The sequence below is a fragment of the Streptomyces sp. NPDC043996 genome, assembly GCF_056435225.1.
This window is the reverse complement of the sequence record NZ_JBWKEY010000002.1, coordinates 460715-575329: the sequence shown is the minus strand read 5'-3', so window position 1 is coordinate 575329 and position 114615 is coordinate 460715. Positions and strand designations below refer to the sequence as shown.

Below are 114615 nucleotides of genomic sequence, written 5' to 3'. Positions count from 1 at the left end.
GTCCGGCTGCGCCGGGTGCACGGGCCGGTCGGCGGAGGCGTTGATGGCGTCCATGACCGCGAGGCCCGCGGCGAGCAGGTCGTCCTTGCGGGCGCGGTCGAACGGCAGCCCCAGCGCGTCGAGTTCCACGAACGCGTAGAAGTTCCCGCCGAAGGCGAGGTCGTACGTCACCGTCCCGTGGCCCGGCACGTCCACCTTGCGGTCAAGGCCGACGCTGAACGCGGGCACGTTGGTGAACGTGACCGCCTTCGCCGCGCCGTCCTCGACGCGGACGTCGACGCTGACCAGGCCCGCCGGGGTGTCGAGGCGGACGGTGGTGACGGGTTCGGTGACCGGGACCATCCCGGTCTCGACGAGGACGGTGGCCACGCCGATGGTGCCGTGCCCGCACATCGGAAGGAGGCCGGACACCTCGATGTAAAGGACGCCGTAGTCGGCGTCGGGGCGGGTGGGCGGCTGGAGGACCGCGCCGCTCATCGCCGCGTGTCCGCGCGGCTCGTACATCAGCAGGGTGCGCAGATCGTCGAGGTGCTCGGCGAAGTGCAGCCTGCGCTCGGCCATGGTGGCGCCGGGGATCACCCCGAAACCCCCGGTGATCACTCGGGTGGGCATGCCCTCGGTGTGCGAGTCGACGGCGTGGAAGACGCGGCGCGTACGCATGGAGGTCCTTCCTCGGTCAGCGGTGGCCGTCGGCGACGGCCTTCTCGGTGGCGGCGCGCACCTGCTCCGCGGCCGCCGCGGGCAGCGCCAGGCGCGGCGGCCGGGTGGGGCCGCCGCGGCGGCCGACGATGTCCATGGACGCCTTGATGGCCTGCACGAACTCCGTCTTGGAGTCCCAGCGAAGGAGCGGGTGCAGGGACCGGTAGAGCGGCAGCGCCGCCTCCAGGTCCCGCGCGGTCGCGGCGCGGTAGAGCGCGGCGCAGGTGGCGGGGAAGGCGTTCGGGTAGCCCGCGATCCAGCCGACGGCACCGGCCAGGGCGAGCTCCACCAGGACGTCGTCGGCTCCGGCCAGGAGGTCGAGCTCCGGGGCGAGTTCGGCGAGCTCGTACGCCCTGCGCACATCGCCGCTGAACTCCTTCAGGGCCACGACGCTGCCGTCGGCGTGCAGTTGGGCCGCGAGCGCCGGGGTGACGTCGACCTTGGTGTCGAAGGGGTTGTTGTAGGCCACGACGGGCACTTGCGTGCGGGCGACCTCGGCGTAGTGCGCGCGCACCGTCCGCTCGTCGGCGCGGTAGGCGTTGGGCGGCAGCAACAGGACGCTGCCGCAGCCCTGTTCGGCGGCGTGCTCGGCCCAGCGGCGGGCCTCGGCGCTGCCGTAGGCGGAGACGCCGGGCATGACGCGGGCGGCGTCGCCCGCGGCCTCGACGGCGGTGCGGACCACGCGGGCGCGCTCGTCGTCGGTGAGGGTCTGGTACTCGCCGAGCGAGCCGTTGGGCACGACGCCGTCGCAGCCGTTGTCGAGGAGGTGGCGGACGTGCTCGGCGTACGCGTCGTGGTCGACGGAGAGGTCCTCGCGCAGCGGGAGCGCGGTGGCGACCATGATGCCGCGCCACGGGCGCTCGGGGGTCCAGGAGGCGGGGGAGGGGGTGGCGGTCATGAGGGCGGCCCTTCTGTGGTGTGTGACATTTTATTGAGCGGGGTGTCGGGGCGACAAGGTGCGGGGGTGGTGCGGCTTGGGCGGCTGGTGCGGGCTGACGGGTCGTCAGTGGTCCGGCCCCGTCCCGAGGTTCGGCGTCACGTCGTCCGGCTCCGCGAGTTCGCCGAGGACCCGTAGCGGGACGGGGACCGACAGCGGCCGCCGTTCCGGGGACGGTGGCTGCGGCGGCCCCGGGGCGGCCGCGGCGAGGCAGGCGACCGCCGTCCCGCACATCCGGCCCTGGCACCAGCCCATGCCCGCGCGGGTCAGCAGCTTGACGGTGCGCGCGTCCCGGGCGCCGAAGTCGGCGACCGCCTCGCGGACACCGCCCGCGGTGACCTCCTCGCAGCGGCACACGTCCGTCGCGTCGTCGAGCCACCGCGTCCAGCCGGGACCCGGCGCGTGCGCGCGGGCCATCGCGTCGGCGAACGCCCGCATGCGGTCCCGGCGCCGCCGCAGCTCCCGCACCCGTGCGCTGCGGACGAGCGCGGGCCGACGCCGCAGCAGGGCGGCGATCGCGATGCCCGCCAACGTGCCCTCCGTATGGGCGAGTCGGGCCCCGCCGACGCCGCCGGTCTCGCCCGCGGCCCAGATCCCCGGCACCGACGTCTCCTGCGTGGCGCCCAGGTCCAGGGCCTCGGCCCCGTCCGGCGTCCGCCGCGTCGCACAGCCCAGGCCCGTGGCCAGCTCCAGCTGGGGGAGCAGCCCGTGGCCGACGGCCAGCGCGTCGCAGGCGATGCGGCGGCCCGGTCCCGGCAGCGGCCGCCAGTCGGGGCCGAGCCGGGAGACGGTCACCGCCTCCACCCGGTCGGTGCCGTGCACCCGGGTCACCGCGCTGCGGGTGCGCGGCCGCACCCGGTGGCGCAGCAGCGCCGCACCGTGCGCGGCGGCCTCCGCCAGCTTGTGCGCGTTGGCGGCGAGGATGCGCGGGCTGCGGGCGTAGCCGAGGTAGCCGGACGCCTCCACCACGGCGGGCACCCGGGCGCCCGCCGCGGCGAGCGACGCGGCGACCGCGAGCAGCAGCGGTCCGCTCCCGGCCACCACGACCCGGCTGCCGGGCAGCACGAGCCCGGACTTCAGCATCGCCTGCGCGCCTCCGGCGGCGACCACCCCCGGCAGCGTCCAGCCGGGGAAGGGCAGGTGGCGTTCGTACGCGCCGGTCGCGAGCAGGACCGCGCGGGCCCGCACCCGCACCGGGCGCTCCCCGTCGCCGTCCGCGCCGGTGACCGCGTGCACCTCCCAGGCGTCCGCTGCCGGGATCACGGTCCACACGTGGTGCCCGGTCAGCTGGGTGACGTCGCTCGCGGCCAGGGCGTCGCGCAGCGCGGCGAAGGTCCGCCAGTCGTGGTGCAGGGCCTCGGGGCGCGCGGCGCCGAGCGCCGGGTCGGGGTGGCGGTAGAACTGGCCGCCGGGCCGGTCCGCCGCGTCGATGAGGACCACGGACAGGCCCAGCGAGGCCGCGGTGACGGCGCCCGCGAGACCGGCCGCGCCCGCGCCGATCACCGCGAGGTCGTAACACTCAGCGTGTGCCGACGGCACGGGCGGGGCCTCAGACGCCGAGTCCGGCATGGCCGTGTCCCTCCTGTGTGGTGACCGCGTCGCCCGGCCGCGCCGGGACCAGGCAAGCCCGCCGGTTCGGCCGGGAGTTGATGGTGGCCAGGCAGTCGAAGCACTGGCCGATGCCGCAGAACGCGCCGCGCGGGCGCCCGCCCACGCGTGTGGTGCGCCAGGCGAGGATGCCCGCCGCCCACAGCGCGGCCGCCACGGACTGGCCGGGCAGCGCGGCCACGGGGCGGCCGTCGAAGGTGATCTCGAACGCGGCGCCCGGCGCCGCGCCGACGAGGTCGGCGGGGGTGCGGTCACGCGCCATCGCGCGGCTCCTCTCCGGGGGCGGTGCCCGCGGCTGTGTTCTCGTCGAAGCGGTCCGGTCTGAACGGTGCGACGTCCAGGGGGAGTTCACCGGCTACGAGCATGCGGGCGATGAGCAGGCCCGTCGCCGGGGCGAGGCCGATGCCCGCGCCCTCGTGGCCGCACGCGTGCAGCAGTCCGGGGACGCGCGGATCGGGGCCGATCGCGGGCAGGTGATCGGGCAGGTAGGGCCGGAACCCGGCGTACGTCCGCGTGGCCCGCACGGTGGCGAGGACTGGGAAGAGCCGGACGGCCTGGGCGGCGAGGCGGCTCAGGGCCGCCACCGACAGGGAGCGGTCGAAGCCCACCCGCTCGCGGCTCGCGCCGATCAGGACGGGCCCGGCGGGCGTGCCCTCGACGACGGCCGAGGTCTGTAGCGCCGCCGAGTCGCTGGCGACGTCGGACACGTAGTCCGCCGCGTACACCTTGCGCCGCACCACGCGCGGCAGTGGCTCGGTGACGAGGACGAAGCCGCGCCGGGGGAGCACGGGCAGGGCCACCCCGGCAAGGCGGGCCAGGTCGCCGCCCCAGGTGCCCGCCGCGTTCACGACGTGCGGGGCGCGCAGTTCGCCCGCGCGCGTGCGCACCCCGCGCACCCGGCCGCCCGCGCCGGTGAGGACGCCGGTGACCTCCTCGCCGAGCCGCAGGCGGACCCGCTCGCCGCCCGCGCGCAGCAGTGCGGCGGCGGCGAGGGCGGGCTGGACCTGCGCGTCCTGCGGATAGTGGAAGCCGCCCGCGAGCCCCGGGGCCAGATGCGGTTCGAGCGCGCCGAGCCGGTCGCCCGGCACCTCGTCGGCCCTGACCCCGGCCCGCGTCTGCCGGGCGGCGAAGCCCCGCAGGGCGGCCAGGCCGCGCGCGTCGGACGCGACGACGAGGCCGCCCTTGGTCTCGTACTCGATGCGCGGCGGCAGCGCGTCCGCGAGCTCGCGCCACAACCACGTGGACAGCAGGGCGAGTTCGAGCTCGGGCCCGGGGGCCTTGTCGGAAACCAGCAGGTTTCCTTCACCGGCACCCGTGGTGCCGCCCGCGACGGGGCCGCGGTCGATCACGGTGACGTCGAGCCCGGCGCGGGCCGCGTAGTAGGCGCAGGCGGCGCCGACCACACCCGCCCCGACGACGATGACGTCCGGGGATTTCCTCATGGGCACCGCAGTAATATTTCACATTGCACCAGGCTTGCCAAGGGTCCCCGCGGCCCCAAGCCCCGCGCACCGGCACCGCCTTGGCCCGGGCGCGGCCCCGGGCTACCCCTGGGTGAGCTCGCCCAGCCACGCCTCCACCGCGTCCGGCGTCCGCGGCAGCGCGCCGGACATCAGCCGCGCCCCCTCCGCCGTGATCACCAAGTCGTCCTCGACGCGCACGCCGATGCCCCGCAGTTCGCGCGGCAGCGTCTCGTCGTCCGGCTGGAGGTAGAGGCCGGGCTCGACGGTCAGTACCTGCCCCTCCTCCAGGACCCCGTCCAGATACGCCTCGACCCGGGCCTGCGCGCAGTCGTGCAGGTCGAGCCCGAGCATGTGGCCGCTGCTGCACAGGGTGTAGCGCCGGTGGAAGTCGCCATCGGGGCTCTTCAGGACGCCCCACTCCGCGAGTCCCTCGGAGATCACCCGCATCGCGGCGCCGTGGAAGTCGCGGAAGCGCGCGCCCGGCCTCAGCGCGGCGATGCCCGCGTCCTGCGCGGCGAGCACGAGTTCGTACACCTGCCGCTGCGCGGGGGAGAAGCGGCCGGACAGCGGCAGGGTGCGGGTGATGTCGGCGGTGTAGAGGCTGTCGGTCTCCACGCCCGCGTCCAGGAGCAGCAGCGCGTCCGGGTCCAGGGGTCCGTCGTTGCGTATCCAGTGCAGGACGCAGGCGTGGGCGCCGGACGCGGCGATGGTCTCGTAGCCGGTGCCGTTGCCCTCCGCGCGGGCGCGCAGGCCGAAGACGCCCTCGATCCAGCGCTCGCCTCGGGGGTGGGCGAGGGCGCGGGGCAGGGTGCGGGCGACGTCCTCGAACCCGGCCGTGGTGTGGTCCACGGCGAGCTGGAGCTGCCCGATCTCCCAGGCGTCCTTCACCAGCCGCAACTCGCTCAGGGCCGCGGCGAGTTCGGGGTCGGACGAGGCCTCGCGGCCCGGCGGTGTGCCGAGGGCGTCCAGGGGAGCGCAGCGGATGCCGGTCATGCGCGCGGCCTCGTCCAGGTCGGGGCGGCGGCCGACCCAGAACTCGCCGTAGCGCCGGTCGCGGTAGAAGCCGCTGTCGGTGCGCGGCGAGCGGGGGCGGACGTAGAGGACCGCCTCGTGGCCGTGCGGCCCGTCCGGCTCCAGGACCAGGACGTGCCCGGCCTGCTCCTCCCCGGTCAGGCCGGTGAGCCAGGCGTACGCGCTGTGCGGGCGGAAGCGGTGGTCGCAGTCGTTGGCCCTGACCCGCAACTCGCCCGCGGGGACGAGGAGCCGCTGTCCGGGGAAGCGGGCCGAAAGGCGGGCCCGCCGCGCGGGCGTGACGTCCGCGGCCGTGAGCCGCAGCTCGCCGGGGAGCGGACTCGGCTCCCAGCCGTCCGCCATGAACCGCGCGAACTCCGGGGAGAACGGCAGGTCGTGGCTGACCGTGCGGGGAGCGCCGGGGCTGGTCTCGGACACGGGTGTGCCTCCTCGGTCGCCGGGCGGACCACCCGATTCCGGGGGTGCTCCGGCGGGACGCGGCTGAAGAAAGAAGCGCCTGACCCCTTGTCAGTGCAATTTCACATTACTACGTTACGCGTCACATGGCAGACCGGTTCCCCGTGGAACGGAACCGTCATCCGCCGTGTGTGACAAGGCGGTTGGGCCGCGGCCCGCCGCCGTCTCCCGTGCTTTCCCATGACCCCCACCCTGGGAGCCTCTTGTGTCTCATTCGCGTGTGTTCGCTTCGAGAACCCTGCGCAGATCCCTGCTCACCGTCGCGACGGCCGTGACGCTCTGTGCCACCGCGGCCCCCCTGGGGCAGGCGGACACCCCCGCCCCGGCCGCGGGCGCGATACGCCCGGCGGGCGCCCCCGGGGCCGCCGCGCCCGACCCCTACGACCGGGCCGACCGCCTGGCGAAGGCGCCCAAGCCCTCGGCCCGCGAGGTCCCGGCCCCCGGCGGCCTCACCGAAGGGCGCCTGCCCGGACCGCGCACGCCCAAGCACCGGTCTGCCGCCGCCGGATGCACCCTCGACGACGTCACCCGGCTGTCCCCGGACGCCTTCGCCGACTTCCTCGCCGACCCCGCCGTCACCGCCGACGGCTGTCTGCGCTCGCTGATCTGGACCTGGGACCGGCGCCTGGCCCCGGTGATGTCGGACGCGCACGTCCAGGCCGTGTCCCGGCGCGCCGCCTCGCTCGCCGCCGCCCACGACGGCAAGAACGGCAGCCACCTCCTGGAGATGTTCACGTACCTCCACGCCGTCGCGTACCACGACTTCTCCCGCGACGAGATCGACGTCACCGACCCGCCCACCGTCGCCGCCATGCGCGCGGCCGTCGACGCCTTCGGCACCGCGGCCCGCACCTTCGACGTGACCCGGACGAACGCCGAGACGCTCCGCGAGGCGCTGTACGCGGCGAGCGCGCCGGGGCTGCGCCAGCATCAGCTCCCGCTCGTCAAGCGGGTCCTGAAGACCATGGGCGCGAAGAGCCCGGACACCTACCAGGACGCCTCCTGGGCGGGGGCCGCGCTCGCCGCCCTCTCCCTGAACTACCTGGGCGTCTACCCCGGCAACCGCGACACCGCCTTCCACGCCGCCGTCGCCGCCGACCCCGCCTACCGCGCCGCCTTCAAGGCGTTCGCGGGCCACACCCACCTGAAGGACACCCGCAACGCCTGGGTGGCGCGCGACGCGCTCCTGGAGTACGGCCGCATGGGCCAGGTCGACGCGGTCCGCTCCGAGATCGTCTCCGGGCTCGGCGGCCTGCTGGCCGTCACCGCCCGCAACTTCGGCGACATGAGCGCCCCGTGGGCGAAGGTCGCCACCTGGCTGGTGGAGTTCGAGGCCTGCGCCCCGTACCAGGTGTGCCGCGCGGACATCGAGAAGCGCCTCTTCCCGCACACCTACGCCTACGGCAAGGCGGACACCGACGGGATCGTGGTGCGCGCGGCGCTGAGCCGCGCCACCGTCGACCAGCTGTACTACGCGAGCAAGCAGGTCAAGGCGCAGTTCCACCGCGTCGTCGGCGGCGACAAGCCACTGGCGGGCGACCCCAACTCCAGCCTGCGCGTGGTGCTCTACTCCTCGCGCGCCGAGTACGAGAACTTCCAGCCCCTCCTCACCGGCCTGAGCACCGACAACGGCGGCATGTACATCGAGAAGGGCGCCACCTTCTACACCTACCAGCGGCGCGTCCCCCAGGACTCCTCGCTCACCCTCGAAGAGCTGTTCCGGCACGAGTACACGCACTACCTCAACGGCCGCTGGGCGGTCCCCGGCTTCTTCGGCGAAGGCCCCTGGTACGAGGGCGACCGGACCACGGCGATGGACGAGGGCACCGCGGAGTTCTTCGACGGCGCCACCCGCGACGACGGCATCAAGGTCCGCAAGTCCCTGGTCAAGAGCGTCATCGCGGACACCGCGGGCGGCGGCCCGCGGATGAGCGTGAACCAGCTGCTGCACGCCACGTACGACGGCGACGGCTTCCGCTTCTACTCCTACGCGGGCACGTTCTTCACCTACCTGTGGAGCGAACACCCCGCCCTGCTCAAGGAGATGTACCGGCTGCTGCGCGCGAACGACCCGGCCGGCTTCGACGCCTGGCGCGACCGCCTCGGCCGCGACGCGAACCTCCAGCGCGGCTACGACTCCTTCCTGGACGCGCAGATCGCGAAGGTCGACGACCTGTTCGTACCGGACACCACGTACGTGCCGGTGGGGGAGTTGCGCGACACCACCGCCGACCAGGTCCGGGCCTCCTTCAAGGCGACGACCGGCATCGCCCCGGACTGCGCCCCCGCGGGCTCGCAGGACCGCCCGCGCTTCACCTGCTCCGGCCGCATCACGGCACGCCTGAGCGACTCGGGCAGCGCGGGCACCGTCTTCAAGGACATGTCCGAGACGGTGGACTACTTCGTCCTCGACCGGGCGGCGGGCGGTGACAACAACCTCAAGGACATGAACTGCTCGTTCGGTGAGGTCGACATCTGGACCGACGGCAGCGCGGGCACGGCGGACTTCCAGTGCGAGGGCCCGCTGCGCGGCTGACGCGGGCACCCGGCCCCTCGTCGCGCCGGACGGCCGCGCGGTCAGTCCGCCATCAGGGCGGCGACCGCCGCGGCCGTCCAGTGCCCGGCGGCCCCCGGGCACTCGGCGAGGTAGCGAGCGACGGCGGCGCGCGACCAGGCCGCCGTCTCCAGGAGGCCCGCCGTCAGATGCCGCAGGTAGGGCGCGGTGGGCGCGTTGAGGGCGACGTCCGCCCGCCGCCAGGGGGCGGTGAAGGTGAGCAGGGGAAGGCCGTCGAGCAGCCCCGGGCACACCAGCGTCTCGTAGCGCCCGGCCCCCAGTGCGGCGCGGCCGTCGCGCACGGCGGGGGCCAGGTCCAGATCGGTGCCCGGCGCGCGGTACATCTCCTGGGCGGCGATGTCGGAGAACTGGCCCGCCGTCACCAGATGGGCCCGCGCGAGAAGCCGCCCGGCGCCGCCGGGGTCGTAGAAGGCCCGGCCGCCGCCCCACAGGACGGACTCCGTCGCGAAGTACAGCACGCCCGGCAGTTCCACCGGACGCGACACCTCGGGCGGGCGCGGGTCCCGGCAGCCGGGGTGGTGCCGCGACGAGCCGGGCGGCGTGCCGCCCTCGAGGTAGGCCATGAGGCGGTCCAGGTGCATGTTCGAGCCGTACGAGACGTACCAGACGCGCTCGTGGCCCCGCTGCGGTGGTGGCACGTCGGGCTCCGGGTGTGGTGTGGCGCTCGTCACCCATGATGGACCGGAATTCCCTGAAAGCGTTCGAAAAGAAGATCAACGTCTCCCTATACTTCGCTTTGTTCGAAGGGGTGGGGGGCTTGCCTTCGTGACGTCCCTCGACCCTGCCGTTTTCACGCCAGAAGAGGACCTCACATGTCGCGCAAGAGCCTGGTCACCGCCGGTCTGCTCGCCACCGCTCTCACCGCCGCCCTGGCCCCGACCGCGCAGGCGGCCACGCCCACGATCACGCGCGGCGAGTACGACAAGGTGAAGCTCGGCTCGAGCGTCGCCAAGCTGCACTCGGTCGCGGGCAGAGGCGCGTGCAAGAAGACTTCGAGCACCAGCCTCCCGGGCTACTCCGGTAAGACCTACACCTGCAAGGGCAACAAGGCCCACAGCACCGCCGACTTCCTGTTCGGCAACGGCAAGCTGGAGATGAAGTCGCAGGGCCTCCTCGACGGCAAGAAGTCCAACGGCAAGATGACGAAGGCCAAGTACAACAAGATCAAGAAGGGCAAGACCATCGCCCAGATGCACTCCATCGCGGGCAAGGGTGTGTGCGTGCGCATCGCCGACAGCGAGACCCGGGGCGCGAAGTCGGCGATGTACTCGTGCGAGCAGTCCCGCACCTATGGCGCCGCCTCGTTCGTGACCACCAACGGCAAGGTCAGCTCCCGCAACCAGTTCAACCTGCGCTAAGGCCGTCACGGCCGCCGCTGCACCCGCGACACGCTCGGCGGCACGGCCTCCTCGCCGAGCCGGGCCTCGAAGCCGAGGAAGTGGTCCACGCCCGGGCGCACCCGTGCCCCCGCCGTCACCGTGAACGGCACGGCGACCCGGCCGTGCGGGGGCACTCGCACCCGCTCCACCCGCCGGGGCGTCACCTCCCAGCCGCCGGACGGCCGCGCCAGGAGCGAGACCGTGCGCGCGGTGGCCGTGAAGTTGTAGACGTCGACGGTCATGCGGGTCCGCGCCCCGAGGCGGTAGCCGAGCGGCGGCTCGGCGTCGCCGTCGTCCTTGTTGGGGGCCGCGTCGGCGGCCGCGTACCGCTGCTGGAGCACGATGTGCCGCGCGGCGGACAGCGGGCGGGCGCGGAGGCGGTCGTCTCCCGCCGGGGGCCGGGGGCGGCCCGGCGGCGGCGCGTCCGTCACCAGGTACAGGGGGTCACGGCCCGCCCTGACCCGGACGGTTCCCCGCCGCGAGCGGGGCGGCGTCCCGCTCGGGGCGCCCATGATGTCGTACACGCGCGTTGTGGCCCCGTCCGGGACCGGTACGGCCACCGTGCGCGGGCGCGGCGCGTACACCACCGTCACGGTGCGCCCCGCGCCGTCCCCGAAGACGAGACCCGCCGCGCGCGGCAGCAGTTCCTCCAGCAGGCCCGCGTAGTTCGCCTCGCCGAGCAGGGAGGTGAGCGCGGCGTACGCGCTGAACGCGGGCAGCGGCTGGAAGTCGCGGCTGAACAGCGCGAACGACACGCCGTCGTCCGTGCACGGCGGCCCGCAGAACCAGAACTGCCGGTCCGTGCCCGCGGCCAGGCTCTCCACCGTCGACCGCACCAGATAGCGCGCCTGGGTGCGCCGCGCCGCCTGCGACAGGTCACCGCCGGGAGCGGCGGGCAGGAACGCGCCGCACTCCGTCATCCACAGCGGCGTCGTGGCCCCGAACCGCTCCCGCAACTCCGCCTGGTCCTCCGGCGACGACGGCGGCTCGGGGTCGGTGTCGTCCAGCGGCGGATAGCCGTGGAAGCTCCACACGTCCGCGTACCCCACCACGTCGTTGCGCAGCATGAGCTCCTGGAAGACGCCCTCCTGCGCGATGCCGGGAAGCACTACGGGCGGCGCGTCCGCCTGGTCCGTGATGCCGAGCGCCGCCGCCTTCACGAACGCGGCGTGCTGGTCGCCGGTGCTCGCGGTGGCGTCGACGTCGGGCTCGTTGGACAGCTGGAGCGCGTCCGACACGACCCGCTTGCCGCGCCCGGCGAGATGGGCGCCGTAGCGGTAGGCGTGGCGCAGGTCGTCGGGCAGCGGCACGGACGTCGGCGTCAGCGCCCAGTCCGGGGGCGGCGAGACCACTTCGAGGACCCGCACGCCGCGCGCGCGGAACGCCTCGATCACCGCGTCGTGCGGCGTGCCGCGGAACGGCCCGTCGGGCTCGCGCTGCGCGGCGGGCCAGGCGCTGCCGTCGCGCACGTGGCCGGCGCCCATGGCGGCCGTCGCCGCGGCGAGTGCGGGCAGCCGCGCGGGCGGGACGAGGGCGTAGGTGGCGACGTTGACGCCGAAGCGGTTCGCCGCGCCCCGCACGGCGCGCCGCGCGGGCAGCCGCGCGAACAGGCCGGTGACCGCGTCCCCGGTGCCCACGCGCGCGATCGCGCGGTAGGCGCCGGGCGGCAGCGCGGGCAGGCCGAGCGCGGCCCGCTCGGCGCCCGCCGGGACGCGCAGGGACCCGGCGGCGACCTGTTGCGCGTGGTAGTCGAGGACGCGGTACGCGACCGTCAGCGGCTCCGGCGTGCGCGCGTTGAGCTCGAAGGTCAGCGCCAGGGGCTCGTCGCCGCGGCAGTGGCCGAGGTTGTGCTCCCGGTCCCCGATGTGCACGGACCGCAGCGCGAGGGGCACCGGCGTGAGCGTGAACGCGTCGAGCAGGAAGCGGAATCCGGTGTACGACTCCAGGACGGTCGGTCCTTCGACGGTGAACGTGAGCGTGTTGGCGCCCCGGCGCAGCTCGACGTCGCCGAGCGTGACCCGGGACAGCTCGCCCCACGCGCGCGGGGCCGCGTACCAGTGGGGCTGGGAGTGGGCGAGCGGCGTCGCCGCCCCGCCGTTCACGCGCAGCCGGACGTACGAGCCGGGCTCCTCGGCGTGCGGCACCTCCACCGGAACCGAGGCGACCGCCCGGAGCCGGTAGGGCCCCGGGGCGGGGGCGCGGACCGTGTACGTGGCGTACCAGCCCTCGTCCCCGGGAGGGGACTTGGCGGTGGCCAGCGACAGATAGGCGCCGCCCGCCGCCCGGGGGTCGCGGGCGACGGAGAGGTTGGTACGGGTGGGCGACTCGCCCCGGACGGTGATCACGTCCCGGTCCTGGGCGTGCGAGGCGGGCGGGGCGGCACCCGGGGCCGCCCGGGTCGCGGTGGCCGCCGCCGTCAGGGCGAGCCCCGCGGCGAGGCCTCCCGTCACTGCGGTGCGTCGGTCGATGCTCATGCCTCCAGCACACCGTGGCCGGGGCGCGCGGGCGTCGTGCGCGGGCAGGGGACGGGGGCCGGTCGGCGGGCCGGTCTCTTCTCCACCCAGGGGTGGAGATGGGCGCGGGTAGGGTCGCCGTATGGGGCGGGGGCAGGGGCGGGGGCCGGCGGGCGAGGAGCCGCGCGCCGCCGCGGCGGTGGTGCCCGCGCTGCTGGTGGCGGGGCACGTGGCCGCGGTCGCCCTCCAGGACGTGCTCGGCCCGGACCGCGCGGCGGCGTGGCCAGCGGCGGCCGGGTTCCTCGCGGTGCTCCTGGCCGCGGCCGCGCTGGTGTGGCGCGCGGTGGCACCGGTGCCGGTGCTCGCCGCGACGCTCACGGCCGACGCGGCGGCCGCCGCCCTGCTGCCCGCCTCCGCGCTGACGCCCGCGCTGCCCGCGGCGGTGGGGGTCGCGCTGTTCTCCCTCGCGGTGCGCGGGGGCGCGCGGCCAGGGCCCTTCCGGCGGATCTCCGCGCCATCGCGTCACCTGGCACGCCCTCTCGCCGCACCGGGCGAAAGCCCCAATGGCTGCGCTACGAAGGCTTCCGCCGGGTACGCCGAGAGCGCGCACCGAACGCCGCCCCCTCTCCCACGGAGATCCACCAGCAGGGCCCTGACCCTCGCGGGGGCCGCGCTCGCCACCGCCGCCGTGCCGCTGCACGACACCGGGCCGCTCCTCGACGGCCTCTTCGCGGGCGCGCTCCTGCACCTGGTGATCGTGCTGTGCGGCCGCCTGTACGCCCACCGGAAGGACCGCCGCGCCCGCGTCCTCGCCCGCCTCGCCGACGTGGAGCGCGAACGCCGGGCCGCGGCGGCGGCCGAGCGCGAGCGGCTCGCCCGCGATCTGCACGACCTGGCGGGGCATCACCTCACCGCCATCGCCGTCCAGGGAGCCGCGGCCCTGCGGCTCGCCGAAAGCCGCCCCGAACTGGCCGACGAGGCCCTCGCCGCGGGCGCCGCCACGGGCCGCGACGTGCTGACCGCGCTCGGCGCGCTGGTCGCGGCGGTCTCCGAAGCGCCCGGCGACGGCGCGCCGCACGACGTCCTCCCACCCCTGTGCGCGAGCCTGGCCCGCCTCGGCGTCCCCGTCTCCCTCGACCTTGACCTTGACTTCGATGGAGCGCCCGTCGACCTGCCGCCGGACACGCGCGTCGCCGCGTACCGCGTCGTGCAGGAGGCACTGACCAATGCGATGCGGTACGCCCCGGGGGCGGCCGTCGTCGTACAGGTCCGCCACGAGCCAGGCGCGCTCGGGATCACCGTGGTGAACGCCGCGTTGGAGCCCGCTGACGGGGCCTCTCCCGGCGCGGGCGCGGGCGTTGGCTGTGGCATCGGCCTCGGTGGCGGCCGGGGCCTCGTGAACCTGGCGGAGCGCGTGGCGGCCCTCGGCGGGCGGCTGTCGGCGGGTCCGGGGGAGCGGGGCGGCTGGACGGTCGCCGCGACCCTGCCCGCGCCCGCGCCGCGCCCCGCGCGCGCCTGGTGGCCGCGCGCCGTGGACCTCGCGGCGGTCACCGTCTGCACGGTGGTGCCGCTCCTCGCGGTCACCGCCGCGCACCTCCCCGGCCCCGCCGGACTGGCCGCGCTCACCGCCCTGTTGAGCGTCCACGCGGCTCCCCTGCTCCTGCGGCGCCGTGCGCCCGCCACCGCCCTCGCCGCCCTGCTCGCCGTGTCACTCGTCTGGTCGGCGGCGACGGCCGCGGGCGTCCTCGACTTCGCCTGGCTGGGCGCCCTCGCCCTGGCCTGGCCTGCGGAACTGGTCGCCCTGCACGCGGTGGGCGCGTACGGCCCGGCCCGCGCGACCTGGCCCGCGCCGGTCGCGGTGGGCGTCGTCGGCGGCACCGTCCTCGGACTCGCGGTGGCGAGCGACCCGGCGGAGTCGGCGGGCTTCGGCGCGGTCGCCCTGATCGCGGCCCTCGGCCTCGCCGCGGTGCCCTGGCTGCTGCCCGTCTGGGCGCTCGGGCTGCTGACCCGCGCCCGCCGCGGCGAGGGCGGACGCTGGGAGCGGCGCGTGCTCGACGCCGTGGCCGCGCGGGTCGGCGACGCGGTGACCGGCGAACGCGCCCACGTCGCGACCGGTCTGCACGGGGCGGTCGTCGCCCACACGGCCCGCCTGGTGCGCCGCGCCGAAGCGGGCCTCAGCGGGCCGGAGGCCCGCGCCGCGGCCCTCACCGACATGACGGCCGCGGCACGGGCCGCCCTGACGGGGCTGCGGGAGCTTCTGGACGCGCTGGACGGGCGGGGGGCCCTCGACGCGTAGGCCTCCCGGCTAGGGGGCAGGTGTGCCGCGCCGTCGCGCTGGTCCCCCGGGCAGGCTGTGGCCAGCCCCCGCCGTCCCCGGCTTACGCGGACGCGGGCTGAGCGCCCTAGGGGTTGCCTCCTTGTGGCGTTGGGCGTCTGCGGCTTGCGTTGTGGTTGGGCGCGCAGTTCCTCGCGCCCCTTCGGGGCGCTGCCCGCGCCTCTTGTGCGGTCTGAGTGCCGTAGGGGTTGCCTCCTTGTGGCGTTGGGCGTCTGCGGCTTGCGTTGTGGTTGGGCGCGCAGTTCCTCGCGCCCCTTCGGGGCGCTGCCCGCGCCTCTTGTGCGGTCTGAGTGCCGTAGGGATTGCCTCCCTATGGCGTCGGGCGTCTGCGGCTTCGTCGTGGTTGGTCGCGCAGTTCCCCGCGCCCCTTCGGGGCGCTCGGGTGGGGCCCGGGTCAGCCGCACGGTTCAGGGGCCGCCGCCGTGGTGCTCTTGGACCAGACGAACACCTCGGTGCTCGGCTGGCGTTCGGAGAACAGGTTGGAGGGGGAGGCCTCGTGCAGGAGGCGGCGCAGGTCCGACTCGAAGGCTTCGCGGCGCGTGCCGAAGAGGTGCGGGGCCGAGAACGACATCGAGAAGACGCCCGCGACGACGTCGTCGCTCGTCCGCACCAGCGCCTGTCCGCCAGGGACCACGTGCCGCCGCGGACCGGAGAAGCCCGCACGGGCGAAGACGGCCGCCTCGCCGTCGGGCGTGCCCCGCGCCAGCGTTCCGCGACCGGCCCGCCGGACCGGTCCGAGATAGGCGCCGACCAGCTCCTCGATCGCGGCGCGGGGCTCGGCCGGATGCGGAAGCCCGGCGACGGACCGGCTCTCGCCCTTCAGATCCGATACGTGCGCCAGCGCGCCGCCGGGCCGCAGCATGCCCCGGACGGTCGCCGCGACCAGGTCGCGGTCCATCCAGTGGAAGGACTGCCCGAAGGCCGCGACGGTGAACGTGCCCAGACCGGCGGGCAGTTCCTCGGCCCGGGCCCGCACCCAGCGGGCCTTGCCGGTCACGCCGCGCTCGGCGGCCGCGCGCCGCGCCTCCGCGATCATCCCGCCGTCCGGGTCGACGCCGACGACCTCGCCGAACAGGTGCGCAAGGGCCACGGCGAGCGTGCCGGGGCCGCACCCCACGTCAAGGAGCCGACCGCGCCCGTCCAGGGCGAGCGCCTTGGCCAGCGTGTCCGGCAGGCCGGGCGCGTACGGGAGCCGCCCGCGCCGGTAGTGGCTCGCCGTGCCCGAGAACAGCGTGTCGTCCCACTCCCAGCCGACGGCCATGCCGCCCACCGCCTTCCACCGGAGATCCGCCACCGCCCGGTTCAGCCTCCCAGCCGGAACGGGGCGACGCCAACGGCATGCGGCGGCCCCGCCTGCTTTCTAGGACGGTAACTGGCCTAGATGGCCTCTACCGTCGGCGTGTCACGCAGACCGGCAAGGGTTGTGAGAGAGGACGGCAACGATGAACCGCACCGCGCCCAAGGGGTACACGAACGTCGCGCCGTGGGTGGTCACGGACGACACCGGCGCGTTCCTGGACTTCGTCGCCGCCGCGTTCGGCGGAGAGGAGCTCGCCCGGGTGCCGGTCGAGGACGGCAGCATCGGCCACGGTGAGATCCGGGTCGGCGACACCGTCGTCCTCGCCTTCGACCGGCGCCCCGACTGGCCCGCGACGCCCTCGCTGCTGCGGGTGTACGTGCCCGACGCGGACGCCGCCATGGCCGCCGCCGTCGAGCACGGCGCCCGGGTCGTCACCGAGGTCTGTGACAGCGCGTGGGGAGACCGGGGCGGCCGCGTACGGGACCCGTTCGGCACCATCTGGTGGGTGGTGAGCCACCAGGAGGACGTGGCGCCGGACGAGGCCTGGCGCCGGATGGCCCAGCCCGTGTACGCCGAGGCGATGCGCCGGGCCCAACAGACCCTGGACGCCGAGATCAGCGGCCGGGAGACGGGGGTGGCGAGCACCCCGCTGCGCCCCGGCTCCTGACGCCCGCCGGGGCGGCCTGCCGGGGGCGCGGCAGGCCGCCCGTGGCCGTGGCCGGTCAGGGCGCGGGCACGAGCGTGCGGATGAGCCGCTCGACCTGGGCCCGCGGCTCCGGCGCGTCCGCCCACCCGGTCATCAGGAGGTGGTGCAGCGTCCCGACCAGGGCCAGCGCGACGGACTCCGGATCGACCCGCTCTTCCGTACGGCCAAGGCGCCGCTCCTCGCGCAGATACGCGCCGATCGCCTCCTGGACCACGCCGAAGCCGGGAGCGCCCGCCCGCCAGGCCGCGCGGATGTGCCGGGAGGCCTCCGGGCGGGTCACCGCCAGTTCCACGACGCCCGGGTCGAGGGACAGCACGGCCGAGGCGACGTCCATGAGGTGGGCGGCCACCTCGCCGGTGCCCGCGCGGCCCGGTAGGTCCCGCGCCCGGCCCGCGGCGCGGGCGAACCGGTCAAGGACCAGCTCGGCGACGAAGGCGTCGAGGCCCGCGAAGCGCGCGTGCAGCACGCCCTTGGCGCAGCCCGCCTCCTCGGTGACCGCCCTGCTGGTCAGGGCGGCGGCGCCGTCCCTGGCCAGGACGCGCTCCGCGGCGTCGAAAAGCCGCTCTCGCAGATCGGGGATCGCGACTCCGCGCGGTGACATCAAGTTCCTCCCAGGGCACGGCGATTGCCAGTATGGGCGCACGCCCATACTATTTGGGCACTCGCCCATTCTAGGGTGCCCGGCACCCACCGCTGGAGGTCCGCTCCCATGCACGGCATCGCCAACACCGCCCAGGCGCAGGCCTGGAACGGCTACGAGGGCGCCCACTGGGCCGCCCACCAGGACCGCTGGAACGCCGTCAACGCCGGATTCGACGAGCCCCTGCTCACCGCCGCCGCCATCAGGCCCGGCGACCACGTCCTGGACATCGGGTGCGGGGGCGGAGCCACCACCCGCATCGCCGCCCGCGCGGCCGCCCCCGGCCGGGCCCTCGGCCTCGACCTCTCCGCGCCGGTCCTGGACGAGGCCCGGCGCCGTGCGGCCCGCGAGCGCGTCTCCAACATCGCCTTCGCGCAGGGAGACGCCCAGGTGCACCCCTTCGCTCCCGGCGCCTTCGACGTGGCCGTCAGCCGCTTCGGCGTCATGTTCTTCGCCGACCCCGCCGCCGCGTTCGCCAACATCGCCGCCGCGCTGCGCCCCGGCGGCCGCGTCGCCTTCCTCAGCGCCGCCGAACCGGAGAGCAACGAGTGGCTGCGGGCGCTCGCCGCGCTCGACGACATCCTGCCGCTGCGGGGCTTCGGCGCGCCCGCGGGTCCTGGCATGTTCTCGCTGGCCGACGCCGACACCGCGACGGGCCTGCTCGCCGCGGCCGGATTCCGCGACGTACGCGCCGACCACGTCCAGGCGCGGGGGACATGGGGGAGCGACGCGGAGGACGCGGCCCGCTTCCTCCTCGAATCCGGCCCCGGCCGCCACCTCCTCGACCAGGTCGACCCCGGCACCCGCGACCTCGCCCGCACGCGTCTGACCGACCGTCTGCGGGCGCACGAGACCCCGGGGGCCGTCCGTCTCGCGAGCTCCGCCTGGCTCCTGACGGCCACCCGCCCGGCCTGACGCGCCCCGCCTGACGCGCCCCGGCGGACTCGGTCGCCAGACGTAGGGCCAGCGCCCCATGCGCCACCCGGCCACGGCGACTACGGTCGGTCACCATGCACAGCACGGAGAACGGCCGCCGCACCGCGGGCCAGCGCAAGCACGACACCCTGGACCGGTTGGAGAGGGAGCGGGACATCTGGGTCTCCACGGCCCATCCGGAGCACGGCCCCCACCAAGTGCCCCTGTGGTTCAGGTGGGACGGGCGCGCGGTGTGGATGTGCACCGCCGAGGCCAACGCCCTGGCGCGCAACGTCCGGACGGACCCGCGGGTGCGTCTGGCCCTGCCGGACACGGCCGACGTGGTGCTCCTGCGCGGGCGCGCGGAGTGCTTCCCGGCGCGCGACGTGCCCGGCGACGCGGCGGACGCGTTCGCGGGGAAGTTCGGCTGGGATCCGCGCCGCGAGGAGACCGCGTACGTCTATCTGCGGGTCGCGGTGGAGACCGTCGTCGCCTGGCGCGGCGAGGTGGAGGCGCGCGGCCGGGTGATCATGCGTGAGGGGGCGTGGCTGGAGTAGCGGGGTCCGTACGCCCACACGGTGCTGGGGGCCGGGGAAACCCGGCCCCCAGCACCGCGTGCCTCAACCGCCCACGGCGAACGCCCCGTTGGGGCCGAAGGCGTGCGCGGTGAAGTTCTCCGCGATGCGCCGATGGCCCTCGGGGCAGGGGTGGACCGCGTCCGGCAGCGGCAGTTCGGCGTGGTCGGCCTCGCCGTACAGCTCGCGGCCGTCGAGGTAGCGCAGATGTGGGTCGTCGGCCGAGCGCTCCGCCACGATCCGGGCGAGCTCGTCGCGGATGACGGTCAGCGTCAGGCGTCCGGCGGCGCGCTCGGCGGGGTCGCCGGTGGCCTTGAACCGCACCGTTCCCCCGTCGAAGTCCGGCGCGAGCGGCCCCGGGGTGTCCTCCTGCACCGGGCACAGTACGGACGAGACGACCAGCAGCGGCGTCGTCGGATGGCCCTCGCGGATGGTGTCGAGGAAGCCGTGGACGGCCGGGGAGAAGGCGCGAAGGCGCATCAGGTCCGTGTTGACCACGTTGATGCCGAGCTTGACGCTGATCAGGTCGGCGGGGGTGTCGCGCAGGGCGCGGGCGGTGAACGGGTCGAGCAGCGCGCCGCCGCCGAAGCCCAGGTTGACCAGCTCGACCCCGGCGCGCGCTGCGGCGAGCGCGGGCCAGGTGGCGGTCGGGTGGGTGGCGTTGGAGCCGTGGCTGATCGAGCTGCCGTGGTGCAGCCACACCCGTCGGCCGCGCGCGGGCGCGGGCCGGACGGGCGCGTCGGTCCGCAGGGCCACGAGCTCGGTCCGCTCCGTGTGGGGGAGCCAGATCTCGATGTCCTTCTCGCCCTCGGGCAGGCCGCCGAAGCGGGCCGTTCCTGGCGCACCCTCCTGGACGTCGACCGACTGTGTGGCTAGGTCGACGGTGACCACGTGGCCGCCCTTCACCGTGGCCTGCGCCGTCAGCCGTCCGTCGACGAGCAGGTCGTACACGCCGTCCGCCGGGGCCGGACCGGGCACGCCCCGGTAGGCCCTCTTGGTGGGCAGCGCGTCCAGCTCCACCGCGGTGGCCCGGGTGCGGAAGGCGAGGCGGACGCCCGAGGGCTGCGCCTCGGCCATCGCCAGCTGGCCGTCGGTGATCTGCCGCCGGGCCCGCGCGGGCAGCCGGTGCGGCAGCACGCCGTGCGCGGTCCGCTCCAGGTCGAGGGCGCCGCGCAGCAGGTCGGCGGTGAGGGGCGTGGTGATCCAGCGGGGATCGGGGGGCGTGGTGGTCGCGGTGTTCGCGGTCATGGTGTCTGCCTGTTGTTCGAAGTGCGTGGGTCGTACGGGGTGAGGGCGCAGGGGCGAGCTCACGCCGGGGGCGGCTTGCGCAGCATCCCGTCGAGCGCGTCCAGGAGCCACGGCCAGGTCTCCCGCGCGTCGGGTGCGCTGTGACTGAAGCCGCCCGCCAGCTCCAGGCTGACGAAGCCGTGGAAGACGCTGCCGAGGAGCCGCACCGCGTGCGTCTCGTCGGGCTCCGCCAGGTCGTAGCCGCGCAGGATCGCCCGCGTCATCTGCGCGTGCCGCCCACCGGCGCTGGCCGCCGCGGCCTCGGCGTCGAGGGGGTACTGGGCGGCGGCGTAGCGGCCCGGGTGCTCGCGGGCGTAGTCGCGATAGGCGTCCGCGAACGCGGTGAGCGCGTCCCTTCCGGCCCGCCCGGCCAGGGCGTCGGCGGCCCGGTCCGCGAGCTCCTCCAGGGCGAGCAGCGCGATCCTCGTCTTGAGGTCGTGGGAGCTCTTCACGTGCGAGTACAGGCTCGCGACCTTGACGTCGAACCGTCTGGCGAGCGCCGAGACGGTCACCTGGGCGAAGCCGGACTCGTCGGCCAGCTCCGCCCCCGCCTGGACCAGTCGCTCCGTGGTCAGTCCCGCGCGTGCCATCGTCTTCCCTTCATCTGCCTGATCCCATCATGCATTTGCCTAAAGCATTTAGGCAAATGGGATTGGCGTGAAGGGAGGCGTCGGTGCCCCCGTCAGCGTCGGCCGGACCGCCCCGTCCGTACCGCCCCCGCGCTGGCCGCCACCACCAGCGCGATCGCCAGGCACTGCGGGCCGGAGAGCGTCTGGCCCAGGACCAGGAATCCCGCCAGGGCCGCGATGGCGGGCGCCAGGCTGGTCAGGACCGCGAAGGTCGCCGCGGGCAGGCGGCGCAGGGCCAGCAGCTCCAAGGTGTAGGGGAGCCCCGAGGAGAGGAGCGCCACCGCGCACCCGAGGGCCAGCACCTCCGGTTCGAGCAGGGTGGTGCCCGTGGCGCCGATGCCGAGCGGCAGGCTGATCAGCGCGGCGACGCCCATCGCGAGGGCGAGCCCGTCGAGGCGCGGAAAGCGCGCTCCGGCCCGGGAGTTGAGGACGATGTACGCCGCCATCATGGCGCCCGCGCCGAGCGCGAAGGCGGCGCCCGCGGGGCTGAGCCGGTCGAAGCCCTCCCGGCCGAGGAGGAAGACGCCGCCGAGGGCGAGCCCGGCCCACACCAGACTCACCGCCCGGCGCGCCGCGGCCACGGACAGCAGGAGCGGGCCGAGCACCTCCAGCGTCACCGCCGGACCCAGGGGGATCCGGTCGATCGCCTGGTAGAAGAGGATGTTCATGCCGCCGAGCGCGACGCCGAAGCCGCCCGCGACGGCCCAGTCCGTACGGCTGTGACCGCGCAGCCGGGGGCGGCAGACGAGCAGCAGCAGCGCGGCCGCGAGCGACACCCGCAGCGTCACCACGCCGAGGGCTCCGGCGCGCGGGAAGAGCAGGGCGGCGACGGCGGAGCCGAACTGCACCGAGAGGGTGCCCGCCAGCATCAGGCCGATGCCGCCGAGGTCGGCCCCGCCAGCGGGTGCCGCGATCCGGCGGGCGCGGCCCGCCGCCGGTGTGCCGTGCGCGGCCGCGGACCGTGCTCCCGCCGGGCGCGCCGGGGACGTCGTGTTGGTCATGCCCTCCACGCTAGGAAGCGGCGTGCTCCGCGTGAAATGCCGATTGAGCCGCCGTTATGCTTGTGAGGCATGACCATGGAGCTACGCCATCTGCGGGCCTTCCTCGCCATCGCCGACGAGGGCGCGATCACGCGCGCCGCGGCCCGGCTGCACATCGGCCAGCCCGCCCTCTCCCGTACGCTGCGCCAGCTGGAGACCCATCTCGGCGTCCGCCTGGTCGACCGCTCCACGCACCACCTCGAACTCACCGCGGCGGGCCGCGCCTTCCGCGACCAGGCCGCCACCGCGCTGGCCGCCGTGGACGCGGCCCTTGACCCGCGCTCCCTCGGCGCCCTGCCGCTCCGCCTCGGCCACCCTTGGGCCGCACTCGGAGACCTGACCGTGCCGCTGCTGCGCCGCTGGGACGAGGAGCACCCCGACGTGCCGCTGGAGCTGCGCCGCATCGACGACCGCACGGCCGGGCTCACCCGGGGCAAGGTCGACGTCGCGCTGCTGCGGGGCGAGGTGACCGCGCCCGGACTGGTCACGGAGCTCCTGGTGGAGGAGGAGCGGGTGGCGGTGGTGCCCGCGGGCAGCGACCTCGCCGCGCGCGACACCCTCACCCTCGCGGACCTCGCCGCGTGGCCGGTCGCCCTGAACACGGTCGCGGGCACCACCACCTTGGACCTGTGGCCCGCCGCCGCGCGCCCCACGGCGACGATCGAAGTCACCAACACCGACGAGTGGTTGACGGCCATCGCCGTGGGCCGCGCCGTGGGGATCTCCACCTCGGCCACGCCCCGGCTGCACACCCACCCCGCGATCGCCTACCGCCCGCTGGCCGACGCCCCTGCCGTGCCCCTGGTCCTGGCCTGGCACCGCGGCGCTCCGGGGCACCCGGCGATCCCGGAACTGGTGCGCCTGGCCCGGCGGATGGTGGCGGGGGACTGACGGGCGGTGCCCAGCGGCCCGGCTCTCCGGGTCCGTTCGTATGTTCCCATTCGCCATGTGAATTCAGTGAATGCACCGGAAAAGAATGCCCACTTGGGAAGCGAGGGGAAAGGCTCAGGTCCGTTCGGCGAAATAGTTCCGCTGAATGGAACAGTTCCGCTGAGTGGACCGAAAGTGGCGGCGATACCGGCGGGCAGTGCACGGTGATGACCGTGCCGGGAAGCGGCCCGGCAAGGAACTCAAGGAGAGTGAGTTGCATGCCCATTCGAATGCGAGTAGTGGCCCTGGCGACCGCGGCTGTCGCGGTGGCGGGCGTCGCCAGCGCGACCGCGGCCTCATCGGACGGCGGGTCCTCCAAGTCCAACCCGAGGGTGTACAGGGCGCCTGTGGAGGCGGCGGGTACGCCGGTGCTCGGCGCCCCTGTGAACGTGGCGGCGAACGGCGGGCGCGGCCTCGCCACGGTGGCCTGCCCCGCGGGCACGGCGCCGACCGGCGGCGGTGGCCAGACGAGCGCGTTCGACATCTTCTTCACGGACTCCTTCGCCTCCGGAAACACCTGGGTCATTCGGGGAACGAACACGGGTTCCACGGTCCAGACGCTGAGGGCGTTCGCGGTCTGCCAGTAACCGCGCCGCACGGCGGGAGAAGAGCGACAAGATAAGACCGAGTGCCCGCCGCGATCCGGCGGGCACCGGGGAATTCACGCCCCCGCGCGCCCATTCCGGCGGCGGGCGTGCGCGTGAATGCGGGGGGCGTGCGCCGCGAGAAATGCGCGCCGGGGGTCTGCCCCTGAAAGCCGCCCGGGAGCGCGTCGCGGGGAACGCCTCGGGGGAGCCCGGAAACTCGCCAGGGGAACCCGGAGGCCGGACCCGGGGCCCTTTGGCCGAATTGCGGCGGCCCACACCGGACTTGCAAGTTAGGGTTACCTAACTTCCGTGGTCGCCGATGTCGGCGGCGCACACGGTCCGGAGCGGAGGAGGAGCACCTGTGGCGCACACCAACGGCGAGGCTCGGGCGGCGGACATGGCGGACCGCGCCCTCCTTTTCCAGTACCTCTTCGGGGGTCTGGCGGCCCAGACGCTGCGCGCGGCGACGCGGCTGCGGGTCGTCGAACTCATCGGCGACGAGGAGCGGCGGGCCGCGGACGTGGCCGCCGACGCCGGGGCCCACCCCCAGGCCATGACCCGGCTGTTGCGCGCCCTGGCGAGCCTCGGCCTCCTTGAGGAACGCGCCCCCGACTCCTTCGCGGTGACGTCCGCGGGCGGCCTCCTCGACCCCGGGCGCCCCGACTCGCTCGCCGCCCTGGTGACCATGTTCGCCGAGCCGACGATGGTGCGCGCCTGGGAGCACCTGGACCGCGCGGTGACGACGGGCGAGACCACCTTCGCCTCGGTCTTCGGCAAGGACTTCTTCGCCCACCTCAAGGACAACCCGGAGCTGTCCGCCCAGTTCAACGCCGCGATGAGCGAGAGCACCAGGGCGAGCGGCGCGCAACTGCCGGGGCTCTTCGACTTCGGCCGCCACACCAAGGTCGCCGACATCGGCGGCGGCGACGGCACCCTGCTGTCCGGAGTGCTCCGCGCGCACCCGGATCTCTCCGGCGTCGTCTACGACACCGAGGAGGGCCTCGCGCAGGCCCCGCGGACGCTGGAGCGGCACGGGCTCACCGGGCGGTGCTCCCTGGTGGTGGGGGACTTCTTCCAGTCGGTGCCTTCGGGCGCCGACGTCTACCTGATCAAGAGCATCCTGCACGACTGGAACGACGAGCAGGCGGTCACCATCCTCAGCCACTGCCGCGCGGCCCTGCCGCCCGGCGGACGCGTGCTCATCGTGGAGCCCGTCATGCCCGAGGTGGTCGCCCGGGAGAACGCGGGCCTGATGTACCTCAGCGACCTCAACATGCTGGTGAACGTGGGCGGCAGGGAGCGCACGCGCACGGAGTTCGCCGACGTGTGCGCGCGGGCGGGCCTCGCGCTCACGGCCGTGACGCCGCTCGGCGAGGGCAGCTCGTTCAGCCTGCTGGAGGCCGAGGCGGCCTGACCTGGCGGCTCCCCGGGCGCGGCGCGGCGCCCGTAGTGTTCTGGCGTACCGGAACAGCGGCGGGACCGCGCCGACGGAGGGCAGGCACATGACGATCCGCGTGCTCGTGGTGGACGACCAGGCGGTGGTGCGGGCGGGCTTCGCGGCCGTCATCGACGCCGAGCCCGATCTGACGGTGGCCGCGCAGGCCGCCGACGGCGCCGAGGCCGTCGCGCTGGCCCGCGCGCACCGGCCGGACCTCGCCCTCATGGACATCCGCATGCCGGGCGTGGACGGCCTGGAGGCCACGCGCCTGCTCGCCGCGCTCGATCCGCCCGTGCGGGTCCTGGTGCTCACCACCTTCCGCCGCGACAGTTACGTCTTCTCCGCCCTGCGCGACGGCGCCTCCGGCTTCCTGCTCAAGGACTGCGAACCCCAGGAACTCGTCGACGCCATCCGCACGGTGGCCTCCGGGGAGGCGCTGCTCGCCCCGGCCGTCACCCGGCGGCTCATCGACGCCTTCGCCACCGGGGCGGTCGCCGCGCGGCCCCGCCCGGACGGCCGCCTCGACGCCCTCACCGGGCGGGAGACGGACGTCCTGCGCGCGGTGGCGAGGGGCCTGAGCAACTCCGAGATCGCCCAGGCCCTCGGCATCGGCCGGTCCACCGTCAAGACCCATATCAACGCGCTCCTGGCCAAGCTGGACCTGCGCGACCGGGCGCAGGCCATCATCCTCGCGTACGAGGTGGGTCTGGCGAGTCCGGGTCAGAGGCTGGTGCGGAAGGGGCCGTTCACCTCGTAGGTGATGCCGCCGCCGCTGGAGCCCGAAGTGCCGCGCTGCGAGGAGAAGTACAGGCGGTTGCCCGCCGGGTTGAACGCCGGTCCCGTGATCTCCGACGAGGACTGGCCCGTCACCCGCAGGAACGGGGCGACCACGTCGGTCGGCGTGATGATGCAGATCTCCATGTTGCCGCCGTCCTCGGCGACGTAGAGGTCGCCGACGGCGGCGGCGGTGACGTTGTCCACGCCGGTCAGCGGGGCGCCGCTGACGTTGTCGTCGTACACGACCGCGAGCGTGTTGTTCCCCGCGTGGTAGGCCCAGACCCGGTTGTCGCCCTTGGTGGTGAAGTAGCAGATGTCGGCGCGGTAGTGGCAGCCCTCGCCGCCGTTGAACACCTTCGCGCCCGACACCTGGTAGCGGGTGGCGGTGGGGCTGCCGTCGGGGTCGGGCACGGTCGCCCAGGACAGGACGCCGCCGACGTCCTTGAGCACCTGCAGGGTGCCCGACGCCAGCTCTCCCCAGACCGTGGGCACGAAGCGGTAGAAGCGGCCGTCGGACTTGTCCTCGGTCAGATAGATCACCCGGCGGACCGGGTCGACGGCGGCGGCCTCGTGGTTGAAGCGGCCCATCGCGTCCCGCCGCACCGCCGCGTTCACGCCCCAGGGGTCGGTCTCGTAGACGAAGCCGGTGTCGACCTCCTCGCACGACAGCCAGGTGTTCCACGGCGTCGCGCCGCCCGCGCAGTTGCGGCTGGTGCCGGACAGGATGGAGTGGGCGCCGGTGATCTGCGCGGAGCTGTTGAACTTCACCGCGCCCGCGCCGCCGTTGCCGCTGAGCTCGGCGTTGGACACATAGATCCAGCCGGTGCCGTCGGCGAAGCAGGCGCCGCCGTCGGGCGCCCCGTGCCAGGTGTGGTTGGTGCCGGTCACCTTCTGCCCGGAGCGGGCGATGACGCGGCTGGTGAAGCCCGACGGGAGCCGGATCCCGTTGGCGTCCGCAGTCTGCAGCGGCCCGTAGGGGCTCGGTCCGGGCAGGGCGGGATACGCGGCGGCCTGCCGCCACAGGGAACCGGAGAAGGCTGCGGCCCCGGCACCCACGACAGCGGCGCGAAGCACGGTACGGCGTTCCATGTCGACTCCTTCGTACACGGGAGGTTGCGGACTCAACGAGTCCAGGTCAACTGCTCACATCCGGCCGACTGGTCATCGCCGTGGACAGTAGGACCGCCGCCCGCGCGGGATAAGCCTCCGGGGAATGAACGGTTTTCGGCCACTGGGCTAATGATCGGCTTCTTATACCCATAGGGGGTACTTGACGAGCCCAACTGGCCGCCATAGCCTCCTTCTTGTCGCAGACGCATACCCCCTATGGGTATATGTCGTCTCTCCTTCCCCTCGTCACAGGAGGCCCCACCATGTGCACCACGTCCTCGGCGCCGCGCACCGAGCCCGCCACGACCGCCGTCGTCCGCGCGGGCACCGACGCGTCCCTGCCCGACTGGCACTTGCGCGGCGAGTGGTTCGACGTCTGCAGCTGCTCCCTGCCGTGCCCCTGCACCTTCGCCCAGGCCCCCACCCACGGGGACTGCCTGTTCACCCTCGTCTGGCAGATCCACGAGGGGCACTCGGGGGACGTGCGCCTGGACGGCCTCGGCGTCGTCGCCCTCGGCGAGTTCACCGGCAACATGTGGGTCGGCGACCCGAACGCCACGATGAAGGTGATGCTCTACATCGACTCCCGGGGCGACCAGGCCCAGCGGGACGCCCTTGAGCGGATCTTCGCCGGTCATGTCGGCGGCTGGCCGGGCGAGTTCGGCTCCCTCATCAGCGAACTGCGCGAGGTCCAGTACGCCCCGGTCCGCTTCGACGCGGCGAAGGACCTGTCGTACTGGCGGGCCGGCGTCGGCGACAAGGTCGCCGTCGGGGCCAGGGCCCTCACCGGGCCGACCGCCGACCCCACCCGCCGCGTCCAGCTCGTCAACGCGCCGGGCGCCGAGGTGGGGCCCGGCCAGATCGCCACCTGGGGCGTGGTCGAGAGCGACCACGCGGAAGGCTTCGACTTCTCCCACGAGTACCGGGGCGGGTCGAGCAAGCACTTCCCCTTCGACTGGCGCCCCTGACCGGCCCCGGACTCCCGTCAGTCCCTAGCCCCTAGTCTCTGCGGTACTGCGCGGGCGACGCCTTCGTGGCGTCGTCCTCGTAGGACCCCGCCCTGCCCCGGTCCACGTGGAAGGTGGTCAGCGTGGACACGGGGGAGCGCGGGTCGCGGCGGTCGCCGATCACCCGCATATGGGCGCTGAAGCGCTCCGGGGTCACCTCGTACACGTCGTACCCGTACCGATTGCCCTCGAAGTACTTCAGATGCGGATTGGCCTTGCCCATCAGCGGCCCGTTGGCCGCGTTCCACTCCGCCGAGTACGCGCCCGACGTCACCGAGTGCGCGGTGAACTCCGTACCGACCAAGGGCGATTCGGGCTCGTCGAAGTCGGTGCGGACGTCGTCGACGAACGCCGAGTGCCAGTCGCCGGTGATGACGACGAGGTCCTCAAGGCCGCTCTTGTGGACGTGCCCGAGGACCTCCTTGCGCTCGGCGAGGAAGCCGTCCCACTGGTCGGTGAACATGTACGAGCCGCCCGGCCTGCCCCGCAGCTGGCTCAGCATGATCGAGTTGGCCCACACGTGCCAGGCGTCGGGAGCCCGGTCGACGGTCTTCCTCAGCCACGCCTTCTGCTCGGCGCCGAGGATCGTGCCGTCGGGGAGGTTCTGCGCGGAGCGGTACGAACGCAGGTCAAGGACGGTGAGTTCGAGCAGGTCGCCCCACCGGCGCACGCGGTGGATCTCCGGGTCGGGCAGCGCGAAGGAGCCGAAGGAGTCGCGGTGCGGCATGTGCTCGAACCACGCCTGGTACGCGGCCGCGCGCCGCCGCATGAACGGCGCGCCGCCCCCGGTGCCGCTGTAGTCGTTCACGACCTCGTGGTCGTCCCACGTCAGGAACCACGGATGCGCGGCGTGCGCCTCCCGCAGCGACTTGTCGCCCTTGTACAGCGCGTGCCGCTTGCGGTAGTCGGCGAGGGTGAGGATCTCGGGTCCGTCGTGGTCGCGCACGTGCTTCTCGGGTACGCCGCCGACCTGCCCGTGCTCGTAGATGTAGTCGCCGAGGTGCACCACGAAGTCGACGTCCTCGCGGGCGATGCCCCGGTGCGCGGCGTAGAAGCCGTCGTGGAACGCCTGGCAGTTGGCGGCGGCGAAGGTGACCTTCGCGACCTTGCCGCGCGGCGCGGTCCGCGTGCGCCCGACCCGGCTGGTCCTGCCGAGCGCCTTGAACCCGTACCAGTAGTGGCGACCGGGGGCGAGACCGCTCACCGGCACGTGCACGCTGTGCCCGAGCGTCGCCGACGCCGGGGCCTTCCCCCGCGCCACGACGCGGCGAAGCCGGGCGTCCTTGGCGACGACCCACTCGACCTCGACGACCTCGGGCAGCTTCTGCTCGGCCGCCAGCGGCTCGGGCGCGAGTCTGGTCCACAGGACCACCGAGTGCGGCTGCGGATCGCCCGAGGCGACCCCCAGCGTGAACGGCGCGCGGTCGTACTCCGCGCCGAGGAGCTCGGCGGCCTCACGGGCCTGCGCGGGGGTCAGGCCCGGGGCAAGCGGCCAGGCGAGGTTGAGCGCGCCCGCGGCCGCGGCGGCCTTCAGCAGGTCACGGCGGTTCACGGTCATCGGTGGTCTCCGGCGGGCTCAAGGGTGAGGGAAACGGCGTCGGCGTAGCCGTCGTTGGAGGTGCCGCCGCCGCTGCGCGTGAAGACGAGCAGCAGCCGCGCCGAGCGGGCCGTGGGCGGCACCTGGGCCTCGGCCGCGCGCTCGAGCAGCGCGGTGCGCCCGCCCCGGTCCGCGGCGCCGACGGGCCCGAGGACACTCAGGGCCACCGGCGTGCCCTTGGCGTCGCGGAACTCCACGGAGAGGCGTGCGCCGTCCTCCTGGCCCGCGAACCCGCCGAGCCAGCCGGTCAGGACGTACCGCACCCGGCCCCGGTCCACCGCGCGCCGCCCGGTCGGCCCGCCCTTCGGCAGGGCGACGTCCTGCACCAGCGCGGTCCGCGGGCTGTTCCCGCCGGAGAAGAACCGGCTTCCGCGCCGGGCCGGACCGGGGTCCGCCGCGGTCGGATAGCCGCCGCCCAGGCTGTACGGGACGAGCGCGGGCGCTCCTTGGACGACCTGCCAGCCACGGACGCTCCCGACGGGTTCGGCGCTGCCGCCCGCCCCGCTCTCCGCGTCGCCGTTGACGACGAGATTCACTCGCTCCTCCTGTGCTGGGTGACATGGGCGCGCACAGCCCAGCAGCCCCGTGTGAACCAGGAGAAGCGTCGTGGCGAATTCTGTTACGCCCGCCGCGGGCACCAGGCGCGGGTCGCACGCGCGAAGGGTGCCCTCCCGGGGGGCCGGGAGACGTCCTTTAGAGTGCTTCCCGTCCCCACACACCTGTGTGGCCCCGTCCCCGCGGCACCCGCCGACCCGGGCCGCGGCCCCGACCGAGGAGCACACCGTGACCGACCTGGCGCCCCTATCCCCGCAAGCGGAGATCGCCCGGGACCTCCAGGTGAGCGCGGACTTCGACGCGCACCGGGAGATCGAGCGCCGGGTGGCCTTCCTCGCCGGTCAGCTGACGTCGACGGGCCTGCGCTCGCTGGTGCTCGGCATCAGCGGCGGGGTGGACTCCACGACGGCTGGGCGGCTGTGCCAGCTCGCCGTCGAGCGGGTCCGCGCCGCCGGGCACGAGGCGACGTTCTACGCGATGCGGCTGCCCTACGGCGTCCAGGCCGACGAGAAGGACGCGCGCCTGGCCCTCGACTTCATCCGCGCCGACCAGGTCCTGACCGTCGACGTGAAGCCCGCGAGCGACGCCGCCCTGGAGACGGTGCTCGCCGGCGGCACGGTCTTCCGCGACGCCCACCAGCAGGACTTCGTGCACGGCAACATCAAGGCGCGCCAGCGCATGGTCGCCCAGTACGCGGTGGCGGGCGCGCACGCGGGACTCGTCGTGGGCACCGACCACGCCGCCGAGGCGGTCTCCGGGTTCTTCACCAAGTTCGGCGACGGCGCGGCCGACGTGGTGCCGCTCACCGGCCTCACCAAGCGGCGCGTACGGGCCGTCGCCGCGGCCCTCGGCGCCCCCGCCGAACTGGTCGGCAAGGTCCCGACCGCGGACCTGGAGACGCTGAACCCGGGGCGGCCCGACGAGGAGGCCCTCGGCGTCACCTACGACGACATCGACGACCTCCTGGAGGGCAAGCCGGTCGACGAGCCCGCCTTCGGGGCCATCGTCCGCCGCTACCGCCTCACCGAGCACAAGCGGCAGCTCCCGATCGCCCCCTGAGCGGCCGCCGGCGCTACCCCCGCGGCCTGCCGTACGTCCTGCCGCCCCGGCGCGGCAGCGCCGCCGGGGCGTCGGCGGGCGTCGCGACCGTCTCCACGGCCAGGTGCAGCTCCGCGCGGACGGTCACCGACGACAGGTCCAGGTCCAGGACCTGAGCGCACTCGGCGAGCCAGGTGGTGAGGGTGGTCCGGTGCAGGGCGAGTTCGGCGGCGGCGGGAGCGGTGCGGCCGCGGTGCCCCAGCCAGCAGCGCAGCGCGATGCGCAGCCGCGGGCCGAGCGGCGCGAGCAGGGCGGCCGCCCAGCGGCTCGCGTCCTCCGGGCCGAGCAGCGCCGCGGGCAGCGGCGGCGCGTCGCGCGGCTCCGCCGACCGAGGAGCCGTTGACCGGGGCGCCGCGGCGGTCGTCGGCGCGGGGGAGTGCGGGGCCCGCAGGGCGAGCAGCAGCCGCGCCTGGACGGTGGGGTGGTCCAGGTCGGCGGCGAGCAGCGCGCCCAACGAGCGCAGCCGCGTGCGGACGGTGCCCTCGGACACGTCCAGGGCGGCCGCGGCGGCCAGTGCCGAACCCGACCGCAGCCACGTCTCAAGGGTCCGCCGCCGCTCGTGGTCCAGCGGCCGCAGCAGCGCCGCGGACCACTGGGCGAGGCGGTCCGCGGGCACGACCCGCAGCAGCCCCCGGGCCCCCAGGCCGGAGACGGCGGCCAGGCACCCGGCCCCCGCCCCGGCGCGCGCGCTCCCCGCCTCCGCCCACGCGGTGACGAACATGTCCAGCGGCGCGGGGTCCGCCACGCCGCCGGTCAGCCGGTAGCGGTCGGCGGCGCGGGCGACGAGCGCGCGCGTCAGACCGTGGTCGGCCCGCGCGTCGTGCAGCGAGACGACCGCGAGGTCCGCCCCGTCCGGGCAGACCAGGACCCGGGGCCCGCCGGGCCACGCCTCCCCCTGCGTCGCCCGCCACAGCGCCTGGTGCGCGGTGGGCGCGCCAGGCCCCGCGAGCCGGAACACCACGGCGTGCGTGCCGCAGCCGTCGCCCAGGACGTCCGCCGCCACCTCGTGCCGCCCGTGCAGGAGCAGCCGCAGCACGGCGGTGTGCAGCCGCTGCTCGGCGCCCCGCTGCTCCTCCGCCCGCCGGGCCCGTACCCGCAGCAGATCGGCGGTGGTCCGCGCGATCAGCGCCACGCGCGGCGCGGGCGCCGCCGCCCCGGGACCCAGGACGAGGGCGGCGCCCGCCACGTGCAGGACGGTGAGGTGCGGGTGCGCCTGCGGGCGGGCCGCGGCGCGCACCCCCAGGGTCCCCGCGGTGCCCGGCGTGCTGTGGAGGGCACCGGCCAGCGGATCCACGAGCGCGGCCCAGCCTTCGGCCAGCGCGGCGGCCTCGGTGATCAGGGAGGCGCCGGAGCGGGCCGCGGCCCGCGTGAGCCGCTGGAGCACCCGTGCGTCCCGCGCGTCCCGCGCCCCGGCGGCGGGCGCGGGGCGCGGATCGCGTCCGGCGTCGCCCGCCGTCACGGTATCCGGGCGACGCCACCCCACCCGGCCCGCGCGGTGAGGGTGCCGGTGGTCGCCTCGGGCCGCCAGCGGGGCCAGGACACATAGCCGGGCTCGACCATCTCCAGGCCCTCGAAGAACGCGACGGTCACCTCCGGCTCGCGGAAGATGTAGGGGATCGCGCCGGAGGCGTTGTACTCCTCCTGCACCGCCCGGTGCTCGTCGTCCGAGGCCGTCGAGTGGCTCAGCGACAGATAGCTCCCCGACGGCAGCCGGTCGAGCAGGCGCCGCACCAGGCCCAGGGCGTCGTCCCAGTCCACGATGTGCCCGAGCACGTCGTTGATCACCAGGGCGACGGGCCGGGACAGGTCAAGGGTCTTGGCGGCGCCGTCCAGGACGGCGTCGGTGTCGCGCATGTCCGCGAGGACGTAGTCCATGGCGCCCTCGGGCGTGCTCCTGCCCATCGCCTGGACGTGCAGCAGGACGAGCGGGTCGTGGTCGACGTACACCACCCGGCACTCGGGCGCGATGCGCTGGGCGACCTCGTGGGTGTTGCTGGCCGTCGGCAACCCGGCCCCCACGTCGAGGAACTGCCGGATTCCGGCCTCCTTCGCCAGCCAGGTGACGGTGCGCACCAGGAAGCCCCGGGACTCCTTGGCGAACGGCTCGATGAGGGGGTACTTATCGCGATAGGCGTCCCCGGCGGCCTTGTCCGCCTCGTACCAGTCCTTGCCGCCCAGCCAGTAGTTCCAGACGCGCGCGCTGTGGGCGACGGACCTGTCTATCTGGTCCAGGCGCGGGGGCAGTTTCATCGGCTCTGTCATGACGGTGCCAGTGCCTCCTTCGACTTGTCGGGATGGAACGCGGTGGCGCAGGAATAGTCCAGGAGCAGACGGTAGGCCGTCACCGTCTCGGTGGCGTCCCAGACGTCGGCCGTTCCGGCGAGACCTCCCTCCCGGACCACGTGGTCGGAGATCTCGGGGACCTCGACCCTGAACAGCGTCAGCGGCGGGCTGCCGGTCAAGGCGTGCGGGGGCCCCTCCAACGGGTGGAGCTGCAAGGTCACGTCGGGCCTTTCGGCGGCGGCCCGCAGCGCCGCGCGCTGCTCGGCCATGACGTGGCCGTCCCCCACCCTGGTGTGCAGCGCGGTGGCCGACATCAGCGCCCAGATGCGGGTGCGCTGCTCGCGCAGTCGCTCCTGGCGCCTCGTCAGGAGCTCGGCGCGCAGGTCCTTGTCGGCGGGGGAGAGGTCGGGGCGCAGCACGTCGTCGACGGCGCGGGCGTAGGCCGGGGTGCGCAGCAGGGTGGGGACGAGCGCCGGGTCCCAGGTGCGGACGATCCCGGCCGCCGACTCGACGCTCATCAGGTCGAGCTGCCAGGGGTCCATGACGGCACGCCAGGGATGCCACCACCCGGGGGCGTTGGCGTTCGCCAGCTTCCCCAGGAACTCCTCGACCTCGGCGGCGGCCGCCCCGTACGCGCCGAGCAGCGCGGAGACCTGGCCCGCGTCCAGGGACGTCTGGGCGCCCTCGATGCGGCGCACGGTGGCCGGGTGGGCGCCGAGGGCGCCCGCGGCCTGCTTGAGGGAGAGACCCGCGGCCTCGCGCAGGGTCCGGAGCCGGGTGGCGAGCACGAGGTGCGCGACCGTCCGGCCGGATCTCTCGCGGGCCACGCGCACCCCCCTTCCGGCACCTTCCGCAACTTGTGGACACTGCACACCTTGTCGCTTGCATTCCCCGCGCGCAAGCCTTTGAGTATGTCCATGGCGACAACCGTCGGCTCGCCGGAAGAAGTCGCCAATGCCTCGGTGGCAAGGGGGAGATGGGGAGATGACGTGCTGACGCTGGGCACGCTGGTCGGCGACGCCGGACTCAGGCTTGCCTTCGCGGAAGGCATCGCGGCAGCCCCATACGAGGCGGTCAGGGTCGTCGGTCTGACGACCCTGGCCCTGCCCCAGCTCCTGGACGGCGAGCCCTGGCGCCGCCTGGAGCCCGGATCGCTCGTCCTGGTCACGGAGATGCCCTTCCGGCTCAGGGGCCGCGCGACGGTCGCCCTGGACACCCTCATGGAGCAGATGGCCCTGGACGCGTGCGCGGGCCTGGTCCTCAACCCCGTGGCGGGCGCCCACCGTTCGCTGCCGCCGTGGATCCGCGACCTGTCCGACACGCACGGGATACCCGTGCTCGTCAGCACGGCCCCGCTCGGGCAGTGGGCCGGGACGCGCCACCGCCTCCAGCGCCGCCGCCTGGCCGTCGCCGAGCGCCGCGTCAGCGAACTCGACACGCTGCTGCGGCAGTTGCCCGACCGGCTCGCCGACCCCAAGGCCATGCAGCGCATCACCGACTGGCTCGCGGCCGCGCTGCGCGCGCAGGTCCTCGTCAGCGGCCCCGAACACGTCCTCGCGGCCTCGCCGACCACCCCGGCCACGGGCCCCGGGCGGCTCACGGGTGCCCACACCCGGCTCATCCCCCTGACCCCGGCGTCCGGGGCGGACACCGTCCTTGGCGTCGCCCGGCGCTCGCCCTTCGACGCCGCCGACGACGGACTCCTGAAGCACACCGCGAAGGTCCTCGGCCTCCTGGACCAGGCCCGCAGGGAGCACCACACCGCCCCGGCGCGCCTGGAATGCGCGGCCCCGCCCAGGGGTTAGCCAGGTGGCGCGCGTCCCAAGGCCCCAAGGCTCTCGGGAACGTGACGCACCGTCATTCCGCATGGACGAAGGAGAAGCCGATGGCCCTGGCACGTGACGAGCGGGAACAGTTCCTGGCGGAACCGCACATCGCGGCGCTGTCCGTGACGGCCGAGGACGGCCGGGCGCCGCTCACCCTCCCGATCTGGTACCAGTACCAGCCCGGAGGCAACATCTGGATCATCACCCAGGCGGACTCCCGCAAGGCCCGACTCATCGCGTCCGCGGGCCGGTTCACGCTGATGGTGGACCGACTCGAACCGACGCTCCGGTACGTGTCGGTGGAGGGTCCCGTCATCGCGACGGAGCCCGCGACCCGCGAGCGGCTGCACGAGCTCTCCGCGCGCTACCTCCCCGCCGAAAAGGTCGACGACTACGTACGGGTCGCCTGGGAGGAGTACGGCGACCAGGTGCTCATCACGCTCCAGCCGCAGCGCTGGGTGTCGTCGGACCTCGGGACGATCTGACGCGGCGGCGGTAGCTCCGCCGCGTCCGACGGATCCGCCGTATCTTTCGCGCTGTCGTGGCAACCCCGGCGCCCTTTGCGGACTCTTTTCCTCCAGCAGCCCTCGTCCCATGACCAGAGGGCGCGGACCAAGAGGGGAACTGTGCACACACACAGCTGGAGAAAGATCGCGCTGGGCGCCGGCATGGCCGGGGTGCTCGCCGCCACGGGGGCGACGGCGATGGCCGACGACGGGGCCGCGGCCCGGGCGAAGGTGCCGGACCTGCGCGCGGACGTGAACCGCGACGGACGCGTCGACGTCGAGGGCACCACCGACGAGGACGGCGAGAACGTCTGGACGACGGCACGGGGCGCCGTCCTGCTGCCGAACATCGACGACGACGCCAAGCGCTGCCCGGTCAAGGACAGCCAGGGGCGCCCCCTGTCGAACGCCAAGCTCGCCCAGTGCAACGACGCGTCGGACACGAAGGTCAACGGCGCCAAGGACGCCGCCGACCTGGCCCGCCTGCGGACCGTGCCGCTGCCCGACGCGGCGGCGGGCAGCCACGGCACCGTGAAGGTCGTCGGCGCGGGCGCCAAGAAGTCGCGCCTGTTCATCAAGCGCGACGGCCGCTGGTCCCTGCTCAAGCCGGCCGACAAGCTCACCGCGAAGGAACTGCGCTCCGGCGTGGAGCTCGGCATCGAGGCCACCGACGTGGTGCGCGACTCCGCCCGCTGGAACGGCGACGTCACCGTGCGGTTCACCGTCACCGCCGACGGCGCGACCAAGGCCGACGACGTCCGCCTGCGCACCGCGCCGGTCCTCACCCACCACCATCTGCAAAAGGCCCAGGAAGTCCTGGTCACCAAGGTGAAGGGCGCCGGAGGCTACGGCCGCGCCCAGCGCAAGTTCGTCAAGGAACTCGCCAAGCAGGTCAAGGACGCCGGCATCAGCAAGCCGCTGACCACCTTCACCAAGTACGGCGACCCCTGGGCGCAGGACTTCGTCGAGCCGGGCTACGCCAGCATGCCCGGCCCGGACGGCAAGCCCCGCACCATGCGCGTCCTGATACGGTCCGCGCAGCTCGACCGCCCGGCGGGCCGCGAGCTGTTCGAGAAGCTGCGCGGCCCTGACGTCGGCGTGGTGCAGGTCGGCAAGGCCGGGGACAACGAGGAGTGGACGCTCAACTCCATGGGCAACCTGGAGACCATTCCGCCCTACAAGCTGGGGAACAAGAGCTACCCCGCCGGGCGCATCATCCAGGGCTACCGCAAGGACAACGGCTCCAAGCCCGCCAAATCCATGCGGATGTTCCTGAAGTCCCAGGGCGTCCAGGCGCCCCTGCTGCTCGACACCTCGTGGCTGTCCGTCGGGCACGTGGACGAGTTCGTCCAGTTCCTGCCCGCCGACACCGAGCGCGGCTGGCGCATCGGCGTGGCCGACCCGAAGGCCGGTGTGGAGCTCCTGCGCAAGGCCAAGCGCGAGGGCCACGGCGGCAAGAAGATGTTCTCGGTGCCGCGCGGCGAGGACGTCCCCGCGCCCAAGGAGACCATCAACAAGGTCCTCGGCTCCGCCAAGTTCCACGCGGACAACAAGCTCGCCGCCGAGCGCATCGAGGCCAACCTGGACACCCTCAAGCGCGAGACCGGCGTCACCGACGCCGAGATCGTGCGGGTGCCCGGCCTGTACGCACGGGACGGCCAGGAGAGCGGCGGCCTGAGCAGCAGCCAGAAGCTGCGCCGCCTCGGCCCGGACTCGCTGCGCAAGTTCAACCAGCTGCGCGGCGACGACAGCCGCGCGGAGCGCCCCGCCGGGGGCTCCGCCGCGCGCCGCGCCGCCTGGCAGAACAGCGCCTACATCCCGGGCGCCGTCAACGGCGTCCTGCTCAGCCCGACCCGCTACCTGGCACCCCAGCAGTGGGGCCCGGTCATCGGCGGCAAGGACATCTTCACCGAGGCCGTGACGTCCGTGTACGCCAAGGCCGGGTTCGGCACCTCGTACATCGACGACTGGTACACGTACCACATCGGCATGGGCGAGGTGCACTGCGGAACCAACACGCTGCGTGACACCAGCGCCCCGTGGTGGCCGAAGGCCTAGCCACCGCCCCCGTGGGGCCGGGGCCGCACCGCGCGGCACCGGTTCCACGGGTCTGCCTCCTGGACGTCGTCTGCTCCGGGCGAATCTGCCACCAGCCGACGAACCGGCCGCGGCGGCCCCGCGCGGCCGACAGTGGACGCACCCGGTCGCGGCGGCGCGACCGGCGTGACGACCAGGAGGTACTCGCGATGACACGGCTGATGACAGGACCGGCGGCGGCGTACGCGCTGCCGCGCGCCGAGGGCGGCGAGGCGCCCGCGACCCGCTTCGACGACCAGCTCGCGGCCCAACTGCTCGGGCAGCGCATCGTCTTCCTCGGCACCCAGGTCGACGAGGTCTCCGCCAACCGCGTGTGCGCGCAGCTGCTCCTGCTGTCCGCGGAGGACCCGCGCACCGACATCGCCCTGTTCATCAACAGCCCCGGCGGCTCGGTGCACGCGGGGCTCGCGATCTACGACACGATGCGCCTGATCCCCAACGACGTGGCGACCCTCGCGATGGGCTTCGCCGCCAGCATGGGCCAGTTCCTGCTCACCGTCGGCACGAAGGGCAAGCGGTACGCGCTGCCGAACGCGCGCGTCATGATGCACCAGCCGTCGGCCGGGGTCGGCGGCACCACCGCCGACATCGCGATCCAGGCGGAGAACCTGGAGTTCACCAAGCGGTCCATCGAGCGGATCACCGCCGAGCACACCGGGCAGAGCCCGGAGACCATCGCCCGCGACGGCGACCGCGACCGCTGGTTCACCGCCGAGCAGGCACGGGAGTACGGCATGGTCGACCGCGTCGTCGCCGCGCTCGACGACGTGCGCCCGGCTGCCACGAAGCGACGGATGGGGCTGTGACCATGGGCCAGTACACGATTCCCACCGTCGTCGAGCGCACCCCGCAGGGCGAGCGCGCCTACGACATCTACAGCCGGCTGCTCTCCGAGCGCATCATCTTCCTGGGCACCGAGATCGACGACGGCGTCGCCAACGTCGTCATCGCCCAGCTGCTGCACCTGGAGTCCTCGGCCCCGGACCGCGAGATCTCCCTCTACATCAACTCGCCCGGCGGCTCGGTCACCTCGCTCATGGCGATCTACGACACCATGACCTTCATCGGCGCGCCCATCTCGACGTTCTGCGTCGGGCAGGCCGCCTCGACCGCCGCCGTCCTGCTCGCCGGGGGCGACGCCGGGCGCAGGTTCGTCCTGGAGCACGCGCGCGTGCTGCTCGGGCAGCCCGCGAGCGGCGGCCAGCAAGGCACCGTGTCGGACCTGAGCCTGCACGCCAAGGAAATGCAGCGCATCCGCTCCCAGGTCGAGGAGGTCCTGGCCCGGCACACCCGCCACGACGTGGCGACGCTGCGCGCCGACACCGACCGCGACAAGGTGTTCACCGCGCGGGAGGCGGTGGCCTACGGCCTCGCCGACGAGGTGGTCACGCGCCGCAGGGCCGCCGCGCTGCTCTGAGCGGGCGGCCTCGCGGCGGGCGGCGGCCGCGCCGGGGTCAGGCGACCAGGCTCAGCCGACCCTGATGCGGCCCGCCGCCGCTCCACGGGGCTCCGCCCGCGAGCGGCGCCAGGGAGGCGCGCGGTGCCAGGGAGCCGGACCTCCCGGTGCCGTGCCGCCCGTCCTGGGCGCGCCGCCCGGACGACGTCAGCTCGTGGTGGGCCAGGCCGAGGAGGTCGGCGAGACCGAGGCCGAGGGCGTGCGCGGCCGCCGCGAGGACCTCCGACGACGCCTCCTTGCGGCCCCGCTCGACCTCGGAGAGATACGGCACCGAGATCCGGGCCGCGTCCGCGACATCCTTCAACGTGCGCTCCTGGGCGAGGCGTTCGCGCCGCAGCACGGCCCCGACCAGGTCACGCCACAGGGGCTCCCGGGGAGCGGGCGCCGGGGGCGCCGCCGGGGCGGCCGGGCGCAGGGGGATGACGCGGGCGTCCCGGTCCTGCTGCCGCTGGGGCTTCGAGGCGTCCGAGGAGTGCGCGGCGTTCGTCGCGTGGCTGGTCACCGCTTCAGGGTAGGAGCGCGGGCGATCGCGGTGGTGATGTTCTGCCATGGGCGAAGTACGTTCTGCCTTCGGCGAAGCGCGGGCACCGGGGGCGCGGCAGCAGCCGGGAACTCGGGCGCGGAGGCCGACGGGAACTCGGGCGCGCCCCACGGCGTTGGAGGGGTGGTGCTCCGGGCACCGCCCCCGGCGAGGCCCGGGCGGACCCCGGCCCCGGACGACCACCGCCCCGACGACCCGGCCAGGAGGCCCGCGTGCCGCATCGCACCCGGTCGGCCCGGATCGCCGCGTCGGTCCTCGCGGTCGTCCTCGCGGTCCTGGCGCTCGCCGCGCCGTCCCGTGACGTCGGCGCGGTCCCGGTCGTCCAGACCCTGGCGGCCGCCGAGGCCCACGCCACCGCACTGGCCCCGGCCGCAGCCGCGCACAACGGTGAGCGGGCCCCGGTCGCGGCCCACGCCCTCGACCCGCGCGGCCCCGAGGCGCCGCACGCCGTCCAGGCGACGGCCCTCCACGCGCACCCCGCGCACCTCCCGCACCCGCCGTACGCGGGCACCACGGCCGCCGACCGCGCGCCCCCGCACCGGTCCGCGGGCGGACCCGCCGCGCCCCCGCACACCACGGCCCCGGCCCGGCGGCACCCGGACGCCGGGCCCCGGCCGCGCGGCCCACCGCCACCGATGAGCAACGACACCGATCAGGACGCCGCCTGACGGGCGCTCACCGCGCCCGGCCGCCGCGCCGTCCCGCCCTTCGTCATGCCCTCATCGTGGATGTGGAGTACACCCATGCCCCGCGCACCGCTGTGGCGTGCGATCGTCGCGCTCGTCGCCGTCGCCGCCTCGCTCTACCTCGCCCTCACCCAGTCACCGCGTCTCGGACTCGATCTGAGGGGCGGCACCCAGATCGTCCTGGAGACCAAGGACTCACCCACCGTCAAGGCCGACGAGGCCGCGACCCGCAGGGCCGTCGAGGTGCTGCGCCAGCGCGTCGACGCCCTCGGCGTGTCCGAGCCGAGCCTCGCCCAGGCGGGCGACAAGCGCATCGTCGTCGAACTCCCCGGAGTGCGCGACCCGCGCGAGGCCGCCGAGGTCATCGGCCGCACCGCGCAGCTGACCGTGCACCCGGTCACCGGCGAGACAGCCGCGCCGGGCCGCACGGCCCCCGCCGCCGACGGCTCCCGCACCCTGCCCGACCCCGACCGCCGCGGCGGCCACCTGAAGCTCGGCCCGACCGCCCTCACCGGCGACGGCGTGAAGGACGCCGACGCGGTCCTCGACCAGCAGACCCTCAACGGCTGGTACGTCACCCTCGACTTCCGGGACAAGGCGGGCGGCGACTGGGCCCGCGTCACCGGCGAGGCGGCCTGCGCGCCCCAGGACGCGCCGCAGCGCCGGGTGGCCATCGTCCTCGACGGCAAGGTCATCTCGGCGCCGGGCGTCAACGCGGACGTCCGCTGCGGCACCGGCATCACCGGCGGCAGCACCCAGATCACCGGCGGCTTCGACGAGGGCGAGGCCCGCGACCTGGCCGCGCTCGTCAAGGGCGGCGCCCTGCCGGTCCCCGTCGACGTGGTCGAACAACGCACCGTCGGCCCCACGCTCGGCGCCGCCGCGATCACCGCGAGCACCCAGGCCGCGCTCATCGGCCTCGCCCTGACCGGCCTGTTCATCATCGTCGTCTACCGGCTGCTCGGCGCCCTCGCCACCGTCGCCCTCGCCCTGTACGGACTCATGGCGTACGCCGCGCTCCTCGCCATCGGCGCCACCCTGACGCTGCCCGGGCTCGCCGGTTTCGTCCTCGCCATCGGCATGGCGGTCGACGCCAACGTCCTGGTCTTCGAGCGGGCCCGCGAGGAGTACCTGGCGCCCCGGCCGCAGGGCAAGGGCCGCACCGGCCGGGCCCCGAGGAGCCTCGCCCGCGCCCTGCACACCGGGTTCACCAAGGCCTGGAGCGCGGTCGTCGACTCCAACGTCACCACGCTGCTCGCCGCGGGGCTGCTGTTCTTCTTCGCCGCCGGGCCCGTGAAGGGCTTCGGGGTGACCCTGTCCATCGGCGTCCTGGTGTCGATGGTGGCGTCGTTCGTCGTCACCCGGGCCCTCGCGGAGTTCGCGGTGCGCCGCGGCTTCGTGCGGGCGCGCCCACGCCTGACGGGCCTCGCCACCACCGGCCGCGTCCGCACGCTCCTGGCCCGCCGCAACCCCCGGCTCGTCCGCCGCAGGGGCCGGCTGCTCGGCGCCAGCGCGCTCCTGGTGGCGGTGGCCGTCGCCGGGATCGTGGTGCGCGGACTCGACCTGGGGGTCGAGTTCACCGGCGGGCGGCTCGTCGAGTACTCCACCAGCAAGCCGGTGGACGCCGACACCGCCCGTGGCGCCGTCGCGGACGCCGGGTTCCCGCGCGCGGTGGTGCAGGAGTCAGGCGACGGCGAGACCGCCGACATCAGCGTGCGCACCGGCGACCTCAGCGACGCCGAACAGGAACGGATCAAGGAGGCACTCGCGGGGCCCGGCGGGACGGTGACCGTCGAGCGCGACGAGCGCATCGGCCCGAGCCTCGGCGAGGAGCTGCGCCAAAAGGCGCTGGTCGCCCTTGGCGTCGCCGTCGCCGCCCAACTGCTGTATCTGAGCGTCCGGTTCCGCTGGACGTTCGCCACGGCCGCCGTCGTCGCGATGGTCCACGACGTGCTCCTCGTGGTGGGCCTGTTCGCCTGGCTGGGCAGGACCGTCGACAGCGTGTTCCTGGCCGCCGTGCTCACCGTCATCGGGTACTCGGTCAACGACACGGTGGTCGTCTTCGACCGCGTCCGCGAGGCGCGGCGCCGCGACCCGCGGGCCGATCTGGCCGAGACCGCCAACACGGCCGTGCTCCGCACGCTACCGCGGACCGTGAACACCGGCATGGGCGCCCTGTTCGTGCTCGCCGCCCTGTTCGCGCTCGGCGGGGACTCCCTCGCGGACTTCTCCCTCGCGCTGATCGCGGGCGTCGTCCTCGGCATGGTGTCGACGGTGACGGTGGCGGTGCCCGCGGCCGTGCTCCTGGAGGGGCGCCACCCCGCGCCCCGGTCGCCGCGCCCGGGCGGGACGGCGTCCGGCGGGGCGCCGTCAGGGCCGCTGGCCGCGCGACGGCACGCAAGCGGCACCGGCGCCGTCGTCTGACGGCGGCCCGTGGTGCGCGCGGTCAGTCGCCCAGGTGCGCCAGGGCGACGGCCGCGTGCACCGCGCTGCCGACCGCGAGGGCGTCCTCGTCGAAGACGACCCGGTTGGAGTGGATGTCGGGGGCGCCCTCGGGCGGCGCGTCCGGGGGCCGGGCGCCGAGGAAGGCCAGGGTGCCGGGGACGCGCTCAAGGACGTACGAGAAGTCCTCGCCGCCCATCACCGGCGCGGCCAGGTGCTTGACGCGGTCCGCTCCGAGCAGGTCCGTCGCCGCGGCCCGCGCGGCCCCGGTGGCGGACTCGTCGTTGACGACCGGCGGATAGCCGTCCGTGAGCTCCGTCTCGACGGTGGCGCCGTGCGCGGCGGCGACGTGGTGCGCGACCCGGGCGACGCTCTCGCGCAGCGCGGCCCGGGTGGTCGCGGTCAGCGTGCGGAAGGTGCCGTGGAGTTCGGCGGTCTCCGGGATGACGTTGGTGGTGGTGCCCGCCTCGATCCGGGCCACGGTGAGGACGGCGGGGTCGAAGACGTGCACCGTGCGGGTCACCGCCGTCTGCAGCGCCTGCACGATCTCGCAGGCCACCGGGATGGGGTCGAGGGCCAGGTGCGGGGCGGACGCGTGGCCGCCGCGGCCCCGGACCGTGATGTGCAGCTGGTCGGCCGCGGCGAACGTGGGACCGGGCCGCAGGTGCACGGTGCCGGAGTCGAACCGGGTGGACACGTGCAGGGCGAAGGCGGCGTCCACCCCGGCCCCTTCGGCGTCGAGGACGCCCTCGTCGATCATGTGCCGGGCGCCGCCGAAGTTCTCCTCGCCGGGCTGGAACATGAACACGACGCGCCCGCGCACGTCCGCGCGCCGGGCCGCGAGCAGCCGGGCGGCGCCGACCAGCATCGCCGTGTGCAGATCGTGTCCGCAGGCGTGCGTGGCGCCGGGCACCTCGGAGGCGAACGCGAGGCCGGTGTCCTCCCGCAGGGGCAGCGCGTCCATGTCGCCGCGCAGCAGCACCGTCCGCCCGGGCAGGGCACCCTCCAGGGTGGCGACCACGGAGCTCAGCCGCTCACCGGTGGTGATCCGCAGCGGCAGCCCGTCGAGGGCGGCCAGGACCGCCCGCTGGGTGCGCGGCAGGTGCAGGCCGATCTCCGGGGCGCGGTGCAGGGCGCGCCGCAGGGCGACGAGGGAGGGCAGCAGGCCGCGGGCCGACGCGTTCAGGCCCCGCGGCGCGGCGGGCGCGGCGGCGCTCATGCCGCGGCTTCGACGGTCAGGGTCACGGGGCGGCCTCCGGGCCTGCGAGGGAGGGGACGGCCCGCGGCCGGGCGGGCCGCCAGGAGACTGCCCGTCCGTACGCCGCGCCATGCCGGAGCCCCCGGGGCCTGACGGGTTTTCGGCCCCAGGCGCGCGGGCCCGCACCCGCCCCGGCCCCTCGACGGCCGGGGCGGGAAGCGGACTCAGCGGGACACGTGCCAGGTCAGGGACCCCGTCAGGAGCTTGCGCAGCTCCGGGTCGAGGACCGCCTTGGTGCGGTCGGCGGCACGCACCGACACCGAGTGCGCGCGGCCGTCGGCGGGCACGCCCAGGGCGCGCGGCGTGACGGCCTTGGCGTCCTTGGGCCGCTTGGCCGCGCGGCCGTCGACGTACCAGCGCAGCCGGACGCCGTCGCCCGCCTCCACCCTGATGCGCTGCCCCCGCTTCACCACGGTGTCCGCGGGCGTCGTGCTGGTGACCACCGAGGCGTGCCGGTGGAAGCCCGCGATCATCGCCTCGCGCCCGGGCAGGTTGAACTCACGGCCGAGCGTGCGCATGATCGAGTCCTCGGTGGGCCGGTACAGGCCGCGCGGGTAGTAGCCGCCGCCCTCGTAGGTGCCCACGGTGCCGCCGTCCGGCGAGGTCTGTCCGAGCCAGCGGTACCACTTCTTGCGCTGCGCGCTCAGCTGGGCCGCGGTGAGCTTGCTGATGTTCGACTCCCACGGCTCGGCCCCCGTGTAGGTGCCGTACTCGTCGTACCAGTACTCGTCCGCGAGCTTGCCCAGCGAGTGCCCGAGCTCGTGCACGACGACCTGGGAGGACTTGGCGTTGTCGGAGGACGCGGTGGCGATGCCGTCGTAGCCCGAGGGCGAGGTGATGTCGTTGTAGCCCGCGCCGCCGTACTTCGTGGAGTTCGAGAGCACGATCACCACGTCGGGGTCCGCGGCCTTGGAGGCGTACGACTCGACCTTCTTCTCGTCGACGCACAGCAACCGCTCGATGTTGTCGCAGAAGAAGTACGAGCCGAGCGCGGTGTCCTTGCGCACGGTGCTCGTCGGGTCGCCCGAGACGCCCGACTGCCGCGAGTGGGCGTCCACGGCCCACACGTTGAAGAGGTTCTTGTACGAGGCGTACGGCTCGACCGCGGAGACCTCCGCCCACTTGGTGCGGACGTCGGCGTGGAAGTCCTCCTGCTGGGCGGCGGTGTAGCCGTCGCCGATGAACACGACGTCGGCCTTGGTGCCGACGGGGCCGTTCCGCACGATCGGCACGACGTCCCCGTCGCCCGCCCGCGCCCGCTCCTGCTGGTCCGCGCGGTCCTTGCCGGACAGCGGGGGCGCCACGGGGACGTCGGTGTGCCGGGGGTGGCCGTCCGCGGTGAAGTACTCGACGCGCTGGGTGGGCCTCTCGGTGGCGTCCGGGTCGGCGGCCGCCGCGCCGCCGGTGGCGGAGAGGGTCGCCGCGAGGGTGGCACCGGCGGCCAGGGCTATCTGGAGTCGCACGCGTCCGGTTCTTCTGGATATGCCGGACTTGCTGCTACGCATGGGGGGTCCTCCCGAAGTCCGCCGATTAAACGGCGAGTTAAGCCGGATTAAGGCGCGGCTCAACGTAGAGGCTGGCGAGAAAGGAGGCAATGGATCGCGCCAAGTTGCTCATGTGACGGGTGAGTTCACGCCACCGATCGCACCCGTCCGGGCTCTACCCAACCCCGCGTCCATCGACTTAGCTCAGATCACCGACCTACGGAGGGGGAGAGGTGGCGGAAAGCAGCCCCGAGGGCGCGCGCCTCGGCGACCAGGCCGAAATCGGCCGCCGCGTGCTGCGGCTTCGCACCGAGCGAGGCCTCACACAGCGGCAGTTGGCCGAGCCGTCCTACACGCCCGCGTACGTCTCCACGCTGGAGTCCGGCAAGGTGCGGCCCTCGGAGGCCGCCCTCAGATACCTGGCGGGGCGGCTCGGCGTCGACTACGAGGAGCTGGCGACAGGACGCCCCACCCGGCTCGCCACCGAGCTGCGGATGCGGCTCACCGACGCCCGCCGCGCCCTCGCCACCGGGGCGCCCGAGGACGCGGGCGCCGTCTTCCGCTCGCTGCGCGCGGAGGCCGCCGCCCACGCCCTCGTCCCCGAACAGGCCGCCGCGCTGCAGGGCCTCGGCGACTGCCTGCTGGAGTCCGGCGAACTGACCGCCGCCCGCGACTGCTTCGCCGAGGCCGAGCAGCTCCTCGCCGACGAGCCGCTGCCGCGCCGCGTCCCCGCGATCCGCGGCCGCGCCACCGCCCACCTCCTCACCGGCGAACTGCGCTACGCCTGCTACCTCCTGGAGTCCACCCTCGACGAGCTCAACGCCTCCGGCCTGCACGACCCGGACGCCCTGCTCCTGCTGTACACCGCCTCCATCGCCCCCTACATGGACATGGGCGCGCACGCCCGCGCCGCCCAGGCCGCCGAACTCGCCCTCGCGCTCGCCCCGAGCGTCAGCGACCCCGCGCTCGTCGCCCATATGCACCGGGGCGTCGCCCGCACCCTGATCGCCGAGGGCCGCACCGCCGAGGCCGACGCCTCCCTCGCCAAGGCCCAGGAGCTCTACCGGCAGCTGCACATCCGCACCGAACTCGCCCACTGCCACTGGATGCGCGGCTACGTCCACGCCCAGGACGGCGACCTGGAGGGCGCCGAGAGCGAGCTGCGCACCGCCCGCGACATGCTCGCCTCCAAGCGGGCCGCGCTCTTCACCGAGCAGGTCGAGGTCGAACTCGCGGACGTGCTGCGCCGCCGCGGCAAGACCAGCGAGGCGGAGGCCCTGCTGCGGCCCTTGCTCACCTCGGGTGCAGCCGGTGAAACGGGCAGACGGGGCGAAGCTGTTGAAACGGGTGGTTCCCGTACGTCCCGGGCGGCCGTCGCGGCGCTGAGCGCGGAGCGCGGCGCCGTGCACGCGGGCGGCGCGCACCGCCTGCTCGGCCTGATCGCCGAGGAGCGCGGCGACACCGAGAGTGCCGAGGAGCACTACTGCGCCGCCCTGTCCCTGCTCGAACGCTCCAGCGCCGCCGGGGACCTGGCCGACCTGTGCCGACTCCTCGGCGATCTGCTGCGCCGCACGGGACGCGTCGAGGCCGCGCTCGACGCCTACCGCACCGGCCTCGGCCACCGGGCCGCCCCCGGCACCACCACCCTGGGCCCGGCCCCGGCGACACCGCCGCTGTGAGCCGTGCCGCACACCGGCCCCCGGGGCTCGTGAGGTGATCACGGCTCTGCTTCGATGGGGGCGATGAGTGCCGATGCGATCAGAGCCGACGTGACTGCCACCGCGCGCCCCGCACCGCCCAGGGCCGCCGCCCGCCCGCCCCTCGACTGGCCCGCCGCGCTGACGACGCCGCGCCTGACCCTGCGCCCCGTCGAGGAGCCGGACGTCCCGCACATCGCCCGCCTGTGGACGGACCCGCGGGTGCGCCGCCACCTGGGAGGCCCGGTCGCCGAAGCCGTGGCCGACGCCCGCAGGAGCCAGTGCGTGGGCGCGCCCGGGGCGTTCGCCGTCGCGCGGGACGGCGACGGGGAGGTGCTCGGCCTGGTCGCGGCCGAGCACGACGGCCACGAGGGCCACACCGAGGTGTCGTACCAGTTCCTGCCCGAGCACTGGGGGCAGGGCTACGCGCGCGAGGCGGTCGCCGCCCTCGTCGCCTGGGCCCGGTGCGCGGTGCGCTCCCCGGCCCCGGGCGTCGTCGCCGTCACCCAGCGCGCCAACACCCGCTCCCGCCATCTGCTCGGCACCCTCGGCGCCACCACGACGGACGACTTCGTCGCCTACGGCGAGCCGCAAGTGCTGTACGCATTCCCCTCGGCGGCGCCCCGTGACGAGTGAGCCCTTTCCTCCGCGGGCGCTGGCGAACCAGGTGATTTCAGCCGACATCGGAATTTCATTTACCGGACAGTAGGAGGCCATGCGGGCCCCGCTATTCGGAATTGAAAACGGTCACCGATGCAGCCTTTGCCAGGCCCGGCGAACTGCGCTTAACTTCCGTGCGTCAGTCGCCGATTCGGCCGACAGTCGATTCAGCCGACAGCCGATCCATGTGGGGGGAAAATTCCGTGGGGCACGCGCACACGCACGGGCACGGGCACGGCCACGACCACAAGGCGGACGGCCATGCCGGGCACAGCCACGGGGTCTCCGCGGACGCCGACAGGCGCTGGCTTTCCCTCGCGCTCGTATTGATTGGCGTTTTCATTGCCGTAGAGACCGTCATTGCCTTCATGGCCGGTTCTCTGGCGCTGATCTCCGATGCCGTCCACATGCTCACGGACGCTTTCTCGATCGTGCTCGCACTCGTCGCGATGCGGCTCGCGGCGCGGCCCGCCAAAGGCACGTACACCTTCGGTCTGAAGCGCGCCGAGATACTCTCCGCCCAGGCCAACGGCCTCACCCTGCTGCTCGCCGCGGCCTGGCTCGGCTATGAGGCCGTCGAGCGGCTGCTGCACCCGCCGGAGGTCACCGGCTGGATGGTGCTCACCACCGCGCTCGTGGGGGTGGCCGTCAACCTCGTGGCCACCTGGTGCCTGTCCAAGGCCAACCGCTCGTCCCTGAACGTCGAGGGCGCCTACCAGCACATCCTCAACGACCTGTTCGCCTTCATCGGCACCGCGGTCGCGGGCGTCGTCGTCATGACGACGGGCTTCGCCCGCGCCGATACCATCGCCACGCTCTTCGTCGTCGCCCTCATGGTCAAGGCGGGCTACGGCCTCCTTCGGGACTCCGGCCGCATCCTCCTCGAAGCGGCCCCCGCGGACCTCGACCCGGACGCGATCGGCGTCAAGCTCGCCGCCGAGCCCGCGGTGGCGGAGGTCCACGACCTGCACGTATGGACCATCACCTCCGGCGAACCCGCCCTGTCCGCACACGTCATGGTGCACCCCGGCGGCGACTGCCACGCCGTGCGCCGCGGCCTGGACAGGCTCCTCGCCGACGAGTACGGCCTGACCCACACCACGCTCCAGATCGACCACGAGGACCACGGCGGCGACGCGGGACGCCTCGCCGCCGTCGCCCCGGCACCGCACTGCGCCAACGGCCACGGCCCGACCCACCGCGGCGCCCCGCACGCCCGCTGAACGGCCTGGCTCAGGCCGAGGCGGGCGGCGCGGGGGCGTACTGCGCCTCGCCGTGGCCGAGTGACCAGTCGGCCGACTCGTTCTCGACCACGGTGATGAAGACGTTGCGCGGCTCGGTTCCCGCGTAGGTCTCGGCCAGTTCGGCGATGCGCCGGTACAGGGCGCGTTTGCGCTCGGGCGTCCGGCCCGCGCGCATCGTGATCAGGACGTAGACGATGCCGTCGTCGCGGCGCACACCCAGGTAGTCGCCGTGGCGCAGGGTGCCGCTGACGCCGTCGTGGCTGGTGAGGATCTGGAAGTGGTCGTCGGGCGGAATGCCGAGCGTCTCCACCAGGGCCTCGTGCACGGCGCGGCCGAGGGCGTCGAGCCGCGCGCCGTCGGCACGCAGCGCGTCGATGCGGACCAGGGGCATGACGGGGTCTCCCTTCCGGAGGGTCAGGCCGGGGCCGAGGCCGGGCCAAGGCTGTGTACATACTAGTAGGTACACAGCCTTGGCCTCTTGCCTCTGACCTAGGCCGTCACCAGCAGCTGGGCCGCGAGGGCCGTGATCACCGCGCTGGACGCGAGGGCCGTCGCCAGCCGGCCGGTGCGGCCGGTCAGGGCGCGGCCGAGCAGCGCGCCGCCCCCGGCGAGCAGCAGCTGCCAGCTCGCCGACGCCGCGAAGGCGGCCAGGGTGAACACGGCCTGCCCGAGCGGGTCCCGCGCCGCGCCGGAGCCGCTGCCCACCACCAGGGCCGCGAAGTAGACGACGGTGGCGGGGTTGAGCAGGGTGATGCCGAGGAACGCGGCGAACGCGCGGGTCCCGGACGCCGGGGCCCCGGAGGACGGCGACGGCGCGTCGGGCGCTCGGTACTGGCGGACGGCCACGGCGGCGGAGCGCAGCGCCAGGGCGACGAGGACCAGGGCGGAGGCCCAGCGCAGTAGGCCCGTCACGGGCGCCACGACCTGGGCCGCCGCGGCGCCCGCCACGGTCGCGACCAGGGCATACAGGCCGTCGGCCGTCGCCACTCCCAGGGCCGCGCAGGCCCCGGTCCGCAGGGAGGTGCGGGCGCTGAGCGCCACCAGATACGTCGCGACCGCCCCGACCGGCAGGGCGATGCCGTACCCGGCGACGAGGCCCGCGACCAGGTCGCCGGTCACCGCGGCGGAAGCGTCGGCCTCCAGGGTCGGCCGGGCTGCCGCTGGCCGCGCGCCGGGCGGGCGGGGGCGGGCGGAAGCGGGGCGGGTGCGCGGTGCGTGGACATGGCCCGAGCTTGTTACCCGGGCGGCCGCCCGGGCAACTGGTTTTCGCCGCTCAGCGCGTCGCGTTCCGCAGGGCCGCGTCGGCCTTCGCGCGCGTCGGCTGCCACCACGTGGTCACGGGCTCCCACACCCGCACGCCCTGGGGCAGGCCCAGCGCGTCGTCGGTGAACTGCTTGCCCCGGTGCGAGGGGTCGCCCGCGACGGTGATGAAGTCCACCAGGCGGGCGCTGGTGTCACCGGGCTTGGCGGCGGTGCGCACGGCGGCGTACGCGGTGCGGCCCGCGCCCACCTTGTACGGCGCGCTCTCGGTGGCGGGGACCGGCTGCGCGGCGCCGTCCAGGGTGCCGAACGTGACGGTCGGGATGCGGTCGACGACGCACGCCGCGCCGGTGCGGTTGGTCACCGAGACGCGCAGCACCCCGGGCTTGTCGGCGGCGGCCGCCTTCACGGTGAGGGCGGAGGCGCGGCAGGTCGGCGCGCGGTCGGCGGCGGCCGGACCCGCCTGCCGCGCCCCGGCGGTGGGGGCGAGGACGAGCAGCGCGGCGCCGACGGCGGCCGAGAGGGTGAGCGGAGAGCGAGTGCGCATGGTGCGGTATCCCCTGTTCGAAGGTGCGGGGCCCGGTGGCCCGGTGGCCCGGCGGCCTGGAGGCTCGCATCGACCGGCGAAGACGTACATCGCGCCGTACGCGTCGACAGTGCCGTGAGGTTCTGCCTTGATGACTGACGAGACGGCTGTCTGGTTGCGTTGGCGGCGGGATTCGCACCCGTCGGCCGCCGGGGAACGGCCCGCTGGCCTCGGCCTGTTGGGGCCCGGCCTGCTGGGACGCGGTCCGGTGGGACGCACGGCTCGGGCGTGGGGGAGCCGTGGGCCTTCACCTGGACGCCTCGGCCCGGGCGCCGAGCCCGGACGCCCCCACCGGCACGCCCGCCCCGTACGCCCCGCCCCGCGTGGCGCGAACGCGACGGGGGCCCTTGACATCCACCCACGCCGCCGCGACGCTCCATCACGCTCGTGTTAACGCTAACACCGGGCCGGGGGACACCCCGGACCCGCCTCGGGACGCACCTGGGGGGCCACCCATGCCAGGCACCACGCCCACCGCGCCACCCACCTCACTCGCACCATGCGCCACACCCGTGCCGCCCGCCTCACCCACGCCACCCGCACCACGCGCGCCACGCGCCCGAACCGCCCCGGCCCGCCGCACCCTGCTCACCGGCGCGGCCGCCACCGCCGCGGGCGCCCTGGCCGCCGCCTGCGGCTCCGGCGGCGGCCAACCCCGCGGCAGGGTCGCCGTGTTCGGCGACAGCGCCGCCTGGTCCGGGCCGATGACCGCCGCGGGCAAGGCCATGGACACCGTCGCGGGGCTGCGGCTCGTCCCCGAGGTCAACCCCCTCCTGGAGTCGTTCGAACAGGTCGTCAAGTCCTCGCTGCGCACCCGCAAGACCCCGGACATGCTCAAGTACTGGTCGGGCTACCGCCTGAAGGACCTCGCGCGCACCGGCGGCATCGTCGACCTCACGCCGCAGTGGGACGCCGCCGTGCGGCGCGGCTGGGCCGAGCCCTCCCTGCGCGCGGCCTTCGCCGACCGGGGGCGCGTCTACGGCCTGCCGATGAACCTCGCGTACTGGGTGTTCTTCCACAACCCCGAGGTGTTCGCCGAGCACGGCCTGCGGCCCCCGCGCACCTGGGACGACTTCCTCGCCGTCTGCGCGCGGCTCAAGCGGAACGGCATCACCCCGCTGCACGCCACCGCCGACGGCCGCTGGCCGTCCTTCATCTGGTTCCAGGAAGTGCTCAGCCGTCAGGACCCGCGGTTCTACGAGGACTTGATGAACGGCCGCGAGCGCTACACCGATCCGCGCGCCGAACGCGCCCTGCGCACCATCGCCTCCTACTTCGACGAGGGCTGGTTCACGCCGCTGGACATGAACCACGTCGACGCGGCCGCCGCCGTCGTGCACGGCAAGCTCGGCATGGTGCCCTGCGGCACCTGGCTCGGCTCGACCCTCACGGGCGCGGGCGGCGAGCCGGGGAAGAACATGAGCGCCTTCGTACTGCCGATGGCCGACCCGAAGGCCCGCCCCAGCGTCATCTTCGAGTCCAGCGCCCTGGTCGCCACCGTGAAGGGACCCGACCACGCCGAGGCCCTGAAGGCGACCCGCGCCTGGCTGCACCCGGCCGTGATGAAGGCCTTCTCGCACACCCTCCAGGACGGCTGCCCCAACCCCCGAGTCGCCCCCGCCAACCCCGTGATCGCCCGGCTCCAGAAGAAGGTGCGCGGCGAGGGCCTGTGGCCGCTCAACCGCTTCTGGGAGCAGGGCCCGCCCGAGCTGGTCGAGGCCACCGTCGACGACCTCGCCGGATTCCTGCTGAACCCCTCCTCGTACCGCGAGACCCTGCGCACCATGCAGGACCGCGCCGACGAGGCGTGGAAGGTGTGGCGGGAGGCGGCCGAGACATGACCGGGACGGTGACCCCCGCCGACACGCCCGTGCCGCCCGCCGGAGGGCGCCGCGCACGCCGCCGTCGCGTGCCCCTGCGCACGCCCCACCAGGCCGTCCCCACCGGCGGCCGCCTCGGCGGCCCCCTCGCGGCCCTGCCCTGGGCGCTGCCCGCGTTCGCGTTCGTGGGCGTCCTGCTGGTGTACCCGTTCCTGCGCAGCGTCTACGGCAGCTTCTTCGAGGACAACGGCTTCACCAGCAGCTACACCGGAATCGACAACTACACCCGGCTCGCCGACGACCCCATCTTCGGCCGCTCCCTGCTCAACACCCTGCTGTGGGTGGCGGGGACGCTGCTCCTGCCCGTGCTCGCCGGGCTCGTCATCGCGCTCGCCACGCACCGCCTGCGCTGGGGCGGCGTCGCCCAGCTGGTGATCGTCCTGCCCTTCGCGATCTCCGGGACCGCCACCGCGGCCCTGTGGTACTTCATGCTGAGCTCCAACGGCGCAGCCAACCAGTTCCTGCGCGCCGTCGGCCTCGACTCCTGGACCCGGAGCTGGCTCCTGGAGTGGCCCCACAACACCCTGTCGCTGATCGTCGCCAGCACCTGGCAGGCCACCGGCCTGAACGTGGTGCTCTTCGCCATCGGCCTGCGCGCCATCCCCCGGGACACCGTCGAGGCCGCCCGCCTCGACGGCGCAAGCGGCTGGCGCATGGTCCGCCACATCACCCTCCCCCAGCTGCGCGCCGTGACCGTCGTCGTGGTCGGCATGGCCATCGTCAACAGCCTGAAGGCGTTCGACATGATCTGGATCCTCACCCAGGGCGGCCCGTCCCGCTCCTCCGAGACGCTCGCCCTGACCATGTACCGCGAGACCTTCCGCCTCTTCCACGTCGGCTACGGCTCGGCGATCGCCCTCGTCCTGTCGGTGGTCGTCGTCGCCTCGTCCTGGCTCTACCTGCGCCGTCAGCTGCCCGACACCGGCTGGGCGAAAGCGTGAGGAGGCCGCCGTGACCCGTGCGCTGCGCCAGCTGTTCGTCGCCGGATGCGTGCTGCTCTGGCTGCTCCCGCTGTACCTCCTCGTCGTCAACGCCCTGACCCCCGCCGCCGCGTACGAGGGCGAACCCACCTGGACCCTCCAGGGCTTCGCCCTCGCCGACAACGTACGGACCGCCTGGGACGAGGCGGGCATCGGCGACAGCTTCCAGGCCTCGCTCCTGTACGCCAGCGTCTGCGGCCTGGCCGCCGTGCTCATCGCCGCCATGGCGGCGTTCGCGGTGGTCGTCCTGCCCGTCCCCAGGCCCGCGTTCTGGTTCTGGCTGATCTACTCGGGGACGCTGTTCCCGCTCCAGGTCTTCCTGGCGCCGCTCTTCGGCCTGTACGCGGACGCGGGCCTCTACGACACCCGGCTCGGCCTGATGCTCGTGTACGTCGCCTGGGCCGTGCCGTTCGCGTTCTTCCTCATCCGCAACCAGATGACCACGATGCCGCCCGAGCTGACCGAGGCCGCGCTCATCGACGGGGCGTCCTTCACCCGGATCTTCTGGCGCCTGCACGTGCCCCTCATGCGGGCCGGGCTCGGCGCGGCCTTCCTCTTCCAGTTCACCGCCGTCTGGAACGACCTGCTGCTCGGCATCACCCTCAGCCGCAGCGGCGACGTCCAGCCCGTCATGGCCGCCCTGAGCACCCTGCGCGCCACCTACGCCTCCAGCGGGCCCCCGGTGATCCTCGCCGGTGCCCTCGTCGTGTCCCTGCCCACGCTGCTGCTGTTCCTGGTGTTCCGCGGCCTGTTCCTGCGCGGCATGGCCGCCTCCGCCCGCTGACCGAATCCGACGCACCCGGGAGACCGCATGACCACACGGGCCCTGGTCCGCACCGCCGACTGGGACAACGAGCGCGTCCGCGCCAGCCTGCGCTCCGGCGTCGTCAGCGCCGAGGGCACCCTCTACGGCGCCGCGCTGAGGCTGATCGAGGAACCCCTGATGCGGTACGCGGACGACGGGACGCTGCTCCAGTCGCTGCGGGCCGAACCGGCGGGCGCCTCCCCGCTGCCCGATGAGCTCGTGGTGCGCACCGAGTCGGGCACGGCCGTGCGGACCGAGCGCGTGCCAGGGCCCCACGGCGGCGCCCGGCTGCTGCTGCCCGCCGTGGACGCGCCGACCCGCCTCACCGTGGGCCTGCCGGGCGACGGCGGCGACACCATCGACGTACAGCTGTCGCCGCAGCGTCAGTGGACCGTCCACCTGGTGCACCACTCGCACCTCGACATCGGCTACACCGACCCGCAAGGACAGGTCCTCAGCGAGCACCTGTCGTTCCTGGATTCGTGTCTGGAGCTGACCCGGGAGACCGACGACTGGCCCGCCGAGTCCCGGTTCCGGTGGTGCGTCGAATCGCTGTGGTCGTTCCGGCAGTGGACCGAGGCCCGCCCCGCGGAGCAGGTCGACGAGCTGCTGCGCCGGGTGCGGGAGGGGCGCATCGAGCTGACGGCGCTGCCGTTCAACCTGCACACCGAGACCTGCTCCACCGACGAGCTGCACGAACTCCTGCGCCTGGCGCGGGACGTGCGCGAGCGCCACGGCGTCCACCTCACGGCCGCGATGCAGACCGACGTGCCCGGCGCGGTCGTCGGCCTCGTCGACGCCCTGGCCGCGGCGGGCGTGCGCTATCTGTCCGTCGCGCACAACTGGGCGGGCCGCTCGGTGCCGCACCTCGTGGGCGGCGAGCGGCTGCCGCGGCTGTTCCGCTGGCGCGCCCCCAGCGGCAACAGCGTCCTGGTGTGGGTCACTGACACCCCGCACGGCCTCGCCTACATGGAGGGCCCGCTGCTGGGCTTCGACACCTCCTACGGCGACGTCGACGACCTCCTGCCCGCCTATCTGACCTCCTTGGCCACGAACCCCTACCCCTACCGCGGCGGCATCTTCGGCTGGGCCATGGACGACGCGGAGGTCAAGCGCGAGCCCTACCCCTGGGACGTCCTGCACCTGCGGGTCCAGGGCAAGTTCGGCGACAACGCGCCACCGCGCCGCGTCATCGCCGACACCGTCCGCCGCTGGAACGAGACCTGGGCGTACCCGCGCCTCAGGCTCTCGCGCAACGAGGACTTCTTCCGGGACGCGGAGGCCCGCGTCGGCGGGGAGATCCGCACCTTCGAAGGCGACTGGACCGACTGGTGGGTCGACGGGGTGGGCGCCGGCGCGCGCCCGCTGTCGCTGGCCCGCACCGCCCAGTCAGTGGTCGCCGACGCCCAGACCATCGGCACGTTCGCCGCCCTCCTCGACGCCACGGGGGCCGAGGACGACACGCGTGACGCGGCCGGTGTCTATGAAGCGGTGTCGCTCTTCGACGAGCACACCTGGGGCGCCGGCGACCCCTGGACCCACGGCGACGAGGGCGGCCACTCCGGTGAGCAGCAGTGGCACTGGAAGTACGGCCAGGCCCTGCGCGCCCACGACGATGGCCGGTCGCTGCTGCGCCGGGCGAGCGCCCGGCTCGGGCAGCGCCTGGCGGCGGCGCCGGACGCCGTCGCGTCGTACCACGTCGTCAACACCTGCTCCTGGCCGCGCACCGACGTCGTCCGGATCTTCCTGCCGGAGAGCACGGTGGCGCTGGACAGGGCCGTCACCGTGTACGACGCCCGCGACGAGCGCGCCCTCGCCCACGAGGAGCGGCCGCAGACCAACGACGACCACCGCGACGCGGGCCGCTTCCTGCTGGTCCGCGTGGACGAGGTGCCCTCGGCCGGGACGGTGCGCCTGGACGTGCGCGCCGACGCCGAACGGGCGGCGGCGGCACCGACGGCCGCCGTCAAGGCGGCCACCGGCTGGAACCCCACCGGCACCACCGAGCGCGAGGACCCCGCCGAGAGCGCCGCCCTGGCCGCGGCCCGCCCCGATCCGACGCTCCTGGAGAACGAGTACCTCGCCGTCCGCGTCGACCTCGCGCACGCCTGCGTCGCCTCCGTCGTCGACAAGGCCACCGGCCGCGAACTCGTCCGCCAGGACGCGATCGTCGGCTTCAACGGCTACGTCCACGACAGCTACACCACCGCGGGCGCCTTCAACCACAACTCCAGCCGCACGACCGCGTCCGCACGCCTGGAACACCTGGGGCGGCGCGCCGTCGCCCCACCGGCCGCGCTGATCGCGCGGCGGTCCACGGAGACCGCCGAGTCGCTCACGTACGAGACCCACCCGGCGGGCGCCAACCGGCTGCGCGTCACCCTCACCCTGGCCCACGGGGTGCCCCGCCTCGACATCGAGAACCGCCTCGACAAGGACCGCACCCTGGGCAAGGAGAGCGCCTACTTCGCCTTCCCCTTCGCCTTCGACCACCCCATCGTCCGCATGGAGGCCTCCGGCGGCACCACCGGTACCGGACTGCCGGTGGTGCCGGGCTCCGCCCTGCACATGCGGGCCGTGCGCCGCTGGGTGACCCTCGCCGACGACGACCTCGGCGTCGCCTGGTCCACACAGGACGCGCCGCTGGTGCAGTTCGGCAACATCGCGCTGCCCTACGCGCCGTTCCCCAAGACCCTCGGCCACGACGAGCCCGCGACGGTCTTCTCCTGGATCCACAACAACCTCTGGGACACCAACTTCCCGAGCGAGCAGGGCTTCGCCTTCACCTTCCGCTACAGCGTCGCCTGCGGGCCGACGGCGTCCGGGCTCGGGACCCGGACGGCGGCGGCGTGGAGCAGGCCGCTGCGGGCCGTGCGCGCCCGCGGCGCCGCGGGCGACGCTCCCGTGACCCACTCCTTCCTCGACCTGGACGACCCCCGTGTGCGCCTGGTCGGCGCCACGACTCCCCGCGCGGGCGAGACACTGCTGCGCCTGCAGTCCTTCGCCGAGGAGGGAGTGGAGTGCTCCCTGTGGATCGGCTTCCCGGCGTCCGCCGCCTACGAGGCCGACTACCTGGGCGGCCGCGGCGAGCGACTGCCGCTGGCCAACGGGGAGGTGACGGTCGCCCTGCCCGCCCTCGGCACGGCGGCGGTGCTCGTCGTACGCCCCTGAGGGAGCTGTCACGCTGCTCGGCTGCCCACCGGTTAAGGAGAACGTGTGTACCGGCTCGACCCGTGTTACGGCCCCGCGCCGGGGGCCGTGATGGCCACCGGCTGGCCCGCCGTGGCCGCCCAGCTGCCCGCAGGCCCGGCGACGGTGGCGGTGGAGGGGCCGCCGTCGGTGGACTTCGCCGCCCTGGCCGCCCGCCTCGCCGACGAACTCGCCGTCCCCGTCCGGGCCCTCGACGTCCGCGCGCACTACGCGCCGCCCGACGAGGTGCGCCGCCGCACCGACGACGGCGCGGACGACCCCTACTACCGCAAGCTCGCCACCAACCCCCTCAGCGACCTCTTCGACGAACTCCCGCGCCCCGGGCGCCCGGTGACGGGCCTGCTCCTCGTGCACGGCCCCGGCGCCGCCCTCGTCCCGCACGACGTGCTGTGGTACGCCGACGTGCCCAAGCGGTACGCGGAGGCGGCCGTCACCGCGGGCACCGGTCGCCACCTCGGCCTGCCCGGCGAACCCCCCGACCTCAGACGGCTGTTCTACACCGACTGGCCCATCCTCGACCGCCACCGCGACGCCCTCGCCCCGCGCGTCGACGCCTGGCTCGACCTGCGGGACGCCCGGCGGCCCGTCTACCTGGACGGCGACGGCCTGCGCGCCACCCTCGCCGACCTCGCCCGCAGACCCGTGCGCACCCGCCCTTACTTCAACTCCACGCCCTGGGGCGGCCATTGGGCGCAGAACGCGCTCGGCTTCAACCCGGGCACCCGCAACACCGCCCTCGGCTACGAGCTCATCGCCCCCGAGTCGGGCATCCTCATCGGCGACGACCCGGGCCTCCAGGCCGAGATCCCCTTCCAACTCCTGTGCGTCCTGCACCCCGTGGCCCTGCTCGGCCCCGACGCGCACGCCCGCTTCGGCACGTCCTTCCCGATCCGCTTCGACTACCTGGACACCGTCGACGGCGGCAACCTGTCCGTGCACTGCCACCCGCGCGAGCGGTACATGCGCGAGCGGTTCGGCTGGCCCTACACCCAGCACGAGTCGTACTACATGACGCTCGGCGGCCCCGGCGCGCGCGTGTTCCTCGGGCTGCGCGAGGACGCCGACACCGACCTGTTCCGCAAGGAGGTCGAGGAGGCCGCCCGGGACGGCGTGCCCATGGACCCCGAGGACCACGTCCAGACCTTCCCCGCCGACCAGGGCCGCCTCTTCCTCATCCCCGCGGGCACCCCGCACGCCAGCGGCGCGGGCAACCTCGTCCTGGAGATCAGCGCCACCCCGTACCTGTACAGCCTGCGCTTCTACGACTGGCTGCGCCCCGACGCCGACGGCCGCCCGCGCCCGCTGCCCTACGAACACGGCCTGGCGAACCTGGACACCGCGCGGCGCGGCGACGCGGTCGCCCGCGACCTCGTCCAGGAGCCGCGCGTGCTGCGCTCCGGGAAGGGCTGGCGCGAGGAGCTCATCGGCGCCCTCGACGAGATGTTCTACGAGGTGCGGCGCTTCGCCCTGGACGCCGACGCCGAGGCGACGGACGACACCGCGGGGCGCTTCCACGTCCTGAACGTCGTCGAGGGGCGGGGCGTGGAGATCCGCACGGCCGCGGGCGAGAGCCACCCGCTGGCGTACGCGGAGACGCTCACCGTCCCCGCGGCGGTCGGCCCCTACCGGATCGCGGCGCGCGGCGGCCCGGCGAAGGTCGTCAAGGCGCTGGTCAGCGAGCGCGCGGAGCCGCCCCGCCGATGAGACCCGTCCTGGAACTCGGCGGCACCCATGTCACGGCCGCCCTCGTGCGGGGCGCCGACGGTACGCGCGTCGTGCGCCGCGTGCGCCGTGAGTTGGACGCGCGCGGCAGCGCCGAACACGTCCTCGGCGCCGTCGTCCGCTGCGCGGGCGACCTCGACGCGCCCGCGGGTGGCCGGTGGGGCGTCGCCGTCCCCGGCCCCTTCGACTACGACCAGGGCGTCGCGCGCTTCGAGGGCGTCGGCAAGTTCGACGACCTGTACGGCATCGACGTCGGCTCCGTGCTGGGCGACGGCATCCGGCCCCGGCCCGCGCGCGTGGTGTTCCTCAACGACGCGCACGCCTTCGCGCTCGGCGAGTGGCACGCCGGTGCCGCGCGCGGGCACCGCCGGTGCGTCGGCGTCACCCTCGGCACGGGGGTCGGCTCTGCCTTCCTCGACGGCGGCGACGTGCGCCACGAAGGACCCGGAGTGCCCCCGCTCGGCCGGATCGACCTCGCCGAGGCCGACGGGCGCCCCCTGGAGGACACCGTGTCCCGGCGTGCCATCCTCGCCCGCTACGGCGAGCGCGGCGCTGACCTGCGGGACGTCGCCGCGCGCGCCCGCGCGGGCGAGGAGCGCGCGGCCCGCGTCCTGCGCGGGGCGCTCACGCCGCTGGGCGCCGTACTCGCCCCGTACCTCAGGGACTTCGGCGCCACCGCGCTCGTCGTGGGCGGTGGCCTCGCCGCGTCCTGGGACCTGGTCGGGCCCGCGCTGCGCGCCGGTCTGGGGGATACTCCGGTCAGGCTCCGCGCCGCCGCGCTCGGCCAGGACGCGGCGCTGCTCGGCGCCGCCGCGCACGCGGGGACGGCGGGCTGAGCGCGGCGCCGAGGGGCCCGTGGGGCCCGGGACTCCGTGGAGTCCGCCGAAGCCCGCGTCCGAGCCCGAGCCCGCGTCCGAGCCCGGTACGGAAAGGAAGGCCGCGCCATGCCCGCGAGCCCGCGTGACCCGAGGAGCGGTCAGCCCACCCTGCGGGACGTCGCCGAGCGGGCCGAGGTCAGCGCCATGACCGCCTCGCGGGTGCTGCGCGACGACCCCCGGGTGCTGCCCGCGACCCGCGACCGGGTCCGCGCCGCGGCCGCCGAACTCGGCTACCGGCCCAACGAACTGGCCCGCAGGCTGCGCCTGGGCCGGGGCACGGGCCTGGTCGGCCTCGTCGTCACCAACCTCGCCAACCCCTTCTACTCGCGGCTCGCGCTCGGCGTCGACTCCGTGCTCGCCGCCGACGGCTTCAAGACGGTCATCGGCAACACCGGCCAGGACCTCGACGCGGAACGGGACCTGGTCGCCGACCTCGTCGCGCGGCGCGTGGACGGCGTCATCGCCGTGCCCGCCGGGGACGACCAGCGCCACCTGTCCTTCGCGGCCGCGGGCGGCGTGCCGGTGGTCCTCGCCAGCCGCCCGCCCGAGGGCTTCGCCGCCGACTGCGTGCTGGTGGACGACTTCGGGGGCGCCCGGGACGCCACCGCGCGGCTGCTCGCCCGCGGCCACCGCCGCATCGGCTTCCTGGGCTCGCCCGCCACCGTCTACACCGGCACCGAGCGCCTGCGCGGCTACCGCGCCGCCCTCGCCGCCGAGGCCCTGGCCCCCGATGAGCGGCACGTCCGCCAGGGCCAGCGGCGGCCCCACGAGGCGGAGCGCGCGGCGGCCGCGCTGCTGGCCCTGCCGGAGCCGCCGACGGCCCTGTTCTGCTCCAACAACCGCAACACCATAGGAGCCTTCCGCGCCCTGCGGGCCGCCCGCGCGGACACCGCCCTGGCGGGCTTCGACGACTTCGAACTGGCCGACGCGCTCGGCCTGCCGCTCACCCTCGTCACGTACGACAGCGACGAACTGGGACGCGAGGCGGGCCGGTTGCTGCTCGACCGCATGCGCGAAGCCGGGACCCGCCCGCGCCGGGAGGCCCGCCGCGTGGTCCTCGGCACCTCTCTGGTGGAGTACGGCGCCTGAACCGGTGGCTACGCGGATGACGCGCGCTCAGCAGGTGAACAGCGGGGCCCGCTGAGTGAGGACCGCCGTCGTCGGGTCGGTCGGCCACGCGGAGCGCAGTTCGTCGGCGAGCGCCGCCACCAGCTTCGGGACGTCCTGCGGGGCGCTGTCGTGCAGGGCCTCGGCGATGATCAGGACGTCGGTCGTGCTCTCCCGTACGGCCGAGTACCCGCTCTGGCGGTTGGTCCAGCGGCGGGCGTGCGCCCGGCGCCCGTCGTCGGCGAAGACGACCTCGCGGGCGTCGGGCCGCTCGACAGCGCCGGAGAACGACTCATAGACCTCGTCCCCGTCGGCGTACCGCACTTCGAGGTTCCCCTCGATCCGGGAGAGGTCGAAGACGCCGACCGGGATGCCGTACGCGAGGGACACGGCGTTGCACAGGTCGATGAGGGGGTGGATGCGGGGCAGGGAGCCCTCCTTGCGGTAGCGGCGCAGGAGGGACTCCGAGGCGCACCGGTACTGGGTGGGTTTGAGGCCGAGCGCGGAGAACGCGCGCCGCCAGGACCGCACTTCGGGGAACTGGCTCTCCGGCGCCGCCGCGAGCCGCTCGGCCGCGGTCGCGCCGTAGTGGGCGACGGGCAGGTCAACGGGGGCGTCGGCGGTGATGCCGCGGGCGCGGAGGACGCCGGGGACCAGCGCCGGGAAGTCCCGCCAGAGGGCGGGGGAGTGCTGGAAGTGCACGGTTGCTTCCGATCGTCGATCGTCAGGAGAGGGCGAGCTTGGCGCCGAGCGCGGCGAAGGCGCCCGCGAAGGCGCGGCGCAGCCACGTCACCACGGCGGGCCGCGCGATGACGTGGTCCCGCATCGCCGCGGCGAACCGCCCGTACGCGGCGAACACGACGAACGTCAACAGCATGAAGTAGCCGCTCAGTTCGAGCATGCGCGCCAGTGCGTGCGGATGGTCATCGGGCACGAACTGGGGCAGGAACGCGAAGAAGAACAGGGTGAGTTTGGGGTTGAGGAGGTTCAGGAGCACGGCGTCCACGATCACGCCCGCCGCCGAGCGCGGCGCGTCGTCCGGCCGGACGGTGAGCGCGCTGGTGTCCCGCAGGGTCTTCCACGCCATGTACAGGAGGTAGGCGACTCCGAGGTACTTCAGCGTCTGGAAGGCGAGCGCGCTGGTGTGCAGCAGCGCGGCCAGGCCCGTGATCGCCGCCAGCATGTGCGGAACGATGCCCACGGTGCAGCCGACGGCCGCGACGAGACTGGCGCGGGCGCCGCGCGTCAGGCCAGCCGAGACGGTGTAGAGGACACCGGTGCCCGGTGTCACGGTCATCACGAACGTGGTCAGCAGAAACTCCATGGCTTGACTCTGTCGTCACAATGGATCTGTGAACAGGTCCAATGGATCTCCATCCGACAGGTCCATATCCACATCTGAGCGCGGTTCTGCGTACGCGGCTGAGTGCGCGCCTCAGCCCCCGTCCCCGCCCGCCTCCGACTTCCTCCAGCTGAACACCGCCGACGTCCCCCGGGGCCAGCTGGCGGACTGGCTGGCCCGGCAGGTCCGGCGCGCGGTCGCCGAGGGGCTGCTGCCAGTCGGCAGCAGACTGCCCGCCACCCGCGTCCTCGCCGCCGAACTCGGCGTATCGCGGGGCGTGGTCACGGAGGCCTACCGGCGCCTGACGGAGGACGGGCACGTCGCGGGCCGGGGCCGCGGCGGCACGGTCGTGGTGGGCGCGCCCCTCGCCGCACCGCCCCGCCCGCGCACGACGAGGGACGGGAGCGGCCCTGGCGCGGGCCCGCTGTTCCTGACGCCGCCCGGCACCGACGTCTTCGACGCCCTGCGCGCCGCGCCCGCCCGCATCGACCTCTCGCCCGGACTGCCCGACCTCGCCGCGTTCCCGCGCGCCGCCTGGCTGCGCGCCGAACGGTCCGTGCTCGCCGAACTCGTCCCCTCCGACTTCGGGTACGGGGATCCGCGCGGCACCCCGGCCCTGCGCCGCGCCGTCGCGCGCTGGCTCGCCCGCAGCCGGGGCATCGCGGCCGACCCGGACGAGGTGCTCGTCGTCGGCGGCACCGCGCAGGCGCTCGGCCTGCTCGCCGCGGTGCTCAGGGCGGCGGGGATCTCCCAGGTGGCGATCGAGGACCCGAGCTCCCTGGGGCTGCGCCAGCACCTGTGCGTGTCCGGACTCCAGGCGCCGCCCGTGCCCGTGGACGCGCGGGGCGTGCGCGTGGACGCGCTGCGGGCCACCGGGGCCCCGGCGGTCCTGCTGACCCCGGCGCACCAGTTCCCGACGGGTGTGGTGCTCGACGGCGTCCGGCGCCGCGAACTGGCCGGGTGGGCCGGGGACGGCGGGCTGATCATCGAGGACGACTACGACGCCGAGCACCGCTACGACCGGCCGCCCGTGCCCGCGCTGCGCTCCACGCTCCCCGACAGCGTCGCGTACGCGGGCAGCGTGTCCAAGCTCCTCGCCCCCGCGCTGCGCGTGGGCTGGCTGCTCGCGCCGCGCGGGTTCCACGCCGCCCTGGTCGACGCCAAGCGCTTCGCCGACCTGGGCAACGCGGCGCTGCCGCAGCTGGTGCTCGCCCGGCTGATGGAATCCGGCGGCCTGGAACGCCATCTGCGCCTGCTGCGTGGACGCCACCGGGCCCGCCGCGACACGATGATCGACGCCATCCGCACCCACCTCCCCGGCGCCGTCGTGCACGGCGCCGCCGCGGGCCTGCACCTGATGGTGACGCTCTCCGCGGCCCACGCAGGACAGGACGACGCCGAGCTGGCCGCGGCGGCCCTGGAGCACGGGGTGAAGGTGCAGCCCCTGTCCTGGCACACCCAGCTCCCGCACCGCCCCGGGCTCGTGCTCGGCTATGCCGCGAGCACGCCGACGGACATCGGTGAAGGCATCGCGCTGCTGGGCCGCCTGCTGCGCTGAGGAGGGGCAGGCCTGAAAGGGGCTCTGTCTCAGTCCCGGCGGGCGTGCGGCGTGACGCCCGCCGTGCGCGCCTCGATGGCGCGCAGCACAGCGACCATGTCCGCGTCCCCGTGCCCCAGCGCCACCGTGTCCGCGAACAGCGCGTGGCACACGTCCAGGAGCGGCGACGCCACCCCGGACGCGCGGGCGGCACCGGCGACCAGCTGATTGTTCATCAGGACGTCCAGGGCGGCGGCCTGTACGCCGAAGTCGCGGGCGAGCAGCTTGGGCGCCTTCATCCGCGAGACGCCGCTGGCCATCGGTCCCGCGTCGAGCACGTCGAGGAACTGCCGCGTGTCCAGGCCCTGCCGCTCGGCGAAGTGGAACGACTCCGCGAGTCCGGTGACCGTGGTGATCAGGAACAGGTTCACCGACAGCTTCATCAGGAGCGCGTTCGGGACGGCCCCGCAGTCGAACGTCTCGTGGCACAGGGGCCCGAGCAGCGGGCGTACCGTCGCCACGGCCTCGGCGTCCCCCGCCAGCATGGCGACGAGCCGGCCGGTCTCGGCGGGCACGCGGGAGCCGGACACGGGTGCCTCCACATAGCGTCCGCCCGCCGCGCGGACGTCGGCCTCCAGGCCCCGCGAGTAGCCGGGAGAGGTCGTGCCCATGTGGACGACGGTGCGGTCGGCGACGCGCGCGGCGAAGTCCGGTGTGCCCCGGCCGATGACGGTGTCGATCGCCTCGTCGCCCGCGAGCATGAGGATCACGACGGGCGCCGCCGCGAACACCTCGTCGGCGTCGGCCGCCACGTGCGCCCCGGCGGCGCGCAGCGGCTCGCACTTCGCGGCGGTGCGGCTCCAGACGGTCAGCGCCAGGCCGGAGCGGGCCAGACGGAGCGCCATGGGTTGTCCCATGAATCCCAGGCCGAGGAACCCCACGTCCACCGCGCACCCCCGTACTCCGGCCCCGAGGCCGCCGTTATGACAGCCGTCATAGTAGCCGCTCGTGGCGCCTTGGGCGCGGCGCTCGCGCGCGGACCCTGGGCGCGGCGTCGATAGGCTGGCCGACCCGCGGCGGACGAGAGGCGTCCGGCGCGGCCTCGTGACGTGGAGGTCGGTGATGGGGTCCGAGCGGGGGCCGCGCGAGCGCATGGTGTTCAGCGCGGCCCAGCTGCTGCGCCGCGGGGGAGCGGCCGCCACGGGGATGCGGGACGTCGCCGCGCACGCGGGCGCGCCGCGCGGCTCGCTCCAGCACTACTTCCCCGGCGGCAAGGAGCAGTTGGTCAACGAAGCCGTCGCGTGGGGCGGGACGTACGCGGCGGGGCGCGTCGCCCGCTTCCTGGCGAGCCTGCCCGCGCCCACGCCGAGCGGTCTGTTCGCCGCCATGGCCCGCCAGTGGACCGACGAACTGGAGCGGGCCCCGGCCGGCTCGGGCTGCCCGGTCGCCGCCGCCGTCGTGGACTGCGCCGACAGCGCGGAGTCCACCCGTGAGGCGGCGGCCGCCGCGTTCGCCCGCTGGGCCCGCCCGGTGGCCGCGGCCCTCACGGACATGGGCGTCCCCGCCGCCCGCGCCGACACCCTGGCGACCGTCATGATCAGCGCCTTGGAGGGCGCCCTCCTCATCGCCCGCGCCGAACGGGACGTACGGGCCCTGACGGCGGTGGTCGGCGAACTGGGGCCGTTCCTCGACGCGGCGGCGGGGGCGGAGGAAGGCGCTGGTGGGGCGGTCGCCGCCGCGGACGGCGTCGAACGGAGCGCTTCGAGGCGGTAGTTCCGTCTCGTCGACATGACGCCCCGCCCGGCGCGGGCCTACGCCCTTCCGGCCCCGCAGGTCATCCCGCTCTGCTCCCGCGTGAGCGCCAGGGCCTCCAGGACCACCGGATGGTGGAGGTGCCGGGCGACGAGGACGAGGTGGGCGCGCTCCCCGGCGGCGGGAACGTCCTCGCCCGGCAGGGCGGGCAGACGCAGGGCGGGCGGCACGGGCGGGTGCCCCGCGCCGCGCTGCCCGGCGGCGTACAGCAGGGTCGCCGCCGCCTGGGCCGCGACGACGTCTATGCCCCCGTCGGCGTCCGCGCCGCCGCTGTCGTGGACGAGGCGGGCCACCGCGTCGGCGGGCGCGCGGGTCATCCACGGGCTGAGGCTGCGGGCCCCGTCCCGGATCTCCACGAGCCTGCGGGACAGGGCGATACGGGTGTCCCAGCCGCCCCACAGCACACCGGGCGCGAGCACGAGCTGCGGTTCGGCGCGCACGACGGTGTCCCACAGCGGACGCAGCGTCTGGTAGTCGCGCCGCTCCCGGCGGCGCGCGTGCAACGGCAGCCGTACGAGGCTGTAGTTGGCGACCACGCCGCCGACGGCCGTGGTCAGCCAGGCGGCCTCGGCGAGGGCGTCGAGCCGGTGGCCGCGCGCCGCGCCCGCCATCGCCGTCAGGATGCACACGGCGTGCACCAGGTTCAGGGCGGCCGCCGCCGCGAAGCCGCGGACGCAGCGCCTGAGCTCCGGCGGGAGCGCGGGGGAGCGGGCCGCGAGGAGCGCGCGGCACTTCAGGACGGTGGCGGTGACGACGGCCCACAGGGCGCTGAAGTACACCAGATGGAACGCGATGACCCCCGGCTCCCGGGCGTGGTCGGCGGCGAGGAGCAGCGGCCGGGCCGGAGCGCGCGGATCCGCCTGGATGAACAGCGCCGTCATCGCGGCGGCCGCCCCGGTGTAGAGCAGGGACCAGGCGATCACCGTGCGGCGGGGCGCCGCGCGTGTCCGGTCGACGGGATGCCACAGGTGCACGAGGAGGTGGGCGTGCCCGGCGCACAGCAGACCCAGACAGTGCACGAGCAGCGCGGCCAGATGGGGCACACCGGCCACGTCCCCGACGGCGCGGTAGCCGCCGGGCGTGGCCAACAGGAAGATCGCCGCCGCGTGGAACAGGGACGACGCCGTGAGCGTCAGGACCGGGCCGGGATCGCGGCGGGCCGCGTGGACTTTGACACTGGCAAGGGCCAGACCGCCGACGGCGACGGTGAGGCTGACCGAGGTCAGCACGGCGTGCCACATCAGCGGTCGCCGCGTCCCCGGGCGAGGGACGGGGCGAGGGCGGCGGCGCCCTCCTCCGTGTCCAGGGACAGCATCAGCAGGCCCACGGTCGCGAAGACCTCCGCGGCCCACTCCTCGTCCTCTTCGTACGCCTCGTTCCCCGCGCGCAACTGGGCCGGCCTGGTGAGCACCTCCGTCACCACGTCGGCGGGCAGGGAGGGCAGCTGCGCGGTGAGCTCGCCCAGGTCGAGCAGGTCACAGGCCGCGAAGGCGGACGGGCTCGGCTCCGGGGGCTCCCCGCACAGCAGGTGGTACAGCTCGTGGAGCAGCACGTGCAGCCCTTGCCGCTCACTGGTGTTGGCGGTGACGACGATGGTGTCTTCCGTCTCGCCCCGGACGCAGAAGCCGCTGACGTGCGCGGGCAGCGCCAGCTTCAGGACGGTGACGGGTCTGCGGCGCTCGCGGACGGCGGCGTCGAGGAGGGCCTCGAGGCCCTGGCCGGGCCGCAGCCCCAGGTCGTCGTGGATGATGCGGACGGCCTGGCGCCGGGCGCGGGCCCAGGCGCGCCGCTTGCGCACGGCGCCGCGGATCCGGGCGGAGGTGTCGACGAGGCGGGCCCGGCCGGTGCGGGGCCACGGTACGGCGGCGCCGGCGAACGGCACGGGTCAGCTCTCCCGGCCCGGTCGGGCCCGCCGCGGGCCGCACCCGGCGCGGGGCAGCGGCGCGGTGTGCCGTGCCGTCGCCGCGGGAGACGCATGGTGTCCCCGTGTGGTGGCGCTCCTCATAGGCCCTTCACGCTCCCCGTTTTCTCCACGTGACAGGCATGTGCCCGCTGACCTGCGCAGGGACATTATCAGGCTGGATTCGCCCGTTGACGACGGAAGAGAGCCAGGACGCTACGCGCGTGGTTCTCCTTTTCCGCCAAGGAAGTTGGCCCCGACGGGCGGCCGCCCGCGTGCCCGGGCACGCGCGTGCCGGACGGCGGGCGGAGAGGCCGTGGCAAGGGGGCGCGCGGGGGCGGGAATCGGAACGAAGGGACGGACTACCGCCGCATTTGACCGAAACTCGAACACTGTACGGCTGACCTGCGTGTCAACGATTGAGGACGTTGCTGGCCGGGGAGGGTTCGGCCGGATACTCTCAGGGCGCCCAACGAGTTCCGTGGCCCATGGAGATCTTCAGGTGAACCCAGCCGACCACCAACCGGCGCCCGGACACGAGATCGCCCGTCTCCTCGAAGACGTCGACGCCTACGCCGCGCGCCTGGGGACCTCGCGCGGCCGTCTGCTGGACCTGGGACTCGTCTCCCGCGCGACGGGCATCGAACCCGACCGGGTGCGGGCCCTGTTGGGCGGCGAGCCCCCCGAGGAGGAGCCGCGCGAGAAGAACGCGCGGGAAAGCTTCCGCAGGGCTCTGTTCCAGCAGCGGCTGCGGTTCCTGCAGCGCACCCGCCTGAAGGAGACCCCGGCGGGCAGGGAGCCGTACGGACTCAGGGAGATCTCCCGGGCCACGGGCATCTCCGCGCAGCACGTGTCGAACCTCCTGAACGGCGAGCGCGGCGCGAACCACGACCACGCCGCCCGCCTCGAGCTCTTCTTCCGTGCCCCGGAGGGCTTCTGCTCGCGCACGGAGGGCGCCGCGCTGATCGCGTATCTGCGCCGCATGGTCCACGAGGACCTGCCCAAGCTGGCGACGCGGGCGGTGCTGCAGGCGCTCGGCGCGCGCTCCGTGGCGCTGCGCAGCACCGCGGACGGGGCGCAGATCGACACGCTCCGGGACCTGCTCCCGGCCCTGGACGAGCTGGTGAGGGTCCTCCAGTCACGCCAACGGGACAGCGCCCCGGAGGGCGGCGACGCGGGAGCGTAGGGCGGGGCGCTACGCGCGTTTCCGTGCGTGCGAGCCGCCGCCCGGCTCCCTCCGCGGCTTGTCCGTCTTAGCACCCTCATGACATGCGTCGTTCTCAATCGTTGACACCGCCTGTGATAGTGCATCAGGATCTGTCTACGCCAGAGCTGGGGGCAGGTCGGCTCTGACGGGGAACGAGACCTGCCCGGATGTTCCATTCGTCCGTACGGCCTGTTCTCGGGCTCCTTCCGTGGGGGCGGGGGTCCCCGGCGAACAGCCGACGGTCCTGCTCATGCCCCGGTCGGCGCCGCGCCGCTCAGCAGCACTCACGGGCTCGCCCGCCCAACCGCTGCGAGACCTCCGGGAATTGGTCGGCCCCTGCGAATGGAACGAGCGTTTCATCAGGTGATGCCAGGGCCGCCGCGGCCCCGACCGGGACCCGCGGCGGTGTGGGGAGGAGCGATGGACGAGTGGCGCGCACCAGCACCACGCGAAGGCTCCTTGGCGGCGCGGCAGACCCCTGGGTGGTGGTCACGGCCGGTTCCGAGGCGCGGGGGCGTCTTGGTGCCGAGGGCCGTGCCGCCGCCGGGTGCGTGCGACGTCCGTGCGCGCGCACGCCGGGCGGGAGTGGGGATCCCGCTCGCCGATCCGCCCTCTCCTCATGAGCCGGTGCTCACGTCACGACGGGGCTAATGTCAGGAAGATGCCATGGATGCGACTGCTACGTCCCTAGCCGCCTCGGCCGGGGCCATCATCACCGATGAGCACGGTGATGTGCTGATGGTGAATCCGCTGTACAGCGCCTACTGGAACCTGCCAGGAGGGCACATCGAGGGAGGGGAGGACCCGAGCGCCGCGTGCGCTCGCGAGATCCGCGCGGAGCTGGGCCTGGACGTGGAGATGGGCGACCTGCTCGTGGTCGCCTGGGTCGACTCCGGCGGAAGCATGCCGCGCGTGTACTACATCTTCGACGCGGGCGAGGTGAGCGCCGAGCGACGGCGCGCCATCACCCTGCGCGAGGACGTGCCGGGGCGGTTCGCCTTCGTCTCGCCGGACCTCGTCGACACGTCGATGATCCCGCCGTTCGTCGAACCCATGTGGGCGGCGGCCCTGACCGCGCGCAAGGACAAGCGCCTGGTGTGTCTCGAAGTAGAGGTGTGAACGAGACGCCCGAGCCGCGCGGTTGAGCGGAGTTCGTACGGGGGCCAGCCCCCTGGCGCACGGGAGAGGCCCGAGCCGACCGGAACCTGTCCCGGCGCCGACTCCTCGTACGAACCGCGCACCGCACGGCCGTGACGTCGGTGGGGATGAGGCACGAATGCCGCCGCCGGGGGGCGGCGACGGCATCCCGTGCGGGTGCGGCGGGGCGTGTGCCGTACCCGCGCTTCACCGAGACTTGGGGGAGAACCGCGCTCGGTGTGCCGGCCGACGTTCCACCGGAACCGGGGCGGCCCGTCGGCATCACCACCTCATCGCGCCGCACCAGAATCGCGCAACTCAACGGCCCCACAAGGGAGTCCGGGATTTCACCCGGTGAAACGAACAGCCGCGGGATTCCGGCGGCCGGAATCCCGCGGCTGTCGCCGTCGTGGTGTGCGCTCAGCCCGCCGAGGACACCGCCGTGGCGCCTTCGCGCTGCCAGGCGATGCGCGAGCAGTCGTCCATCAGGGCCAGGATGTCGGGCTCGGCGTCGCCCGCGTCCAGGTGCCGGAACTCCGACGCCAGGGTGATCACCATGCGTTCGGGCAGGTGCAGTCCGGGATAGCGGTCCTCCTCGATGAGGTGCCGCGCGGCCTCGGTCGGCGTGAGTCCGCGCGCGTGCAAGGAGTGCGCCTGCCCGGCCAGGTCCCGCAGGTAGGCCAGGTGGGCCCGCAGCCCGTTCTGGTCGAGCACGGGACCGTGCCCCGGCACGATGAGTTCGGGGTCCCAGGCCAGGATGCGCTCGCAGGCGAGCACCACCCGCTCCAGGGGCCCCGCCCAGTGACACACGTGGTCACCGGCGAACACCACGTCACCGGCGAACACGACGCGCTGCTCGGGCAGATGGACCACCATGTCGCCCACCGTGTGCGCCGGGCCCACGTCGTGCAGCCGTACGGGCATGTCACCGACGCGCACGTCCAGACGGCCCTCGAACGTCCGGGTCGGCTCCTGGACCGTGATGCCACGGAAGTCGAACCGGCCGAAGTGACGCCGGAAGTACCAGCCGAGCGGCTCGTCGGGGTCGGTGTCCTCCACCAGGTGGCGCAGCTGCTCCGGCGTCGGCTCGAAGCACTGGTGCTCCAGCGTGCGGCGCGTGGAGACGATCTCCGCCCCGACCACGCGCTGGTTGCCCCAGCCGTGGTCGCCGTTGCCGTGCGTCGTGAACACCGTGCCGATCGCGGTGCCGGGACCCGTCACCGCGCGGGCCGCGGCGAGGAAGTCGTCGGTGCGGTCGAGGGTGTACGGCGTGTCCACCAGGGCGGCTTCCCCGTCGGCCGTGAGCAGGCCGCAGTTGGCGAGTCCCCAGCTGCCCGCGGCGTCGGGGGACCAGACGTGGACGCCCGCGGCGAGCGGGACGAGGTGCGCAGCAGATCTCATGGTCATGCATTCTCACCCGGCCCGCGCACCGGCGACACCACGCCCTCCCCGTCGGCGGTCCCGTCCCCCGGTGCCGCGCCCGCGGGCAGCGTCGGCGCGAAGACCAGGAAGAAGAAGCGCGAGCCCGGCGAGCCCAGCGGCTGCGCGGTGCACATCGTCACCGAGCCGAGCACGGACGGCTCGTGCCGCTCGCAACATCGGCTCGTGCGGTCCCGGTCGACCCCCAGGGACGCTATCCCGGCGTGGCGCATGGGGCGCGCGTCGCCGTCGGGATGGACGTACGCCACGTCGTGCCGACGGTAGATGGGCCCCGCCACGGGGTCGTCGTGGACCTCCTCGTCGAGCCGCTGGAGGTCCTTGTTGTGCGGGTGCGCGGCGAACGCGGTGCGCAGCTGCGCCGTCACCTTCACCGCCCAGTTCTTCTCCCAGTCGACGAGGTGGCACTCCCGGGCGTCCTCGCTCAGGAGCATCCACCGCATCAGGTTCCGCTCCGGCAGGCGCGGGACCGTCCCCGGCACCTGCGGGAACATGCGGACGAAATCGTCGTTGCACGCGAGCACGTTCCAGGCGACGTCGTTGATGTAGCAGGGCTGTCCCTTGACCCGGTTCACGGCGGCCAGCCACGCCGGACCCACCTGGGTCCCCGCCAGCGGGTCCATCGGGAAGGGCGGTTCGTATCCGAGGGCGTAGACGTACAGCGCCGTGCGTTCGGGCTCCGCCATGCGAAGGACCGTCGCGACGTTGTCGAGGAACTCGGCCGACGGCTGCGCCATCTCGCCGCGCTCCAGCAGGGCGTAGGTCCGCTCGGAGACGAACAGCTCCTGCGCCACCCTGGCCTGCGAAAGGCCGCGGGCGCGGCGCCCGCGCCCGGTGCGCTGGGGCGAGCCGAGTTCGGTGGGGCTGATCTGGCTGCGTTTGAACTGCAGCAGCTGCTGCAGCGCCTCCTTGTTGTTCAATGTCCAACCTTTCTCCGTCCTTGGCCGGAGGGTCGTGGGGGCCGTTTCACCGGAAGTTGAACTTCCTGTAAAACGCGGACCGGAAAAATCAGGGACTGGTAGTCCCCAGGAACCGGCGGAAGAATGGCGACCGGACCTGAACACACGACGCGGGCCATGGCGGGAAGCCATGCCGGTGAGGAGGAGGGCACGGTGCTGCGACCGGTGGCCACCACGGCGGTGCGTGATCACGCCGGAAGTGCGGTGGCCCGCACTCTCGCCGTGCTCCGCGCCCTGCGTGAACTGGGACCCGGGCCGCACCCCTTGGCCGTCGTCGCCGCGCGCGCCGACCTGCCCGCGCCCACCGCGCACCGTTACGTGCGGGCCCTCGCCAGGGAAGGGGCCGTCGAGCAGCGCGGACCACGGGGCCACTACGCCCTGACGGAGACACCGCACCGTTCCACCCACCTCGTCGATGAGGTCACGGATACTAAAGTCGGTCAGACCTCGCCTGCGTTGCGTGCTGAACTGGTCACTCTACAGTCACGAACGGGTCAGCTGTCGCTGCTGTACGCTCCGCTGCTGATCGGCGCGCACCTGCGGTTCTGTGTCGACCGTGCCGTCGGCGCGCACGCGGCCACCCTGGCGGCGGCGCCCCGCTCGGCGCTGCGCCTGATGTGGAGCGCCCCGATGGACACCGACGCCGCGGGCCACGCGATGCTCGCCTGCCTGGACGGCCCGGCGCCGCCGGGGGTCGCCCTCGACCGCGTCCGTGAGCAGGGCCACGCCGTGGGGCCCTCGCCCCTGCCGGGCTGGGACGCGGTGGCCGCCCCCGTGTGGCGCGGGCCCGTGCTCGCGGGCGCGGTGGCGCTGCTCGCCCCGGAGCGCCAGCTGCGGGGCTCGGTCACCCGCAGCCGCTGTGTGCACGCCGTGATGGACAGCGCCGCCTCGATGAGCGGCCTGCTCACCCGGACCTGGGTGCGGCGCGCCGGCTGAGGCCAGCGGCGAGGACCCGCGCACACCCGTACCGAACGATTCCCCCACTCGACCGGCCCGACCAGAAAGGCACCCAGTGTCCCGCTCCGTACTGATCACCGGAGGCAGCCGCGGCATCGGCCTGGCCATCGCCCGCACCCTGCGGGACTCCGGTGACCGCGTCGCCGTCACCTACCGCACCGGTGAGCCCCCCGAGGGCTTCCTCGGGGTGCGCTGCGACGTGACGGACTCCGAGCAGGTGGACCGCGCCTTCGAGCGGGTCGAGGAGGAGCAGGGTCCGGTCGAGGTGCTCGTGGCCTGCGCGGGCGTGGCCAACGACAAGCTGCTCGCGCGGATGAGCGAGGAGGACTTCACCTCCGTCCTCGACACCAACCTCACCGGCGCCTACCGCGTCGCGAAGCGGGCGACCCGCGGCATGCTGCGGGCCCGCTCCGGCCGCATCGTGGTGATCTCCTCGGCGGTGGGCCTGCGCGGCGAGGCGGGCCAGTCGAACTACGCCGCGTCCAAGGCGGGCCTGGTGGGCTTCGCCCGCTCGCTGGCCCGGGAGCTCGGCTCGCGGAACATCACCGTGAACGTCGTCGCGCCCGGCCTGACCGAGACCGCCATGAGCGAGTCCCTGACCGACGAGCAGCGCGAGGCCCTGCTGCGGCAGATCCCCCTCGGCCGGCTCGCGCGCCCCGAAGAGGTGGCCGCCGCCGTGGCGTTCGTCGCCTCGCCCGAGGCCGCCTACGTCACCGGCGCCGTGATCCCGGTCGACGGCGGCGCGGGCATGGGGCACTAAAGACCCCGCACGGTCCCCGCGGACGGCAGCAGGCCTTCGCGTGGACCGTGCGGACAAGACGGCTGCAGCGGCCACGACCGGCACGGGGGTCTGGCCGTGGCCGCGGCAGCTGACCATTTCCGCCATCGTGCGGCTGAAGGGCCGAGACTTGGCCTGAGACACCTGGGATCGTTCCTCACTCCATGCCATCGTGGACGCATCAATTGGTATGGACCTGACAACGCTCGCGTGATCGCGCGAGCCACGGCGGGATGAGGAGCGTACGCATGCGCGGGACCACAGTCTTGCCCGGCGGGCGGAGGAACGGCAGCGAGCCGGAGCGGGGAGGCCTGCCGATCCACCGGCTCGAAGTGCCGATGCCCAACGCGCTGCCCTTCGCGAGCGGCACCTTCGACAGCATCGGCCCCATGTCGCGGGCCTCGTTCCCGCACCGGCACACCTTCCACGAGATCGTGTACGTCACCGGCGGCACCGGAACCCACGTCGTCGACCTGTCCCGCTTCACCCTGCGCCCGCCCCACCTGTGCTTCATCGCACCCGGGCAGGTGCACTACTGGGACGGCGTGCGCGGCCTCGAAGGCCATGTGATCCTCTTCACCGACGACTTCCTCCTGGACAACCCGGCGGACCAGGAGGTCCTGCGCAGGCTCGGGCGGCGCTCCTGGCTCGGCCTCGCCGCCGCGGACGCCGCCTGGGTCGGCCGTCTGGTGGCCGACCTGGACCACGAGTACCGCACCGGAGCCGACGGCTTCCACGGCCTCCTCCAGGCCTATCTGCACATCCTCGTGGTCCGCGCCGCCCGCCTCCTCGCCCCCGAACGGGACGCGGCGGGCGCCGCCCCCGCCCGCCCCGCCGCGATCGCCGCGGACTTCGTCACGCTCCTCGGCACCGCCCGCACCCCGCTGTGGTCGGTGCGCGAGTGCGCCACGCGCCTCGGCGTTTCCGTGAGCTACCTCAACGAGGCGGTGCGGACGGCCATGGGTCGCACGCCCGGCGAACTCCTGCGGCAGGCGCGCGTCCACGAGGCCAAGCGCCTCCTCGTCCGCACCGAGCTCACCGTGCGCCAGGTCGCCGACCGGGTCGGATTCTCCGATCCCGCGTACTTCTGCCGCTTCTTCCGCCGCGAGACCGGCGCCAGCCCCGGCGACTTCCGCCGCGGCGGTGGCGATATTCACCACGACCACCGCATTCCGTCCATCGCCCGGAACCGGCCCTCCGCATAGCTTCTTAGCGATCCCCCCACCCCCACCCAGGAGGAGCCATGGACGGCGAGCGCGTGAACGGGCACGGCAGGGACGAGTCCCCCGAGGACGGCGAAGGACTCGGCGCCTCCGGGCGGGGCCCCAGCCGCAAGACGGTGCTCCGCGCGGCCCTGGCCGCCGGTGTGGCGGTGCCGGTGGCGATGGCGGCCGCCCCCGCACTCGCCCGGACGTCGGCGGGCACCGGCAGGGCACCGGAACTGACGCCGCCGTGCGAAGACGGGGACGACCCGACCCCGCGGCAGACGGAAGGCCCCTACTTCAAGCCCAACTCCCCGCGGCGCACCTCGCTCCTGGAACCCGGCAGCACGGGCATACGCCTGACCGTCACCGGCTACGTCTTCGGCCTGGCCTGCAAGCCGATCGCGAACGCGCTCCTCGACTTCTGGCAGGCCGACGCCAGGGGCGCCTACGACAACGTCGGCTTCCGGTACCGCGGCCACCAGTTCACCAACGCACAGGGCGCGTTCACCCTCACCACGGTCTTCCCCGGCCTCTACCCCGGGCGCACCCGCCATCTGCACGTCAAGCTCCAGGCGCCGGGGCGCCCCATCCTCACGACCCAGCTGTACTTCCCCAACGAGCCGCGCAACAACACCGACCCCATCTTCGACGCGCGGCTCCTGATGAACGTGCGGGACGTCGGCAACACCAAGGAGGCCGCGTTCGACTTCGTCCTCAACGTGCCCCAGTAAGCGTGCCCCGCCGTCCCTGCCAAGACCGTCGCGCCCGGTGTGACCAGCGACGGTCTCCGAGAGGTGGCAGGTGAACGGAAGCGGTGCGAAGGCGCGGTGGCTGTCGCGCACGGCGATGACCGTCGTCTGCCTGGGGGCGGCCGTGACAGCCGCCGCGCCGTCGGCTCGCGCGAAGACGCACCGCTGAGCAGGCTCCGGCGGCGGGACCCGGGCGCCCCGGGCCCCGCCGCCGGTCGATGCCCCCACCCGGCTCAGGCCACCTGACCGCTCAACGCCAGGATCAGCCGCGCCACCGCGTCCGGCCGCCGGAGCGAGGGGAAGTGGTCGCAGTCGGCGAGCCTGACCAGACGGCAGCCGGGGATGCGCGCGGCCATCTCCTCGTTCACCGCGATGACCTCGGCCTGGTCCCGCTCGCAGAGCGCGAGCAGACACGGCACGTCGAGTTCGCCCAGCCGGTCGTAGGTCGGCGCGTCCTTCACGTCGTACGCGTACGTCGTGAACCAGGCCGGGATCGCGGAGCGCAGCGCCCGGGCGGCGGGTCCCTCGGGGGAGGTGTCGAGGACGCCCCACACCCGCTGCGCGAGGGCCACCAGGCCGTCCATGTCGCCCGCCGTGGCCAGGCGTTCGATCTCCGCGCTCACCTCGGGCGACTCCAGGCCCACCGCGCCGACGGCGCCCGGAGCGAAGAGCGCGAGGCCCGCTACCCGGCCAGGATCGGCCAGGGCGAGGGCCAACGCCGTGGAGCCGCCCATGCTGGAGCCGACCAGGACGGCGCGGCCGACGCCGAAGTGGTCGAGGACCGTGCCCAGGTCGCGGAGCTGGGAGTAGGCGACGGTCGGCTTGGGTGAGCGGCCGAACCCGCGGGCGTCGTAGCGCAGCACGCGGTGGTGCTCGATGAGGGCGGGCAGCACGCCGTCCCAGACCCTTGAGTCGCCGACGCCCGGATGCAGCAGGACCAGCGGCAGACCCGGCCCGCCGCTGTCGTCCGCCCACACCTCGCCGCCGTCGACCTTCACCATGGTTTCCATGACCGGGGACCTACCCGTTCCGCCCCCTCAACTCCCCTACCAGCTCGAACGACCGCACCCGGGCGACCGGGTCGTGGACGGGCGTGACCAGCATCAGCTCGTCGGCCCCGGTGGCCGCGGCGATCCGGGCGAGGCGCGCGCCGACCGCCTCCTTGGTGCCCCGGGCCTGCTGGGCGACGAACGCGGCCACGGCCCGCTCCTCCTGTTCGCCGAGCACGTGCTCCGCCGCGGCCTTGGGCGTGGGGAAGGGCGTCTCGGAGCGGCCGCCGAGCAGGCCCGCCTTGATGACGTCCATGGGCCGGGCGAGCTCCGCCGCCCGCTCCTCGGTGTCCGCGCACACGGTCTCCACGCACACCAGGACGCGCGGCGCCTCGCACCAGCGCGAGGGGCGGAAGGCGTCGCGGTAACGCTCCAGCGCCTGAAGGGTGTTGTCGGGGCGGATGTGGTGGGCGAAGGCGAGGGGCAGGCCGAGGGCGGCGGCGAGTTCGGCGCCGGCGTCGCTGGAGGCGAGCAGCCAGGGCTCGGGCAGCTCGCCGAAGCCGACGTCGATGAGGAAGTCCAGGGTGGCGGCCACGTCCGCGTGGTACTCCGCGTCCGTCGCGGGGTCGGCGCCCCGGCGCAGCGCGCGGGCCGTCGGCTCGTGGAAGGTGCCGGGGCCCCGGCCGATGCCGAGGTCGACGCGGCCCGGGTGCAGGGCGGCGAGCGTGGCGAACTGCTCGGCCACGGTGAGCGGGGCGTGGTTGGGGGCGAGCACCCCGCCCGAGCCGACCCGAAGGGCGGACGTCGTCGCGGCGGTGTGCGCGGCGAGCAGGACGGGCGGGAAGGCGCCGATGGCGGGGGAGTGGTGGTGCTCGGCGAACCACAGCCGGTGGTAGCCGAGGCGGCTCAACTCGCCCGCCGCGTACTGGCAGGAGCGCAGCGCGTCGGCGGGGGTTGAGCCTTCCTCGACGAGGGACACCTCGAGGGCGGAGAGCGGCAGATCGATCATGCGTTCACGATAGGCGGGCCCGGAGGGCGGGCGGCGCGCGGGAGGGCAGGGGGAGGTGGCCCGGCCCGCACGCCGCCCCGGGAAGCGGCCGTCGCGGCTCAGCGCGACGGCGCGCACATGGTCCGGTCGAGCAGTTTCTGCAGGGCCTTCTCCGCGGTCAGGAACCAGGCGTCGTCGTCCTTCTTGCCGGTGGCGTTGATGACGACGGAGCGCCGTCCGTCCCCGCTGACGGCCGTGCGCACCGTCAGGCCCTCCACGTCGCCGCCGTGCCCCCAGCGGTAGCCGCCGCAGCTCAGCGGCTGCCGCATCGCGCCGAGGCCGTAGTGAAGGCCGGGCATGACCTGCTGGAAGTCCGCGCTCACCGGCACGACGCGGCGCATCTCGGCCTGCTGGGCGGGGGGCAGCAGGCGCCCGCCGTACAGGGCGGTGAGAAACCGGTCGGCGTCCTTCTCGGTGGTGATGAGCTCGCCCGCGGCACCGATCATGGACACATTGCGCTCGCTGACGTCGACCCACCGCTTGGTGCCCGCGAACTGGTGGTACGCGTGCGCGTAGGCGCCCGGAAGGCGCGGGTCGTCGCCCGGGGCGTAGGTCCCGCTGAGCTTCAGCGGGCGGACCAGGCGGTCGCGGACCTGCGCGTCCCACGTCGCCCCTGTGACCTTCTCGATGATCATTCCGAGGGCCGCGTAGCCGGGGTTGGAGTAGTTCCAGTCGGGCGCCGGGTCATCGGGGTCGGCGGGCGGGAAGTCGGGCGCGTGCCGCATCGCCCCGGTCACGAGCTCACTGGGGTCGTGGTGGTCGTAGCGGGTGCGCTCGAAGTCCTCGGCGCTGGACCCGGTGTCGTCGGCGTGGTCGTAGTTGTGGATGCCGCTGGTGTGCTGGAGCAGATGGCGGAGGGTGACGCGGGACCCGTCGTTGCCGTTGCCCTGGACGACCCCGGGCAGCCACCGCTCGACCGTGTCGTCCAGCGACAGCTTCTTCTCGGCGGCCAGCTGCAGGACGACGGTGGCGGTGAACGACTTGGTGAGGCTCGCCGCGCGGAAGCCCGCCCGGTGGTCCAGGGGCAGCCCGGTGCCCCGCTCCCGCTCGCCCGCCGCCGCCCGCAGTAAGCGGCGCCCGTCGCGCACTTGGACGGTGACGCCGACGTACCCGGCCTTCTTCAGGACCCGCTCGGCCTCCTGTCGCAGCTCCCGCTGCGACAGCGGGCCGCCGCGCTCCCCGGAGTCGGCGGCGGCCTGTACGGGGACGATCGCCGCGGCGGCCGAGACGAGGGCGGAGGCCGCGATGATCCGGAGCCTTGAGGATCTGGTGGATGCTGTCATGCGCACCACTGTCCCCGCGCGCTTAGACACCGGCCATGGGCCACGCCCCCGGGTGCGCGGTGGGGATAACCGGAGGCGCCCCGGAACACCCGCTGTCCGAAAGACGCCTCTCCAGGGGGATGGTGTTCTTCCCTCCAGCCCGGCAAGGATGCACACCTCCCCGGCGCACCACGCCCCACGCCGCGCCGGACGGCACCGTGCACCGACATCACGCCACCGACCACCGCCCCGCACCCCGGCCGCGGGAGGGAGCGCTCCGCCATGGGAACACACGCAGCACAACGACGGCGCAGGCCCACGCTGTTCGCAGCGGTGGGGGCCACGCTGGTCGCCGCCCTGTTCGCGCTGCCGAGCGCGGACGGCGCGCCGCGTTCGGCCGACGCCTGCCGCACCACGGGAGTCGACCTGCCGCGCGGCGACTGCGGGCCGTTCTGGCAGGTCCTCGCCGAGGACTTCAACGGCGACCGGGTCCCCCTCGGCTCGTTCCGCGACTGCGACCACCACGCCGACACCTCCGCCGCGTACTGCGGCGGACTCCGCGGCGACTACCGGGCCAACTGGTGGGCCTACCCCACGGGGTGGCGCGACACGGCCAACGAGCGCGGCCGGGGGCGCGGCGTGGCGGGCGTCTACCACCCGGAGGACACCGTGAGCGTCGGCCCCGCCGCGAACGGCGACGGCCGCATGCGCATCCGCATGTGGCGTCCCGCGCGCGGCGGTCCGGTCCACTCGGCGGCGGTCGTACCCCGCGCCGTCATGCAGATGAAGTACGGCAAGTACAGCGCCCGCATCAAGGTCACCAAACTCGCCCCCGGCTACAAGTCGGCGTGGCTGCACTACGGCGGGGGCTGCGAGATGGACCACCCCGAGGGGGAGTGGACGGGTTCCCTCAGCGCCTTCCACCACCCGTGCGGCGGCGGCAGGCAGGGGTGGTTCCACGGCTCCGACGACTGGACGCGGTGGCACACGGTGTCGACCGAGTGGACCCCCGGGCAGGTGCGCTTCTTCGTCGACGGCCGCCAGGTCGGGCGCGACACCCGCGGGGTGCCGAACCGCCGCCTGTCCTGGGTCATGCAGAACGAGAGTGCCCTGGAGGGACCGAACGCGGCCCCGGGGAGCAGCGCGCAGATCGAGGTCACGTGGGTGGCGGCGTACGCGTACGGCTGGAGGTGACGGTCTCCGCCCGGGGGTCCCGTTCCCGGATGACGGCCGCCGCCCGGCGCAGCTCGGCGAGGACCGTGCGGACGGCGGCGCGCGCGGCGCGTTCGGGGCGGTGCAGGACGTCGACGCGGCGGTGGGCGTGCACGCCGGTGAGCGGCCTGAGGGCCAGGGCCGGGTGGGGACGCGTCGTCCAGCGCGGCATGAGGGCGATGCCGCCCCCGGCGGCCACGGCCTCGGCGACCACGGTGAACTCGTTGACGCGGTGCACGATGTCGAGCCGCCGGTTCGCGGCGGTCGCGATGGCGTCGATCGTCGCGAGCAGCGGGAAGCCGTCGTGAACGGTGATCCAGGGCTGGTCGGCGACGTCGCCGGGCGTCAGCCGGGCCTTGGCGGCCAGCGGGTGGCCGACCGGCACGGCCACGTCCAGCGGCTCGCGCAGCAGCGTGGTGGCGACGACCGAGGACGGCCACGGCGGCGCCGGGTCCATGCGGTGGGCGAGGACGAGGTCGTAGTCCCGGGTGAGCAGCGGGAACCGGTCGCGCGCGACGTCCTCGTCGGCGAGGGCGAGCCGGGGGTGGCCCGGACCCGCGAGGCCGCGGAGCAGCAGCGGGAAGAACGCGGCGCCCGCGCTGTGGAAGGCCGCCACGGACACGGGGCCCTCCGGCTCGTTGAGGAACGCGTCGATGGTGTGCCGGGCGTGGGCCAGGGCGCTCTCCACGCCGACCGCCGCGTCGGCGAGCGCCTGCCCGGCGTCGGTGAGCACGAGCCTGCGCCCGTCGCGCTCGGTGAGCGGCACCGGGATCGACCGCTGGAGCAGGCGCAGTTGCTGGGAGACCGCCGACGGCGTCATCAGCAGGGCCTCGGCGGCCGCCGTGACGCTGCCGAGCTCGCCGAGCTCCCGCAGGATGCGCAGCTGCCGTTCGTTCATCGGCACGGTGTTCCGCGCGGCGGCGTCTCGTGCGTGAGCGCCTCGTGCATCGACGTCTCGTGCATCGACGTCTCGTGTGTCGACGTCTCGTGCGTCGGCGTTCCGCGCGGCGGCGTTCGGGTCATCGGGACAGTGTAGGGACGCTTCACCATCCGTGAAGAAACTCGGTCTTGGCTTCAACATCATCTCGCGGCAGCGTGGGCGGGGTGCTCCCCGTCTCCCTGCTCCACGCCCGCCGCGCCGACGCCGTCCTGCTCCTGGTCGCCCTCGTCTGGGGCTCCAGCTATCTGGCCGCCAAGACGGCCGTCGACGTCCTGCCCGTGCTCGTGGTGCTGTTCGCGCGGTACCTGCTGTCCGCCGCCGTCTGCCTCCCGCTGACGGCCGCCCGCGCCCGCCACCGGCGCTTCACCCGGGACGAGATCCGCGTCGGCGGCGTCCTCGGGCTCACGCAGGCGGCCGTCCTCGTCCTGGAGACGTACGGGGTCGCGCACACCAGCGCCGCCAACGCGGGCCTCATCATCAGCCTCACCATCGTGCTCACCCCGCTCCTGGACCGCGCGTCCGGCGGCGGCCGCCTCCCGGCCCGGTTCTTCGCGGCGACCGGCCTGTGCCTGCTGGCCGTGGGCCTGCTCATGTCCGGCGGCGGCTTCCACGCGCTGCGGGGCGGCGACGCGCTGATGCTGGCGGCCGCGCTGGTGCGCGCCGTCCACGTGGCACTGGTGGGGCGGCTGACGGCGGGCCGCGCGGTGCGGCCCGCGCACCTGACCACCGTGCAGACCGTCGTCGGCACCGCCGTGTTCGCGGTGCCCGCCGCCAGCGGTCTGCCCACGCTGGTGGAGGCCGACGCCGCTGTGTGGGCGCAGCTCGGCTATCTCGCCCTGTTCTGCAGCGTGTTCGCGTTCCTGGCGCAGACGTGGGCGGTGCAGCGCAGCTCCGCGAGCCGCGCCAGCCTGCTGCTCGGCACCGAGCCGGTGTGGGCCGCGGCGGTGGGCGTCGGCCTGGGCGGCGAGCGGTTCACGGTCCTCGCCGGCGTGGGGGCGGCGCTCATGGTCGCGGGCACGTACTGGGCCCAGGCCGTCGAACGCGCCCACCGGGGCGGGGCGCCCGGCGGCGCCAGGAAACGGAACGGCCGGACGGTACCCGTACCGTCCGGCCGTGATCCGAGCCGTGTCACCTAGTCCCGCGGTCCCGGTAGTCCCGCGGTCCCAGGCGCATCCGGCTCCAGACGCTGGTGTCAGTCCCAGGCGTAGCCGTCCCCGAACAGCAGGGTGTGCTCCAGGACGTCCTCCATCGGGTCGTCGATCTGGCCGGTGTTGAGCAGCGCCACCACGGGCGCGTTGTGCGAGTCGCGGTGTGTCTCGTCGGCGTGGGCCGTGCCGGTCGCCAGGGCGACCGGGCCACAGGACAGCGCGGCCACCAGCGCCCAGCGGGACAGATTCCTCACCCAACTGCCGTTCACAGACTGCTCCTTGACGTATCGACTGCTCGTGGAGGCGCTGGACCAGCCGGTCCGGCCCGTTCGCGGTGTCCAACCGCCGAAGCGCTCAGGAGTTACCGACGATCATACGAACGTGTCGTCTGAGCGGTCGTGTGAACCACCGGGCGGCTGTTCCCGGAGCGGGGCGCGACGGCATGTCCGCGCGCCCGCCCGCTCGCGAGTACGCCCTTACTTGTCGGACCGGCCGCCGCGACCATGGGGGCGCGCTGGACCACACCCCCGCCCGGCGAAACCCCCCACGGCAACGACAGAGCAGACACACAGCACCGCTAGGAGAGCGCTCTATGCCGTCCGCACCAGACCCGGCCGGACCGACACCCGTGGCCGCCCGGGCCCTTCCGCTCCTCGGTCACGCCCTGCCCATGTGGCGCGACCCGATCCCGTTCCTGCTGGCGCAGCACTCCGTCGCGCCGCTGGTGCGGCTGCGCCTCGGCCCCAAGTCCGTGTACCTCGTCACGCGCCCGGAGCTCGTCCGCACCGTGCTCGCCAGCGGGCAGCGCAGGTTCGACAAGGGCGGCCCGTTCGTGGACACCGCCCGCACCCTCATCGGAGAGGGGCTCAGCACCTGCTCGGCCCACGAGCACCGCTATCAGCGCCCGTTGATGAACCAGGCGTTCCGCCAGGAGCGCATCACGGGGTACGCCGCCGCCATGGCCGGGTGCGCCGCCGAGGCCGTCGCCGCCTGGCAACCCGGCCAGCACATCGACGTGTGCCGCGAGACGCGCCGCCTGGCCTGCCGCGCGCTGACCCGCACCCTGTTCTCCGACCCGGCCCAGGCCTGGCGCACCGGGCGGATCGAGGAGGCGTACACCGCCCTGATGCCCGGCATGTGGTGGCAGATGGTCGTCCCCTTCCGCCGCGTGCACCGCCTGCCCCTGCCCGTCAACCGGGAGTTCGGGCGGGCCAGGGCCCGGGTGCGCGAGCTGATCGCGGAGATGGTCGCGGCCTACCGGGAGCGCGGAGCCGGTCTCGGCGACGGGCTCTCCGTCATCATGTCGGCGCGCGACGAGAGCGGCCGGGCCTTCACCGACGACGAGGTGTGCGACCAGATCGCGGCCCTCATGAACGGCGGCATCCCCGCCACCGCCGACCTGCTGGCGTGGACGCTCCGCGTCCTCGCGGAGAACGGCGACCTGGAGCGGGAACTGCACCACGAGGTCGACTCCCAGCTGACCGGGCGCCCGCCCGCCTACGACGACATCCCGGGCCTGCCGCTGCTGGCCCGGGTCCTCACGGAGACGCTGCGGCTCTATCCGACGGTGTCGGTCCTCAGCCGCAGGGTCACCGAGGCCGTCACGCTCGGCGGCACCCGCCTTACCCCGGGGGACGAGGTGATGTTCAGCCCGTACTGCCTGCACCGCGACGCCCGCGTGTTCCCCGACCCCGGCCGGTTCGACGCCGATCGCTGGCTGCCCGGCAAGGCGGGCCCGGAGCAGCGCGAGGCGTTCATGCCCTTCGGCGTGGGCGTCCGCCGGTGCATCGGTGAGACGTACGGCATGACCGAGGCGATGCTCGCCGCCGCGGCGGTTCTCTCCCAGGTGTCCCTCGCCCGGATCCCGGACGCCCCCGCCGCGAAGCCGCTGCTGCGCATGACGCTCTCACCCGCCCCCCTGACCCTGAGGGTCGAGCCGCGCCGCCGCGTGGCCGCGCGGCACTGACCCCGGCGGTGCCGCTCGACGGGCCCCGAGCGGCACCGCGCCCCCGAGGCGGTGTCCCTCACGCCGCCGGGGTACGTCCCGGACCGCCCCGTGTCCGCGGACCGCGCTCCGCCCCGGTGAGGGCGCGGACCTGGTGCGCGCGCCGCCGTATCTCGGTGACCAGGGCCAGGCCGGTGGGTGCGGGTCCTGACGCCGGGGGGAGCTCCCGCGACCCCGGCGGGGCGTCGTCGTCGAGCGCCGCGACCAGGGTGTCCAGGAACTCGCTCATGTCGACGAGCGTGTCCCGCAGCATCCGCATCCTCGCGGTCTGGCTGCCGAGTTGTCTGCGCGTGGCGAGCAGACTCTCGAACTCCTGCACGGGCACGGCGACCATGGACGTGCCGTCCACGACGACCCGCCGCGGATTGTTCCGCACCGATGGGCCCACGGAGATCTCCTTCGCGAGATGAGTCCCTGAGGTCCCGGCGACGGGACGGGGGCGCGAAGGGGTGACGGAGCGGACGGCAGTGATACGACCGGGCGCGGCATCCCGCGCGGTCGTCCGTTCGCTCTGTACGCCGACCCGCCCTCGAGGTCACCGGGATGTCCGCGCGCGAAGGGGTCCGCGCGCGGGCAGTTGGCAGGTCTTCGGACTCGCGGGCACGCCCTCCTGACGGAGGACTCCTACTGGCCGTCGCTTCCCAGGCCCCGTTCGTCGGGCCCAGTGCGTGTGACGGCGGTCGTTCCCGCTCACCGCTGCGGGGCAGTCCCGGATTCCCACCGGGTTCCCTCTTGCGACGCTCCCGCCTGGCGGACGGGGCGAACCAGCTGCTCGCAGCAGCCTACGCGGTGTCGCTCGGGAGGGAACAGGACCGCCCGGGGAACAGTGGGTGGGGGTCGATAGGGGGTGACTGGCGCGGGGGCGACTGCTAGACATGTGGGGCCAACACCCGCGGCACGGGGAAGCCGGTGAGAATCCGGCACGGTCCCGCCACTGTGACCGGAGGAGCCCCGGCTCCTTCGGAAGTCAGATCGCCGTCCGCGGGTACCACGACGAAGCCCACGAGGATGGCGCCGACACGTCGCGGGAGTCTCTTGCATGCCTGTCCGCCGCTGCTCCACCCTGAGCGGAACCGGAGCCATTCGCACCGTTCGTTCACGATCCGCGAACGTGGTGGCCCTGCCCTGACGCGCACGGAAAGCACCGATCCGGGCCTCTCGTGCCCCCTGCCAGGGTGCGCCTGACCTTCCCGTCCCGCGTCCGCGCGTAATGACGGACCAGTCAGCGCCGCGGCACCCCGCGTCTCGCCCGGTGACAAGGCACAGCGTCGTGCCGCCACTTGCGCGTGGCCGACTCCGGGGAACCCCGGACCCCGTCGTACCCGAAGACTGACCGAACAGCTCCCTTCGCTGGAGACGTCGCTGCCGCGGCCCACCATGGCCGTGCCCGCGCCGATCCTCCACGGGACCTCGCCCCGCCCGACCGGTGGGGCCGAGCCGGCCCGGATGCGACCTCGGCCGGGTCACGGCCGCCCGACCCGACGTCCCCGAGCGGCTGACCCCTGCCCTCCGGACGTCGCCTCCCGGACCGCCCGAGCCGGTACCGCCCCGCGCCCCGGCGGCCCGACACCGCCCCCTCCGCGCGCGTGACCGGCTCCGCGGCGGACCGCCCCACCAGGACATCCGACCCAGGACGTCCGACAACGACAACCGCTCAGGAAGGACGCCCGGTGGCTCACACGCGCACCGCACCGGCCGGGACCCCGCTCGGCGACAGCTTCCACCTCTACGACACCACCCTGCGCGACGGCGCGCAGCGCGAGGGGATCTCCTACTCCGTCACCGACAAACTCGCCTCGGCCCGCCTCCTCGACTCCCTCGGAGTCGGATTCATCGAGGGCGGCTGGCCCGGGGCCCTGCCCAAGGACACCGCCTTCTTCCAGCGCGCGGCCTCCGAACTCGACCTGAGACACGCGGCCCTGGTCGCCTTCGGCAGCACCCGCAAGCCGGGACGGCGGGCGGAACGGGATCCGCAGGTGCGCGCCCTGCTGGAGTCCGGCGCCCCCGTGATCACCCTGGTCGCCAAGACCGACCGGCGGCACATCGAGCGCGCGCTGCGCACGGACGTCGCGGAGAACCGCGCCATGGTCGCGGACACGGTCCGCTTCCTGGTCGCCGAGGGGCGCCGGGTGTTCCTCGACGGCGAGCACTTCTTCGACGGGTACGCCGACGACCCCGACACCGCGCTGCGGGTCCTGGACGCGGCCATGGAAGCGGGCGCCGACGTCGCCGTGCTCTGCGACACCAACGGCGGCCGACTGCCCGGCCGCCTCGCCGACGTCGTCGCCGAGGTGATCGAGCGCACCGGGTTCCGGATCGGCATCCACTGCCAGGACGACACCGGCTGCGCCGTGGCCAACACGATCGCGGCCGTCGAGGCCGGAGCCACCCACGTCCAGTGCACGGCCAACGGCTACGGCGAACGCGCGGGCAACGCCGACCTGTTCGCGGTCATCGGCAACCTCACCACCAAACTCGACCTGCCGGTGCTTCCGCCCACGCGGCTCACCGAACTCGCGGGGACCGCCCAGGCCCTGGCGGAGACCGCCCACGTGGCCCCCGACCGGCACCAGCCCTATGTGGGCGCCGCGGCCTTCGCGCACAAGGCGGGCCTGCACGCCAGCGCGATGAAGGTCGACCCCAGTCTCTACCAGCACATCGACCCGGACGTCGTCGGCAACACCTCCCGCATCCTCGTCACGGAGATGGCAGGGCGCGCCAGCCTGGAGCTGAAGTGCCTTCAACTCGGGTTCGACATCAAGGACTTCGAGTCCACGGACTTCGAGTTCAAGGGCGCGGACGCCAAGGGCACCGAGGCATTCTCCCGCGTCGTCGCCCGCGTCAAGGAACTGGAGGCCGGTGGCTGGTCCTTCGAGTCGGCCGACGCCTCGCTCGCGCTGCTCCTGCACGAGGAACTCGCGGGCACGGCGACACGCCCCGTGGACCCGGCCACCCGCCCCGCCGGCACGGCCAGCGGCCACCGCGCGCCACGGCTGCCCGGCGGCTTCACACCCCTGACGTACCAGGTCGTCGAGCGCCACACCGCGGACGGCACCGTGGTCTGCGAGGCGAGCGTGCGGCTGCGCGCGGACCACCTCGCGGACGCCTCAGGAACCTCAGAAGCCTCAGAAGTCTCAGGAACGGGACCGCTGGGCGCCGGAGCGTTCGCCACCGAAGGCGCCGGGGACGTCATCGCGACGTCCGGGGGCGAGGGCCCGGTCCGGGCCCTGGACGCGGCGCTGCGCCGGGCCCTGGTGCCGCGGCTGCCGTGGGTCGCGGAGACCGCCCTCGTCGACTCCAGCGTGCGCGTCCTCGACAGCGCCCCCGGCGCGCCCGCGCTGACCCGCGTGCTCGTCGTCTCCCGTGACGCGGAACGCGAGTGGACCACCGTCGGCGTGCACGCCAGCGTGGCCGTGGCCGCCATGCTCGCGCTCGGCGACGCCCTCGCCTACAAGCCCCTGGGCGACACGCTCATCCGCGCCGGGACGCGGGCGCCCGTCCCCACGAGATGAACCGCCCGAAGGGCCGAAGGACCATGCGGAACCAGACCGAAGAGGTTGGACGATGAAGAGCACCACGAACAGCGCGCCACGGACCGACCCCGAGTTCGAGGTCCTGGCCGAGATCGAGGACCGTGTGCTGTGGCTCTCGACGGCGATCGTCGACCACGCGAACCGGGTGCGCCCGAACCCGACGGGCCTGAAGGTCGGGGGCCACCAGGCCTCGTCCGCGTCCATGGTGTCGATCATGACGTCCCTGTGGTTCAGGCACCTGCGGCCCGAGGACCGGGTGTCGGTCAAGCCCCACGCGTCCCCGGTGCTGCACGCCATCAACCACCTCCTGGGCTTCCTCGACGCCTCGTACCTGCCGCGGCTGCGGGAGTTCGGGGGCCTGCAGAGCTACCCGAGCAGGACCAAGGACCCCGATCCGGTGGACTACTCGACGGGGTCGGTCGGCATCGGGGCCACCGCCCCGCTCTGGGGCGCGCTCGCGCGCCGCTACACCGCGGCCGCGGGGAGCGATCCGGGCACCGGACGCCAGTACTCGCTCCTCGGCGACGCGGAGCTGGACGAGGGCGCGATCTGGGAAGCGGTCCTCGACCCCTTGGTGGCGGAGCTCGGGGAGGTCGTCTGGGTCGTCGACATGAACCGGCAGTCGCTGGACCGGGTCGTGCCGGGCATCGCCGCCGAGAGGCTGCGCGGCATGTTCTCCGCCGCGGGGTGGCAGGTCATGACGCTGAAGTACGGACACCTGCTGGAGGAGCTCTTCGCCCGGCCCGGCGGCGACGCCCTGCGCCGGCGCGTCGACGAGATGGCCAACCCGGAATACCAGCGGCTGCTGCGCTGCGAAGGCCCCGAACTGCGCCGTCGGCTGCCCGGCACGGGACCCGAAGCGCCCCGCGTCGCCGCACTCGTCGCCGACGTCGACGACGACACCCTCGTCGAGGCCCTGGCCCATCTCGGTGGCCACGACGCGCACGCCCTCGACGCCGCCTTCGCCGCGATCGACGACACCCGGCCGACCGTCATCTTCGCGTACACGGTCAAGGGACACCGCCTCGCGACGAAGGGACATCCGCAGAACCACTCGGCGCTCCTGACCGAGCGTCAGCTGCGCGACCTGGCCGCCCGCGTCGGCGCGGACGCGGACGACCCGTGGCGCGCCCTGCCCGCCACCGGCGAGGCGCACCGGCTGTGCGAGAAGACGGCCGAGCTGCTGCGCCGCCCTGCCGTCCACCACAGCGCGCCCCCCGAACTGCCCGCGGACTTCGGCCGTACCCCGAAGGGAACGACCACCACGCAAGCCGTCCTCGGCCGCGTCCTGCTCGACCTGACCCGCCAGGCCCCCGATGCGGCCCGCCGGATCGTGACCGTCAGCCCGGACGTCAGCTCCACGACCAACCTCGGGGGCTGGGTGAACAAGGTGGGCGTCTGGTCGCCGCGCGAGCGCAGGGACTGGTTCGCCGACGACGCGGAGACGATCCTGCACTGGAACGAGAAGCCGACCGGCCAGCACATCGAACTGGGCATCGCCGAGACCAACCTGGTGGGCCTGCTGTCCGAACTCGGCGCGACCTGGAGCCGGTGGGGCGAGCCGCTCCTGCCGATCGGCGTCGTCTACGACCCGTTCGTCGAGCGGGCCCTCGAACCCTGGTCCTACGGCATCTACGCGGGCGGACAGTCCCTCCTCGTGGGCACCCCGTCCGGAGTGTCCCTCGCCGCCGAGGGCGGCGCCCACCAGTCGGTCAAGACCCCGACGATCGGCCTGCAGCAGCCCGGGTGCGTGACGTACGAGCCGGCCTTCGCGATCGACACCGAGTGGACGCTGCTCGCGAGCCTCGCCCGCCTCGGCCGCCCGGACGGCGGCTCCTGCTATCTGCGCCTGTCCACGCGTCCGGTGGACCAGTCCCTGGCCGCGGTCCCGGACGATCCGGCCGCGCGGGCGCGCCGCCGCCGTCAGGCCGTCGCCGGTGCCTATCCGCTCAGGCGGCGCGCCGGTGCCCGGGTCACCATCGCCGCCATGGGGGCCGTGGTCACGGAGGCCCTGGCCGCGGCCGACCGCCTGGAGAAGGAGGGCGTGCCCGCCGACGTGGTCTGTGTGACCAGCCCCGACCTGCTGTACCGCGTGCTGCGCGCCCGCCAGGGCCACGAACGCGCCGACACCTGGATCCTGGACCAGGCGTTCCCCGCGGACCGCGCCACGCCCCTGGTCACCGTGCTCGACGGCCACCCGCACACCCTGTCGTTCCTCGCCACGGTCAACAAGGTCGCCACGAGCGCGCTCGGCGTCACGGGGTTCGGCCAGTCGGGATCGCTCACCGACACCTACCGCCACCACGGGATCGACGCCGACAGCATCGTGTCGGCCGCACTCGACCTCGCGACCTGACGGGCGCGTCCTGGGCGGTGGCGCGCGCGTCCTACGATGATCGGATGTACGCGATATCGCTGGGCGACGACGGTGCGCAGCTGCGGCCCCTTGAGCCGTGGCAGGCGGGGGAGTTCCTCGCCCACATCGAGCGGGGACGGGAGTTCATCGGGCGGCACAACGGGCTGCCCGACCTCATCACCGACCTGGCGTCGAGCCGGGCCTACCTCCAGGCGTACGCGGACAAGACGGCGAGCGACACCGGGCGCATCTGCGGTATCTGGTGGGGCGGCGAACTCGTCGGCGCGGTCATCCTGCGGCGCCTGGAGGCCGAGGCGGGCATCGCCGAGGCGGGCTGCTGGCTGGAGCCCGCGGGGGTGGGCAAGGGCCTGGTGACCCGGGCCGCGCGCGTCCTCATCGACTGGGCGGTCGAGGCGCGGGGCATCCACCGCGTGGAGTGGGTGGTCGCGTCGGGCAACGCGCCCAGCATCGCCGTGGCCGAGCGGCTCGGCATGACGCGTGACGGGGTGCTCAAGGAGAGCTACCTGTACCGGGGCGTGCGGCACGACGAGGAGGTCTGGTCGGTGCTCGCGCCCACCTGGCGGGCGCGCGGGCACGGCCGCGCCTGAGCGGCGCGCGGCTCAGTGGTGCCCGTGCGGGATGAGCCGCCCCACCGCCTTCCACGTCGCCCGCAGCCCGAAGCGGGCCCCGGCGGCGGACGGCGGGGGCGCGGCCGGGCCCCGCGGCGCCGGGCAGGCGCGGGCCTCCCAGTCGCACGGGGGAGAGGGGGCGTCGGCCGCGGGTCCCGGCCGACCGGGCTCCGCGCCCGAGGCCAGCGCGTCGTCGTGGGCCTTGAGGCCGACGCTGACCAGCGTGAGCAGGAGCGCGACGTCCATGTCGCAGTCGAGCAGCACGGTGATCCAGGACGCGCCGGGCCGGACCCGGATCGCGGAGCTGTGCGTCAGCTGCGGGCGCAGCCGGTCGACGGCGGCGCGGGTGAGGCACACGTCCGCGGCGTCGTCGGAGTGGAAGTGGACGAGCTCGTACCCCGCCGTTCCGGGAGCGCCCGGGGTGCTGAAGGACCGCCCGACCGCACATCGGGGAGGACCACTTACGAGATGCGGCCATGACTCCAGTTGGGTCATGGCTCGTTGCGCCGCCGTCATGGGCCCCATCGTCGCGCGGATTTCACCCTGCCAACTACCCCCGTTCACAAGCCGCTTCCTTACGATGACGCAACCTCGCGGCAGCAGGGGGAGGTCAACAAGGATATGCGGGCGGCCGCATGACAGGGAACCCATCGCGCCATGTCACTCGCGCGTGCTGAGGACGTGGGATGTTGTCGTACCGCAGCGCCGTCACCCGGCCATCGTCTATATGACGTAGATCACATCAGCCTCCGGGAACTCGCTCTCCTCCCGGCTCGACCCATGGACCGCCCCGGTCGCGACCGGCGCACCCGTTCCGACCGCACCAGGAGAGCACGACATGTCCGCCGCACCCCCCGCCCCCGCCCCGCCCGACGGGCGGCCCGCCCCCACCACGGGGCCCGCCGCGCGCCGGTCCGCGTGGGGCTCCCTGCGCCCGCTGGTGCTTCGCCTGCACTTCTACGCCGGGGTGCTCATCGCGCCGTTCCTGCTCGTCGCCGCCGCGACGGGCCTGCTGTACGCGGCCTCGTACACAGCGGAGAACATCGTGTACGCCGACCAGCTGCGGGTCCCGGTGGGGGACCGGGAGCTGCCCGTGGAGCGGCAGGTCGCCGCGGCCCGCGCGGCGCACCCCGAAGGCACGGTCGCCGCGGTGCGTCCTTCGGCGGAGGACGGCGCGACGACGCGGGTGCTGCTCTCCGGGGTCCCTGGCGTGCCCGAGGACCGCACGCTCGCCGTCTTCGTGAACCCCTACACCGCCGAAGTGCGCGGCGCCGAGGAGAGCTACGGCTCCAGCGGCGCGCTGCCGCTGCGCACCTGGATCTCCGGCCTCCACCGCGATCTGCACCTGGGCGAGACGGGCCGCCTGTACAGCGAACTCGCCGCGAGCTGGCTGTGGGTGATCGCGGGCGGCGGCCTCGTCCTGTGGTTCGCGCGGCGCCGGGCGCGCCGCAAGCTGCGCGGCACGACGGGCCGACGGCGCCTGCTGTCCCTGCACGGCTCGGTGGGCGCCTGGGCGGCCGCGGGCCTGTTCTTCCTGTCCGCGACCGGCCTGACCTGGTCCGCGTACGCGGGCGAGAGCATCAGCGACCTGCGCCAGGCGCTGGGGCAGACGACGCCGACGATCTCGGCGAGCGCGGCGGGCGGCGGCGGTGAGCACGCCGAGCACGGCGGTGGCGGCGCCACCGGCGGGTCCGCCAAGGCGAAGGACATCGGCCTGGACGCCGTCCTCACGTCGGCCCGCGCCGAAGGCCTCTCGGGCCCCGTGGAGATCGTGCCGCCCGCCGACGGCGCGTCCGGCTACCTCGTCAAGCAGATCGAGCGCACCTGGCCCGGCAAGGCGGACTCCGCCGCCGTCGACCCCGGGACCGGCCAGGTCACCGAGGTCCTGCGGTTCGACGACTACCCGATGCTCGCGAAGCTGACCCGCTGGGGCGTCGACGCGCACTCCGGCACGCTCTTCGGGCTCGTGAACCAGATCGCCCTCGCCGCCCTGGCGCTCGCCCTGGTGCTGCTCGTCGTGTGGGGCTACCGGATGTGGTGGCTGCGCGGAAGCGGCGGCGCGTTCGGCCGCCCGCTGCCGCGCGGAGCCTGGCAGCACGTCTCCCCGTACGTCCTGGTGCCGCTGATGGCCGCGATCGCGGTGCTCGGCTACTTCGTGCCGCTCCTCGGGCTTCCGCTGGCCGCCTTCCTCGCCGTGGACGTCGTCCTCGGGGAGGTCGCGCACCGGCGCGGCAAGCGCGAGAACCCCGCGCTGCGGGAGGGCTGAGGTCCGGGTCCGCCGCCCGCGGCGGGCCGGTGGCCAAAACCGGCCCACCTGCCATGTCCGCGGCCCGGCGGACCCGTTGCCGCGCACCGCACCGACGATCTACCCTCCCCGGAATCCGGAGATCCGTGACGAGGACGGATCACGGGGACCGAGGACGTCGAGTCGTGGGGGTACGTGGTGGAGTACGCGGATTACAGGACGTACGACGCGGTCGGGCTCGCCGGTCTCGTGGCCCGCGGCGACGTGTCGGCGGCCGAGCTCCTGGAGACGGCCCTCGCCCGCGCCGATGCCGTCAACGGGAAGATCAACGCGATCGTCCGCCCGATGCCGGACATCGCCCGCGAGCGTGCGGCGGGCGAGCTCTCGGGCCCGTTCGCCGGAGTGCCGTTCCTGATCAAGGACTTGATGCAGGACTACCAGGGCCGCCCCACCGGGCGCGGCTCACGGGCCGCCCAGGGGCTCGTCGCGGCCCGCCACAGCGAGGTCGTCCGGCGCTGGCTCGACGCCGGACTCGTGGTGTTCGGGCAGACCAATACACCCGAGTTCGGCATCAAGAGCATCACCGAGCCCGAGGCGGGCGGAGCCACCCGCAACCCGTGGCACCTCGGCCACACGCCCGGCGGCTCCTCCGGCGGCTCGGCGGCGGCCGTCGCCGCGGGCATCGTCCCGGCCGCGGGCGCCAACGACGGCGGCGGCTCCATCCGCATCCCCGCCGCCTGCTGCGGCCTGTTCGGCCTGAAGCCGGGCCGCGGCCTGGTGCCCGCGGGCCCCGGCTACGGCGAACTCCTGCTCGGCGCGGCCACCGACGGCGTCGTCTCCCGCAGCGTCCGCGACACCGCGGCCCTGCTCGACGTCCTCACCGCGCACCCCGACCCGGGCGGCCCCTACCTGGCGGCGCGCCCCGACGAGCCGTACGCCGAACTCGCCCGCAGGACACCGCGGAAGCTGCGCGTCGGCGTCAGCACCCGCTCGCCGATCGGCACCCCGGTCGCCCGCGAGGCGCGCGACGCCGTCGAGGCGGCCGTGAAGCTCCTCGTCGGCCTCGGCCACGAGGTGGAGGAGGCCGAACCCGGCGTCGACGGGCTGCGCATGGCCGATGACTTCATGGCGATGTACGCGGCCGTGAACGCCGCGGCGCTCGCTGAGGTCAAGCACAAGAGCGGCGCGGACGAGGGCCAGTTCGAGCTCGACACCCGGCTCATCGCCGCCGCGGGCCGCGCCGTCGACGCCGCCGAGCACACCATCCGCCACGACCGCTGGAACACCTACACCCGGCAACTGGCCGCGTTCCACGAGACGTACGACCTGCTGCTCACGCCGACGCTCGCCCGCCCGCCGGTCAGGATCGGCGAGCTCGACACGCCGTGGGTGACCCGGCAGCTCGGCAGGGCGCTGCTGCGGACGGGCCTGGCGGGCCGCTTCAGCAGGACGCGGTTCTGGAAGGAGGCCGTCGTGCAGAACCTGGCGCCCAACCCGTTCACCCAGCTCGCCAACATCACGGGCCGCCCCGCCATGTCGGTGCCGCTGTACCGCACGCCCCAAGGGCTGCCCCTCGGCGTGCAGTTCTGCGGACCGCTGGGCGGCGAGGGCACGCTGCTCGCCCTCGCCGGACAACTGGAAGCGGCCGCCCCCTGGGATCGGGAGCGGCCGGCTCTGTGAAGCGTGCGCGGCGGGCGCGCGTCAGTCAACGCGCCCCCGCCACGCGGTGATCAGCGGACGTCGACGTAGTCACTGGTGGCCGCGACGGCCCCGGTGGTCGTGTTGCCCGCGAAGTTCCAGCGGTAGTCGCCGTCGGCCGAGGCCTTGACCGTCGTCTTCAGGTTGCCCTTGGTGTCGGTCTTGACGGACTTCACCACGGAGTACGCGGTGGCGCCCTTCTTCTTGTACTCGAGCTTCACCGACTGGCCGGAGTAGCCGGAGTACTTCTGCGTCTCCCAGTTGGCGCGGGTCAGCGCGCCCTTGATGGTGAGCGTCTTGCCCTTCTTGATGGGCTCGGGCGTGGCGTCGACCGTCAGCTTGGCGGCGCGCTGCACCTTGAAGGAGCCCGCCTTCTCGAAGAAGTCGCTGTCCTCCTCCGCGAACAGCGCGGCGTTGACGTACCAGGTCGCCGCGGGCTTGTTGTTGAAGAAGTCGACGTCCGGGTCGATCGTGAACTTCTCCGTGCAGGTCGCCTTCGTGCCCTCGGCCGTGCACGTGGCGCCATTGGCGCCCGAGTTGGCGGCGTCGGGGCCGAAGAGGTCGAGGTCGGCCTCGGTGAGGGGCGAGCCGGTCGTGGCGTTGACCGTGACCGTGAACGTCTTGGCGGCGGTCGTGCCCAGCACGACCGGCTTGCCGCCGTTGACGGTGACCTTGTCGATCGTGATGCCGGGCGCGGCGGGGGCCGCGAAGGCGGCGGGCGCGGCGAAGCCCGCGGCGGCCACGGCGAGCGCGGAGCCGAGGGCGGCGATGCGGGTGCGGTGCTGCATGTGGTGTCCCCCCACAGGTGATGCCGGGGCCCGAGTGCACCCGGCGACAGATGTGAACGAGGTGACCTTACGTTCTTCACGGCACCTTCATCACCGTGGTGATCGCCACGCGCGTCGCGTACAACCTTTCGCGGAGATGGCGTGCGCGGCGCGGCGACGGACGTTCGGGCGGCGTGCGGGGGCGTGGCGCGGTGCGCGAGAGCGGCGGACGGCGACTGTCAGAGGCGTCTCCTACGGTGTGGACATCGGGATCCGCCGGAGTCGCCGCGGGTCCGCCCTGGGGAGGGGTCTGCCATGTCCGCCGTGTCCGCGGAGTCGACGACGTATCTGGAGCTGTCCCAGGAGGGCGAGGGCGCGCACAAGTTCTACGAAGTGGCCGTCACCGGGACGGTGGTGACGGTGCGGTACGGAAGGATCGGCGCCGTCGGGCAGACACAGACGTCAGCGTTCCCCACCGCCGAGAAGGCGCGCGCGGCGGCCGCGAAGAAGGTGGGCGAGAAGGTCCGCAAGGGGTACGCCCCGGCGGTCCCCGGGCAGCGCGCGCCCCGGGCGGTGACGCGCCGTCAGGTGGCCTCCGCCCCGTCCACCGCGCGGGCCGTGGCGCCGGTCCTGTGGCGCTTCCGCACCGGTTCGTCGGCGTTCGGCATCCATGTCGACGGCGAGCACTGCTGGGTCGGCAACCAGGCGGGCGACGTCTACACCCTGGACCACGACGGCGGCGTCCGCGCCCGCTTCGGCCTCCCGGACGGCGTGAAGTGCCTGGTCGCCGACGACTTCTGGATCTACGCGGGCTGCGACGACGGCAAGGTCTACGACCTGTCGTCCAAGCTCCCCTTCGCCGCCTACGACATCGCGGCGGACGTGGACATCTTCTGGCTGGACATCCACGAGGGCGTCCTCGACGTGTCGGACCGCGAGGGCCGCCTCACCGTGATCGACCACGAGGACGAACACCAGTGGGCGCGGCGCAGCTCCGGCGACCACGCCTGGATGGTCCGCGCCGACGACCGCGCCGTCTACCACGGCCACCACCGGGGCGTCACCGCCTACGCGCCCGACGGCGGCGGCGAACTGTGGCACACGCCCACGCGCGGCGGCGTCCTGTTCGGCTGGCAGGAGCAGGACGCCGTGTACGCGGGCACCGCGCACCGCGTGGTGCAGCGCCTGACGAAGGCCACCGGCACGATCGAGGCCACCTACGCCTGCGACGGCCCGGTGTACTCGTGCGCCACATCGCCCGGCGGGCGGTTCGTCTTCGCCGGTGACGCGGCGTCGTCGGTGTACTGCTTCGACCGGGACGGCACGCGCCTGTGGAAGCTCGGCACGGGCGGCGGCTCGGCCCTCTCGATGCAGTACCACGACGAGCGGCTTTACCTGGTGACGACGGACGGCTCCCTGGTGTGCGTCGACGCCAGCGAGACGGCCGTCACCGCGGCGCAGCAAGGCACGGTGCCGGTGGCCCGCGACGTGAAGCTCGCCGCCGCGCTGCCGACCTACGAGCCGGTGGCCACCGTCAGTTCGGTGGCCACGGTCACCCACGCCCCCGCCGGCGCCGTCGTCGTCGAATGCGTCCAGGACCACGGCCGGCTGCGCGTCCACGTGGTGTCGGAGGGCTACGACCCCTCCTGGAACGTCCAGTTCCCCCGCGCGATACGACAGGACGGGGCGCGCTACGTCGTGGACGCCCTGCACGCGGCTGCGGGCGGGTTCTACCGCGTCCGCGGGGACATTCGACGCCTGCTGTGAGCAGCGCTTTCGCGGCCCGCGAGGGTCAGCGGCGGGTCGGTGGCCGATCGGCGGCGGGTCGGTGGGCGCCCGTCACAGGACCGCCGCCCGGCCCGCGCGGGCCCGGCGTCCCGCCCGACACCTGTTGTATGAACCCCACAGCTACCGCCCGGCAGCTCTGCATGATCGCATCCGTTCGCGCACGGGCCGCTTCGATGAGGATGAGCGGGTGCCCGAACTACTGAATCCCGCGGAGCCGGCCTTCGCCCGCGACCCGTATCCGTACTACGCGCGGCTGCGCGCGCAGAGCCCCGTCGCCCGGGTGGACCTGGCGAACGGCACGCACGCCTGGCTCGTGACCGGCTACCAGGAGGCGCGGGCGGTCCTCGCCGACCCGCGCTTCTCCAACGTGCCGCCCCAGCGGGCGGGCCGCCCCAAACCGCCGTCGCCCGCGGCGAGCGCCCGGCAGTGCCTGGCCCGGCACATGCTCAACTCCGACGCGCCGGACCACAGCCGACTGCGCCGCCTCGCCACGGCCGCGTTCACACCGAGCCGGGTCGACGCCCTGCGCCCGCGCGTCGAGCGGCTCACCGCGGGCCTGGTGGCCGACCTCGCCGAGCGCCTGGCCCGGGACGGCGAGGCCGACCTGGTGGACGCGTTCGCGTTCCCGCTGCCGGTCCTCGTGATCGGCGAAGTCCTCGGCGTGCCCGAGGCCGACCGGGCCGACCTGCGGACCTGGACCTACCGCGTCGGGTCACCGGCCGACGCCCTTGAGCCCGGCGCCGCCGACGCGGCCTGGACCAGTCTGCACGCCTATTTCACCGCCCTGATCGCGGACAAGCGGAGCAGCCCGGGCGAGGACCTCTTCAGCACGCTCGTCGCCACCACCAGCGAGGGCGGCCTCGACGACGGCGAACTGCTCGCCATGGCGTTCCTGCTGCTCTTCGCGGGCTACGAGACGACCATGAACCTGCTCGCGTCGGCCTCGCTCGCGCTGCTCACGCACCCCGGCGAGCTGGCCGCCGCCCGCCGCGGGGGCGCCGAGGGCTGGGCCGCCGTGGTCGAGGAGACCCTGCGGCACGCCAGCCCCCTGGAGGGCACGACCTGGCGGCGCACGACCGAGGCCGTCGACCTGGGCGCGGGCACCGTCATACCGGCCGGGGCGTCGGTCCTCGTGGTGCTCGCCGCCGCCAACCGCGACCCCGCGCACTTCCCAGCCCCGGACGACTTCCAGCCGGGCCGCTACGGCTCCGCCGCCGGGCGCCCGTCCCCGCACGCCGCCTTCGGCCACGGCCCCCACTTCTGCCTCGGCGCCCGCCTCGCCCGCCTGGAGGCCGCGATCGCGCTGCCCGCCCTGTTCACCGCCCTGCCAGGACTGACCCTCGCCGCCCCCTGTGAGGCGCTCGCCTACCGGCCGGGACTGCTGGTGCGGGGGCCGCGGCGGGTGCCGGTACGGGCGTAGGAGCGCGGGGGGAGGTGAGGTGCCGCTTCCGTTTCCGTGGGTACTCGCGGCAGCGCACTCAAGCCCCCTTCGGGCCCGCGGCGCCGTGGGCCCGCGCTGAGGAGAGGAGACCCTCGTGTCGCACGTCGAGGAGTCGATCGAGGTCAACGTGCCGGTGACCACCGCGTACAACCAGTGGACGCAGTTCACGTCGTTCCCGCAGTTCATGGGCGGCGTCGAGCGCGTCGAGCAGCGCTCGGACACGCTCACCCACTGGACCACGTCCATCGGCGGGGTCACGCGCGAGTTCGACGCGCGGATCACCGAGCAGCTGCCCGACACCCGCGTCGCCTGGACCACGGTCGGGGGCGAGGCGCGGCAGGCGGGCGTGGTCACCTTCCACCGCCTGGGCGACACCATGGCGCGGGTGATGCTGCGGATGGAGTTCGACCCCCAAGGCGTGGCCGAGACCGTCGGCGACAAGCTGGGCTTCGTGAAGCGGCAGGTCAGCGGCGACCTGGCGCGCTTCAAGCGCTTCATCGAAGCCCGGGGCGCCGAGACCGGGGCCTGGCGGGGCACCGTCTGAGCGGAACGCGAACGCCGGGGCCGCGACCGCGGTGAGCGGTCGCGGCCCCGGCGCCGGGTGCGAAGGGGTGCCGCGTCAGACCGTCGCGGGCTCCGAGGCCGCCGCGGAGGACTCGGCGGGGCGCGGGATCCGGTGCAGGCCCTTGCGGTCGTACAGGCGGGTCATGCCGAAGCCGAAGAGCAGGGAGACGGCCAGGGCGATGCCCATGGAGGCGAAGGCCCGGGTCAGGCCCGCGTCGGCCTGGGCGTCGAAGTACAGGATGGCGCGCAGGCCCCCGGTGAGCTGGCGCAGCGGCTCGAACTCGGCGAGCGCACGGAAGAACCCGGGCAGTGCCTCCAGCGGCACGGTGGCGCCGGAGGAGGGGACGGCCATGGCCACGAACACGATGGTCGAGATCAGCATGCCCGGAGTGCCGAAGACCGCGAGCAGCGTCAGGGCGCTCAGACCGACCACGGCGATGGTGCCCACCGAGTAGAGCCAGAGCAGGCCGAGGTGGGAGGCGTCCATGCCGAGCACGCCGACCGTGGCCAGTTCGACGAGGGAGCCCATCACCACGGACAGGCCGAGCATCAGGGCCGCATTGATGGCCAGCGTGCGCACCCGGCTGGTGTGGCGGATCGGCTCGCGCTTGCGGAACGGGCCGAAGTCGGTGTGCACATAGCCGAGCGCCGTGTCGACCTGGGAGTGGATCACGTTGGCGGCGAGCATGCCGGAGACGAGGAGGACCAGGGCGTAGTAGAAGGCGCTGAGCCCCATGGCGCTGTGCGTGTCCAGCGGGTGGCCGTCGGCGACCTGGACCGTCACGGGATCGGCGAGCAGCAGCTTGGCCGCGGGGGCGAGCGGGGCCTTCTGCTGCTGCGCGCGGGTGAGGAGTTCCTTGCCGAGCTCGGCGGAGGCGGCGTGCGCGGCCTTCTGCGTGGCCTGGCTGGCCATGGAGGAGCCGAAGCTGCCCGCCGCCTGGTTGGTGAGCACCTTCAGGGTCGGCGCCGAGGGGTCCTTGGCCCCCGGCTTGGAGAGCCCGGTGACCGTGGCGGAGAAGTCCTCGGGCACGACGAGCGCGCCGTACAGCTTGCCCTGGCCGAGCCGCTTCTCGGCCTCCTTCTTGCTGAGGACCTGCCAGTCGACGCTGTCGTCCTTCGCGGTGGCCTTCTTGATGCCGGAGACGACCTGGTCGCCGATGTTGACGCGCCGCTCACCCGTGTCCGCGCCGCGGTCGCTGTTGACCAGCGCGACGGGCAGGTCGCGCAGGTTGCCCTTGGGGTTCACGTTGCCGCCCACGTACAGCAGGGCGAACAAGGTGGAGACCACCGCGACGATGATGCCCGTGCCGATCCACAGCTTGGGGCTGCGGAGCGCGGAGGAGGGCTGAGGGGATGGCATGAACGCTCCAGTGCGATGACGCTAGGTAACTAGATACTGGAAGTATCCAGTGCTAGATAGTGACAGTATCGAGTTGGTGGTGTCCAATTGCCGTTGAGGGGCTGCCGGGGCGCGGCCCCCGTCGTCGAGGAAGCCGCATGAAGATCGAAGCCGCATGAAGATCTCGGAGCTCAGCCGCACGACCGGGGTGCCGGTCGCCAGCATCAAGTACTTCCGGCGCCAGGGCCTGCTGCCCGCGGGCCGGGCGACGGCCGCGACGCTCGCCGAGTACGGCGAGGAGCACATCCAGCGGCTGCGGCTGATCAAGGCCCTGACGACGCTCGGCGGTCTGTCCATCGCCGCCACCCGGGACGTCCTCGCGGCGGTCGACCGGTCGCAGAGCACCGACGGCACGCTCAAGGCCATCAGCTACGCCCTGCCGGTGCCCGTCGCGCAGGCCCCGGCCGGGGACGCGGAGCGGGAGGCGGTGGCGGAAGCCGCCGCGGAGGCGGACGTCGCGGAGCTGATCACGGCCATGGACTGGCGGGTTCCCGGCGACTCCCCGCACGTCCAGGGTCTGACGACGGCGCTGCGCGAGCTGCGGCGGCTCGACGCCGACTACCGCCTCGACCGCCTCGCCGCGTACGCGGACCTGGCCAAGGCGATCGCCCGCCTGGATCTTGAGCGCGCGGCGGCCTTCGACGACTCGCCCGCGCTGGCCGAGCAGGCGGTCGTCGTGCTCGCCCTGTCCGGGCCCCTGCTCGAACTGCTGCGGCGCCTCGCGCAGGAGGACCAGGTGGGCCGCCGGATGCCGGAAGGGGACTCCGGCGAGGCGTGACCGCCGGACGAGGCGGCTGTCACTCGTCGCCGTGCGGGCGGGGTTCCTCCAGGCGTGAGAGCCAGGTCGTGAGCAGCGCTTCGAGCGTCCGCGCCTCGGTGGGTGTCAGCAGGTCGAGGAGTCGGCGCTCGTTGCGCATGTGGTCGGTGAACGCCTGGTCGATGAGCGTGCGCCCGGCTCCAGTGAGGGCGACGATCCGGCCGCGCTGGTCGTCGTCGGAGCGGCGGCGCGTGACGAGCCCGGACCGCTCCAGGCGGTCGATCCGCTTCGTCATCGCACCCGTGGTGACCATGGTGTGCGCGGCGAGCTCGCCGGGTGCGCGCTCGAAGGGCGACCCGGCGCGGCGCAGGGCGCACAGGACGTCGAACTCGCCTTCGCTGAGGCCATAGCGGTCGTAGACCAGGCACAGGTTCGTGGTGAGCCCGTCGGCCAGGCGGTGCAGCCTGCCGATCACTCCCTGCGGGGAGACGTCGACGTCGGGCCGCTCGCGCCGCCAGTCGGCCTGGATGCGGGCCACGCGGTCCATGTGGCCCACGCGACGGTCCGCGCCGTCCGCGCCGTCCTTGCCGTCCTCACGGTCCGCGCCGTCTGGGGAGTGCGGGTCTTCACGGTCGAGGGGGTCCCGGGCTGCCATGGGTTCCATAGTAGCTTCCCAGGAAGCTACATTATCTTCCATGGAAGCTAATGCCCGGTGGGTGGCGCTGACCGCGGTCGCTCCGGTGGCCTGGGGGACGAACTACTTCGTCACGCACGAGTTCCTGCCCGCGGACCGCCCGCTGGGCGGAGCCGCGCTGCGCGCGCTGCCCGCGGGCCTCGTCCTGCTCGCCCTGTGCCGGAAGCGGCCGCACGGCGCCTGGTGGTGGCGGTCCGCCGTGCTCGGGCTGCTCAACGTGAGCGTGTTCTTCGTCCTCGTCTACGTCGCCTCGCAGCTGCTGCCGACGAGCGTCGCCTCGACCGTCATGGCGGTGTCCCCGCTGGCGATGATGCTGCTCGCCTGGCTCCTGGTCGCGGAGCGGCCCCGCGCCGCGCACCTGGCGGGCGCGGCGGTCGGGCTCGCCGGAGTGTGCCTCATGCTGCTGACGGGGGCGGACGGGGCGAGCGTGCCGGGAGTCCTGGCGTCGGCCGCCGCCATGCTGGTGTCGTCCTTCGGGTACATCCTGGCCAAGCGGTGGAGCGACGACGAGGTCGACGTGCTGGCCTCGACCGCCTGGCAGCTCACCGCCGGAGGGCTGTTCCTGCTTCCGGCCGCCGCGGTCGTGGAGGGCCCGCCCCGCGCCCTTCCCCCTTCGACGCTCCTCGCGTTCGGCTATGTCGCCCTGGTCGCCACCGCCCTTGCGTTCGTCGCCTGGTTCACGGGCCTGCGGCGGCTGCCCGCGGGGACCGTGGGTCTGATCGGACTGCTCAACCCGTTCACGGGCGTGCTGCTCGGCACGGTGGTCGCCGCGGAGGCGCTCACGGCGCGGCAGTTGTGCGGCCTGGCCCTGGTGCTTGCCGGAGTCGTCCTCGGGCGGCCCGCGCGGGTGCGGCGGGACCGCGGCGGCGCGGACCCCGCCCCGCCCGCCGCCAACGAGCCTCGCGGGCGGGGGACTTCGGCACGCCGCCCCCGGTGAGAGGGCCGGGGGCGGCGGGCGGGCCTCAGCCCTTGCCGCAGAACTCCGCCTCGAAGACGTTCTCGTAGAGCTGGCCGTCCTCCAGCCAGTCCCCGTTGAGGTGGAAGGTCAGGCTGTGCTTGCCGTCGGCGGTGGTCGCCGAACTGGTCAGCGAGCCCCAGACGATGCCGTCGTGGCCGTATACCTTCACGCCGCACGACAGGGTGCGGACGATCAGGCCCGCGCCGTAGTCGAAGAACGTCCCGGTCTTGACCGTATCCAGCAACTTCCGCTGCTGGGCGGGCGGCAGCAGCTCGCCCCTGAGCAGGGCGCGGTAGTAGCGGTTGAGGTCGCCGGTGGTGCTGATGACCTCGCCGGTGGCGCCGGACCACGCCGGGTTGTACTCGGTGGCGTCGTGGATCTCCGGGCCGGGGTTCGCCGCGTACAGCTTGGAGTAGCCGACCGCGTGCGGGGCGGGCAGCTTCGGGTCGGTGCCGGGGAACGTGGTCTCGCGCAGCTTCAGGGGCTTGATGACGCGCCGCTCGGCCTCGTGCGCGTACGTCCTGCCCGTGACCTTCTCGATGATCATGCCCGCGAGCACGAAGTTGGTGTTGGAGTAGTTCCAGCCGGCGCCGGGCTCGAAGTCGGGCTCGTACTTGAGCGCCAGGTCGACGATCTGCCGCGGGGTCCACGTCTCGTAGCGGTGGGCCAGGAAGCCCGGGCCGTTCATGTACTCCCGCCACTCCGGCGTGGACACCATGTCGTGCACGCCGCTGGTGTGGTTGAGCAGTTGACGCACCGTCACCTTGCGGCCGTCGTGGCCGTGGCCGCGCACCACGCCGGGCAGCCAGCGCTCGACGGTGTCGTCCAGGCTGAGCCTGCCCTCGGCCTCCAACTGCAGCAGGACCACGGCGATGAAGGACTTGGTGTTGCTGCCCGCGCGCAGGTGGTCCGCGGCGGTGCGCTCGCGCTTGGCCGAGGTGTCGGCGAAGCCCGCGGAGCCGAACCACTTCCCTCGCGGGCCGTTCACCTCGGCGGCCACGCCCGGCATCCCGGCCCGCTCCAGGGCGTCGAGGGCGCGTTGGGTGGCGGCGTGCCGGTCGCCTGACCCGGACGGCTCCGCCGCCGTGCCGGTGCCGGTGGCACAGGTCAGCGCCACCGCCGCGCTGAGCGCCACGGCGGCGCCCCTGAGCAGCGTCCGGCCTCTTCGAACCGCGCGTATGGACATGCGTATCCCCCACGTGACCAAGAAAGATCATTTGCGGAGGCAGTGTACGGGTGGGGCGGCTCCGGCCGCTCCGGTCGCCCCGCACGTTCCCTGGCGCGGCGCACATGGTGCTGGCATGTGCCAGAGCGAGTTTTCGCGGACGCGAACTTAACGCGAGGTAACACCAGGTGGTAGGGGAAACAATGATTCGCGCTGGCGTATGTGGCGGCTTGCTCGCCGTGCAGGGCGGTGGCTGCGCCAGCAAAGTCGGCGGCATTACTCCGCTTTCAGCGAGCGAGAAAGAGGAGAGGGGGAACGGGCCCGCTCGTATCGATACTGACGAGTAAGTCATGGGGTGCCGAGTCCGGTTGATGCGGGGAGAGTGGGGGCTCGTGTCTCGGGACGCGGTTCCGGTACTTCCCGGCGCGCCGCCTTGGCGGCCGAGCGGAGGCCCCTTGAGGCCCGTTGGCATTTACGGCACGCGTTTCCCCTTGTTCTCGCGCCCGTGGCCTCACCGGCCCTCTTGTTGTCATGGTCATTGGGTAATCCGGCGCGGCGGTCGCGAGGGATGAGTCGCGGAGGAACAGTGGTGCTCGGGGTGGTGTCCGGGCGGGCGGCGCGGAGTCCGCGATCCCTTGAGCGGTGGATCCGGCCTGGATGGCGCCGTACACCTGCTGGGCTCCGCCTGGCCGGCTAGGAGTCGGGTAGGGGTTTCCTTGGCCAGGCGGCGCGGCCGGAATGCCGCGTGAGCTCTGCCACGTACGGCCGGAGGAGCGCTTTTCGGCCTGGCGGGCGGCCCGTCCCTGGCGGTGAACAGAGGCGAAGGCCGGTGTATTAAGGGTTTACATGTGGCCTGAAATTTTCCGTTACATGACGAGCGTGTGACGGCTAATGGAGCCGCCGATTTCTTTGATGTCCCTAGGGGGGCGTCCGGTCCGTATAGGTCGTACCCACCAGTGGTGCCCTTTAGGGCGAAGGGGTGGTGCCCCAAAGGGTATGAGCTGAGTTCAACGCCATCTTGAGGTGTGTCGAAGGGGAGCTGACGCATGTGGTAATCGCGCGCGCCCGCATGTCCCGCTTCGCGCGCGCGACATCGCCGGTCGGCATTGCCCTCGCGGCGACTAATGGGTCAACGCGGCACGCCGAGTACCGGACTTGAAAGTGCTCGGTTGACATTTTCTGGAGCGCTGGTCTTGACTTGCGATCGTTGTCACGGCGGATTGGCCGAGAAATAGTTGAAGTCAATTCAAGCCGACCAAGTATGTGTCATGCATGGCGTCATGCATGGATCCAGTTCTAGTGGACGACTGACGAGGGCTGAAGCTGCCATGCGTGAATTAGCGCGAGTGGACACAGGCACGGTCGCTGTCATCGGGGCCGCACCCGCGGCGCCGGTACGGGCGGAATCGACCCCGGGGGCACTGGCCGAGCTGATCGGCGCGCCCCTGCCCGCGGGCCAGGCGGCCGCGCTGGAGTCGGCGTGGAGGGCCTGCGAGGACGCGGGCATCGGCGCGCTCGATCCGGAAGACATCGATGTCTTTGTGGCCGTGGACGCGCCTGGGGGCGACACCGCCGGGGACGACACCGCTGTGGGCGTCGCCGCTGTGGGCGTCGCCGCCGTGGGCGTCGCCGCCGTGGACGCCGCCGCCGTGGACGCCGCCGCCGAGGGCGGCGCGGCTGGGGATGACGCGGCCGAACTGACGGGAGCCCTCAGCCTGCTGGGCCGCTGCCGCACCGCGCACGACCCCATCGCCGCGGCCGTCGACGCCCTGCGCTCCGGTGACCGCGCCCTCGCGCTGGTCGGAGCGGACGGCGCCTTCGCCGTCCTCACCCGCGCGGACTCGGCCCGCACCGCCGCCTTCGCCTACCTGATCGACCCCGGCCAGGCCTGGCCCGACGGCGTTCCCGCCCTGGTCGAGAGCGCGCTCCGCGCGGGCCGCCCCGCACCGGGACGCCCCGCGCAGGACGGGCCCGCCGTCCCGGTCACCCTCTCCGCGCACAGCCCGGACGCCCTGCGGGCACGGGCCGCCGACCTGCGCACGCTCCTCCGGGCCGAGCCGGAACTGCCCCTCACCGACGTCGCCTTCTCCCTGGCCACGACCCGGCCCGCGCTCGCCCACCGCGCCGTGTTCACCGGCGCCGACCGCACCCGGCTCGCCGACGACCTGCTCGCCTTCAGCGAAGGCGGCCTGGCGCTGCCGGGCCTGGCGACCGGCGGTCCCGCCCGCGCCACGACGGACGAGCTCGCCTTCGTCTTCCCCGGGCACGGACCGCAGTGGCTGGGCATGGCCGACGAACTCCTCGCCACGTCACCGGTGTTCGCCGAGCACCTGCACGCCTGCGTGGACGCCCTCGCGCCGCACCTGGACCAGCCGGTGATGGACGCGCTGCGCGGCACCGCGGACCCCTCGTCACTGGACCGGCCGGACGTCGGGCAGCCCGCGCTCTGGGCCATGATGGTGTCCCTGTCCGCGCTGTGGCGCTCCTGGGGCGTGCGGCCCGCCGCCGTGCTCGGCTCCAGCTTCGGCGAGATCACGGCCGCGACCGTCGCGGGCGCGCTGTCCATCGACGACGGCGCCCGCCTCGTCGCCCACTTCGTCAAGGCACAGGTGCGCCTGCTCGAACGCGGCGTGATGGTCTCCGTCCTCGCCTCCGCCGACGACGTGCGCGAGCGGCTGACCCGCTACGACGGGCTCGACCTCGCCGCCGTCCACGCCCCCGGCTCGGTCCTCGTGTCCGGCACCGAGGACGAGGCCACCGCGCTCCTCGCCGAACTCGCCGCGGACGGCGTCCGCGCCCGGAGCATCGCGATCCGCCTCGCCGCGCACGGCCGCCAGGTCGACTCCGTGCTCGACGCGCTGCGCGCCGACCTCGCCCCGATCACCCCCCGCGCCACGGACACGCCGATCTACACGGCCACCACCGGCGCCCGGGTCGACCCGCTCACGCTCACCGCGGACCACTGGTGCCGCGACATGCGCGACACCGCCGACTTCGAGCGCGCCACCCGCGCCGCCCTGGCCGCGGGCCACCACCTGCTCCTGGAGCCGAGCCCGCACCCGGTCCTCACTCGGGCCGTGCAGGAGACCGCCGAGGACGCGGGCGTCACCGCCGCCGTCATCGGCACGCTGCGCCGGGGCAAGGGCGGCGCCGACCAGATGGCCCGCGCCCTCGCCGAACTGCACGCCCACGGCGTACTCCCCGACTGGGACGCGGTGTTCGCGGGCCGGGAGGCGCGCGCGGTGCCGCTCCCCGCCTACCCGCTACACACGGCCCCCGCGGCCGCCCCCGCCCCGTCGTTCGCCGACCGGCTCGCCGACGCCCCCGACCGCCACGGCTTCCTGCTCGACCTGGTCCGCGCGCAAGTCGCCGCCGTCGCCGGTGAGGACGTCGGGCCCGAGGCCGACGCGGACGCCCCGCTGCTTGAGCTCGGCATCGACTCGGCGGGCGCCGTGACCCTGCGCAACCTGCTGAACGCGGCCACCGGCCTGAACCTGCCGGTGTCGGCCGTGTTCGACACCCCGACGTGCCGTGGCCTCGCCGAGCGCGTCGGCCGCGCCGTCCTCGGCGAGCCCGCCGAGGACGACGAGCCCGTGGCCGCCCTGACGGCCGGGGACGACGAGCCGATCGCCGTCGTCGCGATGAGCTGCCGCCTGCCCGGCGGCGTACGCGGCCCCGATGACCTGTGGGAACTGCTCCGCGATGGCGGCGACGGCGTCACCGCGTTCCCCACCGACCGCGGCTGGGACCTGGACGGACGCTACGACGACGACGCCGGGCGGCCGGGCGGCTACTACCAGCGCGAGGCCGGATTCCTGCACGACGTCCCCGAGTTCGACGCCGAGTTCTTCGGGATATCGCCGCGCGAGGCCCTCGCCATGGACCCGCAGCAGCGCCTCCTCCTGGAGATCGCCTGGGAGTCCGTCGAGCGCGCCGGGATCGACCCGGCACAGCTGCGCGGCAGCCGTACCGGCGTGTTCGTCGGCGCCATGACGATGGACTACGGCCCGCGGCTGCACGAGGCACCCGCGGACCTGGAGGGCTACCTCCTCACCGGCAACACCGCGAGCGTCGCCTCCGGCAGGCTCGCCTACACGCTCGGGTTCGCGGGCCCCGCGCTCACCATCGACACCGCCTGCTCCTCCTCCCTCGCCGCCCTGCACGTGGCCGTGCAGTCGCTGCGGCGCGGCGAATGCCCCCTCGCGCTCGCGGGCGGCGTCACGGTCATGCCCTCGCAGGGCCTGTTCGTGGAGTTCAGCAGGCAGCGCGCGCTGGCGCCCGACGGGCGCTGCAAGGCGTTCTCGGCGAGCGCGGACGGATTCGGCCTCGCCGAGGGCGCCACCATGGTGGTCCTGGAGCGGCTCTCCGACGCGCGGCGCAACGGCCACCCCGTGCTCGCCCTGATCAAGGGCACCGCCATCAACCAGGACGGCGCGTCCAACGGCCTCACCGCCCCCAGCGGCCCCGCACAGCGCAGGGTCATCCGGCAGGCGCTCGCCGACGCGGGCGTATCGGCCGCCGACGTCGACGCCGTCGAGGCCCACGGCACCGGCACCCGCCTCGGCGATCCCATCGAGGCGGACGCGCTCCTCGCCACCTACGGCCAGGCACACCCCGCCGACCGGCCGCTCCTGCTCGGCTCGCTGAAGTCCAACATCGGCCACACCCAGGCGGCTTCCGGCGTCGCGGGCCTGATCAAGATGGTGCTCGCGCTGCGCCACGGCATGCTCCCCGAGTCCCTGCACATCACCGAGCCCACCCCGCACGTCGACTGGTCGTCCGGCGCGGTGTCGCTGGTCACCGGGGCCACGCCGTGGCCCGAGGTCAACCGCCCCCGGCGGGCCGCCGTGTCCTCGTTCGGCATCAGCGGCACCAACGCGCACGTCGTCCTGGAGCAGGCCCCCGACGACACCCCGGCCGACGAGACCGCCTCGCCCGGCCCGACCCCACTGGTCCTGTCCGCGCGTACGGAAGACGCGGTGCGCGCCCAAGCCGCCCAACTCGCCCCCTTCGTAGACCCTGTTATCGGGGGGCTGAGGCCACTGGATGTGGCGGGTGTGTTGTTGTCGCGGTCGGTGTTCGAGCATCGGGCTGTGGTGGTGGCTGGTGGTGCGGACGCGCTGGCGGCGGTGGCGCAGGGGGTGGAGTCCGCGCGGGTGGCGGTGGGTGTGGCCCGTCCGGCTGGGAAGGTGGCGTTCGTTTTCCCTGGTCAGGGTTCGCAGTGGCTGGGGATGGGGGCCGCGCTGGCCGAGTCGTCGCCGGTGTTCCACGCGTCCATGGAGGCGTGTGCTGTGGCGCTTGCTCCGTATGTGGAGTGGTCGTTGTGGGATGTGCTGGGTGATGGTGGCGCGTTGGAGCGCGTGGATGTGGTGCAGCCCGCTTTGTTCGCGGTGATGGTGTCGTTGGCGGCGTTGTGGCGTTCGTACGGTGTCGAGCCGGACGCGGTGGTCGGCCACAGTCAGGGTGAGATCGCGGCCGCGTACGTTGCGGGTGCGTTGTCGTTGGAGGACGCCGCGAAGGTGGTGGCGTTGCGGAGTCAGGCGATCTTGGCGTTGTCGGGTCAGGGTGGCATGGTGTCGCTGGCCTTGACGGTGGATGAGGCGCGGGAGCGGATCGCGCGCTGGGATGGGCGGATCTCGGTCGCCGCTGTCAACGGTCCCCGTTCAGTGGTTGTGGCGGGTGACGCGGACGCGCTGGATGAGCTGGTCGAGTCGTGTGCGGCCGATGAGGTACGGGCCCGGCGTGTCCCCGTCGACTACGCCTCCCACTCCCCGCACGTCGAGCTCCTCCAGGCGACCCTCGCGGGTGCGCTGGCCGGAGTTGAGGCCAGGACTGCTCAGGTGCCGATGCTGTCCACGGTGACGGGGGAGTGGCTGACCGGCACCGAAGTGGGTGCCGAGTACTGGTATCAGAACCTGCGGCACACTGTGCGCTTCGAGGACGCCACGCGCGGTCTCCTCGGGAACGGCGTCGGCACTTTCGTTGAGTGCAGCCCGCATCCCGTCCTCACCTTCGGCGTACGCGAAACGCTCGACGCGACCGGCCGCGAGGCGATCGTCGTCGGCACCCTGCGCCGGACCGACGGCGACCTCGACCGGTTCTTGCTCTCCGCCGCCGAGGCGTACGTGGAGGGTCTGCCCTTCGACTGGCGGGCCGTGGTGCCGTCCACCGGGCGGCATGTGGACCTGCCGACGTACCCCTTCCAGCGCAAGCGCTACTGGCTCGACGAGACGGCCCGCCCGGCGGCGGGCGGTGACCCCGCCCTCGAGGAGTTCTGGACCTCCGTCGAGCGCGGCGACCTCGCCGCGACACTCGACGTGCCCGCCGACGCGCCGCTGACCGACGTCCTGCCGAGCCTCGCCGACTGGCGGCGCCGCAGGCAGGAGCGGTCCGCCGTCGACGCCTGGCGCCTGCGCGTCACCTGGCGCCCGCTCGCCGCCCCCACCACACCGGCCCTGACCGGCACCTGGCTCGTGGTCGGGACGCCCGCCACGGCGGCACACCCCTGGCACGCGGCGGCCGTCGACGCCCTGCGCGCCCACGGCGCCGACGTCCTCGAAGTCGACGGCTCCACCGCGTCCCTGAACGCCCTCGACACCGCCCCCAGTGGCGTACTGTCCCTGCTCGCCCTGGACGAAAAGCCCGACCCCGCCGCACCAGCCGTCCCCAACGGCCTCTCCGCCACGCTGGCGCTCGTGCGGGCCCTCGGCGACGCCGGGATCGGCGCGCCGCTGTGGCTGGCCACGACGGGCGCGGTGTCCGTCGGCCGCTCCGACCCGCTCACCCACCCGACGCAGAGCCAGGTCTGGGGCCTCGGCCTGGCCGTCGGACTCGAACACCCGGACCGCTGGGGCGGCCTCGTCGACCTGCCCACCACTCCCGAAGCCAGGACCGCGGCACGCCTCACCGCCGTCCTGGCCGGGCAGGGCGACGAGGACCAACTGGCGGTCCGGGCCTCCGGGGTGTCCGTGCGACGCCTCACCCCGGCGCCCGCGCCGGCCGCCGCGCCCGCCTGGCGCACCGGCGGCACCGCGCTCATCACCGGCGGCACCGGCGCCATCGGCGGACACGTCGCCCGCTGGCTCGCCGTCAGCGGCGCCGAACACATCGTCCTGACCAGCCGCAGCGGAGCCGACGCGCCCGGCGCGCGGGAACTGGAGGCCGAGCTGACCGCGCTCGGCGTCCGCACCACCGTCGCCGCCTGCGACGCGGCCGACCGCGCCGCGCTCACCGAGCTGTTCGCGCGGCTCGACGCCGACACCGCCCCGCTCCGCTCCGTCTTCCACGCCGCGGGCACCGTCCCCTCCCTGCCGCTCGCCGAGACCGGCACCGCGGACCTCACGTACGCGCTGGCGGCCAAGGCCGTCGGCGCGGCCCACCTGGACGAGCTGTGCGCCGGACGCGACCTCGACGCGTTCGTCCTGTTCTCCTCCGGGTCCGCGGTGTGGGGCAGCGGCGACCTCGGCGCGTACGGCGCCGCCAACGCCTACCTCGACGGCCTCGCGCAGCGCCGCCGCGCCGAAGGACTGCCCGCCACCTCGGTCTCCTGGGGCATGTGGGCGGGCGGCGGCATGGTCACCGGCGACCTCGACGACCAGCTGCGCCGCCGGGGCCTGCGCCCCATGCGGCCCGAACTCGCCGTCGGCGCCCTCGCCACCGCCCTCGCGGCGGGCGAGACGACCCTGACCGTCGCCGACGTCGACTGGGCCCGCTTCGCCCCCGGCTTCACCGCGGCCCGTTCCCGCCCGCTGATCAGCGAGATACCCGACGTCGCGGCACTGGCCGAGCAGGACGAGGCCGAGCAGCCCGCCGCGGGCGGCGCCCTGGCCGACCGCATCGCCGGGCTCACCGAAGCCGAACAGCACCGGCACCTGCTCGACCTGGTGCGCGGCCACGCCGCGGCTGTGCTCGGCCACGAAGGACCCGAAGCCGTCACCCCCGACCGGGCGTTCCGCGACCTCGGCTTCGACTCCCTCACCGCCATCGAGGTCCGCAAGCGCCTCAACACCGCCACCGGCACCCGGCTGCCCACGACCGTCGTCTTCGACCACCCGACACCGGAGGCGCTCGCCCGCCACCTGCACACCGTGGTCCTCGGCGAGCGCGCGACCGCCACACCCGGCGAGACCGCGGCCCGCGCCGCCGACGAGCCGATCGCGGTCGTCGCGATGAGCTGCCGCCTGCCCGGCGGCGTACGCGGCCCCGAGGACCTGTGGAACCTCGTCCTCGCCGGACACGACGCCGTCGGCCCCTTCCCCGACGACCGCGGCTGGGACCCCGACCGGCTCTACCCGGCCGACGCCGAGGCCCAGGGCCGCAGCCGCACCCTCGAAGGCGCCTTCCTCGACGACGCGGGCGGCTTCGACGCGAACTTCTTCGGCATCGCCCCGCGCGAAGCCCTCGCGATGGACCCCCAGCAGCGGCAGGTCCTCGAACTCGCCTGGGAGGCCTTCGAACGGGCGGGCATCGCCCCGACAGCCGTACGCGACAGCCTCACCGGCGTGTTCGTCGGCGCCTCACCGCAGGCCTACGCGGGCAGCCTGGAACAGGCCACGCCCGAGATGGACGGCTACCGGCTCACCGGCGACGCGCTCAGCGTCGTATCGGGCCGCATCGCCTACGCCCTCGGCCTGCGCGGACCCGCCGTCACCGTCGACACCGCCTGCTCGTCCTCGCTGGTGGCCCTGCACCTCGCCGTGCAGGCGCTGCGCTCGGGAGAGTGCTCGATGGCCCTCGCGGGCGGCACGGCGATCATGGTGACGCCGACGCCGTTCGCCGAGTTCAGCCTGCAGGGCGGCCTCGCCCCCGACGGCCGCTGCAAGCCCTTCGCCGACGCTGCCGACGGCGTCGGCTGGGGCGAGGGCGCGGGCCTCGTCCTCCTCCAGCGGCTCTCCGACGCCCAGGAAGCGGGCCACGAGGTCCTCGCCGTCATCCGTGGCTCCGCCATCAACCAGGACGGCGCCTCCAACGGCCTGTCCGCGCCGAGTGGGCCCGCGCAGCAGCGCGTCATCCGCGCGGCCCTCACCAGCGCGGGCCTGACCGCCGCCGACGTCGACGCCGTCGAAGGACACGGCACCGGCACCCGCCTCGGCGACCCCATCGAAGCCCAGGCGCTGCTCGCCACGTACGGCCAGGACCGGCCCGCCGACCGGCCGCTGCTCCTCGGCGCGCTGAAGTCGAACATCGGCCACACCCAGGCCGCGTCCGGCATCGCGGGCGTCATCAAGATGGTGCAGGCGCTGCGGCACGGCGTCCTGCCCC

The 114615-nt window shown here is 74.2% G+C and carries 94 protein-coding genes, 1 pseudogene and 2 riboswitches (2 of these 97 only partly in view); of the genes and pseudogenes, 51 read left to right on the top strand and 44 right to left on the bottom strand.

The genetic code is table 11. The features are described from left to right. The 6 genes from AC07A4_RS06610 to AC07A4_RS06585 all read right to left on the bottom strand — a co-directional run. Window positions 1-660: the 5' portion of a proline racemase family protein gene (locus tag AC07A4_RS06610; RefSeq protein WP_478593853.1), read on the bottom strand. Its footprint begins 345 nt before the window's first position; only the first 660 of its 1005 coding nucleotides appear in the window; the start codon lies at window positions 658-660; the stop codon falls past the left edge of the window. Between the two features lie 16 nt (window positions 661-676). Beyond that, on the bottom strand, window positions 677-1597 hold the full coding sequence (locus AC07A4_RS06605) for a dihydrodipicolinate synthase family protein (protein ID WP_478593851.1): 921 nt from the start codon (window positions 1595-1597) through the stop codon (window positions 677-679). A 105-nt stretch (window positions 1598-1702) separates the two neighbouring features. Continuing rightward, on the bottom strand, window positions 1703-3205 hold the full coding sequence (locus AC07A4_RS06600) for an FAD/NAD(P)-dependent oxidoreductase (RefSeq protein WP_478593848.1): 1503 nt from the start codon (window positions 3203-3205) through the stop codon (window positions 1703-1705). After that, window positions 3186-3506: a (2Fe-2S)-binding protein gene (locus tag AC07A4_RS06595; RefSeq protein ID WP_478593846.1), complete on the bottom strand. Its 321-nt coding sequence runs from the start codon at window positions 3504-3506 to the stop codon at window positions 3186-3188. Before AC07A4_RS06595 ends, AC07A4_RS06600 begins: the two co-directional genes overlap by 20 nt. Then, window positions 3496-4686 carry an NAD(P)/FAD-dependent oxidoreductase gene (locus AC07A4_RS06590; protein ID WP_478593843.1) on the bottom strand — a complete coding sequence of 397 codons (1191 nt, stop codon included), beginning with the start codon at window positions 4684-4686 and terminating at the stop codon, window positions 3496-3498. Before AC07A4_RS06590 ends, AC07A4_RS06595 begins: the two co-directional genes overlap by 11 nt. Before the next feature lie 102 nt (window positions 4687-4788). Beyond that, the gene (locus AC07A4_RS06585; protein WP_478593842.1) at window positions 4789-6156 is read right to left on the bottom strand and encodes an aminopeptidase P family protein; all 1368 of its coding nucleotides are present in this window, start codon (window positions 6154-6156) and stop codon (window positions 4789-4791) included. A 259-nt stretch (window positions 6157-6415) separates the two neighbouring features. Between AC07A4_RS06585 and AC07A4_RS06580 the strand changes: the two genes are divergently transcribed. After that, the gene (locus AC07A4_RS06580) at window positions 6416-8731 is read left to right on the top strand and encodes a collagenase (protein ID WP_478593839.1); all 2316 of its coding nucleotides are present in this window, start codon (window positions 6416-6418) and stop codon (window positions 8729-8731) included. A gap of 41 nt (window positions 8732-8772) precedes the next feature. Here the strand turns inward: AC07A4_RS06580 and AC07A4_RS06575 are convergent, their stop codons facing one another. After that, a complete protein-coding gene (locus AC07A4_RS06575) occupies window positions 8773-9351 on the bottom strand; it encodes a histone deacetylase (RefSeq protein ID WP_478594384.1) in 579 nt (192 codons plus the stop codon). A gap of 231 nt (window positions 9352-9582) precedes the next feature. Here AC07A4_RS06575 and AC07A4_RS06570 point away from each other — a divergent pair, with 231 nt between their 5' ends. Continuing rightward, a complete protein-coding gene (locus tag AC07A4_RS06570) occupies window positions 9583-10128 on the top strand; it encodes a hypothetical protein (RefSeq protein ID WP_478593836.1) in 546 nt (181 codons plus the stop codon). Window positions 10129-10133: 5 nt separating this feature from the next. Here AC07A4_RS06570 and AC07A4_RS06565 read toward each other — a convergent pair whose 3' ends face one another. Next, window positions 10134-12623, bottom strand: a complete 2490-nt coding sequence (locus tag AC07A4_RS06565; RefSeq protein ID WP_478593833.1) for a hypothetical protein — start codon at window positions 12621-12623, stop codon at window positions 10134-10136. 121 nt (window positions 12624-12744) lie between these two features. Here AC07A4_RS06565 and AC07A4_RS06560 point away from each other — a divergent pair, with 121 nt between their 5' ends. Continuing rightward, window positions 12745-14898: a sensor histidine kinase gene (locus AC07A4_RS06560; RefSeq protein WP_478593830.1), complete on the top strand. Its 2154-nt coding sequence runs from the start codon at window positions 12745-12747 to the stop codon at window positions 14896-14898. 433 nt (window positions 14899-15331) lie between these two features. Here the strand turns inward: AC07A4_RS06560 and AC07A4_RS06555 are convergent, their stop codons facing one another. Beyond that, window positions 15332-16198 carry a class I SAM-dependent methyltransferase gene (locus AC07A4_RS06555; RefSeq protein ID WP_478594381.1) on the bottom strand — a complete coding sequence of 289 codons (867 nt, stop codon included), beginning with the start codon at window positions 16196-16198 and terminating at the stop codon, window positions 15332-15334. 181 nt (window positions 16199-16379) lie between these two features. On the opposite strand from AC07A4_RS06555, the gene AC07A4_RS06550 reads away from it, so the two are divergent. After that, on the top strand, window positions 16380-16904 hold the full coding sequence (locus AC07A4_RS06550; RefSeq protein ID WP_478593828.1) for a VOC family protein: 525 nt from the start codon (window positions 16380-16382) through the stop codon (window positions 16902-16904). Window positions 16905-16959: 55 nt separating this feature from the next. Here AC07A4_RS06550 and AC07A4_RS06545 read toward each other — a convergent pair whose 3' ends face one another. Next, the gene (locus AC07A4_RS06545) at window positions 16960-17544 is read right to left on the bottom strand and encodes a TetR family transcriptional regulator (RefSeq protein ID WP_478593825.1); all 585 of its coding nucleotides are present in this window, start codon (window positions 17542-17544) and stop codon (window positions 16960-16962) included. 108 nt (window positions 17545-17652) lie between these two features. Between AC07A4_RS06545 and AC07A4_RS06540 the strand changes: the two genes are divergently transcribed. Then, window positions 17653-18498 carry a class I SAM-dependent methyltransferase gene (locus tag AC07A4_RS06540; protein ID WP_478593822.1) on the top strand — a complete coding sequence of 282 codons (846 nt, stop codon included), beginning with the start codon at window positions 17653-17655 and terminating at the stop codon, window positions 18496-18498. A 95-nt stretch (window positions 18499-18593) separates the two neighbouring features. Further along, window positions 18594-19055, top strand: coding sequence for a pyridoxamine 5'-phosphate oxidase family protein (locus tag AC07A4_RS06535; protein ID WP_478593819.1), 462 nt, complete (start codon window positions 18594-18596; stop codon window positions 19053-19055). 63 nt (window positions 19056-19118) lie between these two features. On the opposite strand, the gene AC07A4_RS06530 is transcribed toward AC07A4_RS06535, so the two are convergent. From AC07A4_RS06530 to AC07A4_RS06520, 3 genes are all read right to left on the bottom strand, one after another. Further along, window positions 19119-20321, bottom strand: coding sequence for a GDSL-type esterase/lipase family protein (locus tag AC07A4_RS06530; RefSeq protein WP_478593817.1), 1203 nt, complete (start codon window positions 20319-20321; stop codon window positions 19119-19121). 59 nt (window positions 20322-20380) lie between these two features. Further along, window positions 20381-20950: a TetR/AcrR family transcriptional regulator gene (locus tag AC07A4_RS06525; protein ID WP_478593815.1), complete on the bottom strand. Its 570-nt coding sequence runs from the start codon at window positions 20948-20950 to the stop codon at window positions 20381-20383. A gap of 92 nt (window positions 20951-21042) precedes the next feature. Beyond that, a complete protein-coding gene (locus AC07A4_RS06520; RefSeq protein ID WP_478593813.1) occupies window positions 21043-21990 on the bottom strand; it encodes an EamA family transporter in 948 nt (315 codons plus the stop codon). A 69-nt stretch (window positions 21991-22059) separates the two neighbouring features. Here AC07A4_RS06520 and AC07A4_RS06515 point away from each other — a divergent pair, with 69 nt between their 5' ends. The 4 genes from AC07A4_RS06515 to AC07A4_RS06500 all read left to right on the top strand — a co-directional run bounded on the left by AC07A4_RS06515 (window position 22060) and on the right by AC07A4_RS06500 (window position 25741). Next, on the top strand, window positions 22060-22920 hold the full coding sequence (locus tag AC07A4_RS06515; protein WP_478593810.1) for a LysR family transcriptional regulator: 861 nt from the start codon (window positions 22060-22062) through the stop codon (window positions 22918-22920). A gap of 257 nt (window positions 22921-23177) precedes the next feature. Continuing rightward, window positions 23178-23546, top strand: a complete 369-nt coding sequence (locus AC07A4_RS06510; protein WP_478593807.1) for a hypothetical protein — start codon at window positions 23178-23180, stop codon at window positions 23544-23546. Window positions 23547-23943: 397 nt separating this feature from the next. Further along, window positions 23944-24960 (top strand): methyltransferase, encoded by a 1017-nt coding sequence (locus AC07A4_RS06505; protein WP_478594379.1) that lies wholly within the window; start codon window positions 23944-23946, stop codon window positions 24958-24960. Between the two features lie 88 nt (window positions 24961-25048). Next, the gene (locus tag AC07A4_RS06500) at window positions 25049-25741 is read left to right on the top strand and encodes a response regulator (protein ID WP_478593805.1); all 693 of its coding nucleotides are present in this window, start codon (window positions 25049-25051) and stop codon (window positions 25739-25741) included. On the opposite strand, the gene AC07A4_RS06495 is transcribed toward AC07A4_RS06500, so the two are convergent. After that, the gene (locus AC07A4_RS06495; RefSeq protein WP_478593803.1) at window positions 25705-26850 is read right to left on the bottom strand and encodes an alkaline phosphatase PhoX; all 1146 of its coding nucleotides are present in this window, start codon (window positions 26848-26850) and stop codon (window positions 25705-25707) included. The genes AC07A4_RS06500 and AC07A4_RS06495 overlap by 37 nt on opposite strands. 284 nt (window positions 26851-27134) lie before the next feature. On the opposite strand from AC07A4_RS06495, the gene AC07A4_RS06490 reads away from it, so the two are divergent. Continuing rightward, window positions 27135-27839 carry a DUF1326 domain-containing protein gene (locus AC07A4_RS06490; protein ID WP_478593801.1) on the top strand — a complete coding sequence of 235 codons (705 nt, stop codon included), beginning with the start codon at window positions 27135-27137 and terminating at the stop codon, window positions 27837-27839. A gap of 31 nt (window positions 27840-27870) precedes the next feature. Here AC07A4_RS06490 and AC07A4_RS06485 read toward each other — a convergent pair whose 3' ends face one another. Together AC07A4_RS06485 and AC07A4_RS06480 are read right to left on the bottom strand one after the other, a co-directional pair. Continuing rightward, window positions 27871-29436: an alkaline phosphatase D family protein gene (locus AC07A4_RS06485; protein ID WP_478593798.1), complete on the bottom strand. Its 1566-nt coding sequence runs from the start codon at window positions 29434-29436 to the stop codon at window positions 27871-27873. Next, window positions 29433-30011 (bottom strand): phosphoesterase, encoded by a 579-nt coding sequence (locus AC07A4_RS06480; RefSeq protein WP_478593796.1) that lies wholly within the window; start codon window positions 30009-30011, stop codon window positions 29433-29435. Before AC07A4_RS06480 ends, AC07A4_RS06485 begins: the two co-directional genes overlap by 4 nt. Window positions 30012-30258: 247 nt before the next feature. On the opposite strand from AC07A4_RS06480, the gene nadE reads away from it, so the two are divergent. Further along, on the top strand, window positions 30259-31089 hold the full coding sequence (gene nadE / locus AC07A4_RS06475; protein WP_478593793.1) for an ammonia-dependent NAD(+) synthetase: 831 nt from the start codon (window positions 30259-30261) through the stop codon (window positions 31087-31089). A 13-nt stretch (window positions 31090-31102) separates the two neighbouring features. On the opposite strand, the gene AC07A4_RS06470 is transcribed toward nadE, so the two are convergent. From AC07A4_RS06470 to AC07A4_RS06460, 3 genes are read right to left on the bottom strand one after another with little or no spacing between them, the layout of a single operon-like run. Continuing rightward, window positions 31103-32587: a helix-turn-helix domain-containing protein gene (locus tag AC07A4_RS06470; protein ID WP_478593790.1), complete on the bottom strand. Its 1485-nt coding sequence runs from the start codon at window positions 32585-32587 to the stop codon at window positions 31103-31105. Beyond that, window positions 32584-33390, bottom strand: coding sequence for an SAM-dependent methyltransferase (locus AC07A4_RS06465; RefSeq protein ID WP_478593787.1), 807 nt, complete (start codon window positions 33388-33390; stop codon window positions 32584-32586). Before AC07A4_RS06465 ends, AC07A4_RS06470 begins: the two co-directional genes overlap by 4 nt. Continuing rightward, window positions 33387-34238, bottom strand: coding sequence for a helix-turn-helix domain-containing protein (locus tag AC07A4_RS06460; protein WP_478593784.1), 852 nt, complete (start codon window positions 34236-34238; stop codon window positions 33387-33389). The genes AC07A4_RS06465 and AC07A4_RS06460 overlap by 4 nt, the downstream gene beginning before the upstream one ends. A 162-nt stretch (window positions 34239-34400) precedes the next feature. Between AC07A4_RS06460 and AC07A4_RS06455 the strand changes: the two genes are divergently transcribed. From AC07A4_RS06455 to AC07A4_RS06435, 5 genes are all read left to right on the top strand, one after another. Next, entirely contained in the window at window positions 34401-35216 is an 816-nt protein-coding gene (locus AC07A4_RS06455; protein ID WP_478593783.1) for a hypothetical protein, read from the top strand. 80 nt (window positions 35217-35296) lie between these two features. Further along, the gene (locus AC07A4_RS06450; RefSeq protein WP_478593781.1) at window positions 35297-35722 is read left to right on the top strand and encodes a pyridoxamine 5'-phosphate oxidase family protein; all 426 of its coding nucleotides are present in this window, start codon (window positions 35297-35299) and stop codon (window positions 35720-35722) included. A 183-nt stretch (window positions 35723-35905) separates the two neighbouring features. Next, window positions 35906-37801, top strand: a complete 1896-nt coding sequence (locus AC07A4_RS06445; protein WP_478594376.1) for a protein-arginine deiminase domain-containing protein — start codon at window positions 35906-35908, stop codon at window positions 37799-37801. A 188-nt stretch (window positions 37802-37989) separates the two neighbouring features. Beyond that, on the top strand, window positions 37990-38646 hold the full coding sequence (locus AC07A4_RS06440; RefSeq protein ID WP_478593779.1) for an ATP-dependent Clp protease proteolytic subunit: 657 nt from the start codon (window positions 37990-37992) through the stop codon (window positions 38644-38646). 2 nt (window positions 38647-38648) lie between these two features. After that, a complete protein-coding gene (locus tag AC07A4_RS06435) occupies window positions 38649-39257 on the top strand; it encodes a ClpP family protease (RefSeq protein ID WP_478593776.1) in 609 nt (202 codons plus the stop codon). A gap of 37 nt (window positions 39258-39294) precedes the next feature. Here AC07A4_RS06435 and AC07A4_RS06430 read toward each other — a convergent pair whose 3' ends face one another. Beyond that, window positions 39295-39798 (bottom strand): helix-turn-helix domain-containing protein, encoded by a 504-nt coding sequence (locus tag AC07A4_RS06430; RefSeq protein ID WP_478593774.1) that lies wholly within the window; start codon window positions 39796-39798, stop codon window positions 39295-39297. A gap of 251 nt (window positions 39799-40049) precedes the next feature. On the opposite strand from AC07A4_RS06430, the gene AC07A4_RS06425 reads away from it, so the two are divergent. Next, a complete protein-coding gene (locus AC07A4_RS06425) occupies window positions 40050-40505 on the top strand; it encodes a hypothetical protein (RefSeq protein WP_478593772.1) in 456 nt (151 codons plus the stop codon). A gap of 75 nt (window positions 40506-40580) precedes the next feature. Next, the gene (gene secD, locus AC07A4_RS06420; protein WP_478593769.1) at window positions 40581-42947 is read left to right on the top strand and encodes a protein translocase subunit SecD; all 2367 of its coding nucleotides are present in this window, start codon (window positions 40581-40583) and stop codon (window positions 42945-42947) included. Between the two features lie 22 nt (window positions 42948-42969). Here the strand turns inward: secD and AC07A4_RS06415 are convergent, their stop codons facing one another. Further along, a complete protein-coding gene (locus AC07A4_RS06415) occupies window positions 42970-44184 on the bottom strand; it encodes a M20 metallopeptidase family protein (RefSeq protein WP_478593767.1) in 1215 nt (404 codons plus the stop codon). 203 nt (window positions 44185-44387) lie between these two features. Beyond that, entirely contained in the window at window positions 44388-45686 is a 1299-nt protein-coding gene (locus AC07A4_RS06410) for a M64 family metallopeptidase (protein ID WP_478593764.1), read from the bottom strand. Between the two features lie 254 nt (window positions 45687-45940). Between AC07A4_RS06410 and AC07A4_RS06405 the strand changes: the two genes are divergently transcribed. The 3 genes from AC07A4_RS06405 to AC07A4_RS06395 all read left to right on the top strand — a co-directional run bounded on the left by AC07A4_RS06405 (window position 45941) and on the right by AC07A4_RS06395 (window position 49287). Further along, a complete protein-coding gene (locus tag AC07A4_RS06405; protein WP_478593762.1) occupies window positions 45941-47386 on the top strand; it encodes a helix-turn-helix domain-containing protein in 1446 nt (481 codons plus the stop codon). A gap of 63 nt (window positions 47387-47449) precedes the next feature. Beyond that, window positions 47450-48040: a GNAT family N-acetyltransferase gene (locus AC07A4_RS06400; RefSeq protein ID WP_478593759.1), complete on the top strand. Its 591-nt coding sequence runs from the start codon at window positions 47450-47452 to the stop codon at window positions 48038-48040. Between the two features lie 209 nt (window positions 48041-48249). Beyond that, entirely contained in the window at window positions 48250-49287 is a 1038-nt protein-coding gene (locus AC07A4_RS06395; RefSeq protein ID WP_478593757.1) for a cation diffusion facilitator family transporter, read from the top strand. Between the two features lie 10 nt (window positions 49288-49297). Here AC07A4_RS06395 and AC07A4_RS06390 read toward each other — a convergent pair whose 3' ends face one another. From AC07A4_RS06390 to AC07A4_RS06380, 3 genes are all read right to left on the bottom strand, one after another. Continuing rightward, the gene (locus AC07A4_RS06390; protein WP_478593755.1) at window positions 49298-49699 is read right to left on the bottom strand and encodes a tautomerase family protein; all 402 of its coding nucleotides are present in this window, start codon (window positions 49697-49699) and stop codon (window positions 49298-49300) included. A 98-nt stretch (window positions 49700-49797) separates the two neighbouring features. After that, complete coding sequence (locus AC07A4_RS06385) at window positions 49798-50427, bottom strand: LysE family transporter (protein ID WP_478593753.1); 630 nt, start codon at window positions 50425-50427, stop codon at window positions 49798-49800. 154 nt (window positions 50428-50581) lie between these two features. Further along, entirely contained in the window at window positions 50582-51115 is a 534-nt protein-coding gene (locus AC07A4_RS06380) for a DUF4232 domain-containing protein (RefSeq protein ID WP_478593750.1), read from the bottom strand. 551 nt (window positions 51116-51666) lie between these two features. Here AC07A4_RS06380 and AC07A4_RS06375 point away from each other — a divergent pair. The 7 genes from AC07A4_RS06375 (at window position 51667) to AC07A4_RS06345 (ending at window position 61718) form a co-directional block, all read left to right on the top strand. After that, window positions 51667-52995 carry an ABC transporter substrate-binding protein gene (locus AC07A4_RS06375; protein WP_478593748.1) on the top strand — a complete coding sequence of 443 codons (1329 nt, stop codon included), beginning with the start codon at window positions 51667-51669 and terminating at the stop codon, window positions 52993-52995. Next, on the top strand, window positions 52992-53975 hold the full coding sequence (locus AC07A4_RS06370) for a carbohydrate ABC transporter permease (protein WP_478593746.1): 984 nt from the start codon (window positions 52992-52994) through the stop codon (window positions 53973-53975). Before AC07A4_RS06375 ends, AC07A4_RS06370 begins: the two co-directional genes overlap by 4 nt. Before the next feature lie 10 nt (window positions 53976-53985). Further along, complete coding sequence (locus tag AC07A4_RS06365; protein ID WP_478593744.1) at window positions 53986-54798, top strand: carbohydrate ABC transporter permease; 813 nt, start codon at window positions 53986-53988, stop codon at window positions 54796-54798. Window positions 54799-54825: 27 nt separating this feature from the next. Further along, the gene (locus AC07A4_RS06360; protein WP_478593741.1) at window positions 54826-57990 is read left to right on the top strand and encodes a glycoside hydrolase family 38 N-terminal domain-containing protein; all 3165 of its coding nucleotides are present in this window, start codon (window positions 54826-54828) and stop codon (window positions 57988-57990) included. A 45-nt stretch (window positions 57991-58035) separates the two neighbouring features. Then, window positions 58036-59733 carry a class I mannose-6-phosphate isomerase gene (locus AC07A4_RS06355; RefSeq protein ID WP_478593739.1) on the top strand — a complete coding sequence of 566 codons (1698 nt, stop codon included), beginning with the start codon at window positions 58036-58038 and terminating at the stop codon, window positions 59731-59733. Then, complete coding sequence (locus tag AC07A4_RS06350) at window positions 59730-60587, top strand: ROK family protein (protein ID WP_478593736.1); 858 nt, start codon at window positions 59730-59732, stop codon at window positions 60585-60587. The genes AC07A4_RS06355 and AC07A4_RS06350 overlap by 4 nt, the downstream gene beginning before the upstream one ends. Window positions 60588-60695: 108 nt before the next feature. Then, window positions 60696-61718 carry a LacI family DNA-binding transcriptional regulator gene (locus tag AC07A4_RS06345; RefSeq protein WP_478593734.1) on the top strand — a complete coding sequence of 341 codons (1023 nt, stop codon included), beginning with the start codon at window positions 60696-60698 and terminating at the stop codon, window positions 61716-61718. 27 nt (window positions 61719-61745) lie between these two features. On the opposite strand, the gene AC07A4_RS06340 is transcribed toward AC07A4_RS06345, so the two are convergent. Together AC07A4_RS06340 and AC07A4_RS06335 are read right to left on the bottom strand one after the other, a co-directional pair. Continuing rightward, window positions 61746-62438 (bottom strand): B3/B4 domain-containing protein, encoded by a 693-nt coding sequence (locus tag AC07A4_RS06340; protein WP_478593733.1) that lies wholly within the window; start codon window positions 62436-62438, stop codon window positions 61746-61748. Between the two features lie 22 nt (window positions 62439-62460). After that, window positions 62461-63060: a LysE family translocator gene (locus AC07A4_RS06335; RefSeq protein ID WP_478593731.1), complete on the bottom strand. Its 600-nt coding sequence runs from the start codon at window positions 63058-63060 to the stop codon at window positions 62461-62463. A gap of 28 nt (window positions 63061-63088) precedes the next feature. Here AC07A4_RS06335 and pdxR point away from each other — a divergent pair, with 28 nt between their 5' ends. Beyond that, window positions 63089-64636, top strand: coding sequence for a MocR-like pyridoxine biosynthesis transcription factor PdxR (gene pdxR / locus AC07A4_RS06330; protein ID WP_478593729.1), 1548 nt, complete (start codon window positions 63089-63091; stop codon window positions 64634-64636). A gap of 29 nt (window positions 64637-64665) precedes the next feature. On the opposite strand, the gene AC07A4_RS06325 is transcribed toward pdxR, so the two are convergent. Beyond that, the gene (locus tag AC07A4_RS06325; RefSeq protein ID WP_478593727.1) at window positions 64666-65562 is read right to left on the bottom strand and encodes an NAD(P)-dependent oxidoreductase; all 897 of its coding nucleotides are present in this window, start codon (window positions 65560-65562) and stop codon (window positions 64666-64668) included. Window positions 65563-65737: 175 nt separating this feature from the next. Between AC07A4_RS06325 and AC07A4_RS06320 the strand changes: the two genes are divergently transcribed. Further along, a complete protein-coding gene (locus AC07A4_RS06320) occupies window positions 65738-66388 on the top strand; it encodes a TetR/AcrR family transcriptional regulator (RefSeq protein ID WP_478593725.1) in 651 nt (216 codons plus the stop codon). 38 nt (window positions 66389-66426) lie between these two features. Here AC07A4_RS06320 and AC07A4_RS06315 read toward each other — a convergent pair whose 3' ends face one another. Both AC07A4_RS06315 and AC07A4_RS06310 read right to left on the bottom strand, forming a co-directional pair. Next, complete coding sequence (locus tag AC07A4_RS06315) at window positions 66427-67656, bottom strand: MAB_1171c family putative transporter (protein ID WP_478593723.1); 1230 nt, start codon at window positions 67654-67656, stop codon at window positions 66427-66429. An 11-nt stretch (window positions 67657-67667) separates the two neighbouring features. Then, window positions 67668-68309, bottom strand: coding sequence for a hypothetical protein (locus tag AC07A4_RS06310; protein ID WP_478593720.1), 642 nt, complete (start codon window positions 68307-68309; stop codon window positions 67668-67670). A gap of 520 nt (window positions 68310-68829) precedes the next feature. Here AC07A4_RS06310 and AC07A4_RS06305 point away from each other — a divergent pair. Together AC07A4_RS06305 and AC07A4_RS06300 are read left to right on the top strand one after the other, a co-directional pair. Further along, a complete protein-coding gene (locus AC07A4_RS06305) occupies window positions 68830-69513 on the top strand; it encodes a hypothetical protein (RefSeq protein ID WP_478593718.1) in 684 nt (227 codons plus the stop codon). Window positions 69514-70200: 687 nt separating this feature from the next. Continuing rightward, the gene (locus AC07A4_RS06300; protein ID WP_478593715.1) at window positions 70201-70653 is read left to right on the top strand and encodes an NUDIX domain-containing protein; all 453 of its coding nucleotides are present in this window, start codon (window positions 70201-70203) and stop codon (window positions 70651-70653) included. Window positions 70654-71091: 438 nt separating this feature from the next. On the opposite strand, the gene AC07A4_RS06295 is transcribed toward AC07A4_RS06300, so the two are convergent. Together AC07A4_RS06295 and AC07A4_RS06290 are read right to left on the bottom strand one after the other, a co-directional pair. Then, entirely contained in the window at window positions 71092-72072 is a 981-nt protein-coding gene (locus AC07A4_RS06295; protein WP_478593712.1) for an MBL fold metallo-hydrolase, read from the bottom strand. Window positions 72073-72074: 2 nt separating this feature from the next. Next, a complete protein-coding gene (locus tag AC07A4_RS06290) occupies window positions 72075-73028 on the bottom strand; it encodes a helix-turn-helix domain-containing protein (RefSeq protein ID WP_478593710.1) in 954 nt (317 codons plus the stop codon). 156 nt (window positions 73029-73184) lie between these two features. Here AC07A4_RS06290 and AC07A4_RS06285 point away from each other — a divergent pair, with 156 nt between their 5' ends. The 4 genes and pseudogenes from AC07A4_RS06285 to AC07A4_RS06270 form a co-directional block, all read left to right on the top strand. Further along, window positions 73185-74003, top strand: coding sequence for a helix-turn-helix domain-containing protein (locus AC07A4_RS06285; RefSeq protein WP_478593708.1), 819 nt, complete (start codon window positions 73185-73187; stop codon window positions 74001-74003). A gap of 76 nt (window positions 74004-74079) precedes the next feature. Next, entirely contained in the window at window positions 74080-74784 is a 705-nt protein-coding gene (gene fabG, locus AC07A4_RS06280; RefSeq protein ID WP_478593705.1) for a 3-oxoacyl-ACP reductase FabG, read from the top strand. A gap of 266 nt (window positions 74785-75050) precedes the next feature. After that, the gene (locus AC07A4_RS06275; protein ID WP_478593702.1) at window positions 75051-76007 is read left to right on the top strand and encodes a helix-turn-helix transcriptional regulator; all 957 of its coding nucleotides are present in this window, start codon (window positions 75051-75053) and stop codon (window positions 76005-76007) included. 38 nt (window positions 76008-76045) lie between these two features. After that, window positions 76046-76735 (top strand): annotated as a pseudogene (locus tag AC07A4_RS06270) (dioxygenase family protein); the annotation flags it as partial. A 254-nt stretch (window positions 76736-76989) separates the two neighbouring features. On the opposite strand, the gene AC07A4_RS06265 reads toward AC07A4_RS06270, so the two are convergent. The 3 genes from AC07A4_RS06265 to AC07A4_RS06255 form a co-directional block, all read right to left on the bottom strand. Next, entirely contained in the window at window positions 76990-77766 is a 777-nt protein-coding gene (locus tag AC07A4_RS06265; RefSeq protein WP_478593700.1) for an alpha/beta fold hydrolase, read from the bottom strand. Window positions 77767-77776: 10 nt separating this feature from the next. Then, on the bottom strand, window positions 77777-78754 hold the full coding sequence (locus AC07A4_RS06260) for an MsnO8 family LLM class oxidoreductase (RefSeq protein ID WP_478593697.1): 978 nt from the start codon (window positions 78752-78754) through the stop codon (window positions 77777-77779). Window positions 78755-78852: 98 nt separating this feature from the next. After that, window positions 78853-80076 carry a serine hydrolase domain-containing protein gene (locus tag AC07A4_RS06255; RefSeq protein ID WP_478593694.1) on the bottom strand — a complete coding sequence of 408 codons (1224 nt, stop codon included), beginning with the start codon at window positions 80074-80076 and terminating at the stop codon, window positions 78853-78855. Window positions 80077-80337: 261 nt separating this feature from the next. On the opposite strand from AC07A4_RS06255, the gene AC07A4_RS06250 reads away from it, so the two are divergent. Beyond that, window positions 80338-81249, top strand: a complete 912-nt coding sequence (locus tag AC07A4_RS06250) for a glycoside hydrolase family 16 protein (protein WP_478593692.1) — start codon at window positions 80338-80340, stop codon at window positions 81247-81249. Here the strand turns inward: AC07A4_RS06250 and AC07A4_RS06245 are convergent. After that, window positions 81212-82165, bottom strand: a complete 954-nt coding sequence (locus AC07A4_RS06245) for a LysR family transcriptional regulator (RefSeq protein WP_478593690.1) — start codon at window positions 82163-82165, stop codon at window positions 81212-81214. The two genes, AC07A4_RS06250 and AC07A4_RS06245, sit on opposite strands and share 38 nt — an antisense overlap. Then, the gene (locus AC07A4_RS06240; protein ID WP_478593687.1) at window positions 82162-82290 is read right to left on the bottom strand and encodes a hypothetical protein; all 129 of its coding nucleotides are present in this window, start codon (window positions 82288-82290) and stop codon (window positions 82162-82164) included. Before AC07A4_RS06240 ends, AC07A4_RS06245 begins: the two co-directional genes overlap by 4 nt. 96 nt (window positions 82291-82386) lie before the next feature. Between AC07A4_RS06240 and AC07A4_RS06235 the strand changes: the two genes are divergently transcribed. Further along, on the top strand, window positions 82387-83343 hold the full coding sequence (locus tag AC07A4_RS06235) for a DMT family transporter (RefSeq protein WP_478594373.1): 957 nt from the start codon (window positions 82387-82389) through the stop codon (window positions 83341-83343). Window positions 83344-83399: 56 nt separating this feature from the next. On the opposite strand, the gene AC07A4_RS06230 is transcribed toward AC07A4_RS06235, so the two are convergent. Then, window positions 83400-83600 carry a hypothetical protein gene (locus AC07A4_RS06230; RefSeq protein WP_478594371.1) on the bottom strand — a complete coding sequence of 67 codons (201 nt, stop codon included), beginning with the start codon at window positions 83598-83600 and terminating at the stop codon, window positions 83400-83402. A 347-nt stretch (window positions 83601-83947) separates the two neighbouring features. On the opposite strand from AC07A4_RS06230, the gene AC07A4_RS06225 reads away from it, so the two are divergent. Beyond that, window positions 83948-85321: a cytochrome P450 gene (locus AC07A4_RS06225; protein WP_478593685.1), complete on the top strand. Its 1374-nt coding sequence runs from the start codon at window positions 83948-83950 to the stop codon at window positions 85319-85321. 58 nt (window positions 85322-85379) lie between these two features. Here the strand turns inward: AC07A4_RS06225 and AC07A4_RS06220 are convergent, their stop codons facing one another. Continuing rightward, complete coding sequence (locus tag AC07A4_RS06220) at window positions 85380-85748, bottom strand: hypothetical protein (RefSeq protein WP_478593682.1); 369 nt, start codon at window positions 85746-85748, stop codon at window positions 85380-85382. 174 nt (window positions 85749-85922) lie between these two features. Continuing rightward, a riboswitch (cobalamin riboswitch) is annotated at window positions 85923-86144 on the bottom strand. A gap of 104 nt (window positions 86145-86248) precedes the next feature. After that, window positions 86249-86347, top strand: a riboswitch (adenosylcobalamin (AdoCbl) riboswitch). Between the two features lie 683 nt (window positions 86348-87030). On the opposite strand from AC07A4_RS06220, the gene AC07A4_RS06215 reads away from it, so the two are divergent. Genes AC07A4_RS06215 through AC07A4_RS06205 form a run of 3 tightly spaced genes read left to right on the top strand, consistent with a single transcriptional unit; the run spans window position 87031 to window position 91857 of the window. After that, a complete protein-coding gene (locus AC07A4_RS06215; RefSeq protein ID WP_478593680.1) occupies window positions 87031-88872 on the top strand; it encodes a homocitrate synthase/isopropylmalate synthase family protein in 1842 nt (613 codons plus the stop codon). A gap of 52 nt (window positions 88873-88924) precedes the next feature. Continuing rightward, window positions 88925-91249 carry a transketolase-like TK C-terminal-containing protein gene (locus AC07A4_RS06210; RefSeq protein ID WP_478593677.1) on the top strand — a complete coding sequence of 775 codons (2325 nt, stop codon included), beginning with the start codon at window positions 88925-88927 and terminating at the stop codon, window positions 91247-91249. Between the two features lie 44 nt (window positions 91250-91293). Continuing rightward, on the top strand, window positions 91294-91857 hold the full coding sequence (locus tag AC07A4_RS06205) for a GNAT family N-acetyltransferase (RefSeq protein ID WP_478593675.1): 564 nt from the start codon (window positions 91294-91296) through the stop codon (window positions 91855-91857). A 12-nt stretch (window positions 91858-91869) separates the two neighbouring features. On the opposite strand, the gene AC07A4_RS06200 is transcribed toward AC07A4_RS06205, so the two are convergent. Continuing rightward, on the bottom strand, window positions 91870-92394 hold the full coding sequence (locus AC07A4_RS06200) for a luciferase domain-containing protein (RefSeq protein ID WP_478593672.1): 525 nt from the start codon (window positions 92392-92394) through the stop codon (window positions 91870-91872). A 322-nt stretch (window positions 92395-92716) separates the two neighbouring features. On the opposite strand from AC07A4_RS06200, the gene AC07A4_RS06195 reads away from it, so the two are divergent. Both AC07A4_RS06195 and AC07A4_RS06190 read left to right on the top strand, forming a co-directional pair. Beyond that, window positions 92717-94144: a PepSY-associated TM helix domain-containing protein gene (locus tag AC07A4_RS06195; protein WP_478593670.1), complete on the top strand. Its 1428-nt coding sequence runs from the start codon at window positions 92717-92719 to the stop codon at window positions 94142-94144. A gap of 177 nt (window positions 94145-94321) precedes the next feature. Then, on the top strand, window positions 94322-95803 hold the full coding sequence (locus tag AC07A4_RS06190) for an amidase (protein WP_478593668.1): 1482 nt from the start codon (window positions 94322-94324) through the stop codon (window positions 95801-95803). A 50-nt stretch (window positions 95804-95853) separates the two neighbouring features. Here AC07A4_RS06190 and AC07A4_RS06185 read toward each other — a convergent pair whose 3' ends face one another. Further along, window positions 95854-96609 carry a calcium-binding protein gene (locus AC07A4_RS06185; protein ID WP_478593665.1) on the bottom strand — a complete coding sequence of 252 codons (756 nt, stop codon included), beginning with the start codon at window positions 96607-96609 and terminating at the stop codon, window positions 95854-95856. Between the two features lie 294 nt (window positions 96610-96903). On the opposite strand from AC07A4_RS06185, the gene AC07A4_RS06180 reads away from it, so the two are divergent. The 3 genes from AC07A4_RS06180 to AC07A4_RS06170 all read left to right on the top strand — a co-directional run bounded on the left by AC07A4_RS06180 (window position 96904) and on the right by AC07A4_RS06170 (window position 100361). Next, window positions 96904-98355 carry a WGR domain-containing protein gene (locus tag AC07A4_RS06180; RefSeq protein WP_478593663.1) on the top strand — a complete coding sequence of 484 codons (1452 nt, stop codon included), beginning with the start codon at window positions 96904-96906 and terminating at the stop codon, window positions 98353-98355. 208 nt (window positions 98356-98563) lie between these two features. Then, window positions 98564-99796, top strand: a complete 1233-nt coding sequence (locus AC07A4_RS06175) for a cytochrome P450 family protein (RefSeq protein WP_478593661.1) — start codon at window positions 98564-98566, stop codon at window positions 99794-99796. Window positions 99797-99911: 115 nt separating this feature from the next. Beyond that, window positions 99912-100361, top strand: coding sequence for an SRPBCC family protein (locus tag AC07A4_RS06170; protein ID WP_478593658.1), 450 nt, complete (start codon window positions 99912-99914; stop codon window positions 100359-100361). A gap of 75 nt (window positions 100362-100436) precedes the next feature. On the opposite strand, the gene AC07A4_RS06165 is transcribed toward AC07A4_RS06170, so the two are convergent. Beyond that, the gene (locus tag AC07A4_RS06165; RefSeq protein WP_478593656.1) at window positions 100437-101741 is read right to left on the bottom strand and encodes a YhgE/Pip domain-containing protein; all 1305 of its coding nucleotides are present in this window, start codon (window positions 101739-101741) and stop codon (window positions 100437-100439) included. 154 nt (window positions 101742-101895) lie between these two features. Here AC07A4_RS06165 and AC07A4_RS06160 point away from each other — a divergent pair, with 154 nt between their 5' ends. After that, window positions 101896-102558, top strand: a complete 663-nt coding sequence (locus tag AC07A4_RS06160) for a MerR family transcriptional regulator (RefSeq protein WP_478593654.1) — start codon at window positions 101896-101898, stop codon at window positions 102556-102558. Between the two features lie 19 nt (window positions 102559-102577). Here the strand turns inward: AC07A4_RS06160 and AC07A4_RS06155 are convergent, their stop codons facing one another. Continuing rightward, window positions 102578-103084, bottom strand: a complete 507-nt coding sequence (locus AC07A4_RS06155; protein WP_478594368.1) for a MarR family winged helix-turn-helix transcriptional regulator — start codon at window positions 103082-103084, stop codon at window positions 102578-102580. 148 nt (window positions 103085-103232) lie between these two features. Between AC07A4_RS06155 and AC07A4_RS06150 the strand changes: the two genes are divergently transcribed. After that, entirely contained in the window at window positions 103233-104168 is a 936-nt protein-coding gene (locus tag AC07A4_RS06150) for an EamA family transporter (protein ID WP_478593651.1), read from the top strand. A 25-nt stretch (window positions 104169-104193) separates the two neighbouring features. Here the strand turns inward: AC07A4_RS06150 and AC07A4_RS06145 are convergent, their stop codons facing one another. Beyond that, on the bottom strand, window positions 104194-105375 hold the full coding sequence (locus tag AC07A4_RS06145) for a serine hydrolase domain-containing protein (protein ID WP_478593648.1): 1182 nt from the start codon (window positions 105373-105375) through the stop codon (window positions 104194-104196). A gap of 1325 nt (window positions 105376-106700) precedes the next feature. Between AC07A4_RS06145 and AC07A4_RS06140 the strand changes: the two genes are divergently transcribed. Next, on the top strand, window positions 106701-114615 hold the 5' portion of the coding sequence (locus tag AC07A4_RS06140; protein WP_478593645.1) for a type I polyketide synthase. It continues 5231 nt past the right edge of the window; the window shows 7915 of its 13146 coding nt (coding positions 1-7915); it begins with the start codon at window positions 106701-106703; its stop codon lies off the right edge, out of view.

Excerpts from the sequence above, each read along its gene's own strand:
- AC07A4_RS06550 (WP_478593828.1), top strand. The coding sequence starts at position 16,380 with ATGAACCGCACCGCGCCCAAGGGGTACACGAACGTCGCGCCGTGGGTG.
- AC07A4_RS06530 (WP_478593817.1), bottom strand. The coding sequence starts at position 20,321 with ATGACCGCGAACACCGCGACCACCACGCCCCCCGATCCCCGCTGGATC.
- AC07A4_RS06275 (WP_478593702.1), top strand. The coding sequence starts at position 75,051 with ATGCGCGGGACCACAGTCTTGCCCGGCGGGCGGAGGAACGGCAGCGAG.
- AC07A4_RS06525 (WP_478593815.1), bottom strand. The coding sequence starts at position 20,950 with ATGGCACGCGCGGGACTGACCACGGAGCGACTGGTCCAGGCGGGGGCG.
- AC07A4_RS06555 (WP_478594381.1), bottom strand. The coding sequence starts at position 16,198 with ATGGCCGTCGGCTGGGAGTGGGACGACACGCTGTTCTCGGGCACGGCG.
- AC07A4_RS06225 (WP_478593685.1), top strand. The coding sequence starts at position 83,948 with ATGCCGTCCGCACCAGACCCGGCCGGACCGACACCCGTGGCCGCCCGG.
- AC07A4_RS06145 (WP_478593648.1), bottom strand. The coding sequence starts at position 105,375 with ATGTCCATACGCGCGGTTCGAAGAGGCCGGACGCTGCTCAGGGGCGCC.
- AC07A4_RS06570 (WP_478593836.1), top strand. The coding sequence starts at position 9,583 with ATGTCGCGCAAGAGCCTGGTCACCGCCGGTCTGCTCGCCACCGCTCTC.
- AC07A4_RS06260 (WP_478593697.1), bottom strand. The coding sequence starts at position 78,754 with ATGATCGATCTGCCGCTCTCCGCCCTCGAGGTGTCCCTCGTCGAGGAA.
- AC07A4_RS06520 (WP_478593813.1), bottom strand. The coding sequence starts at position 21,990 with ATGACCAACACGACGTCCCCGGCGCGCCCGGCGGGAGCACGGTCCGCG.
- AC07A4_RS06195 (WP_478593670.1), top strand. The coding sequence starts at position 92,717 with ATGTCCGCCGCACCCCCCGCCCCCGCCCCGCCCGACGGGCGGCCCGCC.
- secD (WP_478593769.1), top strand. The coding sequence starts at position 40,581 with ATGCCCCGCGCACCGCTGTGGCGTGCGATCGTCGCGCTCGTCGCCGTC.
- AC07A4_RS06245 (WP_478593690.1), bottom strand. The coding sequence starts at position 82,165 with ATGAACGAACGGCAGCTGCGCATCCTGCGGGAGCTCGGCGAGCTCGGC.
- AC07A4_RS06435 (WP_478593776.1), top strand. The coding sequence starts at position 38,649 with ATGGGCCAGTACACGATTCCCACCGTCGTCGAGCGCACCCCGCAGGGC.
- AC07A4_RS06575 (WP_478594384.1), bottom strand. The coding sequence starts at position 9,351 with ATGCACCTGGACCGCCTCATGGCCTACCTCGAGGGCGGCACGCCGCCC.
- AC07A4_RS06185 (WP_478593665.1), bottom strand. The coding sequence starts at position 96,609 with ATGCAGCACCGCACCCGCATCGCCGCCCTCGGCTCCGCGCTCGCCGTG.
- AC07A4_RS06505 (WP_478594379.1), top strand. The coding sequence starts at position 23,944 with ATGGCGGACCGCGCCCTCCTTTTCCAGTACCTCTTCGGGGGTCTGGCG.
- AC07A4_RS06205 (WP_478593675.1), top strand. The coding sequence starts at position 91,294 with ATGTACGCGATATCGCTGGGCGACGACGGTGCGCAGCTGCGGCCCCTT.
- AC07A4_RS06160 (WP_478593654.1), top strand. The coding sequence starts at position 101,896 with ATGAAGATCTCGGAGCTCAGCCGCACGACCGGGGTGCCGGTCGCCAGC.
- AC07A4_RS06155 (WP_478594368.1), bottom strand. The coding sequence starts at position 103,084 with ATGGACCGCGTGGCCCGCATCCAGGCCGACTGGCGGCGCGAGCGGCCC.
- AC07A4_RS06565 (WP_478593833.1), bottom strand. The coding sequence starts at position 12,623 with ATGAGCATCGACCGACGCACCGCAGTGACGGGAGGCCTCGCCGCGGGG.
- AC07A4_RS06380 (WP_478593750.1), bottom strand. The coding sequence starts at position 51,115 with ATGCGCACTCGCTCTCCGCTCACCCTCTCGGCCGCCGTCGGCGCCGCG.
- AC07A4_RS06450 (WP_478593781.1), top strand. The coding sequence starts at position 35,297 with ATGGCCCTGGCACGTGACGAGCGGGAACAGTTCCTGGCGGAACCGCAC.
- AC07A4_RS06605 (WP_478593851.1), bottom strand. The coding sequence starts at position 1,597 with ATGACCGCCACCCCCTCCCCCGCCTCCTGGACCCCCGAGCGCCCGTGG.
- AC07A4_RS06535 (WP_478593819.1), top strand. The coding sequence starts at position 18,594 with ATGCACAGCACGGAGAACGGCCGCCGCACCGCGGGCCAGCGCAAGCAC.
- AC07A4_RS06360 (WP_478593741.1), top strand. The coding sequence starts at position 54,826 with ATGACCACACGGGCCCTGGTCCGCACCGCCGACTGGGACAACGAGCGC.
- AC07A4_RS06265 (WP_478593700.1), bottom strand. The coding sequence starts at position 77,766 with ATGGAAACCATGGTGAAGGTCGACGGCGGCGAGGTGTGGGCGGACGAC.
- AC07A4_RS06415 (WP_478593767.1), bottom strand. The coding sequence starts at position 44,184 with ATGAGCGCCGCCGCGCCCGCCGCGCCGCGGGGCCTGAACGCGTCGGCC.
- AC07A4_RS06495 (WP_478593803.1), bottom strand. The coding sequence starts at position 26,850 with ATGGAACGCCGTACCGTGCTTCGCGCCGCTGTCGTGGGTGCCGGGGCC.
- AC07A4_RS06210 (WP_478593677.1), top strand. The coding sequence starts at position 88,925 with ATGAAGAGCACCACGAACAGCGCGCCACGGACCGACCCCGAGTTCGAG.
- AC07A4_RS06440 (WP_478593779.1), top strand. The coding sequence starts at position 37,990 with ATGACACGGCTGATGACAGGACCGGCGGCGGCGTACGCGCTGCCGCGC.
- AC07A4_RS06370 (WP_478593746.1), top strand. The coding sequence starts at position 52,992 with ATGACCGGGACGGTGACCCCCGCCGACACGCCCGTGCCGCCCGCCGGA.
- AC07A4_RS06250 (WP_478593692.1), top strand. The coding sequence starts at position 80,338 with ATGGGAACACACGCAGCACAACGACGGCGCAGGCCCACGCTGTTCGCA.
- AC07A4_RS06240 (WP_478593687.1), bottom strand. The coding sequence starts at position 82,290 with ATGACCCGAACGCCGCCGCGCGGAACGCCGACGCACGAGACGTCGACA.
- AC07A4_RS06590 (WP_478593843.1), bottom strand. The coding sequence starts at position 4,686 with ATGAGGAAATCCCCGGACGTCATCGTCGTCGGGGCGGGTGTGGTCGGC.
- AC07A4_RS06485 (WP_478593798.1), bottom strand. The coding sequence starts at position 29,436 with ATGACCGTGAACCGCCGTGACCTGCTGAAGGCCGCCGCGGCCGCGGGC.
- AC07A4_RS06390 (WP_478593755.1), bottom strand. The coding sequence starts at position 49,699 with ATGCCCCTGGTCCGCATCGACGCGCTGCGTGCCGACGGCGCGCGGCTC.
- AC07A4_RS06545 (WP_478593825.1), bottom strand. The coding sequence starts at position 17,544 with ATGTCACCGCGCGGAGTCGCGATCCCCGATCTGCGAGAGCGGCTTTTC.
- AC07A4_RS06320 (WP_478593725.1), top strand. The coding sequence starts at position 65,738 with ATGGGGTCCGAGCGGGGGCCGCGCGAGCGCATGGTGTTCAGCGCGGCC.
- AC07A4_RS06200 (WP_478593672.1), bottom strand. The coding sequence starts at position 92,394 with ATGACGGCGGCGCAACGAGCCATGACCCAACTGGAGTCATGGCCGCAT.
- AC07A4_RS06560 (WP_478593830.1), top strand. The coding sequence starts at position 12,745 with ATGGGGCGGGGGCAGGGGCGGGGGCCGGCGGGCGAGGAGCCGCGCGCC.
- AC07A4_RS06300 (WP_478593715.1), top strand. The coding sequence starts at position 70,201 with ATGGATGCGACTGCTACGTCCCTAGCCGCCTCGGCCGGGGCCATCATC.
- AC07A4_RS06400 (WP_478593759.1), top strand. The coding sequence starts at position 47,450 with ATGAGTGCCGATGCGATCAGAGCCGACGTGACTGCCACCGCGCGCCCC.
- AC07A4_RS06165 (WP_478593656.1), bottom strand. The coding sequence starts at position 101,741 with ATGCCATCCCCTCAGCCCTCCTCCGCGCTCCGCAGCCCCAAGCTGTGG.
- AC07A4_RS06445 (WP_478594376.1), top strand. The coding sequence starts at position 35,906 with ATGGCCGGGGTGCTCGCCGCCACGGGGGCGACGGCGATGGCCGACGAC.
- AC07A4_RS06180 (WP_478593663.1), top strand. The coding sequence starts at position 96,904 with ATGTCCGCCGTGTCCGCGGAGTCGACGACGTATCTGGAGCTGTCCCAG.
- AC07A4_RS06255 (WP_478593694.1), bottom strand. The coding sequence starts at position 80,076 with ATGACAGCATCCACCAGATCCTCAAGGCTCCGGATCATCGCGGCCTCC.
- AC07A4_RS06295 (WP_478593712.1), bottom strand. The coding sequence starts at position 72,072 with ATGAGATCTGCTGCGCACCTCGTCCCGCTCGCCGCGGGCGTCCACGTC.
- AC07A4_RS06395 (WP_478593757.1), top strand. The coding sequence starts at position 48,250 with ATGTGGGGGGAAAATTCCGTGGGGCACGCGCACACGCACGGGCACGGG.
- AC07A4_RS06490 (WP_478593801.1), top strand. The coding sequence starts at position 27,135 with ATGTGCACCACGTCCTCGGCGCCGCGCACCGAGCCCGCCACGACCGCC.
- AC07A4_RS06600 (WP_478593848.1), bottom strand. The coding sequence starts at position 3,205 with ATGCCGGACTCGGCGTCTGAGGCCCCGCCCGTGCCGTCGGCACACGCT.
- AC07A4_RS06150 (WP_478593651.1), top strand. The coding sequence starts at position 103,233 with ATGGAAGCTAATGCCCGGTGGGTGGCGCTGACCGCGGTCGCTCCGGTG.
- AC07A4_RS06345 (WP_478593734.1), top strand. The coding sequence starts at position 60,696 with ATGCCCGCGAGCCCGCGTGACCCGAGGAGCGGTCAGCCCACCCTGCGG.
- AC07A4_RS06350 (WP_478593736.1), top strand. The coding sequence starts at position 59,730 with ATGAGACCCGTCCTGGAACTCGGCGGCACCCATGTCACGGCCGCCCTC.
- AC07A4_RS06500 (WP_478593805.1), top strand. The coding sequence starts at position 25,049 with ATGACGATCCGCGTGCTCGTGGTGGACGACCAGGCGGTGGTGCGGGCG.
- AC07A4_RS06540 (WP_478593822.1), top strand. The coding sequence starts at position 17,653 with ATGCACGGCATCGCCAACACCGCCCAGGCGCAGGCCTGGAACGGCTAC.
- AC07A4_RS06465 (WP_478593787.1), bottom strand. The coding sequence starts at position 33,390 with ATGACAGAGCCGATGAAACTGCCCCCGCGCCTGGACCAGATAGACAGG.
- AC07A4_RS06510 (WP_478593807.1), top strand. The coding sequence starts at position 23,178 with ATGCCCATTCGAATGCGAGTAGTGGCCCTGGCGACCGCGGCTGTCGCG.
- AC07A4_RS06515 (WP_478593810.1), top strand. The coding sequence starts at position 22,060 with ATGACCATGGAGCTACGCCATCTGCGGGCCTTCCTCGCCATCGCCGAC.
- AC07A4_RS06595 (WP_478593846.1), bottom strand. The coding sequence starts at position 3,506 with ATGGCGCGTGACCGCACCCCCGCCGACCTCGTCGGCGCGGCGCCGGGC.
- AC07A4_RS06335 (WP_478593731.1), bottom strand. The coding sequence starts at position 63,060 with ATGGAGTTTCTGCTGACCACGTTCGTGATGACCGTGACACCGGGCACC.
- AC07A4_RS06285 (WP_478593708.1), top strand. The coding sequence starts at position 73,185 with ATGGCGGGAAGCCATGCCGGTGAGGAGGAGGGCACGGTGCTGCGACCG.